Here is a 115,343-nt window from a genome sequence, read left to right as displayed (position 1 = left end):
CGAATCCGGCTTCAAAAACAGGAAGCTCAAGATTGGGGAGACAGAGGGTGACAGAAGGGCAGCAGATGGCACACCCCAGCTCAAGCGCGCGTCGCTTTGCCCATCGTTTGCCTGCGTTTTCAAGCTTGCCAAGGGAATAGAGCAGACGGCGCTTGACACTCAACAGTCTGTTGTCATTCACTTCACGCCCGTCTCTGAGCTCGCTGTAATTGGTGAAGTATATGAGAGGTAAAATTGAAGAGTTTATGCGCGTAAGCATTTCTTCGGCATAGGCGGGCTTGTATATATCGTCCTGGTGGGCGATAGTTACTAAAGGAGTGTCGCAGCAGCTGACGGCAAAGTTCCAATCTCCGGCGATGCCTCCGGGTCCGTCATTGACATACATTCTGATGTCGTACTTCTCGCAAAGGCCGCGAATCAAATCATTGGGAGTGGAGGTTGCGAGGAGCAGCGTAGTAGAGAGCGTCTGCTCCTTAAGCGAGTGGATGAGCTCTTCCAAATACGGGCTTTCCCCGTAGGCGCATATAGCAAAGGTGTGATCGGCTGATGTGTACATGATATCATCCCGTCGTGAGGCGTTTGTTGTGGAGCGTTTTATTACCTGTATTATAGAAACATTGACCGAAACTTGTCGGCTGGAGTCTTTGTGGGATTTGAAACGTATAGAAGCTATGATGACCCAAAGGAATTGCGCCGGGTCCAGATTCTTTCCACCATGCTGATGGACGAGCTTGATCGTGTCTGTGGTGAGCTGGGTATTTCCTATCAAGCGTACGGCGGTACCGAGATTGGTGCCATTCGGCATAAGGGTTTCATTCCCTGGGATGACGATGTGGACATTTCGATGTTTCGCGAGGACTATGAGACGTTTCTCTCAGAGGGTCCGTCGCGTATCCGACCGGACTTCATCATTCAAAACGGCCGTACCGACGACTTCTTTCCTGCGGTGAATTCTAACCTGTCTTTGAGAGATACGGTCTGCGTACCTGACGAGTTCATGGGCTGTCCGTTTACCTATGCTATCTCCATTGGCATCTTCCCGTTCGACAAGGTCCCCCAAGATCCAAAAATATATGCCCGCGCGCGGCGGCGTACCTGGTTTTGGGGACGTCTGAATTTCCTGCGCGCAACACCCAGGCCGCATATACCTTTGGGAGGCTGGAAACGCAAAGTGGCTCTCGTGGGGTGTTTTTTGATTCACTGGGCTTTACGAATTCTGCATGTTCCGTCAAAGTTCATTTTGAGCCATTGGGACAGGGCGGCTCGTCTTGGTGAGCATGAAAAAACCGACGTTTACGCCAGTTTCGTTGAGCCTGATCCCGAAAATTGGACCATGAGCAAAAGCGATGTATTTCCGACCGTTCGTGTTCCGTTTGAAGACATCACTACGGTTCTTCCCAAAGAATACGACAAGCTTTTGCGGTTGGGATACGGTGATTACATGCAGCTCCCTCCGGAGGGTGATCGTAAGAACCATCATCCTGGCAGACTTGATTTTGGCAAGTGGAAAGACATCGATGTTACCAAGGGAAGCCGGGATGCCTTTAAGGCCTTCGGCACCATGTAAACCGCACGTCCCGCCGCTCGTAGTTTGAGACGAGTGGCATACGGGAAACGTAGAACGTGAAGTGAAGTACGGCGAGAAGGGCTCATGAACATCGAAACGTCTCCGACGCAAATGCGGAAAAACTATTTTTGGAACACGCTTGGCTCTCTGATGAACGCTGCGTCAACGGTCCTCATGCTGATGGCGGTGACGCAAACGATGGGCGCTGCTGCAGGAGGTATTTTCTCGCTGGCGTATGCGATTGCGCAGCAGCTCATGGTAGTCGGTCATTTTGAAATTCGCACGTATCAGGCGACCGATACGGAAGAAAAGTTCCCGTTTGGCGTTTATCTGGGAGCACGCTGTATTACAACGGTATGCATGATGGTTGGCGTAGTGGTGTATTCCGCTGCTACGCAGGGATTGACGTACGAGGGATTGCTTTTTACCCTGATTGCTTCGCTGCGCCTGTTTGATGTTGTTGAAGACGTATTTCACGGCATGTTTCAGCAGCACGGACGGCTTGACATTGCGGGCCGTGCGTTTTTCTTCCGGGTATTGACGACGGTTATTGCGTTTGCCGTTGGCGTTGTGCTTACTAAGAACTTGCTGGTAGCTTGCCTTGTTTCTTTTGCGGCATCCGCAGTTGTGATGGTTGTGTTGATTTATACACCTGCAAAGGCGATGGAGTCGCTCAAACCATCTTTTGATCTGCGCTTTATTGGAAAATTACTACTGACTACGGCACCGCTTTTTGCCGGATCATTCTTGCTGACATATGTAGTGGGAGCACCCAAGTATGCGATGGCAAGTTTTATGAGCAAAGAGTATCAGACGTTTTATGCGGTGCTCTCTATGCCGGCGATGGTTATCAATCTTTTAAGTAATTTCGTCTTTAAGCCGCTTTTGACCGACATGGCCGAGCGCTGGACCTCACGAAATACAGGCGCGTTTTTGTCCCTTATCCTTAAGGGTTTCGGCGTAGTGACGCTGGCTACAGTACTTACGATGGCTCTTGCATGGCCGTTGGGGGTACCGGTTTTAAGCGCGCTGTACGGACTTGATTTTTCTCCGTATCAAGTGGAGCTTATGGTGCTTTTGGTAGGAGGGTGGCTTAACGCGCTTACGGTAATCCTCTATTACGCCGTGGTTACGATGAGAAAACAGGTCGGTGTTTTGGTGAGTTACGCATGCGGTGCCGGTTTTGCTTTTGTGGCCTCAAGTTACTTCATTACAACGTGGGGCATCATGGGCGCCTGTCTTCTGTATGACGCATCGCTTTTGGTGCTTGCCATAGTATTCGGCGTTTTTTGTGCGCTGGGATTGCGCGGAGTCAATGTCAAATCCAGCGCTATCAACAACGCTGCCGTCAGCGAGTCCGATGAGACGGCAGAGCGTTAGACCCTACGTCCGTACGGAGTGGTTGGAATCGGTAATGTGATCGAGGTTCTTCTCGTCACGCAGCTCTTTATCGTGAAGGGCGATTGTGGCGGAAAGTGATTCGACCTTATGAGTCAGTTGCGAGATGCTGCAGGACTGGTGGAACAGTTTGATGAGCATCAGAGCGATAACAACGACCAAAACAAAGTTACTGGTTGAGACAAACCCAAAAAGTTGAGAAAAGAAAAAGGGAATCTGCGGGATAAGGGCGAACAGCAGAAGAAGGGTCGCCGATGTAACCCAGAATACCGAATCCGAAATGCGGATTCGCGATTTGCGAACGCTGTGGATAACGATGCCGAGCGCAAAGAGGGCGCCAAGAAGCAAAGAAATGCGGAGCATTATGGACATGAGACCACCTTATCTCAGGTTATCTAAACCACTGGAACAGAAGAAGTGAAAGACACGTGCGCGCCATATAGACGATGGAGCTGTAAAAGTTGAGATAACTCTTGCCGCCCTGACGTTCGCGCATCTCGGTCTGAATTTCGCTGACTCGCGCGCCCTTGCGCATTAACAGCGAAATAGTATCTGGCTCCGGAGAGAAATCAAACGAACGAGCGTAGATATCAATCATTGAGGCGTTGTACATGCGCATGCCGGATGTTGGATCGGTGATACTCTGTCCGGTACTGCGTTTGATAAGCCAGCTGATAAGCTTGGAGCCAATCTCTCTAGCGCTTGATCCGCGCTGCTTAGTCACAAAGCGGGATGCGATCACAATATCTGCATGGTCGCGCTCGAGCGCTTCTGCCATGACGGGGATGAATTGCGGCATATGCTGGCCGTCAGAGTCAAACTGCACGGCCGCGTCGTACCCATGGTCTTTGGCATAGCGCATGCCGGCACGAAATGCCGCTGAAAGCCCGCCATTGACCGGCAGGCTTATGTAATTGAAGTTGTTTCGGCGGCAGATGGCCAGCGTATTATCGGCTGATCCGTCGTTGATGACGACGTAATCGATGAATGGGCATGTCTGCGTCAATTCGGTAACAGTATCCGCGATACAAGCTTCTTCGTTGTATGCGGGGACGATTGCAAGAATCCTCACGATGTTCCTTCTGTGCGGTCCGGTCAGAGTTTTACTGGAATAATAATAGCGTACTCATTGGCTGTTTGTTTGAGTTGTCTGCTTGTTTGAGTATAGTTATCTGTCGGGTCACCAAGCAAGCGGTGAGACAGCAAGTAGATCATACAGGAAGGGAAGCCGTATTGTGGCTGAATTGACAGGACGTTCCGTAACATCGGGCAATTTCACGTTTACCCCCACTTCAATTGAGGGCGTAGTAGTAGTTGACGTGAAGGCGTACGGCGACCTCCGTGGGCAGTTTATGGAGACCTATCGCCGTGAAGACTTTCTCGCAGGCGGTATTGACGCGAATTTTGTGCAGGATAATCAATCCTCTTCGGTGCAGGGTGTGCTTCGGGGACTTCATTTTCAAATTGCGCATCCCCAGGCGAAACTTGTTCGGGTCATACGCGGCGCTGTTTTTGACGTAGCTGTTGATTTGCGTGCAGGTAGCCCTACTTGGGGTATGTGGGAAGGAATTACCCTTTCTGCGGAAAACCGTCGCCAATTCTTTATTCCGCGAGGTTTCGCGCACGGGTTTTTGGTGCTTTCGGACGAAGCTGAGTTTTGCTACAAGTGTGACGACACCTATCATCCAGGCGATGAAGGTGGCGTTATGTGGAACGATCCCGAGATAGGTATCGTCTGGCCGGCTTTTCTCGGCGAGAAGAGCTTTGATCCCGCGCGTGTCATCCTTTCCGATAAGGATATGGTGCATCCGCCACTTTCCGCGATACAAAGGTAAGCGGCTGAGCCTGCACGACAGCACTCAGCAATTTGGCCGATAGCAGCATTTGAGCAAGGTATATAGATGAATGAACGAAACCGCCGTGAGCGCGCGCTTGTTCCCGGCGAGAAAAACCGTATGAATGAAGCCTCATGGACGCAGGCTTCATCAAGTGCGCTTCAAACGGCAGATCCGCTGCCCGCAGCTGCCTCCATGGAGCTTCTCGCTCCGGCGGGAGGTCCCGCCGCGTTCAATGCGGCGCTGGCGGCAGGCGCTGATGCTATCTACTGCGGCCTTGGTAGTAGCTTCAATGCGCGGCGCAGCGCTGATAACTTTGACGATGCTTCATTTGCGGCGGCGTGCAGACGTGCACACCTTGCTGGCTCACGCGTGTATGTGACGGTCAATGTGGTAGTCAAATGGGACGAGATGCAGCGCGTATTGAGGCTTGTCCGCCGCGCGTGGCTGTTAGGCGCCGATGCCTTCATTATTCAAGACTGGGGTCTTCTGGCACAGGTAAGAACAACCTGGCCTGAGATGGAGTGCCATGTTTCCACGCAGGCGAACATTCATGACGCGCGTGGCGTTGCATTCTGTCGTGAAATTGGCGCCTGCCGCGTGACGCTTTCTCGTGAATTGGCCCTGCAAGAAATTGCCCGTATCGCCCAAGAAGGCGTTGAAGTGGAGTGCTTTGGCCACGGTGCACTTTGTTTTTGCTACTCGGGTATCTGCCATATGAGCTCCATGCGCGGGGACCGCTCCGCCAACCGCGGCGCTTGCGCACAACCCTGTCGTCTTCCGTATGTGCTGATGGACGCTGCACATACGGTTGTTTCACGCCCGGAGTTTGACCGCCTGTTGTGTCCCAAGGATTACTGCACCATTGACGACCTGCCGGAGTTAGCGCAAGCGGGCGTAGGTTCGCTCAAGATTGAAGGCCGCATGAAGGCTCCCGAATACGTCTATTCGGTGGTCTTTGCGTATCGAGAAGCGCTTGACACTTTGGCGGCCGGCAAAGACTCCGCTACTGCTGCGGCCTGCCGCCATCGCCTGCTTAAGCGTTCCTTTAATCGCGGGCTGACTGACGCATATCTGCACGGAACCGCAGGCAATGAAATGATGAGCTACGAGCGGTCAAATAACCGTGGCGAGATGGTCGGCGAGGTTGTGGGTGGCCGCGCGCTTGAAGATGCTGTTGAGAAAAAGGGAGGGCTCAACGGTGGCCGCGTCAAGTTGCGTCGTTACAAACAGGCGGACGTTGACGTGACGGTGCACGCGCCCATCGGCAAAGGAGACCTGCTCGAAATCAGACCCCTTGATGACCCGACTAAATTCCTGACTGCCTTAGCGCCGTGTGAAGCTGCGCCTGGAGATACCCTGACGGTCAGAGCCGCTCGTGTGATGCAGCCAGGCTCCATCGTGCGTGTGATTCGCTCCGAGGCGGCGCGCTTAAAAGCGGAGCAAATCTCCTCACGTGACTATCCCCGTAAACGCGCCGTTACCGTACGCGTTTTTGCAAAAGTTGGTCGGCCGTTTGCTGTTGAGCTCACTACCGCAGACGGCACCTTTTCCGCTTGCGCTGAAGGCTTTATCGTTGAGGCAGCTCGTACCAAGGCGGTCAGCGCCGCTGAACTTACGGAGCATGTAGGCCGCATGGGTGCGACCCCTTTTGACCCCGTCTGTTTTGACATCGAACTTGACGCGGGCTGCGGCATGAGCTTTTCTGCTGTTCACACAGTGCGCACGAAGGCCTGCGATGCGCTTGAAAAAGAAATTCTTGCCGTATATAGCAGCCGCGAGAAACACACGGCGCCCCTTTCGCGCCGCGCTGCTGAAAAAGAGTGCCGCGCCGCTGAAAAGGAACGTCATGCTGCCGGCACTGAGACAACGCTTGTGAAAGATCTCACTTCTGATTGCCCGCGAGTGGCTCATGCGGAGGTATGCGCTCTGGTGGTTTCTCCGCGCCAAGCTTATGCCGCGCTTGACGCGGGCGCGAGTCGTCTCTATGCAACCGCTGACGTACTTGAGGAATACGCGTGGCCGCAGGAGCTGAAACAGCGCGTCATACCGTGGCTTGACGAGGTCTGCCGCGAGGTGGACCACGAGCGCCTTGATTCCTTCATTCGCAGCGGGATACCCGTAGCTGTCGGCAATATTTCCGAGTTGGCGTTGGCGTATGCACGGGGCGCGGCTCCTGAGATTCGCGAATGTATTCCTATCCACAACGACTATGCGCTTGCAGCCTTGGCTGACAGGGGAGCTTGCGGCGTTTGGCTTAACTCTGAGCTGACGCTTGCGGAAATTATGCACCTTGCAAAAAACGCTTCTGTTCCTGTTGGATACCTGGTCAGCGGTCGTACGCGTACCATGACCTCGGAGCATTGTGTGTTGATGTCAACAGGGAAGTGCGCACATGACTGCGATATGTGCAAGCTGCGCCTTGAGCCCCACTACCTTTGCGGCATAGACAATGACTACATGCCCGTGATAACGGACCTTCACGGACGCTCGCGCATTTGGAGTCCCAAGCCGTTTGACGCGGTTCCTGAGGTGGCAGTGCTGCTTTCAAGTGGTGTTTCTCGTCTGATGGTTGATGCGACGTTGCTTGATCTCAGGCAGACAACGTCGGAGGTAGAGCGCGTGTGTCTGGCGGTACGTGCCGCTTTCAAGGGCGAGCCTCTGCCGAACCGCCTCGAAGGAGCCAGCGAGGGGCATCTCTTCTCGTCTATCGGCTAATCGTATCATTTGCCATTCTTTGGGTATGATAGGAGCGTTTACGGCGGCTTTTTAGCAAGGAGAGAATGACATGGCAGTCAACAGGGAACTTTTGGAAGCTACGCTTGACGTTATTCGTCAGAGTCTGCAGGCGGATGGCGGAGATGTTGAACTGATTGATGTGGACGATGATGGAACGGTAACGCTTGAGATGACGGGAGCCTGTGCCGGTTGCCCCATGTCTGCCTATGACATGTCCGAAGGCATTGAGCGTATCCTCATCGAACATGTTCCCGGCGTTACCCATGTCAGACCTGCGATGATGTAGAATCGGCGTTGCATTGGACGTTGCGCGTCTCAGATGACGCGAATTATAGAAAGAATTGTAGAAATATATTGTAATTCCTGCGATGACAGCGCAATTTTAAACACGCCCTCCTTCTCCTTTAGGTGGGCGTGTTACCGTATACTTCATAGGGTACGGTTTATGGCGTACAGAGAGTCTTGCCGCACGCTTTTGGCCGCTCTGTTTGCATATGATGGTTTTGATGAAAGGCGGACGCTTTGGTCCTCTCAGATTATGATATTAAGAGTGAACTTTCAGCTGGTCGCATTATTATTGAGCCGCTGCTTGAACAAAATATCCAGCCTGCTTCTGTCGATGTGCGTCTCGGTTCAAACTTTAGAATCTTTCGAAATTCCACCCACGCGTTCATTGATCCTTTGACCTCGCAGGAAGGCCTTACGGAATCTATCGATGTACCTGAGGGCGACGTGTTTGTCCTGCATCCAGGCCAGTTTGCCTTAGGCACTACGCTTGAGCGCATCGCTATTCCCGATGATATCCTGGGCAAACTTGAAGGCAAATCGACGCTGGGCCGCCTGGGGCTCATGATTCACTCGACAGCAGGCTACGTCGATCCCGGCTGGGACGGTGAGCTGACCCTTGAGCTTTCCAACGTCGCAAACCTTCCAATCATCTTGCATCCCGGCATGCGTGTGGGTCAGCTTTCTTTTGAGCGCATGAGTTCGCCTGTTGAGCGACCCTACGGCTCCAAAAATCTTGGGAGCCATTATCAAGGACAGCGTGGAGCTACCCCCTCGCACATCCTTCAGGATTAGGTGGCGAGAAGAACGTGTATCTTGACGAACTCTACAAATCCTTAAGTCCTGTTGCTTTTTCGATTGGAGCGCTCTCCGTCCGCTGGTACGGCCTTGCCTATCTTGCTGGTTTTACCTTGGCGGGTCTCATACTGTATCGCACTGCGCGCCGCTGGAATCTTACTATAACGGTGGACGATACCCTTAATATCCTCTTAGGGATTGCATTCGGGGTTATTATCGGAGCACGCCTGTTCTATGTCATTTTTTATGGAGCTGGGTACTATCTCGAGCATCCACTTGATATTTTCGCGCGTGCTGGCATGAGCTTTCATGGAGGGCTTGTCGGCGCCATTGTTGGCGGTTCGCTTGCCTGTCATTTCTTGCATTTTTCGATTCCCACCATTGCTGATCTAGCGGCTATCGGCGCTCCGTTGGGTCTCTTCTTCGGCCGCTGTGCAAACTTTGTCAATGGAGAGTTGTGGGGTAAGCCAACGGATCTTCCGTGGGGAGTCATGTTTGAAACGGGTGGAGCGGTTTACCGTCATCCCTCCCAGATCTATGAGGCTATTCTCGAGGGTTTAGTACTGTTTGCAGTACTTTACGCGCTTTCCCGGAAAAATCCGCCTCGTCCTCAGGGCACGTTCATTGGTGTGTTCTTGCTGCTTTACGGCATCTTCCGTTTTGTTATCGAGTTTGTTCGCGTTCCGGATGAGCAGCTTGGATATCTTTTTGGTGGTTTTATCACTATGGGGCAACTTCTCAGCATGCCGCTGGTAATTTTGGGTATTGGAATTCTAGTGTTTGCTCATAAGGCTCATCGGCCTCAGGTTGGGAGGATTCGTTAATATGAGAAAAAGGGTCATAGCAACCCTTTTGTCCTTCGTAGTAGCTCTGTCACTGATGCCTTTGTCTGCATATGCAGCGACTTCTAGCCAGACAGACGCTTCTGCGTACGTTGACGAATCAGCAACTGAATCAGCGACTAAAAGCACGCATGATGAAAGAACGTCCTCAGATACCGGCAATAATTTTTCTGCCGAGAAAAGCGCGCTCTCGCCAAAGGAAACTCCCGACAATCCCACGTCTTCTCAGAAAGACGCTGAGCAGACTCCATCTGAAAAAACTGCGGACACAACGGATACATCATCGCTGGATGCAGCCGCTAAAGGCTCTATGACGTCAAACAATACAGCTACCATTCAAGTGACTATCAAGATTGTTGGACAGAACAAAGAAGGTACGACGCAATATTGGGCTTCCGATGAGTCTCTTGAGATACAAAAGGGGACTTCGGTTGCTGAGGTAACCGAACGCTACCTCAAAAGCCACAATCTTACGTATACCATGACTGACGGCAAGCTGGTCAGCGTCACATCGCCTTTTGAGAATCTGACTCTTTCTGCTCAAGAAGATGCAACGACTCAGACAACAATAGAGTGGAGACTCTTTGTCAACGGGCGTGAGGTGTCTCAAAAAACTGTCGACAAAACATCTCTTGATGCCAATGCCACTCTTGAATGGCGCTACGGTATTGCAGGAGCCGCAGTTCCCACTGAAGAACAGGAACTTATCCTTAAGCCACAGGCTTCTCATCCGGAAGTGAAGCCCGACTGGGGCGGCTATCCCAATGGAAAGAACTCCGCCGCGGTAGACGCCCTTACTCCTACCGGCGCCGTTGATGTTCGCTGGACTATTGCGCCGCAGATGAACGGCGAGATGCCCTTTGCCGTATCTGATCAAGTTATTGTAGGTAACGCGCTGTATTTCGCGCGTGGAAACATGCTGTATAAGGTGGACGCGACAACGGGTGACATTCTCAAAAAGGTAGTTTTAGGAGGCAGTATCTCAAGGACGTCCCGTCCCATTGTTGCTCAAGGCATGATGATTGTTCCAACTGAGGACGGTCGTCTTTCAGCCTTCACGTTGACAGAGCTTGATTGCGTCTGGCGCTCTCAGATGCTGCTGGAATATGTCGCTACGTATCAAACGCTCTCATCGCTGACCGTTTCTTCTGACGGCTCTTTCGTTATTGCGGGCTTTACAAAGATGTTGAGTGAGAGTACTTCAGGCATACTCGTGTGCGTGAGTCTTACCGATGGCGGAATTTCGTGGCTCGTGCGTAAAGCGTACGGCCCGCATCAGCCGACGGGATATTACTGGTCTGGCGCCGTGGCTGCCGGTAATAGGCTCATGGTTGGTGATGAGTCTGGAAACGTAACTCTTTTTGACAGCGCAACCGGGCTCGTCAAAGCGGAACTTGCGCTTGGTGCGCCGGTTAGAACAGGAATCATTCCTCTGCCGCATACGGTTGATGCTTCAATCGGAGATGGTACCTATGTTGCCGTTACCAAAGACGGCGTGCTGCATGTATTCTCAAAGTGCGGGGATGTCTTGAACAAAACAGGAGAGGTTTCCTTTGCTCAGGAATCTTTCTCAACGCCTACAATTAGTGGCAACAGGGTTTTTGTAGGCGGAACAGATACATCGAGCGGAGAAGCGCGCGCATGTCTGTCTGTTATCAATCTTGAAACGCTAACGATAGAGCATACCGTCTATGCGGGAGAAGGCAGAGTGCAGAGCGCCCCTCTCGTTTCGAAGCAGGATAGCGGTACATATGTATATTTCACGAGCACCGACGGAACCGGTGGTGTCTGGAGATATAAGCTTGGTGATTCTGCAGGTGCAGTGCAGATTTATACGCCTGAGAAGCAGTATCAGAAGGGCAGTTCATCATCGGTCATCTGTGACGCGGCGGGAAATCTGTACTATACCAATGACTCCGGAGTGCTGTTTGCCCTTGTTGCGCGTAAGGGAACTTCCGATGATACAAACAAACCGGATCCCGCAGACCCGCCGAAGCCGTCTGACCGCAAAGATGTACCTGATGCGGTAGATGAGCATCAAACGGAAAAGCGTGTCAATGCTCGTCAGAGTGACAGTACAAGTGGCATACAGACGCAAAGTACTGTAAAAACTACTATAGATGCTCTTTCGAAACAGACTGAAAAAAGTCAGAAAAGCACCGTTGAGGCGCCCCAAAAGGCAGCCTCATCCTCTGAGACGTCCGCTAACGCCGATACCCAGACGTCATCACTACCCATGCGTACTATTTTGGGGCTGACAACAATCAGCGCGCTTGCGGCAATCTTTTCCTATCTGTACATTGCCGACAAGAAAGACGCGCTGAATCTCTAGCGGGGATTGTGACGCAGAAATTTCTCTTGCGCTTTCTTTACGGTACGCTAAAAGCGCATAAAGGGTTCTTCGTCCTGCGCGAGCTCTTCCAGCAGCTCTTCGTTAAGGTCGTCAAGAGTTCCGTAGTCTTCATGATCGTATTCGTCATCGTCAGAATCATGGCTGTGTTCTGTCTCATTCCATGAGTAGGCGTTGGCGATATCATCGTCAAACTCAACGGTGGGCAGGGCGCTTGTGATACTGCAGAGGCCATCGCCTGCAGGCATAATCTTTTGCCACTGCGCAATAAGCGGGGACGAAGGAACTTCAGGCAGCTCAATGATAGAGTCAAGATAAATTTCCTGAGCTCCGTCAAGAAGATCGGACATCTTGCTTACTTCAAACAAATGCTCAGAGAAAAGCTCGAGCGCCTCATCTGTGTTTGCAGCCTCAACAATGCAGGGCATAAGGCAGTAGTTGTCCTTATCGTCTTTCGCGTCGTTATAGCTGAAATTGCCGATATAAATCATAGGTACCCCCAAGCAATCCAAATGTAGTCATATAAAAGTTTATGGCAAATGACCTGTGCGGAGCTGAGAAATCCTCATAAGACGGTGAGCGTAGCAATTAGGCGACGGAACGGCATGGGCTGCTATACTAAACACGTATAACCCCCGTCTTTTTTTAAGGGGGTATTGTGTCTGCTTTTTCTGCGCTTTGTGATATTGGCCAGGATGCGCTGGAGTTAATGTGGCAGACGCGTTGCGTTGTCTGCAATATGCCCGGTGAATTGCTTTGTGAAGAATGTCGTGCGACGCTCCCATGGATTGAGCAGAGATGGGCTTGTCCTCATTGCGGCACGCCCTTTGGTTCTATCGTGTGTTCGGAATGTATGGGAAAGCATCCCTCACAGGAAGCTTGGGAAAGCAGGAGCGTTGTTTGCGCCATGGGCTTCAAAGGGCCTCCGGCTTGTATGATCACGAATCTGAAAGACGCTCATGAACTTCGGCTCGCGCCTCTTATGGCGGCGGCAATTCTTACGGCCTTAGAGGAAGCGCAAGCGTGGCCTGCGCCGGACGGATTGCCCCGATGGGATTCCGATGCAATCGATGGCGTATGTTTTATTCCCGCTACAAAACGAGCGTACGCGAGAAGAGGCTTTGACCATATGCAGCTTGTATCAGAGGCGTTTTGTCGTCAGGCGCAGCTGCCCCTTGCCGACGTGCTCACGAGGCCGGAAGCCCAAGATCAGCGTGGCTTAGGTGTTCAGGACAGGACAATAAATCTGCAGGGGACTGTCTCGACAATCTCAGACGTGTCAGGAGCTCGTTTGCTTCTGCTTGATGATGTTATTACGACAGGTGCGTCTGTGCGTGAAGCCACACGGGTGCTGCATGCGCAAGGAGCGGCCTCGGTGACTGTAGGTGCGCTTGCCCGAGTTTGGTGAACAAAGAGAGTATTCTCGTGAGTGGACAAGCGTTTCTCAGAACAGCGAGGTATACTTTGAGAGCCTTTCCAGGTCTGTGGTTGCGGAAAATGATACGGTTTTCCTAGTCCATGGCAGACGAGGTCAAAAGGATCCACGTAAGCTTGGCTTTCCAAGCGAGCATGGCTCGTCCTAGAAGTAAGTCGCACCGTCTGATATCTCTGAGGCACACGGCTTCGCAGGCGAGAGAGCTTTCAGTGAGGATACACCGTGTCCAAGCAACCGCTCCGGTGCGCGAGTGTGGGGTCAAATACCAGGTCAGCTGGAAAGGCATTTTATATGCTTGCCGCCTGGGGATAGAGAGCCATGCTTCAGCGACTGGGAATGCAGCCTTGAGCACATGCTTTTAGAGCGCTTGCCGAATAGGGAACTCCGCTTGCCGTTATTTCTGCTTCTGTGGACACATTTGGTGTACTAATGGGTATCAAAACAGCAGCGATCTTTGAAAAACAAAGGTCGTGCACGCAGTCGTTAGGAGGTCTCTATGGTCGATATTAAACTCTCTGGACGCAAGGTAACGGTTTCTGATGCCCTTCGTTCTCACGTTGAAGAAAAGATTGGCGGAGCTCTCAAAGTTTTTGACATCCAGCCAATGACATGCGATGTTGTTCTTCGTGTGGACAAGAATCCTTCAAATCTCGAGCGCAAGTCCGTTGAAGTAACGGTATTCGTTCGTAATAGTGTCGTTCGCGTAGTTTCAAGCAACGATGATATGTATAGCGCCATTGACGAGGCTGCGGAAAAAGTATCACGTCAGCTTCGCAAATATAAGACGCGCATTGTCGACAAGCACCACCATGCTCAGAATTCTCACATGCAGGCATTGTCGCAAGAGGAGCTTGCGAAACTTATCGATATACCTGAGGAAGACCTTGATGACCAGCTGGTGCGTGAAAAATATATCGATCTTCTCCCTATGACGGAAGAAGAGGCCTTGGTACAGACAGATCTTCTCGGCCATGATTTTTATGTTTTTGTTAATTCCACAACAGGTTTGACCAATGTTATCTACCATCGTAAGAACGGTGGATACGGAATCATCAAGCCAAGGATTGAGGAACATAATGACTAAGCACGTCGACGAGACGCAAAAAAAGACAGATGCAGAAAAAGGCGGTGTCGGGCACAATCACGCGCTCGGCACTGCGTACCATAAGCCAAGCAACGTTCACATCATCGTAGATTCAAATGCTGATTTCGCGCCGGGCATTGCGGAGCAACTGGGCGTGGAGGTCATCGAGTTTCCCTATACAGGGCCTGATGGCGAGAAGTTCGACGATGGCTGGAAGACCGCTTCCGCGCATGATTTTTATGAGAGCATGCGCAAAAACAGGGCACTCCATTACAAGACTTCTGCGGTGACTCCTGGCCATTATTTTGAAGTTTTTGAGCGTGCCGCCAAAGTTGGTACCCCAACGGTATATCTTTGCTTTCCCGCAGCGTTATCCTCTTCATTTTATGCCGCTCAGCAAGCAGCGGAAATGATTCAGGAACAATACCCTGACTTCGAGCTGTATGTTGTCGATAATGGCGCTCCATCTGTTGCGGCGGAGCTGCTTGCCATTGAGGCCGTTCATCAGGCAAATGCGGGACTGATCGCAAAGCAGTTGGCAGAGTGGGCGCATGATGCCCACTACTTCTTGCACGGTTATTTCACGCTTGAAACTCTCGATTCGCTTGCTGCCGGCGGACGTATTCCTCCGGCCGCCGCTAATATCGGCGGAAAGCTCGACGTCAAACCCGAAATCTCTTACGATGCGGCCGGCGCTTTGACGCTCAAAACAATCTGTCGCGGGCGCAAAAAGGCGCTTCGAGCCATTATCCAGGACTTTCGGGATAATTACTCGCATGATCTTTCACTTCCTGTAGCTATTGTTTCAGCTGACGCAAAAAAGGACGCCGAATGGGTTGAGGCGCAGATTAGGAAAGAAAAGGGTTGCGAAGGCGTTACTGTTATCCAAAGCACCGTTGGTCCTGTGATTGGCTCTCACGTGGGCCCAGGCATGGTAGCAATCGTGTTTTGGGGGACTGACCGTCGGGAGAAGATGTCGCTTGCGGATAAAATCGCAAATAAGGTTCGGGGTAGTCGCTAGCACATACTGCTCGTATACAAGAGCTATAAGAGTTCCGCATATAAATTCAGCGTATGTAAACTTCGCGTATGTAGAAAGGTAATTCATGACAGTAGGCAAGAGCATGAAGGTCGCATGTATTGGTACAGGTATCATGGGAGCTCCCATTGCGGGTCATCTCCTTCGTGCGGGATATGATGTGACTGTCCACAACAGAACTCGAGAGAAAGCAGAGGCTCTTCTCGCGCAAGGAGCCCATTGGGCAGAAAGCGTTGCTCAAGCGGCGGCTCATGCCGATGTTGTATGCACCATGGTTGGGTATCCAAGCGATGTCGAAGACGTGTATCTTTCTACGGAAGGCTTGCTGCGCGCTACCAAACGCGGAGCTTGGATGATTGATTTGACTACTTCTTCACCCCAGTTGGCTCGCGATATTCACGATGCCGCTGAAGTTGAGGATAAGCACGCCTTTGACTGCCCTGTGACCGGCGGAGAAGCGGGCGCTCAGGCGGGCACTTTGACACTTATGGCGGGAGCAACAGAGAAGGACATTGAACCCGTCCGCGAGCTGCTTGAAGTTTTTTCATCAAACATCTACTGCATGGGAGGCGCTGGCAAAGGTCAGACGGCAAAGCTGTGCAATCAGGTATCTCTTGCTTCGTGCATGATGGGTTATGCTGATGCGATGGCCCTTGCTGAGCAGGGCGGACTTGATGTCGAGCAGACACTTCGTATGATTGAATCGGGCATGGGCTCTTCTCGTGCGCTTAAGGAGCTTGCTCCGAAGTCTCTTGCAGGCGATTTCAAACCTGGATTTTTGGCGGAACATTTCCGTAAGGATATTGCGCTCGCGCTCGCGCAGTCTGAAGATTTGGATATTACGCTTCCGGGCGCCGAAACAGCGTTTACTCTCTTTGACATGCTCTGTCAGGTTGGCGGTTCCCGCATGGGCACGCAGGCACTTTCGCTCTTGTACAGCGATGAGCAGACAGGCGCCGCCGCCGGCATTGACTGGTCGCTTCTTGAGATAGACGAGCCTGAACAGAGCCATGAACATGACCATACCGACCACGAATGCTGTGGCGGTCATCACCATCACGACGCCGACCACGAATGCTGTGGCGGGCACCATCACCACGACGATGGTCATGAATGCTGCGGCGGTCATCACCACCACCACGAGTAATAGAAAGCAGGTACATTGAGCGAGATACCTACACCGCAGAGTTCTATCGCGGTATTTATTGATTATGAAAATTTCCCTGTGGGCTCAAATGGGTCACAGGATGATATCAAGCTTGTGTTTGAACGACTTGTCGACAAAGGCCGCATTACCATCAAGCGAGCATATTGTGACTGGAGCCGCCATGAGAACATGAAGCCAATCCTCCACGAGCTTGGTGTTGAACTTATCGAGATTCCGGATAATTCCCAAAAAGGCAAAAACTCTGCCGACATTCATCTTGCGGTTGACGCCCTTGAAACATGTCTGGCAAAAGAACACATTGACACATTCGCCATTTTTTCAGGTGATTCCGATTTCTCTCCGCTTGTGGCAAAGCTGAAAGAATATGACAAGACAGTTATTGGCATAGGGCGAAAAATGGGTACGGCGTCCCTTCTTGAAGGCGTATGCGACGAATTCATTTTCTATGAGGACATCGTTAATAAAGAAAAGCTGCCCGGCCCCTATCCCAGCTACCGATCCAAGGTGCCGAAAGACAAGCAAAAGTGCTATAAGCTGCTGTTTCAGACGATTGACTCGCTGCAAAGTGAGAACGATCAAGCTATTTACGCCTCGCAGCTTAAGCAGACCATGAAACGCAAGCGTCCTGATTTTTCAGAGACGACATATGGATATCGTTCGTTTACTGCTCTACTTCAGGAGGCATCGAGACTCGGATTTATTAAAATTCATAAGGACGAGAAAACCGGAACGATGGTTGACGGTTTTCGTGACGAGTAGACAAAAAAGCAGAGAAAGGAATTGCTTCGATGGCTACTAAAAAAGAGACCGCCGAGAAGGACAAGACATCTTCTCAGGAAACCGAAAGCGCGGCGAAGTCAAAGGTCAAAACTAAGACACAGGCCGCGGCAAAACCAAAAACTGATAAGAAAACAGCTGCGACGAAGTCGAAAGCGTCGCAAAAAAAGGTTGTCAAATCTGCTTCCGATAAACCAGCCGATCAAAAGGCTGTGGCGCCCAAGGCGACTAAGGCAAAAAAGCCGTCTGCAGCGCAGATTAAGACGGTCTCGCAGCATATCGAATCCCTGTCTGATTCAAGCCGCCGCCACCGTCAAGAGGCCGCTCATGAACTTGCGGACATCGCGGCAACAGCTCCTGAGGCTTTCGAAGGTAAGGTTGAAGATCTCATTGACGCGCTGTATCGTCCTGAGGCGCAGACAAGATGGGAGATTCTCTCTGCTCTCGCAAATCTGAGCGAGAAATATGGAGAGGAAGTAGTCAAAGCGTTTGACGGCGCAGAGGCGTCTCTTTTTGATGAATCATCCTCAACGGTTCGTTTAGCGGCCTTTTTATTCCTTGCGCGGTATGGTTCTACTTCTCAAAAGCACTCTGATGCAGCGTGGCCACTGTTAAATGAGGCCATTCAGTGTTATCACGGTGACGCGGAGTATTACGACATGCTTATCGGCATCCTTGCTTTTGCAAAGAGTGATATCTCCAAAGAGACTAAAAAGGCACTGAAGGAACGTTTTCTGTTTGATTCCGAAAACGCCTCAGGCTATATGAAGAAATTTTCCGCGGAGATTGTTGCTGCAGTAAAGTAAGCGCTTTTTCTTATCGCTCACATATGCCTTAAGGCTCGCATACAGCGCGTAGGGACTAGAAAAGCTTGCGGCAAGAGACCTTTGTTTGGACTCTTACTGCAAAATTGTTGTACATATGAGCAGGTATGAGTATGTGCAAATACGGGAGAGTTGCTGTAATCGGGTAAAAATCTCAGCTGTTAGGGTAAACTGCTTACGGTTCATATCATGTGACCGCGCAAAGCGGACGAGTAATGAAAGGTTTGTTATGCCAGAAATTGATACAAAGCACTGGAACATGAAGATTGTTCTTCCTGTGGTATGCGTTCTTGCTCTTGTAGTGGGAGTTTTACTCGGCCACTACCTTCCTGTTGGAGGAAGCACGGGAATCGGCAAGACCGTGGTTTCAGAGGGAGAGCTCGACACGAACATTGGCTCGTATACCATTGACGGAAAGACGGAAAATATTACGGTCCGCCAAGTCCTTGAGGCCTCAACCGGTGTTGAAGCTGCTAAGCAGAAGGACGGCTCCTACGCAGTTCCTGCTATGGAGAAGGTTGTGGGCTATGCGCGCAATAAGGTCATTTTAAAGGAAGCAGAAAAAGCTGGTTTCTCCGCTTCTGATGACGATGTCAGTGAATATGCCAAAACAAATTTGAAGACCGATGATTATGAGGCTATCGGTAAGCAGTACGGTTTTTCTGCCGATGCCACAAAAGAACTTTTGCGTCAGGCTGTCACGATTGAGAAGTATCGGAATTCCGTTGTTACCACTAAGGTACCCGAGCTTCCCACAGCGCCGCAGGCTCCGTCTGACGGCAATAAGGAAACTACCAGCGAAGAATACGCCAAGTACATTATTTCGCTTGCCGGCAATGAGTGGGACGCAGAGAAAAATACATGGGCCTCAACTGACGGCGCTTATTACCAGGCGCTTAACGGTTACTCCATTTCAAACGATTCCGCTTCCTATGAGGCGGCGTTGGCAGCCTACAATGTTGCCGGTGGCAACTATAAGCAGGTTGCAACTCAGGCAGCTGCAGAGTGGCGTGAGATTGTCAATAAAGTCTTGGATAAGGCTTCAGTAACAGCGTACTCAATGGCTCTGTAAGTTTGTATTTTCGTATGACCGCAAAAACCTGCAATCAACTGCATGATTGCAGGTTTTTCTTTCAGGTAAGAAGTAAGGACTGCAATGAGGATTGCCTTGAGCGCTTGTTTAGCAGGATGGCCCGTTCGCTATGATGGCAGCTCTAAGCTTACTCGCGCTGTTCAAGAGCTCGCTGCAAAGACTGAGGCGGTGTGCGTTTGTCCTGAGACATCCGCCGACTTGCCTGTACCGCGACCGCCTGCTGAGCAACGCGGCAACCGGGTGTGGCTCAAAAATGGCCTCGATGTTACCGCTGACTTTGAGCGAGGATCTCAGTGTGCCCTTGCTACCGTTAAAGAGTTTGGCGCGACGCTTGCCGTTTTGAAGGCCAGAAGCCCGTCTTGCGGCGTGCATGAGATTTATGATGGTACCTACTCTGGAAAAGTAATCTCTGGCGAGGGCGTATTTGCCCGTCGTCTGGAGGAGGAGGGGATTTGCGTGGTTACCGAGAAGACCGTTGAGTCAGTAAAGCCGTCTGTTGAACATCCTGTTGCGCTTGTTCTTGGAACAGGCTTAGGGCATCTGGCACGTCTTGTGAAGCCTGTGCGGCGTATTGATTATCGTGATATCGATGGTTTTCCGATTGATGCTCAGCCTGTTGACGGGCACAAGTTCGAGGCGACCATTGGCACTATTGATGATGTTCCCGTGGTGGTGTATCCGGGACGTGTCCATCTCTACCAGGGATATTCTGCTGCCGAAGTGACCGCGCTGGTTCAGCACGCCCATCACCTGGGCTGCCGGGACATCATTTTGCAGGCGCTACTGGTTCTGTACCGGGAAACGCCGGTACCGGTCTTGGCATCATCACCGATCAAATCAATCTTACCGGTACCAACCCTCTTGCCGAATGGGCGGGTCTCAAGAACGTTAAAACTCCTTTTGTCGACATGAACGACGCATATTCTCCTTATCTCCGTACACTTGCACGCGGTGTTGCGGATGATTTAGGCATTACCGTAGAAGAAGGAATTTTCGCCGGTCTTCTCGGCCCTAATTTTGAAACTCCTGCTGAGGTCAATATGTTGCGTGCCATGAATGTTTCTTATGCGGGCGTTTCGACGGCGCTTGAGGTTATTATGGCCCGTGCGCTTGGCATGAACGTGCTTGGACTGACGCTAGCCGCCAATCCCGCTGGCGCGCGCGGTACCACCCACAAGAGCGTTCTTGAAGCTGCAAAACGCTATGCGGATGATTTCGAGCGGCTTGTAAGGGGTATTTTACGGCTTCTCTAAATTATGGCTTGAAATGCAACGATGTTCCCCGTATAGTTGTTAGCCGCATATGCTTGCGTAGCTGTGTATCAAGAAGTTTTCGCATCGCACATGTGCCAGCTTAGCTCAGTTGGTAGAGCACCGCTCTCGTAAAGCGGGGGTCACCAGTTCAAGTCTGGTAGCTGGCTCCATAAAAAATTAGGCAGTCGCTTTGTAGCGGCTGCTTTTTTCTTTCTTTTCCTAGTTTTTCGCTCGTTCCGAATCTCTTTTAGCCTTAGTTTGTAGCCTATATCAATCTCCTTTGCAGGAAAAAATTATACTGGATTTAAAATTTCGTCACTTTTATCGCTATACGAGCATATAATGTGTGCATTAGTATATTCATAAAATCTCCATAGAGAAAGAGAGATCGCAATGAGGGAAACCGTACCGTCACTGCGCAAGAAGGGAATTCTGATTCTCACATGCGCCGTTATGCTCGTTACAACCTGCTTCATCGCGCTTCCAACATCTGCATGGGCAGACACAATTTCAAAATCGAAGACAGCAACATGGATTGACGAGGGCAAGACCGCTCGCGTCACGCTCCAGCTTTCGAGTCCCGAGTCCAAGCTTTCAGCTGATGTTGTGTTCGTCGTGGACAATTCAAGTTGCAGCGACGATGCCATCAACGATGCTAAAGCAACGCTTGACAGGCTTGTTACTGAAGTATCGGGTACCGATCGTGTGAAGGTGGGTGTCGTGTCGTTTAGAGGCGACGGTCATGTAGAAAAGGACCTGTCGGAACTGAACGCCGGCAATGTTGACACGTTCAAGAACGCCATCTCAGGAGGCTACACAGGAAGTTTGAACTCCGGTACGAACATGCAGGGCGGCCTAGCTAAGGCTCAGGACATGCTGGACGCGGATACGGCTACACCTGCGAAACGCAAGTATGTCATTCTGGTAAGTGACGGTCTGACGCGTCTGTTTACAGCCGAGGACGGTATAGTAAAGGACATCTACTATCAGTATTCATACACCGATCCGACGTCTCAGCAGGCCGCAAGTACAATTGACCCGAAGAACTTCGTGTACTTCGGCATGATTGATGAATGGCGTCAGGCGCGTACGCCTACTTCAAGCACCTATGCCATGCCTTACGGCGATTGGGACACCTACTATTCCCACCTCATCGGATGGGTTGCGCACGACGGTGACACATATGCGCGCGACTTCACAACCTACGGCAATGACGCTACAAGCCAGGTGAAAGATCCTGTGACGGGAGCCATCACCGATCCAAGTTTCGCGTTCATTGAGCATGGAACCCAAGCTGACCACGCCATGGCTCCTGACCGCGCGGTTTATGAGGCTTATACCGTATGGCAGGCTTTGAAGGGTAGCGGTTATACCTGCTATGCCGTGCGTACGGGCAGTGACTCTGACTTCTCGGTCAAGTTTATGAACCAGCTCAATGGAGGTGCGTCGCTTGACTTCACGCAGATTACCAATAACATCCTGTACGCCTGTGGCACAGGATCTAAGATTACTGATTCTATGGGCAAGGGCGACAACTACGATTTCGACTTCATCCCTGGAACAGCAAAAGTTAGCGTTGGTGACGAACAGCTTGAAGCTACGAAAGAGAGCGAGAATACCTGGAGCTTCCATAGCACAGGATCCACAAATGCTCGTTTCACCTTGGCTTATAACGCGGATACGGATACCTTTGAATTCACCGCGCACGAGCCGGTTTCCAACTTTGCGCCTGTGAAACTGACGTATGACGTTACATTGACGAAGGCTCCGACCGCGCCGGGCGACTACGAGCTTGCCACCAACACCGAAGCAACGCTTTTGCCTGTCAATTCCGCAGGTGTTCAGGGTGCAGCGGAAAACTTTGATGTTCCAAAGCTGGCGTATACCGTTAAGGCGCCAAACAATCCAGAAAAGCCTGGAAAGCCGGAAGAAAAGTCTCCTGCTTCCAAGACTCCCGCGACCAAGACCAGGTCCCGTGGAGCATTGCCTCAGATGGGTGATCCGGTGAGCTTTCTGCCGTTCATTACGACGGCGCTTGTCGGCACGGCGGCCATTGGTACGGCTGTGGGCGTGAAGGTGTTGAAGAAGCACTAGGCTTACGCGCCGCAGCATAGAGGAAACGTCATTGACGGCCACTTCACAGCGAGGTGGCCGTCACTTTTTTACCTGTTTGAAAATGCCCCTAGGGGGTATTATGATTGGTAGAAAAACCTAGGATGCAGGTTGATACAGAAAGACTACGATCAAGAGCCACCTAGAGGCATGTATATGCGAGATGTTGCAAAAAGAGTGCCTGCAAAGGGTTGCTGTACGGAAAGGGAAGCGCATGTCATCATCAGAGAGGCTTATTCGAGCTGTTGTACATGGCAAACCACAACATACGCTATCTGAAGGCTCAGCTGCGAGCAATCAGATTGCTTCAAACAATTCCTGCTGCTCGCGTAAGGATAAACCGCGCTCTCAAGAGCTTAAATCTGGCGTATCACGACGCATCAACCGTGTGATTGGTCAGCTCAACGGTATTAAAAACATGGTTGAGGAGGATCGCTACTGCGGAGACGTCCTTATCCAACTTGCGGCGGTGGAATCTGCGGTAAAGGCGGTTTCCAGAGAGATTATGCGCGATCATCTTACGTCTTGCGTAGTTGATCGGGTGCGGCAAGGCGATACCGAAGTTATCGATGAAGTTATGGATCTCTTCAAGAAGTTCATGTAAGGTGGCACTGGGAAATGAATCAGAAAACTTTTGATATATCTGGTATGACGTGCGCGAGCTGTGCGGCTCACGTAGAAAAGGCTGCGTCTTCTGTGTCCGGTGTGTCTGCGGCTCGTGTCAATCTGCTTAAAAACTCAATGGAAATCGACTATGACGGTGGCGAGGAGACCCTCCAAGAGGTGAGCACGGCGGTTTCCAAAGCAGGCTATGAAGCGCATCTTCGCTTAGAATCGGCAGCTGCGGTCTCAAAAGAAACCGCTGTCGCTGATGCCTCTCAAAAGGAAGTAGAATCAAAAAAGAGGCAGCTCATAGGCTCATTGGTAGCGGCGGTTCCTCTCTTTTACATCGCTATGGGAGGTATGCTTGGCTTGCCTGTTCCGCCGCAGCTTGTGGGCATGCGAAACATGTTGAACTTAGCTCTGACTGAGCTTCTGCTTTGTGTTCCGATACTGTGTATCAATCGCTCCTATTTTATCGGCGGTTTTCGCTCGCTTATTCACGGAGCTCCCAACATGGACGCCCTTATCGCCTTAGGCTCCTCCGCAAGTTTTGCCTATAGTGTGGTAAGTCTCTATCAGATGGCAGACGCATTTGCGACAGGGGATATGCAAGCTGCTCACGCCGCTATGCACGGCATGTACTTTGAATCGGCCGGCTTGATTCTCACCCTCATTACGCTTGGTAAATTCTTTGAAGCTCGCGCGAAGGGTCGCACGACAGGCGCTATTGAAGCTCTTATGAACTTAGCGCCTCAGACTGCTACGGTGGAGCGTCACGGCAAGGAAGAAGTTGTTCCAATCGATTCTGTTCACACAGGCGATATCCTGGTAGTTCGCGCCGGAGAATCCATTCCCGTAGATGGCGTCGTGTGCGAGGGACAAGCTTTGGTAGACGAATCAGCCATTACGGGCGAGCCGCTTCCTGTAGAAAAGACGGTGGATTCACATGTAACCGGCGCTACGACTTCTACCAGCGGGTGGTTCAAAATGCAAGCGCTGGCTGTTGGCGACGATACGACCCTTGCTAACATTATCCATCTTGTCGATGAGGCGACAAGCTCTAAAGCGCCTGTTGAGCGTCTTGCCGATGCTATTGCAGGCGTGTTTGTTCCGGTGGTCATCGCTTTGGCACTTGTGACGTTTATCGGCTGGCTGGTTGTCTTTGCGCCGGGCGATGTTGCTGTTGCACTTTCTCACGCGGTATCCGTACTGGTTATTTCTTGCCCCTGCGCGCTTGGACTTGCGACGCCTACCGCGATTATGGTTGGCACTGGCCTCGGGGCTTCTCATGGCATTCTCGTCAAGTCCGCTGAGGCTCTTGAAGGTACGGTCAATGCAACGACTGTTGTTTTCGATAAGACAGGAACGCTTACCGAGGGCAGACCCGGCGTAACCGATGTCATTGCGGCAAAAGGCGTACGCAAGCAAGATCTTATTGAGCTGGCGGCTGCGATTGAACGCAAAAGTGAGCATCCTCTGGCGCAAGCTATCGTTGAGTATGCTGAGGAAGAATATGCCGAAGCCTGCACTGCTGCCGAGAAGAACCTCAAGCTCCAGGATTTTGAACAGGTGGCTGGCGGCGGTCTTACGGCAACGAATGCAGGTTCTAAGATTGTTGCGGGAAACGCTCGTCTTATGGAGCAGGAAAGCGTCATTCTGGGCGAACTTATCCAACATGCGGATACCCTTGCCGCTGATGCGAAAACGCCGCTCTTTTTTGCAAAAGACGGCAAGCTCATCGGGCTCATTGCTGTTGCGGATGAAGTTAAGCCGACAAGCGAAGAAACAATCACACGGCTTCGAGCTTTGGGCATCAAATCTGTCATGCTTACGGGTGATCAAGCAACTACAGCTGCCGTCATCGGACAGAAACTTAAAGTTAATCAGGTAATTTCTGATGTCTTGCCAAGCGAAAAAGAACTTCAGATCCGTCGCCTTCAAGAGTCCGGCGAACATGTCATTATGGTTGGCGATGGCATCAATGATGCTCCAGCTCTTGCCCGCGCAAACATTGGCGTTGCGATTGGAGCAGGCACCGATGTTGCTATCAGTTCGGCAGACATCGTACTCATGCACTCTGATCCCGCTGACGTTGTTCGAGCAATAGAACTCTCAAGAGCTACCATGAGAAATATCAAGCAAAACCTCTTCTGGGCGCTTTTCTACAATACGGTTTGTATTCCTGTGGCCATGGGTCTTCTGGCGCCCTTGGGGATAACGCTCAACCCGATGATAGGCGCTGCAGCCATGGGCTTCTCGTCAGTTTTTGTGGTAACTAACGCGCTGCGCCTGCGCACATGGAAACCAAAAGAAATTGATATCAACCGAGTAGAACCCATAAAAACTCAAGTCCAATCAGGGTTTGTCGCAAGTTCGACTCTGTCATCTGTAACAGCTGCATCTGCAGTGAAGGAAAGGAAAAACGTCATGGAAAAGAAACTGAATGTTGAAGGAATGAGCTGCAAGCATTGCGTCATGCACGTCACCAAGGCTCTTGAGGCCATTGAGGGCGTTGTCAAGGCGGAAGTTTCACTTGAAGAAAAGTCCGCCGTTATTGAGCTTGACAGCGATGTTTCTGGCGAGAAGCTCGTCAAGGCAGTGGAGGACGCTGGTTATGAGGCTCATCTAGCGTAGGGGTGTTCTCGGAGCGCTTACCTTGGGAGTGCAGGCGCTTGGACAAGCAAGAAACACAAAAGAGACGCAAGCGCTCAAATAGTTGAGGCCGAAAGCGGGTATACAATGGCAACTATATTTTGAAGCGCTGCGTAGCGATATGTGCAGCGAACAAGGCGCATGCGTTTTGTGAGCGCACGTGAGATGTAGAAGGAGGAGAGTATGCCGGCAATTTTAACTCACGATTTCTTTGGCAAAGACGCCTTTGAAATCGCGGCTGGTAGGCTTGGCTTTGCCACAATGGAAGAGCAGGAAGCCTTCCTTTTAGGCAATCAGGGCCCCGACCCTCTCTTCTTCTTGCAGGTCGATCCATTGCTGCATCGATGGGCTACCATGGGTTCGCTGATGCACAAGGCGCGTACGTCTGAATTGTTGTTGTCTATGCGGGATGCCATTGCGCCCTTGCCACTGAAAGACGTGGCGGTCGCGCGAGCGTATATCGCGGGTTTTCTCTGTCATTATCTGTTGGATACCACAACGCATCCATTCATTTTCTTTCTGCAGGACAATCTGACGTCGATGGGTGTTGAGGGGCTGGACGAAAAAGCGGCTCCTGTGGTGCATGCGGAGATAGAGCGCGACCTTGATGAGGCAATCCTCTACGCTCGGACGGGCAAGACCGTCAAGACGTATCGCCCGTATTCAGAAACGCTGCGCGCTTCACTTCGGACGCTCTATGTGCTTGATCGCGTATACTTCTATGTTTTGCTCTGGACGTATGATCAGCCTACTGATACGAGGATCTTCTCGTCAGCAGTAGTGGATAATCGCATGATGCAGCATCTGGCATATTCGCCAAGCGGCAAAAAGATAAAGGTGCTAAGTCATATGGAGCGTACGTTCGGTACGCAGCGGTATTCTTTGCTGGAGGCTATTTCCCACCGGCCACGCGCCTCGGCTGATTCTGATTTCGATAACCGTTTGGGTACTATGTGGATTGATCCTGCAACAGGCGAGAAACGCTATGAGAGTTTCTGGAGTCTCTATGACGCTGCGCTGGCAAATGTTCCCTATGCGCTTGATACGTTCTTCTCGCATGACTTTAACCTGGAGGCGGCTCAGAACCTGACGCATGGCCTCAATTTTGACGGCAAGCCGTCTTTGGAGGACGGCCCGAGGCTGCTCAACCGTTAGGACTTTTGTGGCGACTTACGTTTTTACAGATATTCATGGTCACAGCGCGCCGCTGAAACGGGTGATTGACCGAATTTCCCCTTCCGAGGATGATCAATTCATATGCCTTGGCGATATGGTGGATCGCGGACCTGACCCGATGGGCGTTGTGGAGGTTGTCAAGTCATTGCCCCATGTGGTTATGCTGCAGGGCAACCATGAGCAGATGATGGCCCGCGCTCTGGCCAACGCCGATGACAAGGAAGCGCTGATTACGTGGCTTTACAACGGCGGCGGTGCAACGCTTGATCAGCTGGAAGGTTGGTCCGATGAGAAACTGCACGAGCTTTCGCAATGGCTTTTCAATCTACCGTTGCACCATGAGGGTATAGTGCAGAATCGCCCTTACATTCTTGTTCACGCGGGGATTCGCGCGGGTGTTTCGCCGGTGCCTCCCGTCTGGACTCTTGAGACGCTTCGAGCTTTCGTAGAAAACCAGCAAGAAGATGACTTGTTGTGGATTCGGGAAGATTTCTGGTCTCGGCCGACGGGGCTTATCGATGCGGAAGGCAGGGGGCCTATAGTTATATGTGGGCATACTCCTACGCCTTACTTGGCGTCAGTTGGCGGCTCGGATTTTAACAGAAGCGCTCAGAACAAAGAGGGTCTTGCGCAGTATATTCGAGCTGGGGCTACGCCCGCCACGGGCAACGTACATGACAAATGGGGAATTGACACAGGAACCGTAGGAGGAGCGGGATACGGACAGGCCACCGTGATTCGTCTCGATGATGCCATGGAGTTCGTGGAGCCTCTTCGAGAGGGAGAATAGCGCGTGACTAAATTGTCGCGAGACAAACGTGGAACCTTGCAAGGTACACGGATGCACAAGCGGGAGCACGTTGAAAATGTTCTGCCTCCCGTTATTGACAGAGAATCCCGCGTGCTGCTTTTAGGATCAATGCCAAGTCCTAAATCGCGGGCGATCGGTTTTTACTTCGGCAATCCACAAAACCGTTTCTGGCGTGTTATGGCGGGTCTTTGGGGAGAAAATCTTCCGGACACAATCGATGAGAAAAGAGATTTTTGCCACAGGCACCATATTGCTCTCTGCGATGTTCTTGCATCATGTGACATTGTCGGGGCGTCTGATGCAAGTATCGAAAATCCCGTCCCCAATGCTATCGACATGCTGCTTGCACAGGCTGACATAGTGCGCATATTTACGCTCGGAGGCGCTGCTACGCGGCTTTATCGTCGCTTTATCCTGCCTGATAGTAAGATAGCCTCTGTGCCGCTGCCCTCTACGAGCCCCGCTCATGCTTGTATGACGCTCGACGATCTTATCGAGGCTTTTTCAGAGGTCAAAGAAGCTGCTGATGGAGCAAATGTTTCCAAATGATTATTGTTTCTTACGGGCGGTTGACAAATTCCTAGTTGCAAGTAGGATTACTACCATGCGATTCGAAACGATGACATATCCCATGCCTTGCGCATGTACCGCGATCTGTCCGGTGCCCGAGTCCTATAGGACGAGGGGCTAGTCGTTTTTTGTCTCTCTAGTTGGTGAGGGTTCGGGCGTTACGCCATTCCATCTTTTACAGACAGCGATAGGTACGCAGATTACGGCGTGCGTTTTGGAGAGGATTATAATCGCATGGATTGGGGCTTCATCGGGAAGTATCTTCCCCTGTATGCCGCGGCCGCGCAGACAACCATTGTCATATCGTTTTTAGGCGTTGTATTTTCGCTTATAGTGGGACTTATGTGCACCATGGCTATGCAGACAAACAGTTCAATAGCAAGGTGGCTTATTACAGCGTATACGGAGCTTTCTCGAAATACACCCTTGCTGGTACAGATTTTCCTTATATATTTCGGCTTGACCAAGCTCGGTCTTACAATGGACGCTGAAGCAGCGGCAGTGGTGGGTCTCACGTTTCTCGGAGGCTCCTATATGTCTGAGTCTCTGAGGGCCGGCATAGCTTCTGTCGAAAACATTCAATATGAGTCATCGCAAGTGCTCGGTTTGTCGCGCTTGCAGTCATTGCGGTATGTGATTCTTCCACAGGCGTTTTCAGTGTCTCTTTCCGGTCTTGTCGCTAACGTCATCTTTCTTATCAAGGAGTCTTCGGTCGTCTCCGGCATCGCCTTGGCTGATTTGATGTTTGTAACTAAGGATCTTATCGGCATGATGTACAACACAACGGAAGCCCTTTTTATGCTGGTGGTGTCATATGCCGTTATCTTAGTTCCCCTGTCTCTTTTTGGCAGTTGGCTTGAGAAGAGGTTTGACTATGCTCGTCGATAACATTCTTCTTCAAGACAATGTCATAGCTCGTCTTATGGGAGGGCTTTGGGTCACCGTTGAGATAGGTCTTCTCTCGGCGGCGCTTTCAATTCCTCTTGGTATTCTCGTGGGAGTTATGATGACTTCGCGCAAGCGAGTTGCCCGTGCTGTTCTGAGATTATATCTGGAAATCGTTCGTGTGATGCCTCAGTTGGTCTTGCTCTATGTGGTGTTCTTTGGCACGGCTGCTTGGTTTGATGTCAATCTCGATGGGTTTGAGGCATCTATTGTGGTCTTTACATTCTGGGGAGCCGCTGAGCTGGGAGATCTTGTCCGCGCAGCTCTCGAATCGATTCCGTGTTCCCAGTATGACAGCGCGTTCGCACTGGGTCTTTCTAAAAAACAAACGTTGACGCGCATTGTCTTGCCTCAGGCAGTCACGCGACTGCTTCCGCCTGCAATCAATCTGATGACGCGCATGATCAAAACAACAGCGCTCTGCAATTTAATCGGTGTTGTAGAACTTATTCGTGTCGGTTCACAAATCACTGATTTCTACCGTTTTCAATTTCCCACGACAGGTGCCTTGTGGGTGTATGGCACCGTTTTCTTTCTATACTTTGCAGCCTGCTCCCCCTTATCGCTTATTGCACGCAGGCTTGAGAGGAGGATGCGCTGATGCGTACTGATGAATCTACCGCCGTTTCCGAACGCGCTGATGCCAAAGCGCCCGTGCTTGAGGTCAGCCACCTTGTGAAGTCCTATGGAGGTAAAAAGCCCGTTCTTGACGACGTCTCGTTTTCTGTCGACCGCGGTCAGGTTGTCGTGGTGCTCGGACCTTCCGGCTGCGGGAAGTCAACGCTTTTGCGCTGTATTGTTGGCTTGGAAGATATCCAGGGAGGCGTGGTATTTTTTAACGGGCAGCAAATTTCCGGCGAGAAGCGCGATCACGCGGCGGCGGGTATCGGCATGGTATTTCAGAGCTATGACCTCTTCCCTCATATGAGCGTGATGAAAAACGTCACTTTAGCGCCACTTGTCGCGCAAAAACGCGCGAAAGAAGAGGTGTTTGCGCAGGCTGAAGAATGGCTGCGCCGTGTGGGTCTGTGGGATTTGCGCGATTCATATCCTTCATCGCTTTCAGGCGGACAAAAACAACGCGTCGCTATTGTTCGAGCGCTCATGACCAATCCTGAGGTCATGCTGTTTGACGAAATAACCGCGGCTCTTGATCCTGAGATGGTGCATGAAGTCCTTGGTGTAGTAATGGAGTTGGCGCGACTGGGTCTCACGATGGTCATCGTCACGCATGAGATGCGTTTCGCCCGCGCCGTCGCAGACCGCATCCTACTGATTGATCAAGGCACTATCGTTGAGGAATCAGATGATGCCGAGAAGTTCTTCTCGTCACCCTCAACCGCTCGAGCAAAGGAATTTCTGCGGACGTTTGAGTTTGAAAAAGTTTCCCATAACCCCATCTCGGAATAAGAAAAGAGTTTGTTATGAAGAGTATCTCTGTACAGCTGACGCGCCGAGCGTTTCTTGGTATTGTTGAAAGTTCTGCCGCCCTCGTTTTGTCCGCTTGCGACCATGGTGGGTCTCAGACGGCAGGGGGAGGTGCCGCCGCGAAGGCGTCCGATCGTTTCCGCTCCGTTGACGATATCAAGACGTCAGGCGCTGTCAATATCGGCTATTTTTCCGATAAGGCTCCCTTTGGCTATGTCGATAAGGATGGAAATCCCGCCGGCTATGATGTTGTTTTTGGCAATCGGCTTGCGCAAGATCTTGGCGTGGAGGCGCGCTACGTTTCTACCGACGGTCTTAATCGCGTGCCGTTTTTGCAGTCAAACAAGGTTGATATCATGCTTGCGAACTTTACTGTGACCGATGAGCGTGCTGAAAAGGTTGATTTCTCGTTGCCGTATATGAAGATCAAGCTGGGCATTGTTTCACCTGAGGCCGCGGTTATCAGAAGCGTTGATGAGCTCGAAGGCAAAAAGCTTATCGTCTCCAAGGGGACGACTGCGGAAACGTACTTTGAAAAACAGCACCCCAACGTACAGCTGGTAAAGTTTGACTCCTACGCCGACGCGTACAACGCTCTTCTTGACGGACGGGGAGACGCGTTTTCAACCGACAACACGGAGGTTTTGGCGTGGGTAAAATCCAATCCCGGTTTTGTCGTGGGTGTCGATGACTTGGGAAACGCTGACACTATCGCGGCCGCTGTCCACAAGGGCAACACTACGCTTCTGGAGTTTATCAACAATGAAATAACCGGTCCTTTGGCAGAGGAGAGTTTCTTCCACAAGGACTATGAGGAAACGCTCAGACCCGTTTATGGCGATGATGTTGATCCGGAGACTATCGTTGTCGAGGGAGGCAAGGTATAACTTTGCGGCACCATCCATTTGCTACAAAATGGTTAATAACTTGTGGATGAGAAGGATCTCAGCTTTTGTGCTGATAGAGTAACCGAAACATCTTCCCGCCTTACGCGGGTTGATGCGTGCTCGAGGTTCGACCGTACAAAAGGGGAGGCGTCTGTCTATGACACAATCCGCAGAACAGCAGGCCGCGAAAGCAGAAAAAAGAGGGTTTCAGGTTCCTCGCATTCCCGGCGACATTATGCTTTATCCGCTACTTGCCGGCTTGCTCTTGAACTCTTTTTTCCCACAGGTACTGGCTGTTGGCAGCTTTACCACGGCGATTGCCAAAGGATCCTCCACGATTGTCGGCCTGCTTTTACTGTTCATGGGAGCCAGCATTAACCTGCGCGCGGTTCCCGAGGCTCTGAAAACGGGCATTGTTGTTCTCGTGCCAAAACTGGCTCTGTCGATTGCGCTTGGCCTGGGCGTGGCGGCGGTCTTTGACAACAACTTCTTCGGCCTGTCTGCTCTTTCCATCATCGGGGGCATCGCCTTTTGCAATGTCGCGCTCTATTCCGGCATCATGACGGAATACGGAGACTCCGGTGAGCAGGGAGCGACGGCTCTTCTCGCCCTTACTGCCGGACCTACGATTACCATGCTGGCTCTCGGTGTCGCTGGTCTTGCTGACATCAAGCCTTTGGTATACGTGGGAACGCTGCTTCCGCTGGTGCTGGGCGTCATTATGGGCAACCTCAGCCCCTTCCTCAAAAACCTGCTGGTCCCCGGTATCAATCCCTGCATCGCGGCGGTAGGGTTTGCTCTTGGCTGCGGTATGAGTTTGGAGCAGCTCATTCAAGGCGGTCTTTCCGGCGTGCTGCTTGCGTTGCTTTGCATCGTCATCGGAATTTTGACTTCGCTCTTTGAGAGGCTTTGTGGCGGATCGGGCAAAGCCGGCGTTGCTTCCGGTACGGTTGCCGGAACAGCCGCTACGACGCCGAAAGCCTTTGTAGAAGCCGACGCTTCGTATACCAACATCGCGCCCATTGCAACGGCTCAGATTGCGGCGGCGGTGGTTATTACCGCTGTTGCGGCCCCTCTTATTACCGGCTGGGTCGACAAGCTGTTCTGCAAAGGCGTGGCCGCTCCTGGTGAGCATGATGCTCAGAAAAAAGCCGATTGAGACTATGTTCAAGGTGCCCCAGCAACAGCGATTCCTGCTGAAAAGAGTGAATGACGCTATACTTACAGAGATGTCGTTACTGTAAGGATAGATGGTAATGGTGCAGCAGGACATATCCGCTTATGGGCTCTGCCGTCCTGCTGTTGACGTTTTACAGGGCGCGCTCTGGCGAGAAGAACGTGCCGATGGCTGGGCGCGTCCCGAGCGGTTTTCAGAGAACCAGCTCCATGCTTTGGGCAGTTGTTTGGCGTGGCATCCGGGATTGTATCGGCAGATGGCTCGCTGCACGTCCGGCGTGTCTCTTTCGTTTACGACAGACTCCACTGTGATTGCGCTGGAGCTTTGGGTAGAGAAGCTTCCTCAGGGAACTCAGGCTGTGCTGAGGCAGGTGCCTGAGGGTATCCATGATTCTGTAGCGGTTGAAATTGACGGCAGGCAGGCGATGCTGCTGCCAATCTCGCTTGGCAGTCCCGAAGGGACGGCGCAGCTTCCTTTGGGGACGCCCACCTGCATACACGTTGATTTGACCAATCCAAACGATGCGAAGCGAGAACTACGCCTTCCCGGCTTTGGCGAAATCCATCACATGCGAATCTGGCTTCCGTGTTTGACGAGCGCGGCGGTGCGCATGCTCTATGGGAATGGGTCGTTCTTCTCGCCCGCGCAGCCGCAAGGGCAGCTGGTAGTGATAGGAGATTCCATTGCGCAGGGCTTTGTGACGGGGAGTCCGGCAAAAACGTGGCCTGCGCAGCTTGCCAAAAAATGTAAGCTCGGCCTTATAAATCAAAGCGTTGGCGGGCAAGTCTTTCAACCTGAGACAGTGGAAGCGCCAACGACGCCTGAACCTGTACAGCTTGTCATAGTGGCTCTCGGTGGAAATTATCGTTTCGAGAAGACCGACAGGGATCGGGTTAAACGCGAAATTTCGCGGACGCTTCATGAGATTCGCCACGCGTATGGAGATGCTCGTATAGTCGCGCTGACCCCAACGCCTCATTTTGAAGTAACGTATCAAACGCATCCGCTCTCCTGCTTTGAGGACATGCCTGGGTTTATCGCGGAAGCGGCGGCCTCCGAGCGCATTGACGTGATCGAGGGGACCAATCTTCTTAAGGCGGACCCAAAGCTTTTTGCCGATGATGACCATCCCAATGTGCGTGGAGCTGCTCACATCGCGGCGTGTCTTGCGGAAAACTTCAAGAAATCCGTGTAGTTGCCTCTTTGCCCTTATCGAGCTACCCCTATCTAGCTGCGACTTTAATTTGTGTCCGGGCCTGCGGCTACAATAGCTTTGAAAAACAACAGCGGAGGTTGATATGACGTTGATTAATACCCTCGCTCCTACTCTAACGGGAGCTCTTTCGAAAGAACTTGAAGATGAAATTGCCGCTCAAGTAGCGTCCGGGCGCCTCAGCGCATACGCCTGCAGGGACGCTGAAATTATCCGCCGAGATCCGGACACTGATGGTGCAAGCGTCATACGGCCGGCTTTTGTGCGGGATATCGAGAAGATCATGCATACTCCGGCGTATAACAGGCTCAATGGAAAGACGCAGGTATTTTCATTCCGTGCGAATGATGACCTTACCAGACGTGGCCTTCATGAGCAGCTGGTAGGCCGTATCGCATGCGATATCGGGCGCGCGCTCGGTCTTAATGTTGGCCTTATCGAGGCCATCGCGCTTGGACATGACGTTGGCCACACTCCTTTCGGCCATGCCGGCGAGTACTTTTTAAATGATCTCTATCGCGCTCGTACCGGTCGCTGGTTCTTTCACAACGTACAGAGCGTGCGCGTTCTCGATGAGCTGTATAGTCGCAACCTTTCGCTACAAACTCTTGACGGCGTCATTTGCCACAACGGTGAGTTTGAGCAGCAGGTCCTCAACATGAGCGATCTTTCTTCGTTTGATGAGTTTGACCGTGTGGTTGAAGACTGCTGGCAGCGAGGAGTGCAGGTCATCGATCGTCTTCGCCCCATGACGCTTGAAGGCTGTGTTGTCCGCGTTTCGGATATCATCGCCTATGTGGGAAAAGACCGCCAAGACGCCATTCGCGTTGCTGCCGTGTCGCCTGAGTCCTTCGATGACGGCCTTGGTGGTGCATATAATACCTGGGCGCTTTCCGCTTTTGCGGCGGATATCATTGAGCATAGCTTTGGCAGAGATCGCATTTCAATGAGTGAGGAAGCATTCAAAGAGCTGCGCCGCGCCAAGCGCGAGAATTACCAGAAGATTTATGGAGCCTCCGAGGCAAACGGAGACTTTTCGGACGACATCAAAAATCTCTTCGCCAGACTGTATAACTATGAGCTTTCCGCTCTCGCTTCAGGGGATGAGTCGTGCGCTATCTTCAAGCACCATATTGAGCCGCTTCAGCGTTATCTGGCTTACTACGGCGCAGTCTATGTGTGGGAAGATGATCCCGACCGCGTGGTAGTGGATTTCATTTCCGCTATGACAGACGATTACTTCATAGCAACCTGTGAAGCCCTTTTCCCTGAAGCGCGTGTGCTTTTTCCCAAGCGCACATACTTTGGTAACGGCGTTCACGCTTAAGACGCTCGCGCTTTCCGTAGGATCAGTCGGTTACAATGTGCAGTATGGATACGTTATTTTCAGGCATAAACCGTGCTGTCAAGCGCTCAAACGCGCCGCTTGCCGCCCGTATGAGACCTACTTCACTTGCAGGCTATGTGGGTCAGGAGCAGGCGGTAGGCGAAGGCTCATGGCTGCGCCGTGCTATCGAGCATGACACGCTCTCGTCGGTATTACTCTATGGACCTGCCGGTACGGGTAAGACTACGCTTGCTCGCATCATTGCCAATACGACGCATGCCGAGTTTGTGGAAGTATCAGCAATCACCGGGACGGTCAAGGACCTGAGGCATGAGATAGAAGCGGCGGAGTCTCGTCTTTTGACGGCCGGTCGCCGTACCATCCTCTTTATCGACGAGATACATCGCTTTAATCGCTCACAGCAGGACGCTTTGCTTCATGCGGTGGAGGACCGCACGGTCGTGCTTATCGGCGCGACTACAGAAAACCCGTATTTTGAAGTCAATAGCGCTCTCATCTCGCGTTCGCGTGTAGTGGAGCTACAGCCACTTGACGATGATGCCATTGTTGAGCTTGTCGAACGTGCGCTTGTCAGCCCCGATGGCCTTGCAGGGGAGTATGAACTCAGTCCCGAAGCGCTTCAAGAGATCGTAATGCTTGCGGGCGGGGATGGCCGCGCAGCGCTTACCTCGCTTGAGCTGGCAAGTCAGATGGCGCTACCTGTTGGTACGGAAGATGCCGACTCCAAAAAGCCTGTGATAATAACAGCGCAGCATGTCCATGAAGCAAATCCCCGCCGTGGACTTTCTTACGACAAGGCGGGAGACATGCACTATGACATCATTTCCGCCTTCATTAAATCCATGCGAGGATCTGACCCTGATGCAGCGCTCTACTGGCTCGCGCGCATGATTGACGCGGGAGAAGATCCCAAGTTCATTGCGCGAAGAATCATGATTTTGGCTTCAGAAGACATTGGCAACGCGGATCCGCAGGCGTTACTCATTGCGGAAGCCGCTTTCAAGTCCGCAGAGGTTATCGGTTATCCCGAATGCCGCATCAATCTTGCTCAGGCCGTACTGTATATGGCGCTTGCTCCAAAATCCAATGCGGCGGAGGCGGGCATTGACGCGGCGTTAGCGGAAGTTCGTCACGGTCCCAGGCGAGAAGTGCCAAGTTACTTACGCGATCGTCATCGTCCTGGTTCAGATGAGTATGGAGCCTATCTGTATCCGCATAACTATCCGGAAGGATGGGTTGCGCAGCGCTATCTGCCTGAGGGACTTGACAGCAGCGCGTTCTTCTCGCCCTCTCCGCGGGGCTGGGAAGCGTGGCGCCTTGACGCGATTGCGCGTGGCCGAGGTGAGGAGTCATCTTCACAAACGAACAAAAAGTCTGAGCCCGGAGGGTCAAAGTAAGTGCGGATGGGTAAAATGAGAACGTTAATGATTGTCAACCCTGCGGTGCTGTCGTAACGGCGAGGGAGAGGTGCTCAATGAGCTACATGGATATCGTTCTTATAGTCTTAGTGATTGCCGGCGTATGGGCTGTCATTGAAATCGCTCTGACGCTTCGTTCAACACGAAAGTCGATTGAAGAGGTAACGGTTTCCGCAAATCAAACCATCGAGCAAGTGCAGCCAATCATCGCCAAACTTGATGGCATGATGGATGAACTTGATCCAACGGTCAAGCAGCTTCCCGCGCTGATGGAAAAAGTGGATACTACCGTGGACGCCGCGAACAGTTCCCTTGAGAGTCTCAACGTGGTGCTCGGTGACGTTGCAACGGTATCAGGAGCCGCCTCCGCGGTCACGGCAACGGTAAGCAAAGCGGCGTCAGACGCCGTGACAGGTGTCGTTGAGTCCGTTTCCAAGATTGGCGGCGGCATTGGTTCTGTGGTGAGTCCTTCAAAGCTTGCCGCCGCGGCTCAAGCCCGGCTTCAAGGAGCTTCGAAAGGGGACCAGCAAAAGGCTGACGAGACTCTGGAAGAGTTGCCTCTGCTCTCGACGGAGCGGTCGTCCGCAAAAGCGAAACCTGAAGGTCCCGCATACGTTGACTATGGCGATGAAGCCAAAGGAACCAAGTCGGCTTTTGTAGCAGGCGCGGCAAACGATGCTGAGGCGTCAAAGGAGCAGGGACTGTAATGGATCAAAAAGTAGTCACCCTTACCGTTCCTGCAGACGGAAGCTTTGCGCGTGCTGTTCGCATGACCGCAGCCAACCTTGCCGTTCTTGCGGGAATGAACGTTGATGAGCTGGAAGATGTTCGCATGGCCGCGGAAGAAGGCTTTGTATATGCCTGCAGTACGCAGTCGGAAGATGTCGCGATAGTCTTTACGCTTACGGACAGCTCTATGGAAATGGATTTTGCCCTTGGCGAGGACGACCCAAGCGACAGCGGCGACTGTACTGAGAGCCAGCCGCTTGAACTGGTGGAACTGCTCCTTTCTGCTATCTGCGATGATTTTTCCCTTAATGACAACGGATACACGCTCCACCTGCTTAAGGTGACAGGCGGCGCATATGCCAAATAACGATGCTGCCAAACAAAAAGCTGCACGAAGGGCGGCACGTAGAGCATCTCGCGGAACTCCGGCATGGGACAAAGAACGTACACGCAAACTTTTTGCAGAGTATCAAGAAACGCATGATCCTGAGGTTCGCGATCAGCTGATCGTAAGCCATTTGAATCTTGTACGCTTTTTGGCCTCTAAGTTTAAGAACCGCGGAGAACCGCTTGACGATTTGATTCAGGTGGGAACTATCGGCCTCATTAAAGCGATAGACCGCTTTGATCCCTCGCGCGGCCTTGAATTTACCACCTACGCTACACCCACTATCATGGGAGAGATTAAGCGCCACTTCCGCGACAAAGGCTGGTCGGTACGGGTTCCCCGGCGTTTGCAGGAGCTTTCCGCAAAAGTGAATCAAGTCACCGATGAGTTGACGACAGAACTTCAGCGCAGCCCCTCCGTTGACGAGATTGCCAAAAAGCTGGGGGTGAGCGTTGAAGAGGTTCTCGAAGCGATGGAGTCATCGGGGGCTTACAGCTCGGTTCCGCTTGAAGGGGGAGGCTCGTCGGCAGACGGCGATGAAGCTCCGTCCATCATTGATCAGTACATCACTGAAGACGAGGATCTTGCGGGATCTGATGACCGCATCGTACTTGAAGAGGCCATCGCTGATTTTTCCCCGCGTGAGCAGGAAATTATCCGCATGCGGTTTGTGGAAGGGCTTACACAGGTGGAGATTGCCGAAAAACTGGGCATTTCCCAAGTGCAGGTATCTCGCTTGCTCAGACGCACGCTCAAACGAATCCAAGAAAAGATTGATCCTGAAAGCGCAACCCGCTAGGGTTGAAGGAGATACGTGTGCAGGATAAAGACGAGAAGTTTGCAAGCAATCCCTTTCTGAATGAGAACCAGTGGCGCCGCCGCGGAATTATCGCATGGTCGCTGCTTGGCATGGCGGGAGTTTTTGTCGTTTCCGTCATGGCGTTAGGCAGAATCGGTCAGGCCGTAGAACTTTTAGCTATCGGTGGCATTGTCGCGTTTATATGTAGCCCTTTGACCAACAGGTTTGAAGGGTGGGGAGTGCCGCGCGCATTAGCTGCCTTTCTCGCCCTCATTTTGGTTATTCTCATCTTTTTGGGATTTGTGGCTCTCATTGCGCAGCCGCTCATTGATGAGCTGCTGATATTGCTTAAAAACGCGCCTCTTTATGCCAGTCAGCTGCAGTCAATGATTAGTGAGGTGTGGACTACCTATGACGCGATAGGAAACCCCACCGTCCGCGATGCGGTTAATTCCGTTGTGTCACAAGCTTCCAGCCTCGGCGTATCGTTTGCAAGCGAAGCGTTTCGCTGGCTCTCCGCTAATGCTCTGAGCAACATTTCAACGCTGGGCGAACACTTCATGAGCTTTTTTCTCGGTCTTGTGCTGGCCTATTGGCTTGTAAAGGACTATCCCGTCATCGTCCGTGAGTTGGCGACTATTGCCGGTCCCGACAGAGACGACGAACTCAGGCTTCTGCTTGCTATTTTGAGCCGTTCCGTTGGCGGCTATATGCGCAGTACCATTATTACTTCGGTTGCCAATGGAATCTTTGCCTATGTGGGTTGTCTTTTGATTGGAAATCCGTACGCAGGCCTTATTGGCGCCATCGTCGGTATTTTTCATATCATTCCGGTTGTCGGCCCTGCCTTTTCAGCGGGCATCGCTTTGATTCTTTCGGTGCTGCAAAGCCCGATGCTGGCGCTTTGGACGCTCGTGATTCTCATTGTGGCTCAAAACGTTACCGATAATGTGTTGTCTCCTTTGGTGCTGGCATCAAGCGTCAAAGTCCACCCAGGTCTTTCGCTGGTGGGTATTACGATAGGAGGCGCGCTTGGTGGCGTGGTCGGCACTATTTTGGCGATTCCTCTCACTGCGGCGCTTCGCGGTGTGTTTGTCTACTATTTTGAAGAACATACTGGCAGACAGATTGTTTCTTATAACGGTGCGCTTTTCAACAGTACGCCTTTTCATGATACGAACGGCAATATTCATCCGGCGTTTGATGCCCTCGACGACGATTCGTTCTTTGAGTCCACACGCCTTGTTGACCGAGGTGAAGCGATTGATGCAGAAGCTGACGAAAGGCCCGAAGGTACTGTTGGCATTGCCGAAGACATTGCAAAGGTTCTTGCAAAGTTTCCAAAACCCGCGAATGCGGACGGCAGACAGGCATCGAGTAAGGTAGACTCAAAGGCTGAAACTAATCCATCCCCGGCGGATACGAAACGCCGCCGTTCTGAAGAGCAATAGATTTAGAGAGGTACGCATGTCTGATTACAAGACCATGACCACAGCTGAGATTCGAGAAGATTTTCTCGACTTTTTTGAATCAAAGGGATGCAAAAAGTACCCCTCATCATCGCTTGTTCCTTCCGACCCGTCGCTGCTTCTCGCCAACGCGGGTATGAACCAGTTCAAAGAATACTATCAGGGCATAAAGACCATGAAGAAAATAGGCGCCACTTCATGTCAGAAATGCCTGCGTACTAATGATATTGAAAATATTGGCGACAACCGTCACCTGTCCTTCTTTGAAATGCTGGGCAATTTTTCCTTTGGCGGCTACACAAAGCGCGACGCGTGCACATGGGCTATGGAGTTTATTTCGGACCCCAAACATCTGGGGCTTCCTCTTGACCGGCTGTACTTTACCGTCTTTACCGAAGACGATGAAGCCGCGGAAATCTGGGAATCTCTTGGCGTTGCTCCAGATCACATTTCTCGTTTAGGCGAGGAAGACAATTTCTGGGCGGCAGGCCCCACTGGTCCTTGCGGGCCATGCTCTGAAATTTACTTTGACCAGGGTCCGGAATTTGAGGGCGAGAAGCCCGGCGATGATGGGGACCGCTATCTTGAGTTCTGGAATCTTGTCTTTACGCAATACGATCGTCAAGAAGACGGCTCCATGCCAGAGCTTCCTCATCGCAATATTGATACCGGCATGGGTCTTGAGCGCATCGCCGCTATTATGCAGCACCAGGGCTCTAATTACGAGGGCGATATCATGATTTCCCTCATCAGGCTGGGCGAGAAGCTCTCTGGCAAGCGCTATCAGGCGGGCGATGAAGAAGTAGACAGAAGCCTGCGCATCTTGGCCGACCACAGCCGCGCTGTTTCCTTTATGATTGGCGATGGTATTCTTCCCGGCAACGAAGGACGCAGCTACATTTTGCGCCGCCTGCTTCGTCGCGCTGTCTACCATGGTCGTCTTATGGGTATCCACGGCACGTTTATGGCGGAGTATGCGTATGAAGTCGCGCATCTTTTGGGCGCTGCTTATCCAGAACTTATTGAGAAAAGCGCGCTGATTGACGGCATTCTGACAGCGGAAGAGGAGCGCTTCGGTGCAACGCTTGACGCGGGGGAGGCCAAACTTGAAGACGAGCTCGCCAAACTTTCCGCCGGTGAGCGCCTTTCCGGTGAAGTCGCTTTCCTCCTCCATGATACCTATGGCTTTCCTATTGACCTTACCCGTGAGATTGCAGCGATTGCCGGTCATAGCGTAAACGACAGTGAGTTTGACGCGGCTATGACCCGGCAGCGTGAGCGAGCGCGCGCGAGCGCAAACCGTGACGCTTGGGGCAAGGCGCAGTCCGTATGGGTGGCGCTTTCCGACCGGCTCGATGCGACCGTTTTTGACGGGTATGACCACAATGAGCTGGAAGGCTGTGTAGTCAAAGCTCTCGTACAAGATGGCCAGGAGGTCGATTCGGCTTCTGCCGGCGATAAGGTGGAAATCGTGCTCGACCGCACGCCCTTCTACGCGGAAATGGGTGGCCAGGTGGGAGACACCGGCAGCCTGTCCATGGATGGCCTTTTTGTTCAGATTGACGACACCAAGCAGCGTGACGGTGCTATCGTGTCTCATGTCGGATATGTAGAAGAGGGCAGTCTGAATATTGGCGATGCGCTTTGCGCGTCTGTTGACGCCGGTCGCCGCGAGCTTATCCGCCGTAACCATACCGCGACGCACCTTTTGGACGCCGCTCTTAAGGAAGTTCTCGGCGATCATGTGAACCAGGCAGGCTCTTTAGTTGCTCCGGACCGTCTGCGTTTTGACTTTACACATTTTGAAGCCATGACAGCCGATGAGCTTGCTCAGGTTGAAGGCATGATTAACGCTGAGATTTTCGCGGCAAAGCCCATCGTCACCAGAATCATGAACATCGAGGACGCTAAGGCGGCAGGCGCCGTCGCGCTCTTTGGCGAGAAGTACGGCGACGTGGTTCGCGTGGTTTCTGTCGGGGAAGAAGAACATCCTTTTTCCCGCGAACTCTGCGGCGGCACCCATGTGCGCAATACGTCTGAGATCGGCTTGTTTAAGATCGTGTCCGAATCCTCAGTCGGCTCCAACGTCCGCCGCATTGAGGCGGTCACTTCCATGGGAGCCATAGCGTACGTTGATGGGCGGCTCATGCAGCTTGATGAGGCCTTGCATGTGCTCAAGGTTCGTCCCGACGCTCTCGTTGATCGCATTATGCAGCTTCAGCGCGACCTGCGTGAGGCCGCCCGCAAAGCGGAGGCGGTTACTGTGGGCGCAAGCTCAAATCAAGTTGCCGATGCTGTCAAACATGCTGTTGAGCTCGATGGATACCACTGTGTTTTTGCAAAGCTTGAAGGTCTTTCAGGCAACGAGTTGAGAAGCGCTTGGGATGGCATACGCGACGCGTCGGACGGCCGTCCTATTGCTTGTGTTTTGGCGTCTTCTGGCGCGGCTAACGGCAAGGTGGCTCTTCTCGCGGCCGCGACTGATACTGCTGTGGCTGCCGGTTTTTCTGCTGGCGACATTATCAAAGACATCGCGGGTCTTGTTGGCGGACGTGGCGGAGGAAAGCCTTCCATGGCGCAAGCGGGTGGTACGGATGCTTCCGGCATTGATGCCGCTCTTACGGCAGCAAAAAGCAAGCTTGGCGCATAAGTGCGCGTCTTGGCGCTTGATATTGGTGACGTGCGAATCGGGATTGCAATAAGCGATCCCGATGGTCGTGTCGCCTCGCCTCTGTGCGTGCTTCCTGCGCAGGAGGTTCTTTCTCATGCCCGCCCGTTCAGACTGCTGCTTGAAGATTGGGAACCCGAGTTGCTTGTGTGCGGTAAACCAATGACGCTTGCCGGCGAAGAGGGTCCTCAGGCGCAAAAAGTCATTGAGCAAGCAAAAAAAATTGCGGCGCAGTCAGGTCTTCCATTAGAATTAACCGACGAAAGGCTTTCGTCAGCAGAGGCTAAGCGCATCCTGAAAGCACAAGGACTCAGCGAGAAGTCTATGAAAGGCAAAGTGGATATGGTGGCCGCGTCATTGTTTTTGCAAGCATGGCTTGATGCGCGGCATGAGTAAGGGAGACTGAATGTCGATTTCGCCCGATAACGATACATCTAGCACAGGCGCGGCGCGCTTTACGGAGGATGCTTCATCTGAGGAAGTCCTCTCAGGCAGGGAAGAGTCTCCTGAACCAAGCTTGGGCAAGCATGCGGCAGCATTGCCGGCGTCACTTGAGACAAATCGCATTTCCAAACGTACTGCCGCGGCTACCCGCAGGGCTGTTCGAGGTAATGTCGCGCACCGTAATAAGAAAGCGCATCGTCGTTCTCGACTTTTTGCAACGCTCATAGCGCTTGCGCTTATAGGGTTCGCCGCCGCCATCTTTGTTTTTGTTGTAGTTCCTAAAATTACCGATACCGTCAATCCAACGCAGGAAATTACGAGTGGTGAGGAAGTTACCGTTGTAATTCCCGAAGGCGCCAACGCGTCAACTGTCGCAGATATCCTATATACAAATAAAGTCATCGCAAATAAGGCCGAGTTTTTGGCACAACTCAAAAAACAGCAGTCAGATCAGAAAATCAAGAGCGGTACCTATCTCATCACAACAGGTATGAGCTACGCTGACATTATCCGCTTGCTTGCGGAAGGACCTAATACCAACGGGGACGGACTTGTTATCCCCGAAGGTTATACGGTTTCACAAACCGCGGAAGCTGTCGAGAAGTACTATGGCATCTCAAAAGACGATTTTCTCGCTCAGGCGAAGGCCTCTAACTACGTTGAAGAGTATCCTTTCCTCAAAGATGCCGTTTCAGCTAACGATTCCCTGGAAGGCTACCTGTTCCCCAAGACCTATACGTTTGAAAGCACTCCCAGCGCCGATACGATCATTCGCGCTATGCTTGACCAGTATAAGGAAGAGACGTCTGATTTAAACTTTGACGCGGCGCGCATAGATTTGAAGGCTCGCTACAACCTTGACCTTACCGATGAGCAAATACTGACGGTCGCCTCCATTGTTGAAAAAGAAGCGTCTAACCAGGAGGATCGCGGCAACGTTGCCTCCGTCATCTACAATCGCCTGTCACAGGGCATGCCGCTTCAAAGCGACGCGACGCTCGCGTATTCGCTTGGCAGAGAACCTACCGCCGATGAGCTTCAGACGCTTACTGACGACAAGTACAACACATACGCTCACGATGAGCTGACGCCAACGCCGATTTGCTCGCCAGGCCTCAATGCGCTGAAGGCTGCTCTTAGGCCAAATAATACGGACTATCTGTATTTCTGGATTACCAAAAATGAGCACGTATTCTCAAAAACATACGATGAGCACCTTGAAGCTATCAATAACTCAAAGGATAAGGAAAGTTCACAATAGCTTATGAGTATTCTTTCCGCTTCACAATACGTTTCTACCGTTGATGGCATATCAATAGACGGTCTTCTTGCAGAGGGCGTCAGGCTTGTCCTGCTTGACCGGGACAATACATGCGTGCCGCGCGACTCTCATATAGTGCCTCCGCAAGTAGCCGCGTGGTTTGCCCGTGCAAAGGAGGCGGGACTGACGCTGTGTCTTGTTTCGAATAACATCCATCTTGATCAGGTGCAAAAAAGCGCCTCCGAGCTTGGAATTGAGGGCGTCGGCTGTGCTATGAAACCGTCTCCAACGGCGGTCCGTGCGGCCATGAAGCGTTTTGGTGCCGAGAAAAACGAGACGGTATTCATCGGAGATCAGCTTTTTACCGATATCGCTTCCGGTAACCTTGCCGGAGTCAAGACTATCCTTGTGCGTCCCCAGTCTCAGGTAGATCTTTGGTACACCAAACTTCTGCGTCATATCGAGAAGATCTTGCTCAGAAATGTACAATTTGAAGGAGCTCATGCGCTTTCTGAGAAACCTTCTACACGGCAGTAAGGAAATTCCCTCCGGATGATACACTTTTTATGATTGGCTGGAGGAATTTTGGAGTTTGATGACACACGATATATTGTCCATGACAACTGTGACCATATTTTCTTCGTAGGATTTCTTGGAGCAGGCAAGTCGACGCTTGCGCGCAACTTGGGTGAACTCTTTCACCGCCGCTATGTTGATACTGACCGGCTGGCTGAAAGAATTGCCGGAAAAGAACTTGGAGAGATGTTTGCGCTTGCCGGTGAGGAATATTTTCGTGACGTGGAAACACAGGTGCTGCGTAATCTGCGCTCAAAAAAGTCGCTTCTGGTAAGCTGCGGAGGCGGTATTGTTGAGCGCGCGCAGAACGTGGAGCTTATGCATGAGATGGGAACCATCGTGTATCTTGACGGCGACCTCACTGACTCGCTGCGGCAGATTCAGCGCCTTGATAGACGGCCTGACTTGGGCACGGCTGACCACGCTCGGCGGCTGTTTGAACATAGAAAGCCGCTTTACGAGCATGCCGCCGATATTACTATTGATATTCGAGAGAAAACGTTTCAGCAGGTCGCCCTTGACTCGGGTAAGCTGCTGTGGGAAAGGGGCTTGTTATGAGTCAAGAAGTTGAGCCGACTCAAATCAGGCAATGGGTGTCGCTCCCGCAGGGCTCTTTAGCGCTGCGCGTTGGCTCGGGTGCGCTGAGCGCCTTTGGCGCAGAGATGCGCACTGCCGTGGGCCATCCGCAGAAGTGCGTAATAGCGCATTCTGCTTCCGCAGCCGAAGATATCGTAGAGCTTCTGAAACGAGATCTTACGACGGTCGGATTTACGGTAGAGAAGTGTGAGTTGCCTGACGGAGATGAGGCGGCGACGCTCAATGTTGCCTCGGCGCTTTTTTCAGCACTGGCTGAAGCGCAGCTTACCGGTGATGATCTGTTGCTTGCAGTCGGCGATTCAGGTGTTATGTCGGTGGCGGCCTTCGTCGCGCAGTCATGGTGTGGGGGAGTTTCGCTCAGCCTTGTACCGCTTGATCTTGAAGCTGCCGTGCTCTCATCGGTGCAGCCTAGAGCCCTTACGGTTTCACCTGTTCAGCCTCGTACGGTGACCTGTCCGGGCGTAGCCCGTTTTTGCTTTGTGGACTTGGACGTTATGCCTGTGGATCAGGATGACGAACATGCCCAGTTTGCCCGCGCGCTTATGGTCACAACAGCAATGGCGGAAAACGTTACCGAGTTCAGTCATGTGTGGGATACGGCGGAAGATTTGCGTGAGGGCAATGCTGACGCCCTTGCGGAGCAAATCGCCAGTACGATTAAGGTTCGAGGACGTTTGACGTCATCAACAGCGATTGCAATCAGGCAGTCGGTGAACTACGGCCTTGATTTCATGTACGCCATGGAACAGCTTGTGCTCAATCAACCACGCTCGGCGCTTCTCGCCGACGGCCTTCGTTTTGCCGCGAGAATTTCGGTAGCCAAGGGAGATTTGGACATTGATGATATGCTCGCTCAAGATGAGCTTTTGGAAAAACTGGGAATCGGATCAGTGATCTGCGACAGCAGCGCGGAGCACATGATTGCGGCACTCAAAGCGGAATGTTTCCGCTCGACAAATCGTTTCATGATTGTGTTGCCGTTGGACATAAGTCGTGTAAGACTATCATCGATTGACGAAACACTTCTTTTTGAGCATGCTTGCGCGTGGTGTGAGGCTCATAGGCCATAGGCTTGTACTCGCGTCTCTTGTCGTCCGGTGTTTGCATGCGGTGTTAAGGCGGTTATAATCATTCTCGAGAAGGGATTTCATATGGCAGATGTACAAGTTAGCGCAAAGCGGGTTGCTCGTTTTCGCGAGGTTATGACCGAGAAAGGCTACGACGCGGTCATTCTTCGTCACAATCCGGATCTTCGCTGGTTGACGGATTCCGAGCGCACGTTTGATTTCGAGGACGCCCATACGGCGTTCATTACGGCAGATGCACTGTATCTGCATACGGATTCCCGCTACTTTGGTACGTTCAAAGATCGTCTCGGTGACGATACTCCTTGGCAGATTGATATGGATACTGTCGGCCACGCGGCGTGGGCGGCAAAGCATGTGGCAACTTCCCGTGCTCGCGTAGTAGCTGTTGAGGATACCGTTGAGCTGGCATTTTTTGATGACCTTCAGCGAGAACTTGCCGATCAGAGCATTGCCGCTTTGATGCCTCGCATGCATGGCGCCATTGCCGATCTTCGAATTGTAAAAGACCCCGCTGAGATTGAGCTTATGCGTCACGCTCAGTCCATTACGGACAAGGCGTTTTTGCATATGCTTGAGTACATCAAGCCGGGCCTTACTGAGCAGCAGATTCGCGCTGAGCTTGAGAACTACATGCTTTCTCATGGCGCGGACGCGCTTTCCTTTGACTCCATTGTGGCTTCCGGTCCTAACGGCGCCAATCCGCACGCGCAGCCCGGTGAGCGCGTAGTGCAGAAGGGCGATATGATTGTCATGGACTACGGCGCGGGATATCTGGATTACCATTCAGACATGACGCGTACCGTTGTACTCGGTCAACCTTCTGAAGAGCAGCAGCATGTCTTCGACGTGGTTCGTCTCGCAAATGAGACCTGCGCGAAGGCGATTCACGCCGGCGTTATAGGCGCCGACATCCATAACCTCGCCGTGAAGGTTATCTCTGACGCCGGATATGGCGAGTACTTCGGCCACGGCCTTGGTCACGGCGTTGGTGTTGAGATTCACGAGCGTCCGTTCTGCAACGCCCGCTACGACAAAGTGCTTCCCGCTGGTTCTGTCGTTACCGATGAGCCGGGTATTTATCTGCCGGGTAAGTTTGGTATCCGCCTTGAAGACTTTGGCGTGGTTACCGAGGACGGCTACGATGTCTTTACGCAGTCTACGCATGATCTTATGTCGATTGACTGCTAGCGCTATATTGTTGCACTACTAGGCACAGAAGGAGGTAAAAGTGGTTAGTATCGTTCTAGCCAGCCATGGTAAGTTTGCCGAGGGCATAAAAGATTCCGGTGGCATGATCTTCGGACCGCAGGAAGGCGTTGCTGCAGTAGCACTTACGCCCGACATGGGTCCTGATGACCTACACCAAAAGCTTCTCGACACAATTGCCATGCTCGAGGATCAGGAGCACGTGCTCTTCCTCGTAGATCTGTGGGGAGGCACCCCCTTTAATCAGGTCTCCCGAATCCTTGAGGAGCAGGGAAAAGAGGATTGGGTCGCTGTTACCGGCCTTAACCTTCCGATGTTAGTCGCCGCATATGGCTCGCGCATGGGCTCTGATACGGCGGTGGCAGTCGCAAAAGAGATCTTGCCTGAGGCTCGCTCCGGTGTGAAAATCAAGCCGGAAGACCTTGAGCCAAAAGAAGTGGTGTCAGCGCAAGCTCCCGCTGCAGCAGCGTCTCAAGGAGCCATTCCTGAGGGTACGGTTATTGGCGATGGTAAGCTCAAGATTGCCCTCGCGCGTATTGATACCCGCCTGCTTCACGGCCAAGTAGCAACTACATGGACCAAGATGACCAAGCCGGATCGCATTATCGTGTGCTCCGATGGCGTTGCAAAAGATGAGCTTCGCAAGACTATGATTGTGCAGGCGGCACCTCCGGGAGTTCATGTTCATGTGGTGCCGGTCAACAAAATCATTGAGATTGCTCATGACCCACGCTTCGGCAACACTAGAGCCATGCTTCTCTTTGAAACTCCCCAGGATATGCTTCGCGCCCTTGAGGGTGGCGTTGACATCAAGGAAGCCAACCTCGGTTCTATGGCCCACTCTGTCGGCAAGGTTGTTGTTACCAATGCCGTCGCAATGGACGAGAAGGACGTTGAGACTCTCGAGGCCATTAAGAACCACGGCGTGAAGTTTGACGTCCGGAAAGTTCCGGCTGACGGCGCGGAGAACTTTGACGCCATGATTAAAAAGGCCAAGTCCGAGCTTGCTGCTCGAAAATAACTAGAAGGAGGTAGAAATGACGCCTATTACGATACTGCTCGTTGTTATTGTCGCTTTTCTTGCCGGCATGGAGGGCATCCTCGATGAGTGGGAATTCCACCAGCCCTTGATTGCCTGTACACTTATCGGTCTTGTGACTGGTCATCCCGCTGAAGGCATTATTCTGGGCGGTTCGCTTCAGATGATTGCTCTCGGTTGGGCAAATATCGGCGCCGCGGTTGCTCCTGACGCCGCGCTCGCGTCCGTGGCTTCCGCCATCATCATGGTGCTTGCTCTTAACGGAGGTGACACCGATACCGTTGCCGCAATCAATACGTCTATCGCACTGGCAATTCCACTGTCTGTCGCCGGTCTTTTCCTAACGATGATTGCGCGTACCATCGCAACCGGTATTGTGCATGCCATGGACGTAGCTGCTGAGAAGGGCGACTTTGGTGCTATTGAGAGATGGCACATCGTAGCTATCTGCATGCAGGGCGCTCGCATTGCCATTCCCGCAGCAGCTCTCTGCTTTGTCGATCCCGTCCTTGTGACTGACGCTTTGAACGCCATGCCAGCATGGCTTACAGGCGGTATGGCTGTCGGCGGCGGCATGGTTGCCGCTGTTGGTTATGCCATGGTTATCAACATGATGGCAACCCGCGAGGTCTGGCCCTTCTTCGCGCTCGGCTTTGTCTTCGCGGCTATCAACCAGCTTACCCTTATCGCGCTGGGTGTTATTGGCGTCTGCCTTGCCATTATTTATCTGGGTCTTAAGGACCTCGCTAAACAGGGCGGCGGCCTTGGCGGCGGATCGGGAGATCCCCTCGGCGACATTATCGACAACTACTAATCCTGAAGGAGTGTGATAACAATGGAGAAAAAGATTGAGCTTTCTCAGAAAGACCGCATGTCCGTCGCTTTTCGTCATCAGTACCTTCAGGGTTCTTGGAACTACGAGCGTATGCAGAACGGCGGCTGGGCATTCTCGATGATTCCTGCAATCAAGAAGCTCTACCCAAAAAAGGAAGATCAGATTGCAGCTCTCAAGCGTCATCTTGAGTTCTATAACACTCACCCCTACGTTTCCGCGCCGGTCATCGGCGTTACCCTCGCTTTGGAAGAGGGCCGCGCTAACGGCGAGCCCATCGACGATGTTGCGATCCAGGGCGTTAAAGTAGGTATGATGGGTCCTTTGGCCGGTGTTGGAGACCCAGTCTTTTGGTTCACGGTCCGTCCAATCCTTGGCGCTCTCGGTGCGTCTTTGGCGCTTGGCGGCTCGATTCTTGGCCCCATCCTCTTCTTTGTGGCGTGGAACCTTATCCGCCTTGCCTTCCTGTGGTACACCCAGGAGTTTGGCTATAAGGCCGGCGCTTCCATTTCTTCAGACCTTTCCGGCGGCATGCTGGGTAAAGTCACCGAAGGTGCGTCCATCTTGGGTATGTTTATCATCGGCTCTCTGGTTGAGCGCTGGGTGTCCATTTCGTTTACCCCAGTAGTATCTACCGTTCCTCAACAGGCGGGCGCCTATATCGACTGGACCAGCCTTCCTTCGGGAGTTGACGGCATCCATGAGGCACTTTCTCTGTATTCCCAGCTTGGGCCGACTGGTCTTGAACAAATGAAGGTCACAACGCTTCAGCAGAACCTTGATTCACTGATTCCTGGTCTCGCTGCAGTTGGTTTGACATTGCTTTGCTGCTATCTATTGAAGAAGAAGGTTTCTCCGATCGTTATCATCCTAGCGCTCTTTGCCGTTGGCGTTATCGGTCGTTACTTCAACTTCATGTAAGAAGAGCTTCACAGGAGCTGCAGATACAAAAAGCTCGCATGAATATGGGTCGCACTCTATAATGGGTGCGACCCATTGTTGAAAGGAAGCTATGGCGCAGTCGCAAAACAGCAGCATTGACCTGACGATAAAGGCAACATCGTTTCACGGTTTGACGACATACGGTGACGTTCTTATCGGCAACAAGGCCTTTGAGTTTTATAACGAGAAAAACCCGGAAGATTATATTCAGATTCCATGGGATGAGGTGGATCATGTGGCCGCTTCAGTTATGGGCGGCGGCAAGGTTATTTCCCGTTTTGCTATCTTTACCAAGAAAAACGGCAATTATTCATTTTCTGTGCGCGACAACAAAGCCGCACTTCGCGCTATCCGCGAATATGTAGGTGAAGAAAAACTCGTTCGCTCCCCGAACTTCTGGTATGTGTTTAAGCACGGGCTTGCGGCGATCCCTCAGGCCCCTCGCCTCGTGTGCGACGCCTTTAAAAAGATCTCTCAAAAAGTTTCCAAAAAAGCTTCTGAAAAGGCCTCCAGAAAAAAGTGAGTCAGGTTCGCATCCTCACTGTTCAAAAGCAGTTTTGATGCAAAACATCAGATCCGTCAGCGTAAGGGCATGAAAACTGCTAAAATGCAGCATGCGTATAAGAGTCGTAAGCGGTAAGGGTCAAGACCCAAGCGCTTCTCGCGACAAACAAGAAGAAGGAAGAAGACAGACGTGGCAACCATCAGTACGGCAGATTTCAGAAACGGCATGGGCCTCAAGATTAACGACAAGTACTATACCATCGTTGAATTTCAGCATGTCAAACCGGGCAAAGGCGGTGCGTTCGTCCGCTACAAGATTCGTGATCTTAAGAGCGGTCGTGTGATTGATCAAACGTGCAACGCCGGCACCAAATTTGAGAACGTGCAGCTTATCACCAAGGAGATGCAGTACCTCTACAACGACGGCGAATCCTTCTATTTTATGGACAACGAGACCTACGATCAGATTACGGTACCTGCTGACTTCATCGGCGAGAAGAACGTCTGGTTCAAGGAGAACGACAACTGCCAGCTGCTCTATGCTGACACGGAACTTCTGGGCGTTGAGCCGCCGATGTTCATTGAGGTTGAGATTACCGAGACCGACCCTGGATTTAAGGGAGACACAGTTCAGGGCGGCAGCAAACCCGCGACCGTGGAGACCGGCGCAACCCTGCAGGTTCCAATGTATCTCAATCAGGGCGAGCGCATCAAGGTTGACACGCGCGTTGGTAAGTTTGTCTCTCGCGTGTAGGTGTTCGTGGGATATCCATTCAGTTTTTAGGAGGTTTACATGGCCGATAACGAACTGCGCATTGCGGGAATCGGTATATCAAAGGACGTTGTTTCTGCGGTTGTGTCACATGCGGCTGGAAACGTTGCCGGTGTAGCTTCCGTTGGCGGAAACGATACCATTGCCTCCAATCTCATCAATGTCTTTACCAATAAGAGCATGGCGCCTGGTAAGGCCGTTGAATCCGTTGTGGAAAATGATACGCTTCGTATTGGCGTTCATCTCGCGGTCTTTTACGGCTATCCCTTTACCAAGCTCGCCGCCGACGTTCGCGGCGTTGTAGCGACTGCCGTCAACGAGCAGATAGGCGTTTCTATCTCCGCGGTTGACGTGTATATCGACAGCCTCGTGTTCCCCAAGGAGTAGGCTTGAGCACTCAGTTCTTTGGCAGGACGCTGGCTCGAAGCCAGGCGCTTCAGATTCTGTTTCAGGCCGAGCAGACCGATCGCATGGTTTCTGAGGTTCTTGCGGGGGAGTATGTGCTTTCCGAAGGGCCCCTGGATGCTTATGCCAAGCAGCTTGCTTGTGGCACTGACGGTATTCGGGACGCCCTCGACGCTATTTTGCGTGCCTATTCGCGTGAGTGGAGCGTCTCCCGCATGCCGTCCGTGGACAGAAATCTATTGCGTCTTTCTCTCTATGAGATGCTTGAAGTTCCTGACGTTGACGTGGCGGTGACCATCAACGAGGTTGTTGAGCTTGCGCGCGCGTACGGCGGAGACGAGTCCCCCCGTTTTATCAACGGCATTTTAGGCCGCGTGGCAACCGATATGGCGGAGGGTAAGGATATCTATGAGTTTGCTCGTCTTGCTGCAAACAGCGAAGAGTCCATGGCTCAAGAAGAGTCGCCGCTTCAGGAGAGGAACGAGTAGCCATGGCTAAGCCTGATACTTCAGCCTACCGGACATTCGATCAGATTACAGACCGCCTGGATGACATTGTCAGTCAGGTGCGCGGTAAAGATATTTCGCTTGAACACTCGCTTGACCTCTTTGACGAAGCTATCGCTCTTGGCTCCAAGGCGGTAGAGATGGTCGATACGACTGAGTTTACGCCTGAAGAAGAGGCGCGTCTTATCGATAGTAAAAAGACTCCTGAGGCTCCTGCCAACAGTGGCAAGAAGCCCGGTGACACCCAGGTAGACACCCAGGTAGATGACGCTTCCCAAGAAAGCGCTGCATCAACAGAAAGCGCTGAGCTCTAGTGGTAAAGCGCCCATCTAAGAGGCGCCTTGACGCGGAGCTGGTACGCCAGGGATTGTTTCCCGATACAGAAACCGCCTTGCGTGCCATTCTCGCAGGCGATGTTTCCACACACGAAAGAAGACTGACTTCTGCCGGAGAGCTTGTGGAAGAAGGTCTTTTTTTGCATGTCAGGCATACGCTTCCGTATGTGAGCCGCGGCGGACTTAAACTTGAGCGTGCGCTGGATGCCTTTGATGTCAGCCCGGAGGGTCTGACCTGTCTTGACATAGGAGCTTCTTCCGGCGGCTTTACCGATTGCCTGCTGCAGCGAGGTGCTTTGCAGGTAACTTCCGTTGATGTTGGCTACGCTCAGTTTGATTGGTCGCTGAGAAATAACGTGCGTGTCAAACTGCTGGAACGTACCAACGTAACGGCGCTTCCCGGCCTTGGCTATGAGGCTTCGTTTGATTTGGCCGTATGCGATGTTTCATTTACGTCAGTCGCGCACATCCTGCCCGCGACACTTGTGACGCTCAAGCCAACAGGAGCTTTCATTACGCTGGTAAAGCCTCAATTTGAAGCGGACAAAACCGAGGTTGATGACGGCGGCGTTGTAACGAGTGCAAAGACGCGCCTTGCGGCGCTTACGCGAGTCGCACAGCTCTTCTCGCAAGCGGGTCTCGGCCCGATTGCGGCGTGTGAAAGTCCTATTCACGGAGCAAAAGGCAACGTGGAGTACCTGTTGTTTGGAAGAAAGGGCGTCAAGCCGGCCGTGCTGGACCTGAAGGCGGTCGTGGAAAAACATACAGTTGTTCGTGTGTAGGCAGAAGGTATTCGCTATACTCTTTGACAGAGGCGCCGTATCCCGGCGCTGGGTTCGGAGAGGGGTCATCCGTGAAAGTTCTTCTTGTCCCAAATTATTCGCGTGAAGTTGCCGTGCAGGGTGCTCACATGCTTGAGGAATGGCTCGGTGAGCAGGGCTGCGATGTTGTCTGGGCTCACGACAAAAAACTTTTCCCTCAAAAGCAGGTGGACCTTTCCGGCTGTGAGCTGGTGATATCGCTGGGCGGCGACGGAACGCTTCTGCGCGCAGCTCGTATCGTAGGCTATTCCGAAATTCCGCTTATGGGCATTTCCTATGGTCACCTGGGGTTTTTGACATCGGCCACACCTGATGAGATGCTTGAGACAATCGCCGACGCTTTGGCAGGTGAGTTGCACGCGTCCCGTCGCGCGACCCTTGAAATTGAATCGGTGTACGAGGCTCCTGACGGCTCGCTTCATACCGAGAAGAGCTTTGCGCTGAATGACTTTGCCGTGTCTCGCGGCGGCGCCGGCGATATGATTGAGTTCAGCGTGTCGGTTTCGGGCAACTACATTGACACCCTGCGCGGAGATGGCTTTATTGTCAGCACAGCTACGGGTTCTACCGGCTACGCGCTTGCCGCAGGAGGTCCTATTGTGACTCCTGAGTTTACCGGCATGTCATGCGTGCCCGTTGCTCCTCACACCATTATGGCGCGCGCCTTTTTGACTTCATCGTCGGACATCGTTGAAATTACCATGTCGCGCGAAAGGCCGGCGTGCCGTCACTTCTTTGCCGATGGGCAAAATATAGCCCATGCAACTGAGGCTACGGGTATTTCTGCTACGGTAAAACGTGGACCTGGCGACATCATCTTGCTTGATAGAAGCGCGCAAAGTTTCTACCGCTCGGTGTCTCGTGTGTTTTACGGTAAGGCTAACAATTCATGATTGATGAGCTTGCGGTAAAAAATGTGGCGCTTATCAAGGAAGCGTCAATTGAACCTGCGTCTGGGCTGACCGTACTGACAGGCGAGACGGGCGCCGGCAAGACGGCCCTGCTCTCGGCCATAAAACTTTTGGTAGGGGAGCGCGCCGATACGACGATGGTGCGCGAAGGTGCGGATGAACTGCAGGTTGAAGCCCGCTTCTTTCTGGGCGACTCCGACGAAGAGGGAACCATTGTCCGCCGTCGCGTACAGTCGGACGGTCGTGGCCGCGTGGAAATCGACGGTCATATGGCGTCGGTACGCGAGCTTGCAGAGAAGGTCGGCGCAACCGTTGACCTGTGCGGTCAGCATGAGCATCAGCGTCTTCTGGACGTACATACCCATATAGACCTTCTGGACTCATGGATTGGCGCGCCGGCGCAGGAAGCGCTTGACAAGTGGCGGGTACTTCTCGCTGCATCAAAAAACGCAAAGGCGGAGCTTGAACGCGTGCGTGCGGTATGCGGTGCGGCGGACGCCAAACTGGACGAGGCTGCGTTTGTTCTGCGAAAAATCGGAGAGGTCAATCCACAGCGAGGGGAGTATGAGCAGCTCCAAGAGCAATTGCCCCGTCTTGAGCATGGGGAAGCGCTTTTGGAGGCGGCTCAGGGTGCGTATGCCGCGCTTTCCGATGACGATGGCGCTGCGGACAGGCTGACGCAGGCGCTTTTGGCGCTTCGTGGCGTCGCCTCCTTTGATGCGGAGCTTGCAGCGCTTTCAGAATCGCTCTCATCTGCGCTCATCGATCTTGAGGATAGCGCTTCCGAGCTAAGATCCTACATCGATTCGCTGGAGATTGACAGCGAGACGCTTGAGCGCCTGCAATCTCGTGCGGCGGCGTTTCAGGGTCTTATGCGAGCTTACGGTCCTGCGATGGAGGACGTGTTTCGCCGTGCTGAAGAGGCGCAGGAAGTGGTGAGCGCGTGCGAGGACGGAGGCGAGCGCCTTGCTTGCGCTCAAGAGGCATATGAGGCTGCCGAGAAGGACCTTGCGGCCGCAGCTGACGCGCTTGACGTCTTGCGGGCGCAGGCTGCCCCTCAGCTTGCCGCAGCGATTACCAAACAGATGGCCTTCCTGGAGATGGGCAGCGCGGAGATTACGGTGGCTCAAGACCGCCTGGAGCGCCTCAAGTGGACTGAGGCCGGTCCTAGTCGTGTGGAGCTTCTCTACAAGCCGGGCGCGGAGCTCAGCGCCCGCCCGCTGCGAAAGATTGCGTCTGGCGGTGAGATTTCTCGCGTAATGCTGGCCTGTAAAGTGGTTCTTGGAGCCGCAGATGGCTGTGAAACGCTTGTGTTTGACGAAGTGGACGCTGGTGTCGGAGGAGCCACTGCTGTAGCGCTTGCGGAGGTGCTGGCGCGGCTTGCCCAAACGCATCAGGTCATAGTGGTCACGCATGTGCCGCAGATTGCTGTTATGGGCGAGCGCCACTATCTGGTAAAAAAATCAGAGGATATGTCCCCTGAGACCTCTCTGGAAGAACTCACGGGAGAAGATCGTGTGGAGGAGATTGCACGCATGCTTTCCGGAACGCTGACGGAGACGTCAAGGGCGCATGCCCGCGAAATGCTGAGCGCTGCAGCGAAGACGCGTTAGCACTGAAGGCAAGAAGCGCTGGGGCGCGGAGATACTTGGCGCACAGACACAGAAGCGTCTCTGTTTTTGTGTTGGTGTGATTGATTTTCTCGCCCTCTTTTTTAAGACAACGCGATAGTATAGAGACCCGTAGAAACGTTTTGGCACCGCCGGCTGGCCCTGCCACGAGTACGGGAGATTTTCATGACCAAGCATATTTTTGTAACAGGCGGCGTCGTTTCTTCGCTGGGCAAGGGCATTACCGCGGCTTCTCTGGGTCGTCTGCTCAAAGCCCGCGGCTATAAGGTCATGATGCAAAAGGCTGATCCCTATTTGAACGTTGACCCCGGTACTATGAGTCCGTTTCAGCATGGCGAGGTGTTTGTGACTGAGGACGGCAAGGAGACCGATCTTGACCTCGGCCATTACGAGCGCTTCATTGACGAGAACCTTACGCGTGAGTCAAACTTTACCACGGGCCTCATCTATCAGTCGCTCATTCAGCGTGAGCGTGCAGGGGATTTTCTCGGCGGCACGGTGCAGGTGATTCCTCATGTCACCAACGCCATTAAAGCCCGTTTTGCGCGCATTGAGGAAGTGACCGATGCCGATGTGGTCATTACTGAGCTTGGCGGCACTATTGGCGATATTGAGTCTCAGCCGTTCGTTGAGGCTATTCGTCAATTCCGCAAGGAGCGTGGCGCGGCAAACGTCGCCATCATCCACGTGTCGCTTGTGCCTTACATTGCCGCTGCTCATGAGGTGAAAACAAAGCCTACGCAGCACTCTGTCAAGGAGCTGCGTTCCATGGGAATACAGCCGGACTTTATCGTGTGCCGCTCAAGTCATACGGTTGACGCATCTATTCGCGAGAAGATCGCCAATTTCTGCGATGTTGACGCCGATTGCGTGTTTGAGAATAACGATCTTCCCTCAATCTATGACGTTCCCTCGCACCTTAAAGAGCAGGGCTTCGATAGCAAGGTCTGCGAGCGCCTTGGCCTTGAGGCTCGCCTTTCTGACTTGTCTGGCTGGGAGTCGTTTACGTCTGCAATGCATACGGCGCATGCTCTTCCAGACGCTACCCGCATCTATGTGGTGGGCAAGTACACACAGCTTCCCGACGCGTATCTTTCGGTGATTGAAGCGCTGCATCACTCTGGAATTTTCTACGGGCGTCACATGGACATTCGCCTTGTCAACGGAGAAGAGTTGACGGAGGAAAGCGCTGAAGCAGAGCTTAAAGACGCTGACGGCATCTTGGTTCCCGGAGGCTTTGGTATCCGTGGAGTCGAGGGTAAAATGGTTGCCATCCGCCGCGCACGCGAGCGAAACATTCCTTATCTCGGCGTCTGTCTCGGCATGCAGACGGCGGTCATTGAGTTCGCGCGTGATGTCGCCGGCTTGGAAGGAGCCAATTCAGCTGAGTTTGCTCCTGAAACGTCATACCCCGTCATCGATCTCATGCCCGACCAGGAAGACATTACCGATAAGGGAGGTACGATGCGCCTGGGATCGTATCCCTGTAAGGTTGCGCCACACACCCTTGCGTCTGAAGCCTATGGAGATGAGCTTATCTATGAGCGCCATCGCCATCGTTTTGAAGTTAACAACGCGTATCGCCGTCAGCTTGTTGACGCGGGACTGGTGATTTCCGGTGTCTCTCCTGATGAGCGCCTTGTTGAGATGATAGAGCTGCCTGAGAGCGTGCATCCCTGGTTTGTGGCGTCTCAGGCGCATCCTGAGTTCAAGAGTCGCCCCACCTCTCCCGCGCCGCTCTTCCGTGAGTTTGCCCGTGCCGCGATTGCGCATCATGAAGGAGCAGGGCGTCATGATGTGGCGAGCCGGTCATGAATCTCACTCAGGCGCGTAAAGAATTTCTCGCCTACGCCTCCGTCGAGCGCGGCCTTTCCGACAATACGCTTGACGCGTACGCCCGCGATTTGACTAACTATGTTGAGTGGCTCTCGGACCAGGGACTAGATGATCCATGCGATGTGACGCAGCAGATTATCGAGGCGTACATTGCGCTTTTGCGCGATATTGGCCTTGCGCCGGCATCTGTTGAACGGCATACGGCGGCTATCCGCAATTTCCACCGGTTTTTGGTTGCCGAGCAAATCTGTGCCGCGTCTCCCGCCGATGACCTTCCAACAATCGCGCGGGCGCTTCGGCTTCCCGATGTTATATCTCGCGAGAAGGCCGCGGAGCTTTTGGACCAGCCTTTTGAGAAGAGTCCGCGTGGCATACGAGACAAGGCTATGCTTGAAGTGCTCTATGGTTGTGGGCTTCGCGCAAGTGAGCTGAGCGCCCTTGAGACGCGCGGTGTTCTTCTCGATGAAGAGCTGCTGCGCGTCTTTGGCAAGGGTTCCAAGGAACGTACGGTACCTATTTTTGGAACTGCGAAAAGAGCGTTGCGAGACTATCTCGAAGGCGCTCGCAGTGAGTTTCTTATCCACGGTGAGGTGCCGTTCGTGTTTCTGAATCGTCGAGGAGGGCGCCTTTCTCGTCAGTGGATTCATAGTTCCGTGGCCGCGTACGGTCGTGCGGTGGGAATCGAAGACTTGCATCCCCATACGCTGCGCCATTCGTTTGCGACGCATCTTTTGGAGGGCGGCGCGGATCTGCGCTCCGTACAGGAGCTTCTCGGCCACGCCGACATTTCCACAACGCAACTGTATACGCATGTCGATCGCACGCATGTGCGCGACGTGTACCTCAGCGCTCATCCTCGTGCCCGTTAGTGACATTCAGGTTTTTTTCTTGTCCTTTCACTCGTTTTGCGTTTGGAGTTTGAACGTAAGAAGGCCGCCGCAGCGAAGGTCATTACAGCGAGGATAGTTGCAGCAAAGGCCGTTGCAGCATGACGGGCAAAACATTTCCCAAAGGTAAACAATGGGTGTTTCTCGGCAAAACAGCAGAAAGATGCTGTCATCATAGAAGCGATTTTATTTCGAGGGAAGCATACATGGTCATTTTTCTTTGAGTAATTTGGCCGTTGGAGCGACTCTCGTGATAAAATTGCCGTTTAGTGTTTGCGAGCGTTGCAGGCGCTAAGTGTCGTGTGTGTCGGAAATCGTTGGAAATGTTCGATTGCCATTCCGAAAATTCCTCGCTTGCATCTGTGCAAGCGCTGGCGGTAAGGAGAGTAAATGGCACGGTTTGCCTGGTATTTAACTAAAAGGGTGCTGAGCTATATCGTAATGATTTTTGTTGCGACGTCGCTTACGTTTTTTCTTGCGTCCGCGTTCATGAGTCCTCGTTCTAACTATGAGCAGCGTACTCCTCGTCCTCCTCAGGAATCCATTGAGCAGTCGCTGTATAAAACTAACTTGAACGACAAGACTCCTATTATCGAGCGTTACCAGAAGTGGCTTACTGGTGTTGTGACCAGCTTCAACTGGGGCATGGCTCCTGATGGCAGTTCCATCAATACGCAGATGAGCACAAAGTTTTTGGCTTCTGTTCAGCTTCTGACGCTGGCAACTATCTTGTCTATTTTCATAGGCGTCGGACTCGGCGTATATACAGCCCAGCGGCAATACGAATGGCAGGACCGCTTCTTCAGTGGCGTGGCATCGCTTTTTATGGTTATTCCGACGGTTGTTCTCGCCATTCTCATTGTTTTTGCGGCAATCGAGATCAACGCCCTTGCAGGCAACAGAATCTTCTACGTTACGGGCCTTTCCAGTGGAGATTTCCCAACGTTTTTCGAATGGCTTCTTGACTTCTTACAGCACATCTTCCTGCCAACGCTCGTTTTGACTATTGTCAGTTCGGTTGGCTATCACCTTACGCAACGCACCTACCTTCTTGATGAGATGCACGCTGACTATGTGCGTACGGCTCGCGCAAAGGGACTTACCCGCAAGCAGGCCATCCGCAGACACGCTCTGCGCGCGTCCTTAATTCCTACTGCGGTAAACGTTGCCTTCTCTATTGCGGGTATCTTTACCGGCGCCGTTATGACCGAGAAAATCTTCGCTATTCACGGTCTTGGTGAGTACTTCATCAACTGCATCAACAATAACAACATTCATGGCGCCGTTGCAGTCGCCGCGTTCTCCGCTGCATGTACGCTCGTGGGTGCGCTTCTCGCCGATCTCTTTGCGGCTGCGCTCGATCCGCGAATCAAGATGAGCTAGGGAGGCAGCAATGGCTAACGATACAAAAAAAGTTGCTCCAACAACGGAAGAATCCGATGCTCTTACCACCGTCAATAATGGTCAGATGACCAACGCGGAGCTTGAACTTCAGGCTGACTCGCTTGGTTCAGGTGAAGTTAAGCGCATCAGCTACTTCGGTCTGATTGGCCGCCGTTTCTTGCGCCAGCGTTCCGCCATGATCGGTTTGGGTATTCTGGTAGTTTTGATTTTTGTGGCCCTCTTCGGTAAGTACCTGACCCCGCATAACTATATCGATCCGGACTTTGCGGCTATCAATCAGGCGCCCAACGCCAACCATTGGTTTGGTACGGATGGCGCGGGTATTGATTTGTTTGCCAGCGTTGTACACGGTCTTGGCCGCTCGCTGACGATTGGTATCACATACGCGCTGCTGACGTCAGTCATCGCGGCTGTCATTGGTACCGCCATTGCCTATGTCCGCGGCGTGCCCGAAAAGATTGGCATGTGGATCCTTGACATGCTCATGGTCATTCCGAGCTTCCTTCTGGTTGCCATGATTGTTCGCGCGGCCTCCGGTACAACCGGATGGGTCATGCTTATCGTGGGTATGACCGCCTTTGGCTGGATTGGCTATGCTCGTACCCTGCGTACGATGGCGCTGTCGCTCCGTGAGCGCGATTACGTCAAGGCCGCTAAATACATGGGCGTTCCTTCAATTAAGATCATCATTCGCCACCTTATTCCGAACCTTGGCTCGATTCTGATTATCGACACGGTTCTTGGCGTCATCGGCGGTATCAACTCCGAGACGGCATACAGCTTTTTGGGTCTCGGTATCAAGGCTCCCGATACATCGCTCGGCTATCTTTTGAGCGCCGGCTCTTCGGCGATGCTCTCCACGCCTTGGCTCATTTTGATCCCGTCCGTTGTCCTTATCATTCTCTGCGTGAGCATGCAGCTTATCGGCGACGGTCTTCGCGACGCCTTCGATCCCTATTCACGCGCAGCCGGCATGGTTGAGGATGACGATGATGAAGCTGACGCCAAAACGTCTGAAACCACAGGCGAGGCCGATATGAGTACAGATATGACGGAGCGTGCGTAATGGCTGATATTGATATGAATAAAACGGTCGAGAAGAACAGCGCGGTAGACGACGTTCTTCGCTATGAGCTGCTTGAGTCCAACGGGCCGAAAGGCGCTCCGCAGGGCGCGCCCGTCATGACCGTTCGCGACCTCAAGGTGTCCTTTAACACTGAGGCCGGTCGTGTCGATGCCGTCCGTAGTGTAAACTTTGACCTTTGGGGCGGCCGTACCCTCGGCATCGTTGGCGAATCCGGTTCCGGAAAGTCAGTTACCGCGCTTTCTCTTATCGGTCTTCTTGATGACAACGCGCATGTCACCGGTTCGATTAAGCTCGGTGATGAGGAGCTTCTCGGCAAAACCGACGAGGAGATGTCTAAACTTCGCGGCACGAAGATTTCCATGATTTTCCAGGATCCTCTGTCCGCGTTGACTCCGATGTTTACTATCGGCGATCAGCTTGCCGAAGCTCTTTTGACTCACAATCCCCATATGCCAAAGGCTGATGTTCGTAAGCGCTGCCTTGAACTTCTTGAGATTGTTGGCATCACCAACCCGGAAGAGCGTTTAGATGCGTATCCGCACGAGTTTTCCGGCGGCATGCGTCAGCGCGTGGTTATCGCTATCGCCATTGCCAACAACCCCGACATCATCATTGCCGATGAGCCTACTACCGCTCTTGACGTAACGATTCAGGCACAGATTCTCGATGTTTTGAAAGTCGCCCAGAAAGAGACGGGTGCGGCTGTCGTTTTGATTACGCACGATCTTGGCGTCGTCGCAGGCACCGCTGATGACATTATGGTTATGTATGCGGGCCGCGGCGTTGAGCGTGCAAGCGTAGATACGCTTTTTGCTGAGCCACGGCATCCGTATACTATGGGTCTTTTGGGCGCCGTGCCAAAGCCGCACTTACCTGCGGAGCACCGCCTCGTTCCCATTAAGGGCAATCCGCCTTCGCTTGTAGCCATTCCTTCAGGCTGTCCCTTCAATCCGCGTTGCCCTATGGCAACCGAGAAGTGCCGTGCGGTTGAGCCTGAGCTGACACCTGCAAATGCTTCCGAGGGTCATCTTGCATCTTGCCATCGTCTGGATGAGATTTGCAAAAAGAATCTCACCTACGCAGAGGTGTATCCCGAGTTTGAACCCCTGCTACCTAAGTGGGTGGATGTACCGCGCTCTGAGCGTCCGATTGTGCTTGAGGTAGAAAATCTTACCAAGACGTTCCCCGTCCAGGGCAAAGGCTTTATCCGCCGCGAGAAGGGTACAATGACGGCGGTCGACCATGCGAGTTTTCAAATTCACGAGGGTGAAACACTGGCCCTTGTCGGCGAGTCAGGTTCGGGCAAGTCTACGACGCTCATGCAAATTATGGATCTTCTGAAGCCTGAAGATGGCCGTATTGTGGTGCTTGGAAAGGATACTTCCGAGCTCAGATCTGCCCGAGCGCGTCGTGAGGTTCGCAAGGATCTCCAGGTTATCTTCCAGGATCCTATGAGTTCTCTCGATCCTCGTATGCCCATTTACGACGTTTTGTCAGAGCCTCTGAAAGCTCAGGGCTGGAAGGACGCCGATATCAATAGGCGCATTGGCGAGCTTATGGTACTTGTCGGCATTAACCCTGACTACGTTGACCGTTTCCCCTCTCAGTTCTCCGGCGGTCAGCGTCAGCGTATTGCTATTGCCCGCGCTCTGGCAACCAATCCCAAGATTTTGCTTCTTGACGAGCCTATTGCCTCGCTTGACGTTTCCATTCAGGCTGGCATTATCAACTTGCTTGAGGACCTTCAGATTCAGCTGAAGATTTCGTATCTCTTCGTCGCGCACGACCTGGCGGTTATTCGCCACATTTCTGATACGGTTGCCGTTATGCACCTAGGGAAAATCGTGGAGTACGGCGAGACTGAGGATGTCTTCAACAATCCGCAGGATCCCTATACTAAGGCGCTGCTTTCCGCGATTCCTATTCCCGATCCCAAGATTGAGCGTACGCGCGAGCGTCTTATCTACAAGGATGGCAAGCTGATTCCCGCTACGCATATTGCCATCGACTAGCGCGCTCACAAGGGCTATCCAATAGCACGGTGCACATTAGCACGGTACAAGGACTGCCGAATTGCATGGTGAAGGGGACCGGCGGGGCATACAAAAAATCAAGCTGAGTAGGAGGGAGGTCAAGAGAGCAGTAATTCTATGCTCTCTTGACCTCGCCAAAGAGTGGATTGACGAGCACCTTGAGGCCGGTGAATTTCTTATTGAGAACATACGGCATCTGGGTCCAGTCGATGGGTAGACACGCGTAATCGGTGCGGGTAAGCTGCGCGTCGGCTTGTTTGGTGAGCTCGATGACCTTGTCGGGATCGTTGATTGTAAGGCGAGCGGCGTCTACCAACTGGTCGAACTTCTCGCTGCTGTAGAAAGAACTCTTAAGAGCCGCTCGATCGGAGCGGAAATAGGAGCCCATATGCTCAACTCCTTGGAATGAGAGAGTTGACCAGGTAACAAGGGTGACCTGAAGATCTCCATTCTTGCGCGATTCACTCCATACGCCCGCGTCAATAACGGAAACATTGAGATTGACGCCGATTTTGCTCCAGGCGTCCTGGATAGCCACCATGAGGTTTTGGTCTTGCGCGCGAACCTGGGCGTCAAGCGTAATATTTGACACGCCGGCTTCAGAGAGCAGCTTTTTTGCCGTATCAACGTTATATTCAAAGATTTCAAGTGAAGAGTCGTTGCCCGTCTCAGACACCGGGATAAATGAAGTAGCAGGCTGAGCGGCGCCGGAAAGAACCGTGTCGCACAAGGTTTGGCGGTCAAGGGCAAGTGACAGCGCCTGGCGAACGCGCACATCTGAGAGGTACTCGTTTTTAAGATTGAGGTTTACAAACTGCGTAGACGCGGGATTGTAGTAGACAATCTGATCAGCGACCGCCGTGTCATTTTTAAACTGCTGAACCAGGTTTTGATTAATAAACGTGAGGTCAATGGTGCCTTGTTTGTAGTTCAGCATGCGTGTATTGCCGTCATCGATGTAAGAAAAATGCAGCTCATCGAGGGCTGGTTTGCCCTGATGGTAGTCAGCGAAGGCTTCGAGTACAACTTCGGTTGTATTGTCGTTAGACACCAGCTTAAAGGGACCGGTGCCGTAAAACGTGGTGTCGGACCCCCATTTTTCGCCCGCTTCTGAGCAGCTCTTCTCGGGATAGATGAAAGCGTAGAACTGAGCGAGAAGCGCGTTGAACGTTGAATAGGGCTGGGTAAGCTTGATATCAAAATGGCGGTCATCAGTGATGGTGATGCCGGAAAGCTCGGTTGTCTTGCCATCGATAATATCCTGCGCGCCTTCGATGTACACATACGAATCGATTGAAGTTGCCTTTGTGTCCGGCAAAAACATCCGAGTAAAAGAGTACTTTACATCGGAAGATTTGAGCGTGGATCCGTCGTGGAACTTGATGCCCTTTTTCAGCTCAAAGGAGTATGTGAGTCCGTCTGAGGAAACCTCGGGCAGCTTGGTTACGAGCCACGGTTCAATCTCTTTGGTTTCCGGGTCGAGCTTGAGCAGGGATTCTCCGACAGCTTCGGAAACGCCGATGGAACCGGAGGTTTTTTGCGTGTCAAAGGTGACTTTGGGATTGTTGACGCCAAACGTAAGAATGAGCTTGTCTCCGTCGCCTGCGCCATCACCGGTGCCGCACGCGGACAGAAGCGTGGCTGAGCCTGCCGCTGCTGCGGCTGCGAGAGAGCCGCTGAGAAAGCTGCGGCGGGAGAGGCTGTTAAGTGAGGAGTTCATAAGGATACCTTTCAGGTGGGCAATGCGTACGCATGTGAGTAACTCACGTTTGCGTGATGCTCGCGTGCAGGAAAGTCTGACGAAAAGCCTCACGTACAAGGACACGTAAGTTGTATTTAAATACCCAACCTGCGCTAGGAATTTCTGCCGATTGAAAAGTTTTTGTTACGGTTTATCGACAAAATAAGCGATGAACCATGCAATTTTTGCCTGCCGGCCATGAGGGTGAAGATTTGCAGTAAAGTCATGAGCACGCAAAAAATTCAGGAGAAGGCATGATTGACATTCCAGTATTTGCTCAGCAGGTTTTCAAGGAAAGCGCGGCTGTTCCCGTACATGATCGGCCGCTCATTGGCCTGACGCCGCGCTTTATGAAAGAACCCGGATTTTCTGACGGAGAGTCCATCGCCGAGGTGCAGATGGATGCTATTCTCGCGGCAGGCGGCATTCCAGTGATGATGCCCTTGACTGATGATGACGCTGTTATCGACCGGTACGTTGAGATGTGCGATGGCTTTAATTTGCCTGGTGGCCATGACGTTGATCCGCGCAATTGGGGAGAAGAGCCTCGCGACCTTGCACGCTTGAATCCCCGTCGCGATGTGCTCGAATTTAAGCTGGTGAAAAAGGTTTACGAAGCCGACAAACCGCTCTTTGCCATTTGCCGTGGACTTCAGCTGCTCAATGTCGTCTTCGGTGGCACGCTCGTCCAAGAAATTCGTACACTGCCGGCGCCCGCTTCCGGTCATACCTACTGGTCCCACATTGCCGACCTTACCGCTCCCGCCCATATGGTGGAGGTTGTTGAAGATTCGCTTTTGTACCATGCGCTTGGCAGCGAGAAGTGCATTCAGGCCAACTCCTACCATGATGAAGCTTTGCGTAAGGTCGCGCCGTGTCTGAGTGTAGTGGCTCATTCGACCGACGGCATCATTGAAGGCGCTGAAATTTCCGATAGGCGATGGATGGTAGGCGTTCAGTGGCATCCCGAATACGGCTGGAAATACAGCAAGGCCGACTGCATGCTTTGGAAGTCTTTCATCGACGCGGCGCGCACGTATCGCAGCTCGCGATTGTAGGGAAGGATATTATGTCTCACCATAGCGATGTGCTTGAACGTTTTATTCGCTACTGCAAGGTAGCCTCGCAATCAGATCCACTTACTGCCGACACGGTTCCGTCCACGGAGTCTCAGCATGAAATGGCACGCGTAGTAGCGACTGATTTGCAGGCTCTGCAGGCCGAAGACGTTACCATCGACAAACACGCCTATGTGACGGCTCACTGGCCCGCGAGTCCCGGCGCTGAAGATCTTCCGGTGCTTGGATTTTGCTGTCATCTTGATACGGCATGGCAATCGTGCGGCTCGCCCGTGCATCCGCGTGTGGTTCGCTATGAGGGGGATACGCTCATCATCGGTGTGGACCGGGACGGCGCGGAGGTTGCCGTGAGTCCGGCAACAAATCCACAGCTTGAGCATATGGTCGGATGGGATTTGGTAACTACTGACGGTACTACGCTGCTCGGCGGTGACGATAAGGCGGGCGTGGCTATGGTGGTCAGTCTCCTGCGTCGCCTGCGTGAGCATCCAGAACTTCCGCATCCGCGCCTTGCTGTCGCGTTCGTTCCGGATGAGGAGATTGGCCATGGCGCAGCGCTTCTCGATCTTGACGCTTTTGGCGCCGCGTATGGCTATACCATTGATGGTGGGCCGCTTGGTGAATTCTGCTTTGAGACCTTCAACGCCGCCGAGGTCAACGTCCGTGCGAAGGGACTTTCGGTACACACGGGGACGGCAAAGGGCATCATGGTGCACGCCAGCGAGGCTATCATGCGTTTCCATCAGCTGCTGCCGCCGCAAGATCGTCCTGAGTATACCGAAGGGTATGACGGTTTCTTCTACGTAGAGCGCATGCAGGGAGATTGTGAATCAGCGCTGGCGGATTACATCATTCGCGATCATGACCAGGCAAAGCTGGAGCTGCGCAAACAACTCATGCGTGACGCAGCTGCCTATATTAACAGCCAGTTTGGCACCGAAGTACTGACGCTTGCTATCCACGATCAATATCATAATCTGGCCGACATTGTAACGCTGCCCGAAAATGAGCATCTGATTGAAAACGCCCGAGCTGCGTATGAGGCGATTGGTCAAGAGATGACATGCGTTCCTATGCGTGGCGGTACGGACGGCTCACAGCTGTCGTTTCGCGGGTTCCCCTGCGCGAATCTGTCCGCCTGTTATTACAACGCTCATGGCGTGCGAGAGTTTGTTCCCGTTCCCGAGCTTGAGGCTATGGTCGATATGCTTCAAGTGCTTGTCGCGCTCTACGCGAGGCCCCAAAAGAGGAAGTAACAGGGTTTCTCGCCGGGATGTTCCTGCTGTGTCCCTTTTGCTCTACCTATCCACACATTTTGTTCCAGTCAAAAAGGAGTTCTCATGCAGCGCTTTGAAACTGATACCGACTATCTGCTTGAGGTGACACGTCAACTCATCGCATGCGACAGCCCCGTTGGATATTACAATCGGATTCACGCGCTTTTGAAAATGCTTCTTGCGGACATTGGCTATGAGATGCAGGTCGACAACAAGGCGACAGCCTATGTGGTAGTTCCGGGTGCCAGCAGCGAGAAAACTGTTGGGGTGAACGCGCATCTTGACACTATCGGTCTTGTTGTTCGCGGTTTCAATGATGACGGAACGCTTCGCGTGCGGCAGCTCGGCGGCATTAACTACCACAGCATCGAGGGTGAGACCTGTCATGTCATTTGTCGTGATGGCTCTTCAGTCAACGGACAGATTATCTGCAATCACCATTCGATACACGTTTTTGAGGACGCCAAGACTATGGAGCGCACGGAGGATACCATGGCGGTTTCGCTCATCGCCGATGTCAAATCTCCTGCAGACGCTCGTAAGCTTGGCGTATCGGAAGGTGCTGTGGCAGCCATTGACCCGCATTTTATCGCGTATGACAACGGCTATATCATCTCGCGCTTTCTTGACGACAAAGCGTGCGTGGCGGCGCAGCTTCATACTATGAAGTGGCTGGCGCAAACAGGGACTCAACCCGCTTACGACACATTGTTTGCCTTTCCTATCTATGAGGAGATCGGTCATGGCGGCGCGTATTTGCCCACGGTAGTAGATGAATATGTTTCTCTCGATATAACGCTTATCGGTCCCGACTACGCTTCTGAGGAGCATTCGGTAGGCGTTATTGTTTCCGACATCCGCTCACCTTACGATTGGAACCTTTCCAACCGCCTTATTCGGTGCGCCGAGAAGGTCCTCGAGCCAGGCAGATGGAACCAACAGGTAGCGTTTCATTTTTCAACTGATGCGAACGCTTCGTATTTTGCGGGAAACAACCTGAAGAGCGGCGCGTTTGGACCGGCCACTCTCAGCACGCATGGTCGCGAGCGCACGCACATGGACGCGCTTGTTGGCACGGAGAACCTGTGCCGCGCCTATGTGCTTGGATATGGTGATTAAGTGTCAAGAGTACAGCGTCCATATGCACATGCTACAGTTTGATACACAGAGTAACGGCTTATGCCAGATCCTTTGAGCCGCACAACGCGACTCCAAGGTGCATGTGAAAGGAGAGTCTGGTTTATGGACAGACGGTCATTTCTCAAACTTGCGACACTTACCCCTACTGCCATGCTTTTTGGCTGCAAACAACAGGAAAGTACAGCTGACAACAGCGCGGTAGACACAAAAACAAAGGCACCGACTGACGTTCGCGTTGCAACGCTTAAAGGCCCCACGGCTATGGGTCTTGCGAAGTTCATGAGTGACGTTAAGGCGGGAGCCGTTTCGGACAATACCTACACCTTTGATATCGTTGCTTCTCCCGACGAAATAGTGGCGAAGGTTGCAAAGGGTGATGTTGACATCGCGTCGATACCCTCTAATCTCGCTTCGGTTCTTTACAACAAGACAAAAGGCGGTGTGCAGGCTCTTTGTGTCAACGTTTTGAACGTTTTGTATATCGTTGAGCGTGGAAACGCCATCAAGACACTTGCTGACCTTGCGGGAAAGACCCTCTACGCGGCAGGCAAAGGCGCTTCTCCTGAATATGTGCTTTCCTACATTCTTGAAAAGAACGGCCTTAAGCTTGGTGGAGACGTTCAGGTGGAGTGGAAAAGCGAACATGCCGAATGCGTAGCAGCCCTTGCGCAAGACGAGAATGGCATTGCTCTTTTGCCTCAGCCGTTTGTAACCGTTGCGCAGACTAAGGATCAGAGCATCCGCGAGGCTCTTGACCTTGGAGCCGAGTGGAAAGCCACAGGTGCCACCTCTGAGCTTGTTACCGGCACTGCTATTGTTTCAAAGAGTTTTGCCGAGAAGAACCTTGACGCGGTCGCTCAGTTCCTCTCGCACTATAAAGATTCGGTCGACTTCGTCCATGACCATACTGATGAGGCGGCCAAACTCATTGGCGAAGCTGATATCGTTCCTGAAAAGGTCGCTAAAATCGCTCTTCCTAAGTGTAATATCACCTATATTGTTGGCAACGACATGAAAAACACCCTTTCCGGCTACCTCCAGGTTTTAGCTGATGCTGATCAAAAGGCGGTAGGTGGCAAGCTTCCGGAGGACGATTTTTACTTTGGCGCGGGATCAGATAAATAACAAGGGACACTTTGAACCACAGCGTTCATCTCAGGCAGGCCGGTTTTCCCTATGGGCAAGTCGCCTGCTTTCTGTTCTGTTTTGGCTTTTGGTGTGGCAGGTGGCTGCTTTAGCTGTCGGACAGCAATTTATTCTACCTTCTCCGCTTGAGACGCTGCAGCGTCTTAGTGAGCTGCTTTTTGAAGCTGATTTCTGGTCAACTATCACCCACTCATTGCTGCATATCGCCTGCGGATTTTTGAGCGCGCTTGTGTTTGGCACTCTTATGGCGGTTGCGGCGTATCGCCTGCGGCTGGTCAGAGTTTTGATGGCTCCTGTAGTAGCTACGGTCAAATCGGTGCCCGTGGCTTCGTTCATTATCTTGCTTTTGGTATGGGTACATTCGACCTATCTTTCAGTAATCGTTGCACATCTGTTGGCGTTTCCCATTATGTATACCAACCTCCTGCAGGGTCTTGAAGCAACTGATACGCAGCTCCTTGAAATGGCTGACGTTTTTCAGATACGACCCTTAGCGCGCGTTCGTTCGATTTATCTATCGCAGGTGCTTCCGTACTTTGAAGCCGCGGCCTCGCTTGCGCTGGGCTTTTGCTGGAAGGCGGGTATTGCCGCCGAAGTTATCGCTATCCCGAGCCGTTCCATCGGTGAAGAGCTGTACCATGCCAAAGTGTTTCTTGACACGTCCAGTCTTTTCGCATGGACAATAGTTATTATCTGCATGAGCGTGCTGGTAGAAAAGGGCTTCTCGTATCTCATCAAGCGCCTTGTCAAGCGGATAGAGGAGCGTCCATGAGTTTTGATACCAAAGGCCACATCGTGTTCGACCGGGTTTCGAAATCATTCGGAACGCTTTGCGTACTTGATCACGTCTCGCTTGTTCTGCGTGCTGGCGAGAAGAACGTGCTCTTTGGAACATCAGGCGTTGGTAAGACTACGCTTATACGAATGATCGCGGGCCTTGAGACACCTGATGAGGGAAGCATTTCAAATGTGCCGAGCGCGTGTGGCCAGCGGGTAGCGATGGTCTTTCAGGAAGACCGTCTGTGCGAGAATTTAAGTGTGATGGCGAATATCTCTCTGGCGCAAACTCAGCTCAGACGAACGGAAAAAGCTGCTTTCGAGCGGCGTATTTCGGATGCGCTTGTTCAGGTTGGTTTAGGGGGCTTTGACAAACGTGTTGTAGCGGAGCTTTCCGGCGGTCAGAGACGCCGCGTCGCCGTGCTGAGAGCCGTGATGGCCGATGCTGACGTCTTGCTCTTTGACGAGCCGCTTACAGGGCTTGACTATCATACGAAACAGGAGGTCATGCGTTTTCTGTTGCCGTATCTGGAGGACAAAACGCTGCTTTGGGTCACGCACGAAAAAGAAGACGCGGCACTTCTCGGCACAATCAACCGTCTTGAGCTTTGGGGGTCTTGATGTATACGGTCTTTCTTGCGGGCGGCATGGCGTCAGGCAAGTCAACAGTAGCGCGTATGCTTGAAAAAAAGGGCGCTCGACGTCTTGACCTCGATCAGGTTTCCCGAGACGTACTTGCACCCGGTTCTCATTGCGCGCGCGCCCTTGCTGAGGCGTTTGGACAGGATCTGCTTGACCCAAACACCGGCGAGATTAATCGCAGAGAGCTTGCGGCACGCGCGTTTGCGACTCCCGAGGGCGTCCAAAGCCTTGAAGACATTGAGCTGCCCTTTATTAAGAACTATCTGATGGAAGCGTTGGATATGGAACGCCGTACGGCACAAGCTTGTGACGTGTGCATTGTCGAGGTTCCTCTGCTTGATCGTATAGAGGACCTTATTCCTCAGGCAGATGAAGTGGTCGCGGTAATTTGTCCCTATGAACTTCGCAAGAAGCGCGCTTGTGTCAGGGGAGTGAGCGCAGAGGATTTTAAGAAGCGCGTTGCCCTTCAGCCGTCAGATGAATATCTGCGCTCGCAAGCCGATACAATTATTGATAACGCCCGGGACGAGGCGTTTCTTGTGGCACAGATTGACGCCTGGTGGGACAGGCTGACTGGACGGTTACAGTCCCGTGAAGTCACTAAATAAAGCCTGTTAAGGAGAGGCGCACCGACTCTATCTCATCGTCAAATTTGATGGCAAGCGCCTGGCGTGTCAAAAATGATGCCGGTGTGTACAGTTTATTATTTGTGCACGCGATAGCTGCGGAAAGCAAAATATCATAACGTGCTTTTTGATTATCAACGGGGATACCATGGGTCTCTAAAAACTCATCAAGTCTGCTCTCATCAATTGTGACAAGTGCTGGATCGGTCTTCATAAGATCGCTGAGTTCCTGTTGGGCAGGCTGAGAATACTCAGTGTTCATTCTCAATACCTGCTGATAGCAGGCGACAGCGATATCTCCGCGACCAAGACGCCATTCAAGGTAGGCGAGGCGATAATACAGGAGCGCTATGTCATATTGGCGAAGCTGGTGAGGAATAAGTTCGCAAATGTTTTTTGCAGCCTCTGCATTGCGAGAAAGATCTTGCAAGACGCGATCTTTATAGAGGAACGCGTCGGTATTGAGAGGCGCTATGCGGACGCATTCCTCAGCAAATGCAAGTGCTTTTTCCGGTTTATCAACTTGGTTATAGGCGCGAACGAGCAGGGCATTCGCATTGTAGTAGGCATCGGGAACCAAAATGACCGTACGAGGATCGGAAGAAAATGCCCGATTATAGTCAATGCGGTCGGCAATCGAGTCAAAATAGCGATAGACGGAGTCGGTATCGTCAAGATAGATTCCCAAGCTCACGATAGGTTCAAGTTTTGCTTCAAGGGCTTTCATAGACGCGGTAAAAGCCTCTATGCTGATATCTTCTGCATCAAAGACTTCGTTCATATGGGCAATGGCGGCATCCAGCTCGGACCCTGACATAAAAATGTGGGCAAGTTCGCGCTTATCGCCCACATCAGCTTCGCCGGAAACAAGCGCCTGGATAACGCGGGAAAAAGCTTCCATGGTAGCGGTATCTGTGGCTGACGCTTGCGCGCCTCTAAACAATGCCACCGCATCTGCCGTTGAATCACTGAGCTGTGAAATGACTGCGTTCCACGCGTCTATGCGATTGCTATCCTCTCGAAACCCGAGATCGGAAATACGTTTTGCGCCGGTGATTTCTCGAATCTCTTGAGGCGCTTCTTCTGTGCGCGTCTCAGCTGAGGCATAGAGTAAGGGGTGCTTCTTTGCAGGGTCATTGAGCTCCTCAAAAGGCTCCACCGGCGTGAACCAGCCTTCTTCATCAAGACTATAACGGATGCAGGACTGCTGAGGAAATCCGGTAGTGTCAACGGAGGGATCTTGAGACTCGGAAATGAGGTGTTCAAGCGCTTTGAGGTCAAAGTCATAGGACAGAAGAGGATGGCTGATATTCTCGTTCATAAACTGATTGACAACAACACGAGCAATACCTTGATGTTTCAGAGGGCCATATGCCAGAGTAATAGCCGCGCGCAGGGCGTACGCCCGCGCATAGGAAATCTGAGTGTTTTTCTCAGATGTTGCAAAGCAAAACGCTCGCGGCGCGGGAGTCTTGGCGTCAATGATGATAGTCGAGACCTCTTCGTCATAGGTAAAGAGTATCGGCTGCCTGAAGGGCAGATGAAGCGTATCAAAATAGTTGGCTGCATAGTAGCGCGTATCCCAATCGGTCGCTCCATTCAAAGACGTTTTGCCGGCGGGAAGATATTCTGATGGCTGAGGAATTGCATTGAGGGTATTTCTTAAAGTAATCAGAATTTTTTGCTGTACGGTAAGGCTTTTTTGATTGGCGGGAAGTGCTTCCATATCATCCGCGAGGTTGAGGGTGGCTTCAAGGGCAATAAAATCGTTGTATTGGTCTTCAGTAAAATCACTTGTCTGCGCATTGAACCAATACCGCTGATTCTTGGGAAATTTGTAGCCCTTTGTAGCGGGGGCGCGGTGAGGGGCGAGAAGCCCGGATGTAGCAAGTATTTCTTGAAGCTCGGGTCTTTGAAGCTGACCGGTATCGACTAGATCTTTCAGAGAAGCGGGGATATTGTTTGAACGGGACATAGTCAAATCAAAGGCTGAAGAGTTCCTGCTGGTAGGAGCCTGTATAAATATGCCCGATGAGTGATTGACGGAGTCGTTTTGATCTGTGCTGTCTGAAAGAGCGGCAGTTTGGTTGGCAGATTTTTTGTTCCGGATGAGGATAGCGAGGAGAACGATGCCAAAGGCGATAAGCAGAAGAGCTTGTATCAATAGCTTGTCGGAGACGTGCAGTTCAACCAATTGCGAGAGACCGACGAGGATACTCATGGTGCCCAAAACAAAAAAGATCAGTTTTTCAAAAGCGTTGTAGGGACGTTTTGGCGACGGTGTGCTGGAAGAAGGAAGCCCTGAAGACATAGTACGATTCCCTAAGACGGTTGAATGGATTGTGTGCATATGGGTATCAATTTTACCGTATTCAAGGAAGATATGACCGCTCTCGTTTCCTTAAAACAGAACATATGTTTGCATTTTTGCTCAAGATAGCGTATACTGATGATATCGAAGAAGGAGGTTTTGTGGCGGTTTCTGATGGCACTTCAAAAACAGAGCATGTTGGCGCGGAGTTGAGGCGCTTTGGTCGTGAAAGCGGAGAAGAACGTCTCACGGTCGTCTCGCCGTTTGAGCCTGCCGGAGATCAGCCGCAGGCTATAGAAAAACTTGCTCAAGGGATTGAAGAAGGTCTGAGGTATCAGACGCTTTTGGGTGTCACGGGATCTGGCAAGACATTCTCTATGGCCAAGACTATCGAGAAGCTTAACAGGCCTACGCTTATCATGGAGCCCAATAAAACTCTCGCAGCTCAGGTTGCTTCTGAGATGAGGGAAATGTTTCCCAATAACGCCGTCGTCTATTTCGTTTCGTATTACGACTATTATCAGCCTGAAGCATATGTTCCGCAGTCTGATACCTACATTGAAAAAGACGCTTCAATCAATGAAGAAGTAGAGAAACTGCGCCATCAGGCTACATCCAGTTTGCTTTCTCGGCGAGATGTCATCGTGGTAGCGTCCGTCTCGTGCATTTACGGTATCGGCAGTCCGCAAGATTATGCCGGCCTTGCCCCTAATGTAGATAAATCAATTCCACTTGAACGCGATGATTTCATTAAAGATTTGATTGACATTCAATATGACCGCAATGATTATGATTTGCAGCGCGGTATGTTTCGTGTACGAGGGGATGTGGTGGACGTTTTTCCTCCCTATGCAGAAAACCCGCTGAGGATAGAGTTTTTTGGCGATGAAGTGGAAACGATTGCTGAAATCAGCAATGTAACTGGTGAAGTTATCCGTTCATTTGACGCTATTCCTATCTGGCCGGCTTCCCATTATGTAACGGAGCGCCCAAAAGTTACCCACGCGTTGCACACCATCAGCGAAGAGCTTGAAAGCCGCGTGGTCGAGCTCAAGGCAAACGATAAGCTGCTTGAAGCGCAGCGATTGGCGCAGCGCACCAACTATGATCTTGAAATGCTTGAGACCATGGGTTATTGCAACGGCATCGAGAACTATTCTCGTCATCTGGACGGTCGCGCTCCGGGCGAGCCTCCCTATACGCTCATTGACTATTTCCCCAAGGACATGATTTGTATTATTGATGAGAGCCATGTGACGGTTCCGCAGATACGCGGGATGTATGAGGGAGACCGTTCTCGTAAGGTCACTTTGGTCGATCATGGTTTTCGTCTTCCATCGGCGCTCGACAACAGACCGCTTCGCTTTGATGAGTTTGAGGCGCGCATTCCACAGTTTATCTACGTTTCCGCTACGCCTGGCGATTATGAGGAGTCCGTAACGCAGCAGCAAGTTGAGCAAATCATCAGGCCCACCGGCCTTCTGGATCCCCTGATTGACGTTCGTCCCATACGCGCTCAGATTGATGACCTGATCTCTGAAGTAAAAGAGCGCGTCGCCAAAAAAGAGCGCGTGCTGGTTACTACCCTTACCAAGCGGATGGCGGAGGATCTAACGGATCATCTGCTTGATGAAGGGATCAAGGTCAATTACATGCATTCCGATACTGCTACGCTTGATCGCGTTGAGATTATCAAAGAGTTGCGCCAAGGCAAGATAGACGTGCTTGTCGGTATCAATTTGTTGCGAGAAGGACTTGATATCCCCGAAGTTTCTTTGGTGGCTATTCTCGATGCGGATAAAGAAGGATTTTTGCGCAATCGCCGATCGCTCATTCAAACTATGGGACGAGCGGCCAGAAACGTGCAAGGTCATGTCATTATGTACGCGGATCACATAACCGACTCCATGCGTGTTGCCATTGATGAAACGCAGCGCCGCCGCAGGCTGCAGGAAGCGTTCAATGAAGAGCACGGTATCGTTCCTCAAACGGTGCATAAGTCGATTGCGGATATCTCTCAGTTCATCGATGAAGCGGTAGAAAATGTCGGCAAGCGCCAGCGCAAAGACGGTGTTTTCTATACCGCTTCAGGCGAGGGGGCTGAAGAGCAGGGTGCCCCTGATGTGTTTGGCGCGGCTGAGGCAATAGCTGAAGAGCTTTCACAATTGCCACGGGATGAGGCTGAGCTGGTGCTCTCCAATTTGGAGTCTGATATGGCGCAGGCTTCTGCTGATATGGACTACGAGCGAGCAGCTCAGCTTCGTGACCAAATCGTTCAAATCAGGGGTCGTCTTGAAGGAACTACTTCAGACGATGTTATCAAGAGGCTTAAGATGGGCGTTAGAAAAGGCAGCGCTCACGCTACAAGAAGAAGGTACCGGAAAAAACATTAGGTTTTACGGCGAGAAGAAGCGCATAAAGAGACAAGGTGGGCTTTTGAAAGAAGGCGTATAAGCACACTGCGACCGGTAAGGCAAAAGGCCATAAGGAGAAGAACGCAATTGATTGACGCACATCAGGACAAGAAAAAGGTCGTTTTACTCATCCACCCAATGCTGTTGTCTGCCAAAGAAATGAAGCTTGCTATGACTGATTACCTGGGAGGAGAGTTTCGCTATATTATTCCGGACCTGTCGGCGCACGGAGAACGCTCAGAAGAACCGTATGAATCGGCAAAAAAGGAAAGCGAACGATTGCATACGTATCTGCTCGATCACGGCATAGAAGAACTGACGCTGGCTTTCGGGGCTTCTTTGGGCGGCGTGGTCCTCTTGCAGCTGCTTGCCTACAGAGATATTAAGGTGCACAAAGCGGTCTTTGAGGGCTGCAGTGTGTGGCAACACGCAAAAGCGCTCGATTGTATCGTGAGAACAATATTTATTCATCAGCATAGAAAAGCCGTTCGTAACAGGAGCCTGGCGATAAGAAAAATGGCACGCCTCTATGGAGAAAAGGGCGCTTCAATGGCAGAGACATTTATACAAATCGATGAACAGAGCATCAAAAATATCTGCCATGACTGCGCTTTCGTTAATCTTCCGGTCTTATCTGAAGAAGATCAGAAGGCGTGTCTGTTTTTGTACGGTTCGAAAGAGTTTGACCTATGGGCTGCGAAGAAGATTCTTCCTAAGGAATACCCCCATGCGAGAATGAGAATATGGGACGGATATGATCACTGTGCAAAAATGAGTGCCGATTCGATGGGGTATTGCAATATGCTCAGAAACGAGATAGCCAACAGCAACAGCTAGTAGCGCCGCGCAACCAGCTCGGCTGTGCGGATGCCGTCAGCAGCGGCGCTCATGATACCGCCAGCGTATCCTGCGCCTTCTCCGGCAGGCCACAGTCCCTCAACATTGACGCTTTGTCCTGAGTCACCTCGTGTGATACGTATCGGAGAGCTGGAACGTGTTTCCACGCCGGTAAGGACGGCATCCTCAGCGGCAAAACCGTGCAGCTTATGATCAAGAAGGGGAAGAGATGTACGAAGCGTATCTATGATGTAGTCCGGAAGACAGCTCTTAAGAGACCCCCATGAAACGCCGCGCGGATATGTCGGTTGCACGCTTTCGGCGCCGCTGGATGGTTGGTTCCGCAAAAAATCTCCCACCAGTTGCGCCGGCGCCGTGTAGGCGCCTCCTCCCGCTTCAAATGCGTTTTGTTCGCAGACGCGCTGCAAGGTAAGACCCTCCAGGACATCATCGCCCAAAAGGTCATCAGGAAATACGTTGGCAAGAAGTCCTGAGTTGGCGTTGGTTCCACTGCGCGTAGACAAGCTCATGCCGTTAGTGACAACGCCGTTCTTCTCGCTTGAAGCCGATACGACAAAACCGCCGGGGCACATGCAGAAAGAAAACGCGGAGCGGCCACTGGGAAGATGAACCGAAAGCTTGTACGGCGCGGCTCCAAGCACAGGATTTTCTGCTTCAGATCCGTAAAGAGCGCGATTGATGTCAGCCTGCAGGTGCTCGATGCGTACTCCCATGGCAAAGGTTTTGCGCTCCATAGCGATATTGCGGCCTTTCAAGAGCTCAAAGACGTCTCGCGCGGAATGTCCGGTGGCGAGAATAACGTGCGTGGCAGGAATGGTTTCGGTTTTCATCTCACCGGCATCGGTGGTGTACTCAACGACAACAGATCGCACCTGATGATCTTTGAGCATAAGATCAACGAGACGTGTGCGAAACCGCACTTCTCCTCCGGCCGACTCAATCATATGCACCATATTGGTTACAACGGTCGGCAATACATCGCTGCCGACATGCGGCTTTGCGTCCCACAAAATGTTTCGGGAGGCGCCGGCTTCAACGAACGTTTCGAGGATGAAGCGGTGAGAAGGGCTCTTGGTGCCGGTATTGAGTTTGCCATCAGAAAAGGTACCAGCGCCGCCGAGGCCAAATTGGATATTGCTTTCAAGGTTGAGCTCACCGGTGTGATTGAAGTGAGTTACAGCGTCACTGCGGCGCTGCGCGTCGTCACCGCGCTCAATGAGAAGGGGAGCAAGGCCAGCGCGTGCCAAGACGAGAGCGCAAAAAAGTCCAGCGCAGCCCGCTCCTACTACAAGAGGACGCTGACGCGGCGGCTGTATCAACGGCTCCGGAAGCGCAAACGCTACTGGCTCAATGCGCCTGACGTGTTTGACGATGGGCTTGCGTGAAAGTTTATGCAGCAGGTTCTTCTCGGCAGCAGACCCTCCGCGAAGTTCAAGATGATAGGTGAGCACCAACATAATATTGCTGCGTTTTCGCGCGTCAATGGAGCGGCGATGCAGCATGACGGAAGAGATGTCATTACGCCGTACGTGCAGCGCTCGGCATAGAGCAGCCAACCCTGCGGACGCCTCCGTTGCCATATCGTGGTGAAGAGACGAAACAGGAAGTTTAATGTTTGCTACCTCAAGCATGGCGTTCTTTCTGACTTTTCCTACAGCAGGCGCCGCGCGGCAGAGGTACCTGCTACCATGCCGGACTTCCATGCCCACGCAAGATTAAAGCCGCCACAAGGAGCGTCAATGTCGAGCGTCTCTCCGCAGGCAAAAAGTCCGGGACATGAGCAAGCCTCAAGGTGTCGGTCAAAGTCTTTGACGGAAAGCCCGCCAAGCGTGACCTGCGCAGGAACGCTTGGGGCAACACCGGTGACGGTCAGAGTAAGCGCCTGCGCGGCGGCAATTTTTGCGGGAACGGATGATTGAGGAGCTGCAAACTCGGCAAGGTCGGGATCCAGGACGCCGTCGATGGTTTGAGCAGTAATGGCGGCCTGCAGACTGTCGTGGTCGACTTCAGAAAGCAAATCAAGGGTGAACGTATCGCCGGGCAGAGCGCTGCGCGACATATTGAACACCATGATGCCCGAGACGCCGAATCTCCTGAAAAGAATCTCGCCCGTTTCAGAAGCTTCAAGATGACCATCGCGCGTCAGGAGGGCGCGGGCGTGAGCGCGCTTGCCATCCAGCTGCACGGGAATTTCAGGCAGACAGGTAAGCGCGCATAGTCCTGGCCGTTCGGGGACCGTTGCGAGGCCAAGTTTGCGGGCAAACGTTGAAGCGGAGGCTCCTCCTCCTGCAAGGATGACGGTGCGCGCTACGAGTGTGTGGTGCTTCTGTGCGCCAAACAAGTCCTCCCATATAATGCTCAATTTTTCGGAATCTTTTTGGATGTCGATAATCCTGCGTGCGCAGGCGCATATGACTTTGGCCTTACGAGTGCGGGCGAGAAGTACGCTTCGTACAGACGCTGCTTGCCGGGTAACGGGATACAGGCGCCCTTCTTCTTCGGTGACCCAAGCAAGCCCACATTCGCGGAAAAATGACAGTATGTCTTTCAAGTAGGTTCCGTCTGTAACGGAGCGGACGAAATTTGGATGGCGGTAGTACTCAGGACGCAAATCCGTATTAGCAAAATTGCAGCGCCCTCCACCGGTCGCAAGGATGGTGCGTCCGCATGTCAGGGCCTGCTCAAAAACGATGACGGTACCGGGGCTTCCCGTGTCTTGCAAGGTTTCTGCCGCGGTAATGGCTGCCGTAAGGCCGGAAGCTCCTCCGCCTACAACAACGACGTCGGCAACGGAAGGCAGCGCAACTGCGGCGGCCTGCTCCAGAAGCGCATCGTTCTTCTCGGTACGAGAGAGGCGTTTTTTGCGTTGAGTGGCCATTACCGGTCCAGGGCAAGCACGCGCTCAGTGGCGTTGGGGATAAGGTCGTGGGGAAGCTGAGCGCTGAACGTCCCCTCATCGGAAAGCTTGGAGAACACAGGGTCAATAGGCAGCTGTCCAAGAGCGGGGATGCCAAAATCTGCAGCGGTATCCTCAAGACGACTGGGACCAAACGGCTCGATCTTCTGGTCGCAATGTGGACACTGCACATAGCCCATGTTTTCGACAAGGCCCAGCACGCGGATACCCATCATATCGGCCATCTTGACGGCTTTGCCTACCACCATCTGCACCAAATCCTGGGGAGAAGACACAATGACGATACCCTCAACCGGAATCGACTGAAACACGGTAAGCGCTACATCGCCGGTTCCCGGAGGCATATCGATGAGCAGATAGTCAAGGCTGCCCCAATTGCACTGTCCATAAAACTGCTGGATTGCTCCGGCGACTACAGGCCCTCGCCACAGGACGGGGTCGGTCTCGTTCTGCAAGACCAAATTAGCGCTCATGATTTTGATGCCACTTGCGTCAGATACGGGAACGAGTTGTTCGTCTTCACCGTGCGCGTGAATCCCTGACAAGCCAAACATCTTGGGAATTGAAGGACCGGTGATGTCGCCGTCAAGGATGCCTACCCGTTTTCCAGCGCGCATGAGGTTAGTAGCCAGAATGCCGGTTACCAAAGATTTACCTACGCCGCCTTTACCTGAAACTACTCCGATGACGTGCTGTATTTCAGAATTGGCATTGAGCCTGAAACCGGCAGGAGCGCTCGGCTCCTTTTTCTGTCCGTGAAGGGCCTCATCAACCTCGCGTCTCAGGGCTTCTTTGTCAATCGCTATGTCAGGCATACTCTCTCCTTGGGTGTAAAAACAAATGCGTAACAGGCGTTGGTGTTGAAGTCTATTCTACCCAAGCTCTCCAAAGCTCCCACAAGAACTTTAAAATTTATTGAAAAACAATAAATTGATATTGAAATTCGATATGAATTAGCTATCATGATGATACGAGAGATTGCGATTGTGGGAGGTTATATGACGTATCGAGAAACATCGCTGATATTGAAGCTAGTGAATGCGGCCGCCGCTGTCGCCTGCATAGTTGTTGCTGTTGTGGTTATTCCTCAGCTTGAACAGGGAAACCGTTTACCTCTCGGCGCAACGCCGGCGTTTGCACTGGGCATTCTTCCGCTTTTAGCAGTCGCGCTCACCTCATGGAGGCTTTTCTCGCGTATTGCACAAGGCGAACTTTTTTCCAAGGAGAACGCCTATCTGCTTCGCTTGATGAGTTATTTCGCCGCGGCAGACACGCTCTTGTGGCTTGTGTTGTTGGTGGCGTATCTCGTGGCAGTTTCACCTGTGGCCTTTTCTGTTGTCGCATCTCTTTCCGTAGCGCTCATTTTTGCAATCTCTCTGACCGTTATTGCCGCGGCGCTTTCCCTGTTCACTACCAGAGCGTCATCCTTGAAGGATGAGAATGACCTGGTGATTTAGATGGATTCGATTGCAGTCAATCTGGATGTCGTTCTTGCGAAACGCAAAATGAGCCTGACCGAGCTGTCCGAACGCGTGGGCGTGACCCTTGCCAACCTTTCAATCTTAAAAACAGGAAAGGCAAAGGCTATTCGCTTCTCAACACTGGCGGCAATCTGCCGTGAGCTTGACTGTCAGCCCGGCGAGCTTTTGGAATTCATACCGGATACCGTGTAGTCCGAAAGGAATGTAGCATGTCATATCCCGTACCGCCCGAGGGTCTTCCTCAAGACCCTGGCGAGAGCTTTACTAAAAAACAGTCCGTTGCGCTGACGCATCGAGACCAGGTGGGCATTGGTTTGGCCACGCTTCTTTCTGTCCTGTGGGTGCTTTGCGCCGACGGGAACCTTGAAACAGCTCGTTTCTCATTGGAATTTTTTACGATTGGCGGCGTTGGCTTGACCCTCTATATGCTTACTACGCTGGCAGTACTCGTCTTTTTACAGGGAGGCCTCAAGCGCCTGGGACGGATTACCAGAATACTTCTGGCAGCAACGGCGCTTGCTGCAATCGTTCCGTCCATCAGCGCAAATCATGACCTTCGCTCGGCAAACGCCCTCGTGTTGCTTATGCTTTATATGCTCGATTTTTTACTGATCAGCGGATGTTCGGAGCGTATCGTTTTAACCATGCACGGCTGGATTGCTTCTGTCAGCTTCTTTTGCAGACATCAGTTTGCCCATGCTGGGATGGCGTATCGCGCATTGCGGAAGAAGCCGATTGCCAGTGAGCGTACCCGGGCGATTATCATAGGCATAGCTCTTGCGGGCTGCATTCTTCTTGTGGTGTTACCACTGCTCTTCTCGGCTGATGAGGTTTTTGCCCGCATAGTTGATACGTTTTTTGACTGGAATCTGGAGAGTGGCGGCGTATGGCTTGTGCGAATCATACGAATTGCCGTCATTGTTTCGATTACGTTTTCACTGCTCTATGCCGTTATACATGCGCTTGGCAAAGACTGTGCGCTAGGCGAGAAGCTCAATAAACCGCAGGTATCAAACGTGCTTATCGCGACGACGCTCGTTCTGATTGATGCGGTATACGCACTCTTTGTTTTCGTTCAAATCACCTATCTTTTTGGCGGTGTTGAGGCGAGTGCCCTACACGGAGGCTACGCACAGTATGCGCGATCGGGTTTCTTTGAGCTTGTCGTTGTGACGGCAATCAATCTTGCCCTGACGCTGCTTGCGCTTGCAGTAAGAAAACGGGAAGAACGTACAGCGATAAGCTCGACTTTACTCTACGTCCTTCTCGCCATGACCCTTGTGATGCTGGTATCTGCCGCGCAGAGAATGACCCTGTATACCGTAGAGTTTGGTCTTTCAATGCTGCGTGCTATGACCTATATGGGCATGGTTGCGATTTTAGCGCTTGTGATCATTGCGGCCGTGCGTATACACAAGCCGAATGTACCCGTCTTTAAGCTGGGCGTTTTCTGTCTGTCTGTCATTTGGCTGGTGTTTGCTCTCAGCAATCCTGCCGCTCGTATCGCCGCGTTTAATGTTGACGGCTACCTTGGAGGCTCTCTCAGGCAGATTGATGTGGAGTATCTGTATGAGCTTGGTCCTGATTCCGTACCGGCGCTCAAGAAGCTCGCGTCAATTTCTGGTACGGACGCTGCAAAGGAAGAAGCGCGGATATGTCTTGACGGCATGAGCTGCTTTTACGGACAAACTCCCTGGTCATACCGGACGATACGCGAGATGATCCCAAACTACTTTCCTGTTTACCCATCAGAACAGTGAGCTTCATGGAGAAGTCTCAAAAAATACCTAAAATAAGCTGTTGCACTACGTAGAAAGTCCTTGCTTGGGTAAACTAAAAGGCTAGGAAAAGTTGGCCGGCAGAGACTGCTCTGCCGGCACTGATATACCAGGTGAGGAAGTATGGCGTCAAACAAAATTGCGATTCGTGGTGCGCGCGAGCATAATCTTGCGGATGTGGATATTGATATTCCCCGCGATAAGCTGGTAGTTATTACCGGTCTTTCGGGATCGGGAAAGTCAAGTCTTGCGTTTGATACCATCTATGCCGAGGGTCAGCGTCGCTATGTCGAATCGCTTTCAAGCTATGCACGCCAATTTTTAGGTCAAATGGATAAGCCCGATCTGGATTCTATTGACGGTCTTTCTCCTGCTGTTTCCATTGACCAAAAAACTACCAGCAGAAATCCTCGCTCAACGGTCGGTACAGTTACTGAAATCTACGATTACCTGCGACTTTTATACGCTCGTATCGGCATTCCGCATTGCCCTGAGTGCGGTCGTGTGATTGAGCGTCAAACTACCGATCAGGTAGCCGACAAGATTCTTGAGGCGGGGAAGGGTCGCCGTGCGTTGGTTTTGGCTCCTGTTGTCTTGGGCCGCAAGGGCGAATATACCAAGCTGTTTGAAGATCTGAGGCGTGAAGGATTTTCCCGCGTGCGCGTGGATGGAGAGGTACGTGAGCTTGATGGAGAAGAGATCAAGCTGGGTAAGACTCTCAAACACACCATTGAAGTTGTGGTGGATCGTATTGTCATCAGGGCCGATTCGCTGGGACGCGTGGTTGAAGCGGTTGAGCAGGCTACTAAGCTCGCCCAAGGCAAAGTAGGCGTATTTCTTCTTGCGGATCGCAATGATCCGGAGCATATGCCTGATGAGCTTTTGCAGTACTCGCTGGCACTGGCGTGCCCTATCCATGGGTACTCTATGGACGACCTGCAGCCGCGTGATTTCTCATTTAACGCTCCATATGGCGCGTGCCCTGATTGCGACGGATTGGGCATTCGCAAGATTATCGATGCGGCTGCCCTTATCACCGACCCCAAACTTTCCGTTTCCGAAGGTGTTTTCGGCAGCATTTTTGGTCATTCCAACTACTATCCGCAGATTCTTTCCGCTGTCTGCGCTCACTTGGGAGTTTCTGACAAAACGCCGTGGGAGAAGTTGCCAAAGCGTGTGCAAGACGCGCTGCTTGGCGGCTTAGGAGCAACTAAAATCCGCGTTGATTACGTTACGCGCGACGGCCGCAATACCCACTGGTTCACCACGTTTGCAGGCGTGCGCAAGATACTGTTTGACAAGTATCAAGATACGACCTCAGAAACAATGAAGACCCATCTTGATCACTACATTCGTGAGATGCCATGCTCCACATGCCACGGCGCGCGCTTAAAGCCTGAAATTTTGGCGGTTACCGTTGGCGAGAAGAACATCTGGGAAGTTACGGAGATGTCATGCCGAGAAAGCTTGCGGTTCTTCAAAGCTTTAACGCTTACGGAACGGCAGCATTTTATCGCAGGCCCCATTGTGAAAGAGATTGTGGCTCGCTTGCAATTTCTTGTGAATGTCGGCCTTGATTACCTGACGCTTTCTCGTGCTGCAGCTACGCTTTCCGGTGGCGAAGCGCAACGCATTCGCCTGGCGACACAGATAGGTGCTGGTCTTATGGGTGTGTTGTACATCTTGGACGAGCCTTCCATCGGCCTTCACCAGCGCGACAACAATCGCTTGATAGAAACGCTGAAACAGCTTCGTGACCGCGGTAATACCGTATTGGTGGTGGAGCATGACGAAGATACGATCCGCGCGGCGGACTATGTGGTTGACATGGGACCTGGAGCGGGCGAGCTGGGAGGTAAGGTAGTTGCTGCCGGTACGCCGGAAGAGATTGTTGAAAATCCTGATTCCATTACAGGCGCGTATCTTACTGGTCGGCGCCAAATCAGATTGCCGGAAAAGCGTCGCAAGCCGGGACGAGGCGCCCTCGCAATTACGGGAGCATCGGCAAACAATCTCAAAGACGTGAGCGCCAAAATAGAGATAGGCACGCTGACTCTCGTGACAGGAGTTTCCGGTTCAGGTAAGTCTTCGCTGGTGACCGATACTCTCGCCCCTGCGCTGACCAATGCCGTTCATCATTCTAAGCGAGCCGTCGGGGAGTACAGGAAGCTTTCGGGCATTGACCGTATCGACAAAGTCATTGACATCGATCAAAGCCCTATCGGCCGCACACCGCGGTCCAATCCCGCAACCTATATTGGCCTATGGGATGACTTGCGTGCCCTTTACGCCTCTGTTCCCGAATCTCGCGCCCGCGGATACTCGGCAGGACGCTTCTCATTCAACGTGCCGGGGGGACGCTGTGAAGCCTGCAAAGGCGACGGTCAAATCAAGATAGAAATGAACTTTCTGCCGGACATCTATGTGCCCTGCGAGGTCTGCCACGGTAAGCGCTACAACCGCGAGACCCTGGAGATTCTATATCACGGCAAGTCCGTTTCCGATGTGCTTGACATGACGGTTCATGAGGCGCTTGCGTTTTTCGCCAACATTCCACGCATCAAAAACAAACTTCAGACGCTGCACGATGTAGGCCTTGGCTACATTCATTTGGGTCAGCCGGCTACCACGCTTTCCGGCGGCGAAGCTCAGCGCGTGAAACTGGCAAAGGAACTGCACCGTACACAGACGGGCAAGACGCTCTATATTTTGGACGAGCCTACTACAGGCCTTCATTTTGAAGACGTCCGCCAGCTGGTTGATGTGCTGGAGCGCCTTGTGGACGCCGGCAATACGGTACTGGTCATTGAGCATAACCTTGATGTTATTAAGATGGCGGACCGTATTATCGACATGGGCCCCGAAGGGGGAGACGGAGGAGGAACTGTAGTTGCCTACGGCACGCCTGAACAGGTGGCTCAGATACCAGAGTCCTACACCGGCGCGTTTCTCGCTCCCATCCTTGAGCGGGATCGCAAGCGCCAGGCTCAGGAGTGATGCTGATATGACCAGGCGTGAGAAGGCTCAGACAATCCAAAAGACGAACGCCATGCGTGAACTCGAAGCCGCTGGTGTTTCGTTTGAAGCGCACCGATACGATGTCGATGACAGCATTCCTTCAGGTGAGTTGGGCGTGCGTATTGCGGAATCGCTTGGCGAGAATAAAGATGCCTCGTTTAAAACGCTTGTATGCGAAGCGCCTGCCGGTGAGTATGTGGTGTGCTGCGTGCCTGTCGCGCAAGAACTTAACTTGAAAAAGGCTGCTTCTGCGGCGGGTAAAAAAAGTCTTTCGATGCTGCCGGTCAAAGATCTTGAGGCCGTTACGGGGTATGTTCGGGGAGGCTGCACGCCAATCGGTATGAAGAAGCAGTTTCCCACGCTCATTGATGAGACCGCTCAGTTGTTTGATGTGATTAATGTGTCCGGCGGTCGCAAGGGTCTCGGCATCACCGTTTCGCCGATTGCACTAGCATCGTGTATTAAAGCAACATTTGCCGATATCGTTCGAGAGGCGAGGTCGTGAGTTATCAGCCAAAACACATGCGCGAGATTACCGCGGAGCAGAATGAATTTCTGGAGCGCGAGGACGTTCTCGCTACGGTGTCGCAAGAGACGCTTGAAGAGGAACCGGGCCTTCTGCCTGAAGAGCGACAAAAGCAGGTGAGTCGCTCGGCTTCCATGATGAGTGTGCTGGTTATTATCAGTCGTTTAACCGGTTTCATGCGTACCTGGGCACAGGCTCTGGCTATGGGTGCTACGGTTTTGGCAAGTTGCTACTCCGTTGCCAACATACTGCCCGACCAGTTATACGAACTTGTGGGCGCCGGCATGCTGACCACTGCATTTTTGCCCGTCTATATGTCTTTGAAAAAGAAAGTCGGCAGCGCGGAGGCCAATGCCTATACGTCCAATCTGCTTTCAATTGTGGTCATGATTACGCTGCTCGTGTCCGTTTTAGGCTTCATTTTTGCGGGTCAGGTTATCTATACGCAGTCCTTCTCGGCGCGTGCCGACTTCGACTCTGAGCTGGCTGTCTACTTCTTCCGTTTCTTTGCCATCGAAGTGGTCCTCTATTGCTTCTCTACCATCTTTTCCGGGGTACTCAATGCGGAGCGCAGCTACTTTTGGCCGATGGCGGCCCCTATTTTCAATAACTTTGTGACGACGGTGTCTTTTCTTGCCTATGCGGCGTTAGCTGGCTCTCATCCGGGTCTTGGTCTTTTGATTTTGGCTCTGGGAAATCCGCTTGGCGTATTGGTGCAGGTATTGGTACAGATTCCCTCTCTTAAGAGAAACGGCATCAAGCTGAGGCCTCATATCGACTTCCACGACCCCGCGCTAAAAGATACGCTCAAGATTGGTGCCCCTGCCCTTATCGTTGTCGTTGCTAACTTCGTGACGGTATCGGTTCAGAATTCTTCGCAGCTTTCAATCAGCGTAGCTGGAAGCGCCATTGCAACCTATGCCCGTCTTTGGTACACCCTGCCCTATGCCATTTTGACGGTGCCGGTTACCACGGCGTTATTCACGGAGCTCTCAGAAAGCTGGGCAAAAGAGGATATCGCGGCGTTTAAGCGTGACTTAACCCAGGGCGTCTGCCAGATTCTCTTGTTTACGGTGCCGTTCATGCTCTACTTGATAGTGTTTTCGGTGCCGTTGGTCTCGATTATTTCGTCAGGCAGGTTTGAAACAAACGATATTCTGTTGACTGCCGAGTTCCTCAGCGGCCTTTCGTTGGCGCTGCCACTCTATGGCGTTGGCATGTACCTGCAGAAAGTCTGCTCAGCCATGCGTCATATGGTGCTCTATGCTGTCGCGGCGACGCTTGGCTCTGTCGTGCAGGTAATTATTCTTCTCGTGACAACACCCTATGTTGGACTTGGCTTTGTTGCGGCAACATCGATGATTTTTAACGTTGTGGTCGATGCAGTCATGTTTGTGGATTTGTGGAGAAAATTGGGACATATCGGATTCAAGTCCATGATGTTCTCCTTTGTACGTTCTTTGGGTCTTGGGCTTCTTGGCTCGGGTGTAGCCGTTCTTATCATGCGCGTGCTCGAGATAGCTATCGGCCCTGCTATTGGCTCTCCAATGCGAGGTCTTATGAACTGCGTCGCCGCTGGTATTCCAGCTGTCTTGGTGACCTATGGTTTAGCCGTAGCATTCAGATTCCCCGAAGCGGCGGCTATCCGTTCGCTGCTTGGACGACTGAGGCGCTAAATGGCGGACATGTCGCGCCATAAAGATTTTGACAGCCTGGTTTCTCTGCGAGAACAGGTTAATCAGGTGCCGACAAGCCCCGGTTGCTATCTGTGGAAAGACGGCTCTAATAAGGTTATTTACGTTGGAAAGGCTAAAAACCTGCGCAATCGCATGCGCCAATATGTGACGCTTCAAGATGATAGAGCGAAGATTCCCCTGATGATGCAGGTGGTACGAAGTTTTGACTATATCGTCGTAGAAAACGAGCATGAAGCACTGGTGCTGGAGAGGAACCTTATCGCCCAGTACCGTCCCTACTTTAACGTTGACTTTAAGGACGATAAAAGCTATCCCTTCATCGCTATTACTGAAACGGACGCTTTTCCCGCCATTAAGTACACGCGCGAAAAACACAAGAAGGGTACGCGCTATTTTGGCCCGTATACGGATTCTTATGCCGCCCGCCAGACCATCGATACCCTGCGCAAAGTAGTCCCTATCTGCGCGGCCGGCTGTGTGGAATGGAAGAAATGCCGTCGTGAGCTTGAAAAGCATCCCGACGAAGCGTCTGTGGCCAATATGATTTTTGCGGAAAAGGGGAGACCGTGCTTTGACTATCATGTGGGCCGCGGACCGGGGGTGTGCGTGGGAGCTATCTCAACGGCAGAATACGGCAAGCATGTGCGGCAGGTAGAGAGCTTTTTGCGTGGCAATCGGTCCGAGATTGTGTCTGAGGTGCAAAACCAAATGCAGGAAGCGGCCGCCGAGCTTGATTTTGAGAGAGCAGCGCGCCTCAAGGGGCGTCTTGATGCGCTGAGCGCCCTTGACGACCGCCAGCAGGTGACGTTTCCGGTTTCGGTCAACCTTGATCTTATCGGTTTTTATCGCGAAGAAACCATTTCCGCTGCTTGTGTCTTTGTGGTTCGCGAAGGCCGTACGATCCGCTCAGTTGAGTTCATTTTGGACAAAGGGCTTGATGTTTCTGAAGATGAGCTGGTTTCCGGTTTTGTCAAGCGCTACTATGACGAGACCGCAGACATTCCCTCAGAGGTTGATGTGCCTGTTGAACTCTCTGACGCGGCGCTCATTTCGGAGTGGCTGTCTCGTAAACGCGGGCACAGCTGCAACTTGCATCTTCCACAGCGTGGTGAGAAACACCGTCTGCTTGAGATGGCCTCTAAAAACGCGCGACACGCCCTCATGCGTCATATGATTCGAACAGGTTATTCTGATGACCGTACCAATCAAGCGTTGCTGCAACTTGAGTCGGCTCTGGCGCTTGACGCGCCGCCCCTGCGTATAGAGTGCTTTGATATCTCTACGCTGCATGGCTCTTTTACGGTTGCGTCTATGGTGGTCTTTACCAACGGACGCCCTGATAAATCGCAGTATCGGCGGTTTAAGATTCACGCTGAGCTTGATGAAGCGAATGATTTTGTTTCTATGTCAGAGGTGCTTGGCCGTCGGTACAGTCCTGAGCGCATGGCTGATACACGTTTCGGTTCTCGTCCTGATTTATTGGTGGTAGACGGAGGAAAGCCCCAGCTGACAGCCGCCTTGAACCAACTTGCGGAGCTTGGGCTGGATATTCCGGTGTGCGGTCTTGCTAAGTCCGACGAAGAGGTCTTTGTGCCGTGGGATGAAACGCCTATTGTGCTGCCGTCCGGTTCCGCGTCACTTTACTTAATCAAGCAGGTGCGCGATGAGTCTCACCGCTTTGCCATCACGTTTCATCGTGAACTTCGCGACAAGGCCATGACAGTTTCAATCCTTGATGAGATTCCTGGTGTAGGGCCTAAGCGCAAACGAGATATCATGCGCTATTTTGGTTCATTCAAAAGGCTCAAAGCTGCATCGGCAGATGAGATTGCTCACGTCAAAGGTATATCAAAAGCGCTTGCCGAGAGTATCTTTGACGAGCTTAAAGCATGGCAGAAAGAACCTTCGGACGTCGCAGACTCTGCAAGTACACTGAACGCTTCAGATGCAGGAATGGATGAGAATACACGGCGTTGATTTGCGCTTTGAACATGTAAGGCATGTTGCGGTGCGCCGTTGAAATGTGCCGCAGGCCGTTTTTCTTTTCATTTTTCCGTAGCTTTAGCAGATATATTTTATACAATTAATTCTGTAACAGAAACTATATCGCGTAAAAACAAGCAGTAAGAGAAGGTGGCGTATGAAGAAGACAGGGTCTTTGATCTTAAGTTTGTTTCTGGCAGTCAGCCTGTCATTTTTAGGTGGCATGCCGCGGGCTCAAGCTCAAGAGATTGACTCTCCTATAACTCAGACATCTACCAATGAGCGACAAGAGGATGCCGTATCAGAAGAGACATCGACAGATGCTGCGGCAAAGGAAGTAATCTCAGAGGAAAAGACATACAAAACGCCTGAGACAGATGCGAGTTCTAAGGCGCCCGCGGGCTCCGAAGCGCCTGTGAGTCCTGAGGCAGCGCAGGCGACATCGCTTCTTCGTGCGCCCGCTCAAGCAACTGTTTCAACGGAACAGGAGTTAAAGGATGCTATCGCCGCTGCTCCCGCGGGACAAAAAACCGACATTGTTCTTTCCGGAGATATTACGGTGTCCGAAACTATTACCGTTCCTGCTGGGAAAGACGTGAGATTAACGACAAACGGAGCTTCAGCAAGTCTTGTAGCGGCGAGTCCCTCAATAAGCTATCTCATGTCGGTTGAGGCGACCGCAGCGCTTACCATCGACGGGGATGTTACCTTTGATGGTGCAAGCAAAGCCTACTACGTAACGTGCGCGGGAGCCTTGACGCTTGAAAATGGTGTCATGAAGAATGGCTCGAGTGCCTCTTCTCCTGCCGGTGGCGTGTATGTATACGGTTCTTCTGCTACTTTTACCATGAATGGCGGTACGATTTCCAACACGGAGCTTGTGTACTCCAATAACGGCGCCGTACACCTTGATAAGGGCGCAACAGGTACCATGAACGGCGGAACTATTGAGAACACTGCGATTAAAAATCAGTTTTCCGGTAGCGTTTTGGTTAGTCAGTCCAGCTTTACGATGACGGGTGGCACTATCACGGGCGGTGATGGTGGCCAGCAGATTCAGACGGCTGGTGGCGTTATGGTACTGGCGCTCGACCACAGCAATAAGGGTGTTACCTCGTCATTTACCATGACCGGTGGCGCCATTACAGGAAATAAAGCACCCTTCGGAGGCGGCGTATACGTCTATGGTGGTAGCCCTCAGTATGCCGATTTTCATTCCAAAGCATATTTCACCATGAACGGCGGCTCCATTGACAACAATAAAGCTACCGGTGTTGTAGCAGCTGATGGCAGCTTTATAAGTGGTGGAGGAGGCGGCGTTTACGTTCAGTGCGGCGGCAACTTTACGCTCAATGACGGAAGCATCTCCAATAACATCGCAACCGGCATGGGCGGCGCAGTGGCAACCTTTGACATGTTTACCGACTATTTTGGTAAGAAGCCCTACTCGGAGGCGGCCGGCCAGTATTACGACATTAACTACAAGGACTGGCCTGATTTCTATCCCGCTTCCTTTACTATGAACGGCGGCTCCCTGAAGAATAATACCGCAACCGGTACCGATATCACCAGTGACGCAGGCTGTGGCGGCGCGGTCTACTCGGCATCTCATAACGTGGTGTTGAATGCTGGAGAAATTATCGGCAACAAAGCAGACCGTCAAGGCGGCGGAGCATATGTGGGTTCCGTGCCCTATTCGCTGACTGCCTACAATGCTGAAGTTACCTCCAATACCGCTTCCGTTATCGGCGGAGGCGCATGGTTTTGTCCCACGGGAGAGGCGTCCTTCTCGGTTAATGAAGGCTCGGCCGTATATGGTAATACCGCGGCTGGTGCTGGCGATGATATCGCTGCTGTTCGCATGCAGAACAACGGTGCCAAGACCAACATCGCGGAGCGCATGCTTGGCGGAGGATCTTATAACTGGCATAAGGATGGCGGTATCCTGACACCTCACGTTCTCGGTGAACCTGATCCTGATGCACCTCGTGCCGATGCTGGTGGCGAGGCTGTCAAAGACGTGCATGATAGTACGGAGTCTTGGGCTCTGAAAGCGTCTCCCTCGGCTACAGGCATCGCTCTCGCACATGCCAAAGCCAAGCTGACCATAAGCGACAACTCCGCGGCTCGCGGTGGTGGTATCGGCTCAAACGGTGAAGTTACTTTAGGCAATCCTGTGACCGAGGCTAAGCAGCTGACTGTCAAAAAAGTATGGAATACCACCCCAAGCCCTTCGGCTACTGTTCCTGAATCGCTGACAGTGTGGCTCGTTGTCAATGGCCAGCGTACTGAAAGCGTTACGCTGAGTGCCGCGAACAATTGGACACATACGTTTACCGGTCTTCCAATGGACGCTGAGGCAACGATTGAAGAGGACGTGCCTGAAGGCTGGATGCAGACGACTGAAACCAAGGTGATAAGCTCCACGTCTACTGAGATTACCCTTACCAACACCATTAAACCGACCCCTGAGACCACCCATATCTCTGTCAAAAAAGTGTGGATAGGAAAGAAGGGTTCGTCCGTTACCATCCATTTGTTGGCCGACGGCCAGGATACCGGTAAGACACTGACGCTTTCTGAAACAAATGGTTGGTCTGGTACGTTTGATGCTCTCGAGAAGAATGCCGCTGACGGCCATGAAATCGCCTATACGGTAACGGAAGACGAGGTCTCTGGCTATACCTCAAAAGTAGAGGGAAGCGCTACTGACGGTTTTACCGTAACAAATACCGAGACGCCTCAGGATACACCAAAGCCCAAGAAAGATCGGCCCCGTAAAGTTCCTGACATGGGAGATACGAGCCTTTCAGGCGTGGTTATCCCGCTTGCTCTTGGAGCATGTATCCTTCTTGGTGCAGGAGTCTATCTCAGAAGAAGCAATGCGCAATAGGCAGTGCCTCAAAACGGACTCTGTGAGGTAGCAGAGGAGAGCTATTCTTCTCTTGTGATACGCAACCAGTGAAACGCCGCCCGTAAGGGCGGCGTTTTTATGTGCTTTCGCCTTAGTACAGAGTAATCTTATACAGGCGCATATTACCCTCGGAAAGTACAGTCTCAAGACCGGGCGTCTCGTCGTTTATCTCTGAGATTCCCCGGAATGTACCAAGCTTGTAGTTATCTCCGATTACACCGGGACTCTTGGGATTTTCAAGTATCAGGATATAGTGAATGTCAAGCTCTTTGGCGGTATTACGAACTTCTTCATCAGAAGCGATATACTTCAGACGCTTTCTCAGGATTGCTGACGCTGGTCTCTCTGAGTCGTCGTAGCCGGTTGGAAAACGCCAGATGACATGCACATTGTTGGTAGCGTAAGCCCAAAGGCTTCCGTCATAGGGGATATTTGCCACGCGCGCGCCGCGCGGAATAATGTTCTCAACGCGGCGTAAAAAGTCTCGCTCACGGTCGGTAAGCGGCTCTTTGTCGCCATATGAGGCTTCAGCTCCAGCTTTGTAGGCGGCAAACGCGTTAGTCGGCTGCGCGTGCTTTGAGGAAGGCATTGCAATGAGGCAGTTGCTCAAAACAAAGACAGTAACAACCGAGGCTCCGACGGCATATTTCCAAAATGGGCGCTTAAGCAGCGTATCGATACGGCAAAGTTGGTCAAAGGCGGCGCATGCAAGTGTTCCGAGGCCGACCGCAGCAAGTGGTATGGCGGTAAGAGCTGCGCTTGCCGCGATACGGAAGGGATCGGTGTACCAAAAGCCCGAAAGAAGGCCTTTGACGGGAAAATCAAAGGTAATGATAAAAGCGCAAAGTAGTGAAACATAAAAGAAGGAAACAGAGAGCCAGCGTCCACGCTTGTTGGTAAACGTCCAAACGATGCCGATAAAGACCACAAGGGTAAGTGCCGGCTGCATAGAAACGAGCTCGCCTCCTGCGTAGGATTCTCCAATATAGTCGAGGCCTATGGCATGGATAAGTGCGTTCAGAGGGTCGGAATAGGAATTCCACCAGAAATTGAGGGCGACGCCGCGTTTTACAACTGCAAAGTAGAGTACGACCCAGATAAGCACGATGGCAGCAAAAAACACAGAAACAAGCGTCCGTGGATTGAGTTGCTTGCCAAAAAGGGTAACGTGTCGTTTTGACTGTCCGATACGGGCGAGACACCAGGGCAAGAGGATGATAATGCTTGAAAAAATGGTGGAGGCGTGCAGGACAGTAAGACTGATGCCGCCCAAAAGGAAGGTGACGACAAGCCACACAAGTTCGTGTTTGGGCGTTTTTGAGCGAGTCATCTGCATAAAAACCCAAAAGATGCTCGGCATGGTGCAGAAGGCAAGGGTGTTTGGATAGATAGGTCCGTAGATAAGAAGCGCCCACGGAAAGACGGCAAACGCGCCTGTGACAAAGGCGCCGGCGAGAAGTGCGCTGCGATTGCGGGGAAACGTCTTTGCAATGAAAGTCGTCATCGAAAGCGGCAGAAGAATAGCTGCTCCCACAAAGTTCAGAGCATTTCCGGCAATGGTCACGTCAGTGTGTATAAGCTGCGTTACCAGTGCCGTCAGGATATTCCATCCGCACGGATAAAACCCTAAAGGTCCGGGCTGCCAGGGGATGATGGCGGTGTCAGAGGTACTGTAAAAATCATAGCTGATAGAAGAGTAGCGTTGGGAATCAATCATAGCTTGGGTGACATCCAAATGGCGCGTAATGTCCCAGCCCTGCACGAAGGATCCGGCATTTGAAAGGGAAGTGACGTAAAGCAATGTTGTTGTTACAACGCCGACAGCCACATACATAAGAAGGATTTTCCAGTCGAGAGGGTCACAGGCAAAGACAGTATCATTGGCGCTGTTGTTTGCGGTGCTGTTTGTACTACTCTTTGCACCGCGCTTCTTTGAGTTGATTCTTGCGGCAATATAGGCGATGCCTGCAACAAATAAAGGGATACCCAGCATGAGTGGGAGGTACGCCGGAATATGCAAAGCGCTGAAAACCTCTCCGGTGATAAAGATAAGGCCGCAGCTGACAAGAGGAGCTGTAGGTAGTGTCCAGCTGATAGGCATACGGGATGCTTTGAGAAAGAGTGTGCCGGGAAGGTAAAGCAATGAGCAGAGCGCAAGGACGGCAAACCAAAACTCAAACCACATGAAATCTCCGAATCAAATCAAATTGATATGCCAAAGTCTTATCAGTATAGACGTCGTTTTCTGCCGTGCTGATGATATCAGGAATTACGACAATCTTTTCGTTGCCGAGCGTAGGTAAAAGTGTAGAAAAACGTGAAAAGGGCCGCAAAGCAGCCCTTGAACAGTTGGTAGCCCGTACCAGATTCGAACTGGTGATCTCCGCCTTGAGAGGGCGGCGTCCTGAACCGCTAGACGAACGGGCCGTATGTTGTTTGGAAGGACATGGCTGGGATAGAGAGAATCGAACTCCCGTTGACGGAACCAGAATCCGCTGTCCTACCGCTAGACGATATCCCAAGATGTCATCCCTTACGCATAAGCGCGAGAAATAACTATAAAGGAGCGGTGATAGGTATGCAAGTGAGAATATCAAGAAATTTGAAATTCCCTTGTAAGCAATCACTTTTTACGGTTTGGCATATCTATGCGTTTCGTATGGAGTACGTTTTTTGTGGCGGCCAAACATCCAGTGCATGCTGAGCAGGCTGTTTGAGCGCTAGGAGCCGCGGCAAGACCGCCTTTAGCAGTTTCTCGGAGTGTTGCCGGGAGCGCGGCGCCAACCTCTGCCATGGCGCGGACAACCTCGTCAAAGGGAATGGGGTTGCCGATGTTTGCAAGGGCGAGCTGCGCGGAACTGATAGCTGCAGCCACTCCGATGGCATTGCGATCTTGGCAAGGATGTTCCACGAGTCCGTGCACAGGATCGCAGACCAGTCCTAACAGGTTGGAGAGGGCAATCGAAGCGGCGTCAAGACATTGCTTAGGGGTTCCGCCGAGAAGTTCAGTTAGGGCTGACGCGCTCATAGCCGCTGCAGAACCAACCTCAGCTTGGCATCCGCCTTCAGCGCCCGAAACGCTTGCGTTGGTAGTCAGAATAGCGCCAAGAGCCGCGGCATTCCAGAGCGCGAGAAGTATCCGGTCATCTGTTGCGTGCAAATGATTTGCCACAGCGAGAACAGTTCCTGGTACAACGCCAGAGGCGCCTGCTGTAGGAGCCGCAACAATGACTCCCATGGTCGCCGAACGCTCAAGCACCGCCATGGCAAAAGCTACCGCCTGCGTTTGCACCGGACCCATGAGAGCGCCAATCAGAGCGGGGTCGCTCTGAGCAACGGCCTGTGCCTGCCCATACAGCAGCCCGCCAATGGATTTTCTTGGGATTTCAATTGTGTCGCGTACCTCGTCTTTCATGGTATTCAGCACGCGAACCATTTCTTTTTCACTGTCGGCTTCCGGCCTGAGAAACTTCTCGCGCCGTTGCATAACCTCGCCGATGGAGGCACCCTCACGTTCACAAAGAGCAAGCAATTCAGCACCGTTGTCAAAATTGATTGCGAGCGGACCGGCCGATACGGTAGGCGCGGCTCCGGGAATAGAGACCTGAGCCGCGAGAGCCACATAGGGAGTTTTGCGGAAGAGATTGAGCGTGTGCGCCGATACCGCCTCATCAATTTCAAAAATGGTGTACGCCATACCGCCGCGCGCCGCCCGGAACGTACGCATAGTTGCAACATTGATGTGTTGTTCCGCGAGAATGGCCGTCAGAGCAGCAAGAACGCCGGGAGTATCCTTATGAGAGACAAAAATTGTCGGCATGTCACCGGTCATACGGACGCGTGCGCCATTGACGCCGCTGATGCGGATGCGTCCGCCACCGATGGATTCTCCCATGACCGATACGCAAGCTTCATCTGCGCCGTGCATGCGTACCTCAACCGTATTAGGGTGGAGACTCTCGTCGTCGCCCTTCTCGACAATGTCAAAGGGAAGACCCTGTTCTTTGGCAAGAGCAAAGGAGTCGCGAACGCGCGCGTCGTTAGGTGAGAACCCAAGCATGCCGGCAATTAAGGCCTGGTCAGTGCCGTGCCCTTTATGCGTATGAGAAAATGAGTTATAGAGAAAGAACTCTACGCGCGCAAGCGGTTTTGGCGCCAGCGATCGCGCTACCAGTGCAATGCGAAGCGCGCCGGCGGTATGCGATGAGGAAGGGCCAACCATAATGGGTCCTAAAATCTCAAGCGCAGACATGGTCATCATAGAAAGCTCCTTGTATATACAGGAAGCGCGTGTGCAATGTCAGAACGAAGCGTACGCGCTATTGGGCTATCGCAAGCGCTCGCTTAAGGCGGATAAGAGCGGTTGTTTTGCCGAGAAGCGCCATGGACTCACCGAGTGGCGGAGAGACCATGTTGCCGCACTCGGCGACACGGATTGCTTGAAATACCACTCGTTTTTTGAGGTTAAGCTGTTCCGGCAAAATCTCAAGCGCTTCGTCAATGTGTACGGGAGTCCATTGCGAAACAGGTGAGAGCATGGCATGCGCAGCCTCAAGAATCGTGTGTGCTCCTTCCTTGGCGAGACTCTTGGAGACGCTCTTCTCGTCAAAGGTAACTTCGTCTCCTTCGTAGAGGAATCGAGCCTTCTCTATAACGTCAGGGGAAACGGTAGTGCGAGGTTTGAGAATCTCGGAAAGCAGGTCATACCAAGCGGGGCGCGCGGCATAGAGCTTTTCGACATCTGCTTCAGTGTCGGAAGCGTTTTCAAGACCTGCGCGGATAAGCTCGGGGATGAGAACGTGCGTCGAGAACGTTTTATTGTCCATGGCTGAGAGATAGGTTGCGTTTATCCAGTTCAGACGCTCCGGATCTGATTTTGCAGGATTTTTTGAAACGTGGTCGAGCGAAAACTGAGAAGCCAGGGTAGCGCGCGGAACGATGGTGGTTTCACCGTCCAACGACCAGCCGAGAAGTGCCAGATAATTGACGAAGGCATCGGAAAGATATCCCGCGTCACGATACTCTTCAACAGAGGTGGCACCGTGTCGTTTGGAAAGTTTTTTACCGTCAGGCCCCAAAATCATGGAAATATGCGCGAACTCAGGCACCGGCGCGCCGAGAGCTTCGTAGACCATGATCTGGCGGGGAGTATTGGACAGATGATCGTCGCCTCGGATGACGTGCGTGATACCCATCATGGCATCGTCAACGACGGTCGCGAAGTTGTAGGTTGGCGTACCGTCAGAGCGGAAGATGATAAAGTCGTCAAGCTCGCGAGCGTTGAATGTGACATCGCCATGCACCGCGTCATGAACAACAACATCGCCGCGGTCAAGCGGTACCTTAATTCGGATAGTGTAGGGCTCACCGGCCTCAATACGCACTTGAGCTTCAGCGGGGTCAATGTTTCTGCAGGTACGCTGATAGCCTTGGAATGGGTCATGGCGCTGCTCCGCCTCTTTTTTATCTGCGGCGAGTTTCTCGGGCGTGCAGAAGCACGGATATGCCTTGCCCTTTGCCAGCAGGGTGTGTGCGGCCTTACGGTAGATCTCCAGGCGTTCGGTTTGAGCGTACGGTCCGAAGTCACCGCCCTTATCGGGGCCTTCATCCCAGTCAAGACCAAGCCAGCGCATGGCACGCAGGATGATCTGCGTATTCTCGTCAGTGGAACGTGCGGGATCGGTGTCATCGATGCGCAGAATGAAGGTACCGTTATTGGCGCGGGCAAAGGCCCAGTTATAGATAGCGGTGCGAGCGCCGCCGATATGCAGTTTTCCGGTGGGCGAGGGAGCAAAGCGTACGCGGACCTGTTTATTTTGGGACAAAACTCCTCCTAACAGTCGGCGTCTTCGGGGTAGGCAATCCGAAGGGCCAAAGATACACGGCTGGCCATGAAATAAAACTACTCAATACTAGACAACTATGTAAGTATATAGCTCCAGTGATTTCAATGTATTATGAGGCTCCAAACATATTGCGCTCGTTAAACTCAGCCTGAACGGTGCGAATCATGAGGTCAACGTCATCAAGACCAAGGTGCCGTTCAGCTTCGGTTGCCGCAAGCGTGCCGCGGCGTCGTGCCCAGTTCTCAAGGCTTGCGGGTCGTGACGCGGGGAGAAGAGAACGAAATTCCGGATCAAGGCGGCGGCAGATCTCACGGGTATCGATAGGGATAATCTTACCTTCTTTGCGAGCCTCCGCATAGCCATCTATCTGCAGCATAAACCAGGAATCTTCAAAAGCGGCGTTATGCGCTATGAAGGGAACTTTTTTCATCACAGTCAGCAGCGCCTTTTGAGCGGCTTTGTTTGAGCGAAATGTCGGCTTTCCCTCAAGATCTTGCCAGGTGATATGGTGAATCTCTGTCAGAGGTACGCCCTTCTCGCGGTAGAACTCTGGCATTCCGAAATAAGCTGTATGAGGGTTAACCGGTACCGTCTGAGGACCAAGATTCCAGAACTCAAACCCAACATTGATGATGTAACCCTGATCGGGAAAGCGAGACGTCGTCTCAATGTCGATACCCAAAACGGTTCCTGAAACCGGCTTTTCATGGTAGGCGAGCGTCAGGTCGGTAAGCGTGGGTCCGGCAGTCTTCATGACGCCAGCCTCACGGCGATGCTGCAGTTTTGCTACACCTCGCGCAGTATCTTCAGTGGTGAGTCCACGCGCGAGTGACACACCGTTGGCGTTTCTCAGACGCTCGGCGCCGTACAGGTCGCAGACCTCGCGGTTACGGTCGGCGAGCTGACGCACGAGGTCAAAAGAGAACGGAAGGCTGTCCTTTGGAGCCGCGTTCCAGGCATCAAGCAGTGTCTTAAGGGCGTCTTCATTTTTGAGACGCTCTGCGGTCAGTACGGCGTCATCGTTCAAAAACCCTGGTATCAAGTATGCACTGGCGTGTTCGATTGCCTGACTGAGTTCCATGGTACCTGCCTTACTGTGGAGTATCGCGCCCACGAAATCGGGTGCACGCGTACATCGCGAATTTTTTGTCAGATACTAGGGTAGTGCATGAGCACGTCGAAAACGTACGAGCTTGATGATTTTCTCGCCTGTCACGCAAAAGCTATGATTATGTTTGATTGCATGCTAGGCTTAATGCGAATATACAACTTTGAAGGAGTGACCTTGTTGTCTGTGACAAAAGAAGACCTCGCAGTTTCTCGTGATTTGCTTGAGTTTATCGATCGAAGCCCTTCAATGTTTCACACTGCAACAACCGTGCGTGCACATCTTGAGGCGGCTGGCTACGTCTATCTTCCCGAGGGCGCTGCGTGGAAGGTTGTTCGCGGTGGCCGGTACCTTACCGTGCGGAATAATTCTTCTGTCATCGCATGGAAGGTTGGCGAGAAGTTTGACAAAGCTGATGATTTTGACGGCACCGCGCCGTATCATTTTCAGATTGCCGTCGCTCACGGCGACTCTCCCTCCTATAAGGTGAAAGCGGTGCCTGAGTTAAAGGGTGAACAAGATACCCTGCGTCTTTCTGTGGAAGCCTATGGAGGCATGATTGATCATACCTGGCTGGACAGACCGCTTGGTCTTGCTGGTCGCGTACTGGTACGTTGTGGTTCTAAGATTGAGTCGCGCCTGATTACTATAGAACGAGATATTGCCCTCATTCCCAGCCTAGCAATCCATTTAAATCGTGGTTCGGGGGCTGGCTCCTGAGCTTAATCGGGCTGTCGATCTCATGCCGCTTTTCTCGGCTGGCGAGCTGTCTGAGGGCGCATTCAGGCAGATGATTGCCATGGAGGCGGGAGTTGACGCAAGCGATGTTCTTTCATTCGATCTCTTCCTCGTTGATCATACCGGCGGACGTATCTGGGGTTACAAGGATGAGTTTGTATCCGCAGGGCATCTGGATGATTTGCAGTCCGCCTATGCCGCGTTGAAGGCATTTCTTGCATCTGATAACGACTCAGATATTTCCGTCTACGCTTGCTTTGATAATGAAGAGGTGGGCTCCAATACCAAGCAAGGAGCCATGTCTACGTTTTTACGTGACACGCTTGTGCGCATTAACAGCGCGCTTGGCTTGAGCGAAGACGATTTTCATCGTGCTCTTGCAGCTTCAATGTTGGTGAGCTGTGACAATGCTCACGCGCTGCATCCGGCTCATCCTGAGAAATACGATAGCACCAACCAATGCAGACTTAACGGAGGCATTGTCATTAAGGAGGCTGCCCGCCAGTCGTACTGTACGGACGCGGTAAGTCGCGCTGTTTTTGAGGAGATACTGTCAGCTCGTAACCTACCTTACCAGGTCTTTGCTAATCGTAGCGACATGCCGGGCGGTTCGACTTTGGGCAATCTCTCAAATATACAAGTGAGCATGCACGGCATTGATGTAGGACTGCCCCAGCTTGCCATGCATTCAGTCTTTGAGACGACAGGGTCGCGCGATACAGCTTTGGGAATACAGGCTCTTCTGGCATTCTATGATGCTGATATTGTCATTTCCGAAGCGGATAGCATAAAAATATCGTAGTACATGTTCTGTTTTAATCACCTCATGCGATGTACCCAACGCGCCCCTCTAAGCGCGAATAGGGAAAGAACCAGGCAGCTGAGCATGAGGGCAAAGCCAAGGACAAAAAGGATATCGTAGCCGGCAGTCGAACCGTCAACGATAAGGCTCCATACCACCAAAGCGATTGCCGACATAAGCGAGCTGACAACAGCGATTCGAGAGTAGATGAGCGTATAGTCCTTGGTACCGAAGACCGCGCGAACCAGGATGGGCGTCTCAACAGTAGTCATGGCATACACTACGCCAAAGAGAAAAGCCCCCGCAAGCATGAGAGGCAATGAGGCTATCTTGATCCAGAGCAGCGCTAGACCGGCAATACCACAGAAGATGCCGGCGTAACAAGCGACTTTTTCCGACTTGTCATTCAGAGCTCCGAGTGCTACCTTCCCAAGGGCTTGTCCGACCATGACGGCGCCCGCGATAAGGCCACCGGCAGCGGCAATCTCAGGCGCAGTATCGGAAAATGTAGCGGCGTAGCTGGGGAAAAATTGTGAGATTTGCTGATTGAGCGTGATAAGGGCGTAGAATGCCCCAATCATAAAGAAGGCCGGCATGCGCAAAGCCCTGTTTGCCGGAATACCTTCATCAAGGGTTGATTTTGCACACGAGTTGGTGCTGGCATTGACACTGGCACTAGCATCGACGCTATCAGCGTTTTTCTCACCCGACCCCATAGGAAGAAGCCCAAGATCGGAAGGCCTGTCGCGGACAATACAGAAGGTAAAGGGCAGCGTACATACGAGAATGATTGCGGCGAAGATGAAATAGCACATGCGCCATCCCTCGGCTCCGCTTGCTATAAGAGCTGACCCAATGGGGTTAAAAAGAGCGCCTCCGATACCGGTAAAGGCAAAGCAAAAACCAATAAAGAAGCCGACTCGCTCTGAGAACCAGTTGCCTATGAGTGTCGGCACAGCCAAAAAGATAAGGCCTGGCAAACCAATTCCGATGATGACGCCGCAAACGTAAAGCTGCCAGACTGACTGTACTAGTCCCATGGTGCCGTAGGCAAGGCCGCAAAGGAGCGTATCTATCGTGAGAACCATGCGCATGCTGTGCGCCTTCAGCAGCCGACCCGTGATGGGAAGGGCAATCATCATCGTAAGGCAGATAACGGAAAAGACGAGTGAAAAGCTGACTTTCGGCACGTTGAAATACTGAGTGACCGGCGTAATGAATATGCCAAAACACGTCAGAATGATTGCGCAGGGAAAAAACATGATGGCGACGCATGCCGCCACAATGGCATACGCATAGTTTTGCCCGTGGCGGGGCGTGGCTGTGGGTTGTGACATAGCAATCCTTTTGCTCGGTAATTTTGTCAGATATTGTACCTGATTGTCCAAACGCCCTTCTCGCCAAAGATATAGCGAGAAGGGCGTGTAGCTGAGGCATAGTTCGTTTCAAAAACGTGCTGATGCTTTATGCGCTGGAGCGGGAGCGGCTTGGTACGTCAGCGCCGCTTTTTATGAGTCAGATCCGCGGCGGTTTTCTCCTTCGAGCGCTTTGATGGGTCCGATGTCTTGCGTGGTCTCAAGAGCGCCGAGGTAGTTGCCTGCATCATCACGGACGGCAAAATAGCGGACGTACAGAAACTTTCCCATGGCCTTGAACCAGAACTCTGAGACATCGCGCTTGCCGCTCTTGAACTCAGTTAAGATTCGCCGCACAACTTCTTGGCTTTTAGGCGGATGGCAGTCATACACATCACGACCAAGACAGCTCTTAGGACGCGGGAAGGCGCGGGTGTCTCCATGGCTGAAGTAGCGGGTCTTATCGTTGGCATCCACAAAGGTAATATCTAGAGGAATGGTCGCAAAAATGCCTTCAAGCTGAGCAAGAGTGAGCTCACCCGTGGACAGGCGAATCGTTTCATCTGGCGATGTAGCTGCATGAGAGGCTCTCTCTGAGCGATTGTCCGCGTAATCGCCACTTGCCACGGCTTCCATCTCTTTGAGCTTGTCGTTTGCAAGCTCGAGCGGGTCTGCATGCCAAGCGGGAGGATTGACGCCAAAGGCGTGACCGAACTCATTTTCCTCTGCGGCAATTTGAGTCCATTGCGTCGCGGAGAGATGCTCAAGGGAGAGTGGAATCAAAACGTTTTCTTCCTTGCTTACCATAGACTCGGCGTCCTCAACGGCTTCGTCAAGATAGTCGGCTACACCTGATAAAAGCTGGGAGTCATATGTGCCGTAAGCGGTTTCAAGCAGAGCTTCGGCGCCGTGTACAGCATTTCTTACCTCGTCGTCTTTGCCCCACATGACTTTAGAGGGTCCGGTGATATCGTGACGCTCAAGGTGGGGAAAGAGCAGCTCTTCTTTGCGCTTGTAATGAATGAACACCTCGCTGAAAGTTGCTATATCGGCTTTCAAAAGAGCGACGATGCCACTGCGCTCATCTGCGGAAGCGGTGTCGGTTAGTGTACGGACTCGTCTGACATCGGGTTTTACGCGGTCATTGATGAACGACATGATGCGTTCGTTTTCCTGACGCATGGTCCATATGGGATGACCGGGCGTTTCTTCAGCGGCTCCGGTAGATACGCAAGAAACATGGCCTTCAAAGAGCGACGCATGAACATCACAGAGGCGAAGGACTTTCTCCATAGGGACACCGCCGGCGATAAGTTCCTGCTCAGCAGTGGAAATCTCGCCGCCAGAAACGTCTTTGAAGTTGCGGGCAAAGTCCTCGCGAACGCTTTCAATATCTTCACCGTCATTTAGGCGCTCCAGGTATTGGGCGATGAGAGCTTTGCGCTCTTCGGGAGTCTTGGCGAGAGGGATGTCATTTGCTGCGAGAGGCGCCTCGGCGGTACCAGCGGTGTCAGCGCCGTCTTTTTCGCTGACGCCGGTGACAAAGGTCGCGGTGGCTTTAGCGGCCGCGACGACGGATGAGCCAAGATTGTTTTTATCCGCTACGTCCTCATCTCCTTTAATGACAAATCCATGGGCGCGAAAAACGTTTTTGAGTTCTTCAAGATCGACGCCCTTATGAGCGCAACCCTTGGGGATAGTCATAAAGCGACCCATCGTCTGCAGACGACCGGGCTCGGTGATTTCCTTAAATCCGTTGTCGGCCATAAGGCCTTTGATGACAGGAAACTCCGTGCAAATCTCATAGACGGACTTATCCAGATCCAAAACATTGCTCATGTGTACTCCTTTCGAGTGACTTGAGGCAGGTGGCTATCGGTTACAGCGTGCAAGCAGAATCGTATAGAGCCATACGCAAAAGTCTACTCCGGTTTACTTTATCGAGGAGCAGTTTGGCAGATTCTTACCGAGAAGAACGTTGTAATTACAACATTTTAGAGGATTTGACAGATATCGCTCTTTTTTGCCTGTTACGCAGCCTTTCCAAGTGTGAAGCGCAAAAGCACGGGATTATGATCGCTGTAGGCAAAGCCTGTATCAATGTTTTCTGCCTGTGCTTTCACGTTATCGGAAACAATCCAGCCGTCAACTGTGGTGGTGTAGGTGTGTCCTTTGGTATAGGGAATGTCGTCACCGCGGCAGCTGGGGACGTCGGCCAGATTATCGGCTTTAACTACGGAGAATCCTTCCGGCAAGTCGGAATCCTTGAGCTCAGCAACCCAATCTGGGACTTGTTGGTCGGATGGGTACAAAGAAAGGGAACCTGCAAGCGCGTGGTTCCAATCGCCGCCAGCGATGACGTAGTTGCCCTTGGCTCGTTCCTCGGTAAGAATATCCCGAAGCATGGCAAGTTGTTTGGCACGCATGGTGCCTCCGGCATCGTAAGCGGACATATGCGAGTTGATAAGTACCAGCTCGTGTCCGTCATCGGTGGGATAACGCGTGACCATAAAACAACGATCCAAATCAAAGAATTTTGCAAAGAATGACTGGTCAACAGGATAGCTACGCCGTGTGCTTTCTGTGGCTGCTACGCTAGAGAGGGTCATAAGACCCGCGTCCACGCTTCCGTGGAATTCAGGAATCGGGTAGGCAAGAAAGCCGGTATGGAAGTTTTGCGCGTAGTAGGAGGCGTCCTCAGAAAACTTTGAGTTTGTCGCCTGCACCTGATTAACGTGATAGCTCCTGTCAGAGTTTCTGTCTACTTCCTGAAAGAGCATAAAATCGGGAGCCGTCCCATTATGAAGTGAGGCAACAGTGTCAAGCGCGCCTTTGGTGCATGTCTCAACGGAATCTTTGCTGACTGCGCGGCCGTGCTCGCCTTTAGTGCGCGTTCCGTCAGCCATAATGCCCTCGTCCATAAAGAAGGTATAGTCGGGAGTGTAGGCGCCAAATCCAATATTGTACGTTGACGCGGTGTATTCTTTTCCAACCTCGACACGGGTAGTAGCAGGGGAGGCTCCGTCATTGGCAATCGATGTATTGTCAGGGATGCGATAGTAGTTAAGCTGCAGGTACAGAAGATATCCGCCAAAAACGAGTGCGATGGTGATACCAAGGCCAAGCAAGACTTTAAGAGTCCTCAGGACGTATTTTTTCATGTAGCCTCCTACGTGAGCAATGACACACTGTTATTTTTGCGTGACACAACGTGCTCTACACTGCTGCTATCTGCAAGGTATTCGTATCGTACGAGTTACATCATAGCGCGCTGCAACCATTTTGAGTGTGAAGGATCGTTGAGCGCCGCTCGCAAGACATAGTACGCTATGCTTTTACAGCGAGAAGTGCTTCTCGCCGTGCTGTCTATGAGTAAGGATTTTGGAATATATGCCGACCACCAACGTACAAAAGATTGCTAAGGGCCAAAAAAAATCCGGGTTTACGACGGAAGTGCAGTGTGTACATCAAGAGCTGTGGGCTTCCGAGAAAGACCCCGCATGGTTTACCTATGATGTGCTTGCTGAAGACCCGACAACGCACGCGCGCGCTGGCGTTTTCCATACGCCACATGGAGATATTCCCACGCCTATCTTTATGCCGGTCGGCACGAAGGCGACGGTCAAAGGTCTTTTGCCCGGCGTTGTTGAGAGCTTGGGAACCAAGATTTTGCTCGCCAATACCTACCATTTAAGCCAGCGGCCTGGCGATGAGCTTATTGCAGAGTTGGGGGGTCTCCACGCGTTCATGTGCTGGAACAAGCCGATTCTGACGGATTCCGGCGGCTTTCAAGTATTTTCGCACGAGGAATTTATGAAGCTCTCAAATGAAGGTGTGAAGTTTCGCGCGGTAGACTATGACGGCGCCTGGTCGTGGTGGACGCCGGAGACCAATATGCAGATTGCTCAAAATCTCGGCGCAGATATTGTTATGCAGCTTGATCAGTGCGTAGGTTACCCGTCGTCACGCAGTAAGGTTGAGCGTTCTGTTGAACTTTCCAGCCTGTGGGCGGATCGCTGTTTTCATGCTCATACAAGGCCGGACCAGGCGCTTTTTGGAATCGTGCAAGGTGGTATGCACCTTGATTTGCGCCGTCGTTCAATTGAGCACCTAGAGCAGGCGGGAGATTTTCCCGGATATGGTATCGGCGGCTATTCCGTAGGAGAGCCGCATAAGGTGATGTTTGAAACGCTTGAACCTTTATGCGCGGAGTATATGCCACGCACTAAGCCTCGCTATCTCATGGGCGTTGGCAATCCGACAACGCTGATACGCGGTGTGGCTGCGGGTATCGATATGTTTGACTGCGTGTTGCCCACACGGACGGCTCGCATGGGCACAGCGTTTTCATACGGCGGCCGCATGAATCTGAAGAACGCCCAATACGCTCATGACGCAGACCCTCTTGATGATCAGTGCAGCTGCCCGGTCTGCAGGGGAGGCTATACGCGCGCCTACCTTAATCATTTGGTACGCCAGCATGAGATGCTCGCCGGTGAGTTGCTCTCGATGCACAACATTTATTTCCTGCTTGATCTTATGCGCCGTGCGCGTGAGTCTATCCTTGCGGGGAACTATGGTGAATTCGTGACAAAATGGCTGGAGTCGGGCGCAGTTAAAGACTTCTGACAATGTGAGCTTGGCAGTGCGGGTACAATAGGGAGCGATAAACACGTGCGGGCGTCCAAGATGCCCCGGGCTGGCTTATGCCGCCATGACTAAAGAAGGCTTGTATGCATCCCGTTACCTGGCCGACAATCCCAGGCGCAGATACCCTTAGAGAGAAATGGGGCGTCGCGCATGGCTAATATTACTTCCAGTTCCCGTTGGAATATTCTGCCCCAAGATTCCAAACTTGAGCAGGAGTTTATTCAGAAGCTCTCCGTCAGCCCTTTGGTGGCGCGCGTTCTTGTTGCGCGCGGTTTTACTACGGTTGAAGCGGCTCAGGCGTTTTTGACGCCTCAGCTCGAACGAGACTGGCTTGATCCACTCACGATTCCTGGCATGGATGAGGTCGCCTCGCGTGTACAAAAGGCTATTGAAGAACATCAGCGTATTGCGGTATTCGGGGATTTTGATGTCGATGGCATGAGTTCTACCTGCCTTCTGACGCTGGCGCTGCGCACGTTTGGCGCTGAGGCCAGGCCCTACATTCCTCATCGTTTTGGCGAGGGATACGGTCTTTCTTCCAAGGCGCTTGAGCGGGTATTTGCCGATGGAGTCCCTGACCTTATTATTACCGTCGACAATGGAATTGCCGCAGCCGCAGAAGTTGAAGGGCTCCAAAGGCGCGGCGTCGATGTTGCCATCACCGACCATCATGAGCCGGCTGAACTCGTGCCCCAAGGGGTGCCGGTGACCGATCCCAAGCTGACAGCCGACTGTCCTTCTCGAGAACTTGCCGGTGCGGGTGTGGCACTCAAGCTCGTAGGAGAGTTGGGACGGCGCCTGGGGAAGCCTGATTTGTGGAAAGACTATCTTGATATTGCGACGCTGGGAACTCTTTCTGACATGATGCTTCTGAATTCAGAAAACCGCGCGCTTGTTGCGGCCGGTATCAGTCGGATACGCGAAGGCAAGAGACCGGGTCTCGTGGCTCTTGCGGCCATCTCAAACCAGAACATAGCAGAGATGACCGCCGACAGTCTTCCATTTTCTATCATCCCCCGACTAAACGCCGCGGGGCGCATGGGTTCTACAGAACTCGCGCTGTACCTGCTGTTGTCTGAGGATCCTCAAGAAGCGACCATGCTTGCAGGCAAGCTTGAAGAGATCAATACCGACCGCAGAACCATTGAGTCTCAGCTGACTGAAGAGGCTCTTCTGCAGGCAAAAGAGATTTATGACGGCGGGCGCGCCATCGTTTTGGCAGGCGAAGGCTGGCATGAGGGTGTCAAAGGCATTGTCGCCTCCCGTGTGGTCAACCGCTACCATGTACCTTGCATCCTCTTTACCATTGACAACGGGATAGCCCGCGGTTCCGGCCGCTCCATCGGCTCGGTTGATCTTTTTCACGCGGTCGAGCAGTGCTCTGATTTGCTTGTTCGTTTTGGCGGGCACCAGGGCGCCGTTGGCGTTACGATACAAGCCGAGAAGCTCGATGAATTCCGCCGTCGCTTATCTGCGGTTCTCGCCCGTCTTCCGGAAGACGAATTTGAATTAACGGGAGAAGTGACTGCCTTAGTCAAGCTCTCCGAGATAAACGTCTCATCCATTGAAGCTCTCGAAGCTCTTCAACCCTTTGGACAAGGTAACAAGAAGCCTCTCTTTGCTGTACAAGGCGTTTCTATGCGCAATCGTAACCGCGTCGGCGCGGCAGGAGTGCATCTTACGTTTATGGCAACTGACGGTTCCTCCTCAGTGGCTTCCATTATGTTCAGGGCTCCCCATGTTGAAGCCGCATCTGAATATGACGGCGCGGTTGACCTGGTTTTTGAAGCTGTCAGTGAAACGTGGCAGGGGCGCACCAAGCCAAAGCTCATGGTAAAAGACATTCTCTACCGGGATGATTCTCAAAATCCAGCTGAACGAGGATCCTTTTTATCTACAGACGAGCGTGCTCTTGTTACATCTGTACCGGATACAAACTGTACGGCTCAAGAGGAAAACGCGGGTGTCCAGAGACGGGCGGAACTTGCGCTGCTTGGCTCGCAGGAACTCACCGATACGCTTCGTCAGTTGTTGATTAGCAACGCCTTGCTTCTTCCGGCACAAAAAAGAACGCTTGACGTATTGGATGAGGGAGACTCTGCCTTGTGTGTTATGGCAACGGGTAGGGGAAAGTCTCTCATTTTTCATATCCATGCGGTCCGCCGAGCGCTTCTCGCCCATACTGCAAGCTTATTCGTATATCCGCTGCGGGCGCTTGTAAACGATCAGGCGCATCATTTTGAGAGCGCGTTTGCAGCGCTCGGTGTTACGGCGGCAACCCTTACCGGTGAAACCGCGCAGGACGACCGAAAAAAGATCTTCCGGTCGTTAGCAGAAGGTTCTGTCGATGTCATTCTGACGACACCGGAGTTCCTCTCCTTTCATGGAGCGGAATTCGCCGAATCAAAACGCGTTAGTTTTGTGGTTATCGATGAAGCTCACCATGTTGGTCAGGCGGCAGCGGAGGGGCGCCATGCCTACGCTAAGATGCCTCTCATCTTGCAGCAACTTGAGCATCCGCAGGTTTTGGCTCTTACCGCAACCGCGAAATCCGATACCGCCAAGACTATCTGCCACCTTTGTGCCATTTCTGAAAACTATGTCATCAAGGACGCGACAGTCAGAGACAATCTTCGTCTGAGGGACGCCCGCGAAATACAGGACAGAGAAGCGGCTCTTACCTGTATTGTCGCTTCTGGCGAGAAGTGCGTCGCATACGTCAATTCCCGCGAACAGGCGCAGTCAATCTGCCGTATGCTCCGTCATGCTATCCCTGACATGGGGCATGAAATCGCGTTTTATCATGCAGGACTGTCTCGTCAAACACGCGCCGCCGTCGAGCGCGCGTTCAGAAAGGGAGAAGTTACATGTGTTGTGGCAACCAGCGCGTTTGGTGAGGGTATCAATGTCGCCGACATCCGCCATGTTGTCTTGTACCATCTGCCGTTCGGACGTGTCGCATACAATCAGCAAAGCGGCCGCGCCGGTCGTGACGGACAGCCTGCCCACATACACCTGTTCTTTGGCGCTCATGACATGCGCATTAACGAACGCATTCTGTCATCTTCCGCGCCGGATCGCGCCGCGCTCATACCGGTGTACCGTGCGCTTATGACGCTGTTCCGCCGCGCACAAAAGACCAGCTCAACCCTTCAGGCGTCAGATGAAGAGATAGCCTCTTGTGCCTGTGAGATTGAGCCGCGGTGCAAAGCTGACGCAAACAGCGTCGCCTGCGCGCTTGACATCTTCTGCGAACTTGGCTTTCTTACTTTGCAAGGCTTTGACGCAAAGCGTAACATTTCAATGAATCCTGTAGCGGCACCTATGGATTTGTATGCTTCAACTCGATATGCTGAAGGCTTGAAAACGCGGGAATCGTTTGAGGCGTTTGCGCAATGGGCGCTTTCCGCGTCACCGGACGAGTTGCTCGGTGCTGTGAACAAGCCCATTGTTCCTGATTTTGGTGAAGAGGTTGACGGAGGGGAGGATGTTTCACATGGGTGAACAAAAGACTCCGCATGAGCATGTAGAGCAGAAGTCATCGGCAGGACAGAGCAAAGAAGCGACAGCTGCAAAGACTCGTTCTGTTCCTGGCGCCGATAATTTCAGGCTGCTTGAAAATGCTTGCCGCACCTATCTCGTTCCGGAATCTTGCGAGAAGATCAACAATGCCTATCGTTTTGCCGCTGAGTACCATAAAAACCAGCGCCGCCGCTCCGGAGAACCCTACATCAATCATCCGGTTGAGGTGGCGCTCATATTGGCGCAAGATCTCCACATGGATGAAGATACTATCTGCGCTGCCCTCTTGCATGACACCGTTGAAGATACGTCCGCCACACTGTCAGAGTTGACGGTGCGTTTTGGCGAGCAGGTCGCTGAACTTGTCGATGGCGTCACCAAGCTTACCTCCATTGAGGTCTCCTCTATGGACGAAAAGCAGGCGTTGAATCTCAGAAAAATGTTTCTCGCCATGTCGAAGGACATTCGCGTAGTCATTATTAAGCTCGCTGACCGTCTGCACAATATGAGGACGCTGGCGGCTTTGGCTCCCGACAGACGTCTTTTCAAAGCGCGCGAAACCATGGACGTATACGCGCCGCTTGCTGACCGTCTTGGCATTTCATCAGTAAAATGGGAGCTTGAGGATTTGTCTTTCTTCTGGCTTGAGCCCGAAGAATACCAGCGCATTGCTCGCATGGTGCAGGATTCCCGCGCGCAGCGCGAGGACGATACCAACGCAGCAATCAAAACGCTTACGGATGAGTTGGACTCTGTTGGTCTGAAAAACTTCCAGATTACCGGACGCCCCAAGCATCTGTGGTCGATTTATCAAAAAATGGTGCGTAAGGGTCGGGAGTTTTCCGACATTTACGATCTTATCGCTTTGCGCGTCATCACCCAGTCGGTGCGCGACTGCTATTCGGTGCTCGGAGCTGTGCACTCACTGTGGCATCCGTTGCCCGGCCGCTTTAAGGACTATATCGCTACGCCTAAGGCAAACCTGTACCAGTCATTGCATACTACAGTCATCGGTCCCGATGGGCGTCCCATTGAGATTCAGATTCGCACGGCTGAGATGCACGAGGCTTCCGAATACGGTATCGCCGCGCACTGGCTCTATAAGAAAGAAGGCAATTCCAAGGGTCAGATGTCGTCTGAAGATCGTATGGTCAACTCGACTATCAACTGGATTCGCCGCAGTCTTGACTGGGCGGTTGAAGACGATATCGACAATCCGCATGAATTTCTCAATGATCTTCGCGTTGACCTTTTTGAACACGAGATCTTTGTATTTACGCCGAAAGGTGAGGTTATTAGTCTGCGGCGCAATTCGACGCCCTTGGATTTCGCGTATGCAGTCCACACGGAAGTCGGCAATCATTGTGTTGGCGCTAAGGTCAACGGATCGGTCGTTCCGCTTACGCATACGCTTGAGATAGGCGACCGCGTTGAGATACTCACCAACAAAAACGCGCGTCCTTCTCGCGACTGGATGACGCTTGTACAAACGCCATCTGCTCGCGCTAAGATCCGCAAGTATTTCGCGGAAGCGTCAAAGTCTGACGATACCGAACGCGGTCGTTCGGAGCTTGCAAAAGAGCTGCGCAAGCGCGGATACGGCATCTCAACCATGCGTACCACTAAGGCTCTAGCCAAGGTGATTGAGCAATTCGACTATCATACGGTCGATGATTTGTTTGCCGGCATCGGAGCGGGCAAGTGCTCTATTAAGCAGGTAGTCAACAAGGTCAGCGAAATTCTCGAAGAGGGAACTCCTGAAGCGCTTGCGCAGGCGGAGCGCGAACGCGAACAGCGCGCCGCCAAAGAAAAGGCGCTCCTGCAGAACAAGCCGCTTACGACCGCCTATGCCATTTCTCGGACTTCTCGTGACAACAAGCGCAAGCGCAACAATTGCGGTGTGGTGGTACAGGGAGATTCCGATCTTTTGGTACATCTTGCGCATTGCTGCAATCCTGTCGCGGGAGACGATATCGTTGGCTTTGTAACCCGGGGGCGCGGCGTTTCGGTGCATCGCGCAAACTGTCCCAACGTGCGCGACCTTCTGACCGAGAAAAACGCCAACCGAATTATCGACGTTGCATGGGATACGTCCGGCGCGACCGAGTTTCGTGTTGAGATTGTTGTGGAAGCAACCGACCGCACAAGCCTGCTGAAAGACATCACCATAGCCTTGTCGGATTCAGGCGCGAACATCCTGTCCGCGGCAACGCAAGTCGGCGGTCAGGGCATTGTGCGCATGCGCTTTTTGGTGGCCATTTCTGACGCCAGCCTTCTGGATACGCTTCTTGCGGCCGTGGCGCTTGTACCTTCAGTTTATGACGCGCGCCGTATTATGCCTGGTGAAGGCGCTAATCAAATGAAGAAACGGAGAGGTTGATGGCACAATCCACTCAGATGAGCGGCCACGGTTGCTGTGGTGGACATGAAGAGCACGGGCACCGAGAAGAACATGAGTGCTGCGGCGGCCACGAGGGTCATGAGGGTTCTTGCTGCGGCGGCCATGAGGAGCATCACCATGGTGGAGGCTGCTGCGGTGGTTGCGGGCATCATCATGATCGAGTAGGCGTTTTTCGCGTTGGTCCGCTTGAAACGAACTGTTATGTGTATATATCTGGCGATGACTGCATGGTCATTGACCCGGGCGCTTCAGGAGCCAAGATTGCCTCGCAGCTTGTAGGTCTCAATCTCAAATATATTGTAGCAACGCATGGACACGCCGATCATGTAGGGGGCGTAAAGGCTCTTAAGCTGGCTGCGGGTGGAACCTATCTCATCAATCAAGAAGATGACGAGCGCGCTCGCCACGCCTCTGAAAGCAATCCTGTATATGATGACGCTCCCAATCCAGACGGGTATCTTGCGGAAGGGGATACGCTTGAAATTGGCACGGCGACGTTTCGCGTCATGGAAACGCCCGGCCATACGCCCGGCGGCATTTGCCTTGTGGGTGGCGGCACGGCAAAAGGAGCCGTTTTTGTTGGAGATACGCTCTTTCAA

General features: G+C 52.4%; 97 protein-coding genes and 3 tRNA genes (2 of these 100 only partly in view). 82 read left to right on the top strand and 18 right to left on the bottom strand.

Translation table 11 applies throughout. The features are described from left to right. Positions 1–556, bottom strand: the 5' portion of a protein-coding gene (locus HMPREF1527_RS03080) for a glycosyltransferase (RefSeq protein ID WP_016477238.1). 236 nt of this gene lie to the left of the window's left edge; only the first 556 of its 792 coding nucleotides appear in the window; its start codon is at positions 554–556; its stop codon lies beyond the left edge, outside the window. Positions 557–646: 90 nt separating this feature from the next. Here HMPREF1527_RS03080 and HMPREF1527_RS03075 point away from each other — a divergent pair, with 90 nt between their 5' ends. Beyond that, positions 647–1,567: a phosphorylcholine transferase LicD gene (locus tag HMPREF1527_RS03075; RefSeq protein WP_016477237.1), complete on the top strand. Its 921-nt coding sequence runs from the start codon at positions 647–649 to the stop codon at positions 1,565–1,567. An 84-nt stretch (positions 1,568–1,651) separates the two neighbouring features. Continuing rightward, positions 1,652–2,947 carry a lipopolysaccharide biosynthesis protein gene (locus HMPREF1527_RS03070; RefSeq protein WP_016477236.1) on the top strand — a complete coding sequence of 432 codons (1,296 nt, stop codon included), beginning with the start codon at positions 1,652–1,654 and terminating at the stop codon, positions 2,945–2,947. Positions 2,948–2,950: 3 nt separating this feature from the next. On the opposite strand, the gene HMPREF1527_RS03065 is transcribed toward HMPREF1527_RS03070, so the two are convergent. Beyond that, on the bottom strand, positions 2,951–3,337 hold the full coding sequence (locus HMPREF1527_RS03065; RefSeq protein ID WP_016477235.1) for a DUF2304 domain-containing protein: 387 nt from the start codon (positions 3,335–3,337) through the stop codon (positions 2,951–2,953). A 19-nt stretch (positions 3,338–3,356) separates the two neighbouring features. Continuing rightward, positions 3,357–4,037, bottom strand: coding sequence for a glycosyltransferase family 2 protein (locus HMPREF1527_RS03060; RefSeq protein ID WP_016477234.1), 681 nt, complete (start codon positions 4,035–4,037; stop codon positions 3,357–3,359). Between the two features lie 163 nt (positions 4,038–4,200). Between HMPREF1527_RS03060 and rfbC the strand changes: the two genes are divergently transcribed. The 6 genes from rfbC to HMPREF1527_RS03030 all read left to right on the top strand — a co-directional run bounded on the left by rfbC (position 4,201) and on the right by HMPREF1527_RS03030 (position 11,796). Continuing rightward, positions 4,201–4,800, top strand: a complete 600-nt coding sequence (gene rfbC / locus HMPREF1527_RS03055; protein WP_016477233.1) for a dTDP-4-dehydrorhamnose 3,5-epimerase — start codon at positions 4,201–4,203, stop codon at positions 4,798–4,800. A 66-nt stretch (positions 4,801–4,866) separates the two neighbouring features. Next, positions 4,867–7,518, top strand: a complete 2,652-nt coding sequence (locus HMPREF1527_RS03050; protein WP_016477232.1) for a U32 family peptidase — start codon at positions 4,867–4,869, stop codon at positions 7,516–7,518. Between the two features lie 70 nt (positions 7,519–7,588). Then, positions 7,589–7,825, top strand: coding sequence for a NifU family protein (locus HMPREF1527_RS03045; RefSeq protein ID WP_016477231.1), 237 nt, complete (start codon positions 7,589–7,591; stop codon positions 7,823–7,825). Between the two features lie 236 nt (positions 7,826–8,061). After that, positions 8,062–8,619 carry a dCTP deaminase gene (dcd, locus tag HMPREF1527_RS03040; protein ID WP_016477230.1) on the top strand — a complete coding sequence of 186 codons (558 nt, stop codon included), beginning with the start codon at positions 8,062–8,064 and terminating at the stop codon, positions 8,617–8,619. Between the two features lie 14 nt (positions 8,620–8,633). Then, complete coding sequence (gene lgt / locus HMPREF1527_RS03035) at positions 8,634–9,446, top strand: prolipoprotein diacylglyceryl transferase (RefSeq protein ID WP_016477229.1); 813 nt, start codon at positions 8,634–8,636, stop codon at positions 9,444–9,446. Position 9,447: 1 nt separating this feature from the next. Beyond that, positions 9,448–11,796, top strand: a complete 2,349-nt coding sequence (locus HMPREF1527_RS03030) for a PQQ-binding-like beta-propeller repeat protein (protein ID WP_016477228.1) — start codon at positions 9,448–9,450, stop codon at positions 11,794–11,796. A gap of 47 nt (positions 11,797–11,843) precedes the next feature. On the opposite strand, the gene HMPREF1527_RS03025 is transcribed toward HMPREF1527_RS03030, so the two are convergent. After that, entirely contained in the window at positions 11,844–12,305 is a 462-nt protein-coding gene (locus HMPREF1527_RS03025; protein WP_016477227.1) for a hypothetical protein, read from the bottom strand. Between the two features lie 167 nt (positions 12,306–12,472). Here HMPREF1527_RS03025 and HMPREF1527_RS03020 point away from each other — a divergent pair, with 167 nt between their 5' ends. The 51 genes from HMPREF1527_RS03020 to HMPREF1527_RS02765 all read left to right on the top strand — a co-directional run bounded on the left by HMPREF1527_RS03020 (position 12,473) and on the right by HMPREF1527_RS02765 (position 63,976). After that, positions 12,473–13,222 carry a ComF family protein gene (locus tag HMPREF1527_RS03020; protein WP_016477226.1) on the top strand — a complete coding sequence of 250 codons (750 nt, stop codon included), beginning with the start codon at positions 12,473–12,475 and terminating at the stop codon, positions 13,220–13,222. 523 nt (positions 13,223–13,745) lie between these two features. Next, positions 13,746–14,333, top strand: a complete 588-nt coding sequence (gene hpf, locus HMPREF1527_RS03010; RefSeq protein WP_016477225.1) for a ribosome hibernation-promoting factor, HPF/YfiA family — start codon at positions 13,746–13,748, stop codon at positions 14,331–14,333. Continuing rightward, entirely contained in the window at positions 14,326–15,354 is a 1,029-nt protein-coding gene (locus HMPREF1527_RS03005) for a DegV family protein (RefSeq protein ID WP_016477224.1), read from the top strand. The genes hpf and HMPREF1527_RS03005 overlap by 8 nt, the downstream gene beginning before the upstream one ends. An 85-nt stretch (positions 15,355–15,439) precedes the next feature. Continuing rightward, positions 15,440–16,519, top strand: coding sequence for an NAD(P)-dependent oxidoreductase (locus HMPREF1527_RS03000; RefSeq protein ID WP_035433658.1), 1,080 nt, complete (start codon positions 15,440–15,442; stop codon positions 16,517–16,519). Between the two features lie 15 nt (positions 16,520–16,534). Beyond that, positions 16,535–17,299, top strand: a complete 765-nt coding sequence (locus HMPREF1527_RS02995; RefSeq protein WP_016477222.1) for an NYN domain-containing protein — start codon at positions 16,535–16,537, stop codon at positions 17,297–17,299. A gap of 29 nt (positions 17,300–17,328) precedes the next feature. Beyond that, positions 17,329–18,123, top strand: a complete 795-nt coding sequence (locus HMPREF1527_RS02990) for a hypothetical protein (RefSeq protein ID WP_016477221.1) — start codon at positions 17,329–17,331, stop codon at positions 18,121–18,123. 247 nt (positions 18,124–18,370) lie between these two features. Then, the gene (locus tag HMPREF1527_RS02985; protein ID WP_016477220.1) at positions 18,371–19,213 is read left to right on the top strand and encodes a hypothetical protein; all 843 of its coding nucleotides are present in this window, start codon (positions 18,371–18,373) and stop codon (positions 19,211–19,213) included. Positions 19,214–19,297: 84 nt separating this feature from the next. After that, positions 19,298–20,146: a 2-thiouracil desulfurase family protein gene (locus HMPREF1527_RS02975; RefSeq protein WP_016477219.1), complete on the top strand. Its 849-nt coding sequence runs from the start codon at positions 19,298–19,300 to the stop codon at positions 20,144–20,146. Further along, positions 20,056–20,487 (top strand): hypothetical protein, encoded by a 432-nt coding sequence (locus tag HMPREF1527_RS07900; protein ID WP_369745360.1) that lies wholly within the window; start codon positions 20,056–20,058, stop codon positions 20,485–20,487. The genes HMPREF1527_RS02975 and HMPREF1527_RS07900 overlap by 91 nt, the downstream gene beginning before the upstream one ends. A 94-nt stretch (positions 20,488–20,581) precedes the next feature. Next, positions 20,582–20,657 (top strand) — tRNA-Thr (locus tag HMPREF1527_RS02970). Positions 20,658–20,880: 223 nt separating this feature from the next. After that, a complete protein-coding gene (locus HMPREF1527_RS02965) occupies positions 20,881–22,581 on the top strand; it encodes a vWA domain-containing protein (protein ID WP_016477217.1) in 1,701 nt (566 codons plus the stop codon). A gap of 232 nt (positions 22,582–22,813) precedes the next feature. Beyond that, positions 22,814–23,203, top strand: a complete 390-nt coding sequence (locus tag HMPREF1527_RS02960; RefSeq protein WP_016477216.1) for a metal-sensing transcriptional repressor — start codon at positions 22,814–22,816, stop codon at positions 23,201–23,203. Positions 23,204–23,217: 14 nt separating this feature from the next. After that, positions 23,218–25,836 carry a heavy metal translocating P-type ATPase gene (locus HMPREF1527_RS02955; protein WP_016477215.1) on the top strand — a complete coding sequence of 873 codons (2,619 nt, stop codon included), beginning with the start codon at positions 23,218–23,220 and terminating at the stop codon, positions 25,834–25,836. Between the two features lie 201 nt (positions 25,837–26,037). Further along, a complete protein-coding gene (locus tag HMPREF1527_RS02950) occupies positions 26,038–27,009 on the top strand; it encodes a zinc dependent phospholipase C family protein (protein WP_016477214.1) in 972 nt (323 codons plus the stop codon). Between the two features lie 7 nt (positions 27,010–27,016). Next, a complete protein-coding gene (locus HMPREF1527_RS02945; protein WP_016477213.1) occupies positions 27,017–27,820 on the top strand; it encodes a metallophosphoesterase family protein in 804 nt (267 codons plus the stop codon). A gap of 51 nt (positions 27,821–27,871) precedes the next feature. Beyond that, a complete protein-coding gene (locus tag HMPREF1527_RS02940) occupies positions 27,872–28,390 on the top strand; it encodes a DNA-deoxyinosine glycosylase (RefSeq protein WP_035433655.1) in 519 nt (172 codons plus the stop codon). 255 nt (positions 28,391–28,645) lie between these two features. After that, positions 28,646–29,299 carry an amino acid ABC transporter permease gene (locus HMPREF1527_RS02935; RefSeq protein WP_016477211.1) on the top strand — a complete coding sequence of 218 codons (654 nt, stop codon included), beginning with the start codon at positions 28,646–28,648 and terminating at the stop codon, positions 29,297–29,299. Next, complete coding sequence (locus HMPREF1527_RS02930; RefSeq protein WP_016477210.1) at positions 29,286–29,957, top strand: amino acid ABC transporter permease; 672 nt, start codon at positions 29,286–29,288, stop codon at positions 29,955–29,957. The genes HMPREF1527_RS02935 and HMPREF1527_RS02930 overlap by 14 nt, the downstream gene beginning before the upstream one ends. Next, entirely contained in the window at positions 29,957–30,766 is an 810-nt protein-coding gene (locus tag HMPREF1527_RS02925) for an amino acid ABC transporter ATP-binding protein (RefSeq protein ID WP_016477209.1), read from the top strand. The genes HMPREF1527_RS02930 and HMPREF1527_RS02925 overlap by 1 nt, the downstream gene beginning before the upstream one ends. A gap of 14 nt (positions 30,767–30,780) precedes the next feature. Further along, positions 30,781–31,671: a transporter substrate-binding domain-containing protein gene (locus HMPREF1527_RS02920; RefSeq protein ID WP_016477208.1), complete on the top strand. Its 891-nt coding sequence runs from the start codon at positions 30,781–30,783 to the stop codon at positions 31,669–31,671. 157 nt (positions 31,672–31,828) lie between these two features. Then, positions 31,829–32,830 carry a 2-keto-3-deoxygluconate permease gene (locus HMPREF1527_RS02915; RefSeq protein ID WP_016477207.1) on the top strand — a complete coding sequence of 334 codons (1,002 nt, stop codon included), beginning with the start codon at positions 31,829–31,831 and terminating at the stop codon, positions 32,828–32,830. 97 nt (positions 32,831–32,927) lie between these two features. Continuing rightward, positions 32,928–34,043 (top strand): SGNH/GDSL hydrolase family protein, encoded by a 1,116-nt coding sequence (locus HMPREF1527_RS02910; RefSeq protein WP_016477206.1) that lies wholly within the window; start codon positions 32,928–32,930, stop codon positions 34,041–34,043. A gap of 103 nt (positions 34,044–34,146) precedes the next feature. Beyond that, the gene (locus tag HMPREF1527_RS02905) at positions 34,147–35,388 is read left to right on the top strand and encodes a deoxyguanosinetriphosphate triphosphohydrolase family protein (protein WP_016477205.1); all 1,242 of its coding nucleotides are present in this window, start codon (positions 34,147–34,149) and stop codon (positions 35,386–35,388) included. 44 nt (positions 35,389–35,432) lie between these two features. Further along, the gene (locus HMPREF1527_RS02900) at positions 35,433–36,806 is read left to right on the top strand and encodes a replication-associated recombination protein A (protein WP_035433650.1); all 1,374 of its coding nucleotides are present in this window, start codon (positions 35,433–35,435) and stop codon (positions 36,804–36,806) included. Positions 36,807–36,883: 77 nt separating this feature from the next. Then, complete coding sequence (locus HMPREF1527_RS02895; RefSeq protein ID WP_016477203.1) at positions 36,884–37,534, top strand: DUF948 domain-containing protein; 651 nt, start codon at positions 36,884–36,886, stop codon at positions 37,532–37,534. After that, complete coding sequence (locus tag HMPREF1527_RS02890) at positions 37,534–37,923, top strand: ATP-binding protein (RefSeq protein WP_016477202.1); 390 nt, start codon at positions 37,534–37,536, stop codon at positions 37,921–37,923. Before HMPREF1527_RS02895 ends, HMPREF1527_RS02890 begins: the two co-directional genes overlap by 1 nt. Then, on the top strand, positions 37,913–38,743 hold the full coding sequence (locus HMPREF1527_RS02885) for an RNA polymerase sigma factor SigF (RefSeq protein WP_016477201.1): 831 nt from the start codon (positions 37,913–37,915) through the stop codon (positions 38,741–38,743). Before HMPREF1527_RS02890 ends, HMPREF1527_RS02885 begins: the two co-directional genes overlap by 11 nt. A 17-nt stretch (positions 38,744–38,760) precedes the next feature. Beyond that, a complete protein-coding gene (locus HMPREF1527_RS02880) occupies positions 38,761–40,194 on the top strand; it encodes an AI-2E family transporter (RefSeq protein WP_016477200.1) in 1,434 nt (477 codons plus the stop codon). A gap of 16 nt (positions 40,195–40,210) precedes the next feature. Further along, positions 40,211–42,862: an alanine--tRNA ligase gene (gene alaS, locus HMPREF1527_RS02875; protein WP_016477199.1), complete on the top strand. Its 2,652-nt coding sequence runs from the start codon at positions 40,211–40,213 to the stop codon at positions 42,860–42,862. Next, on the top strand, positions 42,863–43,276 hold the full coding sequence (gene ruvX, locus HMPREF1527_RS02870) for a Holliday junction resolvase RuvX (RefSeq protein WP_016477198.1): 414 nt from the start codon (positions 42,863–42,865) through the stop codon (positions 43,274–43,276). A gap of 10 nt (positions 43,277–43,286) precedes the next feature. Continuing rightward, positions 43,287–44,585, top strand: coding sequence for an endolytic transglycosylase MltG (gene mltG, locus HMPREF1527_RS02865; protein ID WP_016477197.1), 1,299 nt, complete (start codon positions 43,287–43,289; stop codon positions 44,583–44,585). A gap of 3 nt (positions 44,586–44,588) precedes the next feature. After that, positions 44,589–45,122, top strand: a complete 534-nt coding sequence (locus HMPREF1527_RS02860; protein WP_016477196.1) for a YqeG family HAD IIIA-type phosphatase — start codon at positions 44,589–44,591, stop codon at positions 45,120–45,122. A 48-nt stretch (positions 45,123–45,170) separates the two neighbouring features. After that, on the top strand, positions 45,171–45,719 hold the full coding sequence (locus HMPREF1527_RS02855) for a shikimate kinase (RefSeq protein WP_016477195.1): 549 nt from the start codon (positions 45,171–45,173) through the stop codon (positions 45,717–45,719). Then, positions 45,716–46,828: a hypothetical protein gene (locus HMPREF1527_RS02850; RefSeq protein ID WP_016477194.1), complete on the top strand. Its 1,113-nt coding sequence runs from the start codon at positions 45,716–45,718 to the stop codon at positions 46,826–46,828. The genes HMPREF1527_RS02855 and HMPREF1527_RS02850 overlap by 4 nt, the downstream gene beginning before the upstream one ends. A gap of 81 nt (positions 46,829–46,909) precedes the next feature. Beyond that, positions 46,910–48,034, top strand: coding sequence for a Xaa-Pro peptidase family protein (locus tag HMPREF1527_RS02845; RefSeq protein WP_016477193.1), 1,125 nt, complete (start codon positions 46,910–46,912; stop codon positions 48,032–48,034). Between the two features lie 40 nt (positions 48,035–48,074). Continuing rightward, positions 48,075–49,073: a PTS sugar transporter subunit IIB gene (locus tag HMPREF1527_RS02840; RefSeq protein WP_016477192.1), complete on the top strand. Its 999-nt coding sequence runs from the start codon at positions 48,075–48,077 to the stop codon at positions 49,071–49,073. Between the two features lie 16 nt (positions 49,074–49,089). Continuing rightward, positions 49,090–49,905, top strand: coding sequence for a PTS mannose/fructose/sorbose transporter subunit IIC (locus tag HMPREF1527_RS02835; protein WP_016477191.1), 816 nt, complete (start codon positions 49,090–49,092; stop codon positions 49,903–49,905). A gap of 21 nt (positions 49,906–49,926) precedes the next feature. Continuing rightward, on the top strand, positions 49,927–50,844 hold the full coding sequence (locus HMPREF1527_RS02830; RefSeq protein WP_016477190.1) for a PTS system mannose/fructose/sorbose family transporter subunit IID: 918 nt from the start codon (positions 49,927–49,929) through the stop codon (positions 50,842–50,844). A gap of 91 nt (positions 50,845–50,935) precedes the next feature. Continuing rightward, positions 50,936–51,388 (top strand): DUF956 family protein, encoded by a 453-nt coding sequence (locus HMPREF1527_RS02825; RefSeq protein WP_016477189.1) that lies wholly within the window; start codon positions 50,936–50,938, stop codon positions 51,386–51,388. A gap of 171 nt (positions 51,389–51,559) precedes the next feature. Beyond that, on the top strand, positions 51,560–52,123 hold the full coding sequence (efp, locus tag HMPREF1527_RS02820) for an elongation factor P (protein WP_016477188.1): 564 nt from the start codon (positions 51,560–51,562) through the stop codon (positions 52,121–52,123). Positions 52,124–52,162: 39 nt separating this feature from the next. Then, on the top strand, positions 52,163–52,528 hold the full coding sequence (locus tag HMPREF1527_RS02815; protein WP_016477187.1) for an Asp23/Gls24 family envelope stress response protein: 366 nt from the start codon (positions 52,163–52,165) through the stop codon (positions 52,526–52,528). 2 nt (positions 52,529–52,530) lie between these two features. Further along, entirely contained in the window at positions 52,531–53,034 is a 504-nt protein-coding gene (nusB, locus tag HMPREF1527_RS02810) for a transcription antitermination factor NusB (RefSeq protein WP_016477186.1), read from the top strand. A 2-nt stretch (positions 53,035–53,036) separates the two neighbouring features. After that, entirely contained in the window at positions 53,037–53,366 is a 330-nt protein-coding gene (locus HMPREF1527_RS02805; protein ID WP_016477185.1) for an exodeoxyribonuclease VII small subunit, read from the top strand. Then, positions 53,366–54,169, top strand: coding sequence for a TlyA family RNA methyltransferase (locus HMPREF1527_RS02800; RefSeq protein WP_016477184.1), 804 nt, complete (start codon positions 53,366–53,368; stop codon positions 54,167–54,169). Before HMPREF1527_RS02805 ends, HMPREF1527_RS02800 begins: the two co-directional genes overlap by 1 nt. Positions 54,170–54,240: 71 nt before the next feature. Then, a complete protein-coding gene (locus HMPREF1527_RS02795) occupies positions 54,241–55,101 on the top strand; it encodes an NAD(+)/NADH kinase (RefSeq protein ID WP_016477183.1) in 861 nt (286 codons plus the stop codon). After that, positions 55,098–56,732, top strand: coding sequence for a DNA repair protein RecN (gene recN / locus HMPREF1527_RS02790; RefSeq protein WP_016477182.1), 1,635 nt, complete (start codon positions 55,098–55,100; stop codon positions 56,730–56,732). The genes HMPREF1527_RS02795 and recN overlap by 4 nt, the downstream gene beginning before the upstream one ends. Before the next feature lie 183 nt (positions 56,733–56,915). Further along, positions 56,916–58,565, top strand: a complete 1,650-nt coding sequence (locus HMPREF1527_RS02785) for a CTP synthase (RefSeq protein WP_016477181.1) — start codon at positions 56,916–56,918, stop codon at positions 58,563–58,565. Next, a complete protein-coding gene (locus tag HMPREF1527_RS02780; RefSeq protein ID WP_016477180.1) occupies positions 58,562–59,455 on the top strand; it encodes a site-specific tyrosine recombinase in 894 nt (297 codons plus the stop codon). Before HMPREF1527_RS02785 ends, HMPREF1527_RS02780 begins: the two co-directional genes overlap by 4 nt. A 408-nt stretch (positions 59,456–59,863) precedes the next feature. Further along, positions 59,864–60,856, top strand: a complete 993-nt coding sequence (locus HMPREF1527_RS02775; RefSeq protein ID WP_016477179.1) for an ABC transporter permease — start codon at positions 59,864–59,866, stop codon at positions 60,854–60,856. 10 nt (positions 60,857–60,866) lie between these two features. Then, positions 60,867–61,943 (top strand): ABC transporter permease, encoded by a 1,077-nt coding sequence (locus HMPREF1527_RS02770; RefSeq protein ID WP_016477178.1) that lies wholly within the window; start codon positions 60,867–60,869, stop codon positions 61,941–61,943. Further along, complete coding sequence (locus HMPREF1527_RS02765; protein ID WP_016477177.1) at positions 61,943–63,976, top strand: ABC transporter ATP-binding protein; 2,034 nt, start codon at positions 61,943–61,945, stop codon at positions 63,974–63,976. The genes HMPREF1527_RS02770 and HMPREF1527_RS02765 overlap by 1 nt, the downstream gene beginning before the upstream one ends. A gap of 136 nt (positions 63,977–64,112) precedes the next feature. Here the strand turns inward: HMPREF1527_RS02765 and HMPREF1527_RS02760 are convergent, their stop codons facing one another. Then, the gene (locus HMPREF1527_RS02760) at positions 64,113–65,717 is read right to left on the bottom strand and encodes an ABC transporter substrate-binding protein (protein ID WP_016477176.1); all 1,605 of its coding nucleotides are present in this window, start codon (positions 65,715–65,717) and stop codon (positions 64,113–64,115) included. Between the two features lie 275 nt (positions 65,718–65,992). Here HMPREF1527_RS02760 and HMPREF1527_RS02755 point away from each other — a divergent pair, with 275 nt between their 5' ends. The 7 genes from HMPREF1527_RS02755 (at position 65,993) to coaE (ending at position 72,407) form a co-directional block, all read left to right on the top strand. Further along, positions 65,993–66,796: a gamma-glutamyl-gamma-aminobutyrate hydrolase family protein gene (locus HMPREF1527_RS02755; RefSeq protein WP_016477175.1), complete on the top strand. Its 804-nt coding sequence runs from the start codon at positions 65,993–65,995 to the stop codon at positions 66,794–66,796. Positions 66,797–66,807: 11 nt separating this feature from the next. Beyond that, positions 66,808–68,073, top strand: a complete 1,266-nt coding sequence (pepT, locus tag HMPREF1527_RS02750; protein WP_016477174.1) for a peptidase T — start codon at positions 66,808–66,810, stop codon at positions 68,071–68,073. 84 nt (positions 68,074–68,157) lie between these two features. Then, complete coding sequence (locus HMPREF1527_RS02745; protein ID WP_016477173.1) at positions 68,158–69,213, top strand: hypothetical protein; 1,056 nt, start codon at positions 68,158–68,160, stop codon at positions 69,211–69,213. A gap of 123 nt (positions 69,214–69,336) precedes the next feature. Further along, on the top strand, positions 69,337–70,359 hold the full coding sequence (locus HMPREF1527_RS02740; RefSeq protein ID WP_016477172.1) for an ABC transporter substrate-binding protein: 1,023 nt from the start codon (positions 69,337–69,339) through the stop codon (positions 70,357–70,359). Next, positions 70,337–71,152, top strand: a complete 816-nt coding sequence (locus tag HMPREF1527_RS02735; protein WP_016477171.1) for an ABC transporter permease — start codon at positions 70,337–70,339, stop codon at positions 71,150–71,152. The genes HMPREF1527_RS02740 and HMPREF1527_RS02735 overlap by 23 nt, the downstream gene beginning before the upstream one ends. After that, positions 71,149–71,778: an ATP-binding cassette domain-containing protein gene (locus HMPREF1527_RS02730; protein ID WP_016477170.1), complete on the top strand. Its 630-nt coding sequence runs from the start codon at positions 71,149–71,151 to the stop codon at positions 71,776–71,778. The genes HMPREF1527_RS02735 and HMPREF1527_RS02730 overlap by 4 nt, the downstream gene beginning before the upstream one ends. Beyond that, entirely contained in the window at positions 71,778–72,407 is a 630-nt protein-coding gene (gene coaE / locus HMPREF1527_RS02725; protein ID WP_016477169.1) for a dephospho-CoA kinase, read from the top strand. Before HMPREF1527_RS02730 ends, coaE begins: the two co-directional genes overlap by 1 nt. Here coaE and HMPREF1527_RS02720 read toward each other — a convergent pair. After that, positions 72,400–74,736 (bottom strand): tetratricopeptide repeat protein, encoded by a 2,337-nt coding sequence (locus HMPREF1527_RS02720; protein WP_016477168.1) that lies wholly within the window; start codon positions 74,734–74,736, stop codon positions 72,400–72,402. The genes coaE and HMPREF1527_RS02720 overlap by 8 nt on opposite strands. 104 nt (positions 74,737–74,840) lie before the next feature. On the opposite strand from HMPREF1527_RS02720, the gene uvrB reads away from it, so the two are divergent. Then, entirely contained in the window at positions 74,841–77,129 is a 2,289-nt protein-coding gene (uvrB, locus tag HMPREF1527_RS02715) for an excinuclease ABC subunit UvrB (protein WP_369745198.1), read from the top strand. Between the two features lie 108 nt (positions 77,130–77,237). Continuing rightward, positions 77,238–77,987: a hypothetical protein gene (locus HMPREF1527_RS02710; protein ID WP_016477166.1), complete on the top strand. Its 750-nt coding sequence runs from the start codon at positions 77,238–77,240 to the stop codon at positions 77,985–77,987. Here HMPREF1527_RS02710 and HMPREF1527_RS02705 read toward each other — a convergent pair. Genes HMPREF1527_RS02705 through HMPREF1527_RS02695 form a run of 3 tightly spaced genes read right to left on the bottom strand, consistent with a single transcriptional unit; the run spans position 77,984 to position 81,740 of the window. After that, a complete protein-coding gene (locus tag HMPREF1527_RS02705; protein WP_016477165.1) occupies positions 77,984–79,639 on the bottom strand; it encodes an NAD(P)/FAD-dependent oxidoreductase in 1,656 nt (551 codons plus the stop codon). The genes HMPREF1527_RS02710 and HMPREF1527_RS02705 overlap by 4 nt on opposite strands. A 20-nt stretch (positions 79,640–79,659) precedes the next feature. Beyond that, positions 79,660–80,886 carry an NAD(P)/FAD-dependent oxidoreductase gene (locus tag HMPREF1527_RS02700; protein ID WP_016477164.1) on the bottom strand — a complete coding sequence of 409 codons (1,227 nt, stop codon included), beginning with the start codon at positions 80,884–80,886 and terminating at the stop codon, positions 79,660–79,662. Next, positions 80,886–81,740 (bottom strand): Mrp/NBP35 family ATP-binding protein, encoded by an 855-nt coding sequence (locus HMPREF1527_RS02695; protein ID WP_016477163.1) that lies wholly within the window; start codon positions 81,738–81,740, stop codon positions 80,886–80,888. The genes HMPREF1527_RS02700 and HMPREF1527_RS02695 overlap by 1 nt, the downstream gene beginning before the upstream one ends. Before the next feature lie 183 nt (positions 81,741–81,923). Here HMPREF1527_RS02695 and HMPREF1527_RS02690 point away from each other — a divergent pair, with 183 nt between their 5' ends. The 8 genes from HMPREF1527_RS02690 to HMPREF1527_RS02655 all read left to right on the top strand — a co-directional run bounded on the left by HMPREF1527_RS02690 (position 81,924) and on the right by HMPREF1527_RS02655 (position 94,301). Beyond that, positions 81,924–82,382 (top strand): DUF2975 domain-containing protein, encoded by a 459-nt coding sequence (locus HMPREF1527_RS02690; protein WP_016477162.1) that lies wholly within the window; start codon positions 81,924–81,926, stop codon positions 82,380–82,382. Then, the gene (locus HMPREF1527_RS02685; RefSeq protein ID WP_016477161.1) at positions 82,383–82,598 is read left to right on the top strand and encodes a helix-turn-helix transcriptional regulator; all 216 of its coding nucleotides are present in this window, start codon (positions 82,383–82,385) and stop codon (positions 82,596–82,598) included. It abuts the gene before it with no gap. 17 nt (positions 82,599–82,615) lie between these two features. After that, the gene (locus HMPREF1527_RS02680; RefSeq protein WP_016477160.1) at positions 82,616–84,166 is read left to right on the top strand and encodes a DUF4153 domain-containing protein; all 1,551 of its coding nucleotides are present in this window, start codon (positions 82,616–82,618) and stop codon (positions 84,164–84,166) included. A 141-nt stretch (positions 84,167–84,307) separates the two neighbouring features. Then, positions 84,308–87,181: an excinuclease ABC subunit UvrA gene (uvrA, locus tag HMPREF1527_RS02675; RefSeq protein ID WP_016477159.1), complete on the top strand. Its 2,874-nt coding sequence runs from the start codon at positions 84,308–84,310 to the stop codon at positions 87,179–87,181. Between the two features lie 7 nt (positions 87,182–87,188). Beyond that, complete coding sequence (ybaK, locus tag HMPREF1527_RS02670) at positions 87,189–87,707, top strand: Cys-tRNA(Pro) deacylase (protein ID WP_016477158.1); 519 nt, start codon at positions 87,189–87,191, stop codon at positions 87,705–87,707. Beyond that, positions 87,704–89,404 (top strand): murein biosynthesis integral membrane protein MurJ, encoded by a 1,701-nt coding sequence (gene murJ / locus HMPREF1527_RS02665; protein ID WP_016477157.1) that lies wholly within the window; start codon positions 87,704–87,706, stop codon positions 89,402–89,404. The genes ybaK and murJ overlap by 4 nt, the downstream gene beginning before the upstream one ends. Further along, the gene (gene uvrC / locus HMPREF1527_RS02660) at positions 89,405–91,402 is read left to right on the top strand and encodes an excinuclease ABC subunit UvrC (RefSeq protein WP_016477156.1); all 1,998 of its coding nucleotides are present in this window, start codon (positions 89,405–89,407) and stop codon (positions 91,400–91,402) included. A 163-nt stretch (positions 91,403–91,565) separates the two neighbouring features. Continuing rightward, the gene (locus tag HMPREF1527_RS02655; protein WP_016477155.1) at positions 91,566–94,301 is read left to right on the top strand and encodes a Cna B-type domain-containing protein; all 2,736 of its coding nucleotides are present in this window, start codon (positions 91,566–91,568) and stop codon (positions 94,299–94,301) included. 112 nt (positions 94,302–94,413) lie between these two features. On the opposite strand, the gene HMPREF1527_RS02650 is transcribed toward HMPREF1527_RS02655, so the two are convergent. The 6 genes from HMPREF1527_RS02650 to HMPREF1527_RS02625 form a co-directional block, all read right to left on the bottom strand. After that, positions 94,414–96,507: a DUF6541 family protein gene (locus HMPREF1527_RS02650; protein ID WP_016477154.1), complete on the bottom strand. Its 2,094-nt coding sequence runs from the start codon at positions 96,505–96,507 to the stop codon at positions 94,414–94,416. 165 nt (positions 96,508–96,672) lie between these two features. Continuing rightward, positions 96,673–96,749: transfer RNA gene (locus tag HMPREF1527_RS02645), tRNA-Glu, on the bottom strand. Between the two features lie 20 nt (positions 96,750–96,769). Continuing rightward, positions 96,770–96,843, bottom strand: a tRNA-Gln gene (locus tag HMPREF1527_RS02640). 102 nt (positions 96,844–96,945) lie between these two features. Continuing rightward, complete coding sequence (sdaAA, locus tag HMPREF1527_RS02635; RefSeq protein ID WP_016477153.1) at positions 96,946–98,583, bottom strand: L-serine ammonia-lyase, iron-sulfur-dependent, subunit alpha; 1,638 nt, start codon at positions 98,581–98,583, stop codon at positions 96,946–96,948. Between the two features lie 58 nt (positions 98,584–98,641). Continuing rightward, positions 98,642–100,147 carry a glutamate--tRNA ligase gene (gene gltX / locus HMPREF1527_RS02630; protein WP_016477152.1) on the bottom strand — a complete coding sequence of 502 codons (1,506 nt, stop codon included), beginning with the start codon at positions 100,145–100,147 and terminating at the stop codon, positions 98,642–98,644. Between the two features lie 130 nt (positions 100,148–100,277). After that, positions 100,278–101,249 carry a hypothetical protein gene (locus HMPREF1527_RS02625; RefSeq protein WP_016477151.1) on the bottom strand — a complete coding sequence of 324 codons (972 nt, stop codon included), beginning with the start codon at positions 101,247–101,249 and terminating at the stop codon, positions 100,278–100,280. An 87-nt stretch (positions 101,250–101,336) separates the two neighbouring features. On the opposite strand from HMPREF1527_RS02625, the gene HMPREF1527_RS08005 reads away from it, so the two are divergent. Both HMPREF1527_RS08005 and HMPREF1527_RS08000 read left to right on the top strand, forming a co-directional pair. After that, entirely contained in the window at positions 101,337–101,996 is a 660-nt protein-coding gene (locus tag HMPREF1527_RS08005; RefSeq protein ID WP_016477150.1) for a hypothetical protein, read from the top strand. Further along, entirely contained in the window at positions 101,974–102,816 is an 843-nt protein-coding gene (locus HMPREF1527_RS08000; protein WP_016477149.1) for a hypothetical protein, read from the top strand. The genes HMPREF1527_RS08005 and HMPREF1527_RS08000 overlap by 23 nt, the downstream gene beginning before the upstream one ends. A 17-nt stretch (positions 102,817–102,833) precedes the next feature. On the opposite strand, the gene HMPREF1527_RS02615 is transcribed toward HMPREF1527_RS08000, so the two are convergent. From HMPREF1527_RS02615 to HMPREF1527_RS02605, 3 genes are all read right to left on the bottom strand, one after another. After that, positions 102,834–104,153 carry an MFS transporter gene (locus HMPREF1527_RS02615; protein WP_016477148.1) on the bottom strand — a complete coding sequence of 440 codons (1,320 nt, stop codon included), beginning with the start codon at positions 104,151–104,153 and terminating at the stop codon, positions 102,834–102,836. Positions 104,154–104,324: 171 nt separating this feature from the next. Next, on the bottom strand, positions 104,325–106,010 hold the full coding sequence (locus HMPREF1527_RS02610; RefSeq protein ID WP_016477147.1) for a DUF438 domain-containing protein: 1,686 nt from the start codon (positions 106,008–106,010) through the stop codon (positions 104,325–104,327). Positions 106,011–106,201: 191 nt separating this feature from the next. Continuing rightward, positions 106,202–107,332, bottom strand: coding sequence for a hypothetical protein (locus HMPREF1527_RS02605; RefSeq protein WP_016477146.1), 1,131 nt, complete (start codon positions 107,330–107,332; stop codon positions 106,202–106,204). 229 nt (positions 107,333–107,561) lie between these two features. Here HMPREF1527_RS02605 and tgt point away from each other — a divergent pair, with 229 nt between their 5' ends. The 4 genes from tgt to HMPREF1527_RS02585 form a co-directional block, all read left to right on the top strand. Next, positions 107,562–108,800, top strand: a complete 1,239-nt coding sequence (gene tgt / locus HMPREF1527_RS02600) for a tRNA guanosine(34) transglycosylase Tgt (protein WP_016477145.1) — start codon at positions 107,562–107,564, stop codon at positions 108,798–108,800. Between the two features lie 171 nt (positions 108,801–108,971). After that, positions 108,972–112,325 (top strand): single-stranded-DNA-specific exonuclease RecJ, encoded by a 3,354-nt coding sequence (recJ, locus tag HMPREF1527_RS02595; RefSeq protein ID WP_016477144.1) that lies wholly within the window; start codon positions 108,972–108,974, stop codon positions 112,323–112,325. Next, the gene (locus HMPREF1527_RS02590) at positions 112,318–114,723 is read left to right on the top strand and encodes a bifunctional (p)ppGpp synthetase/guanosine-3',5'-bis(diphosphate) 3'-pyrophosphohydrolase (RefSeq protein WP_016477143.1); all 2,406 of its coding nucleotides are present in this window, start codon (positions 112,318–112,320) and stop codon (positions 114,721–114,723) included. The genes recJ and HMPREF1527_RS02590 overlap by 8 nt, the downstream gene beginning before the upstream one ends. After that, positions 114,723–115,343 carry the 5' portion of an MBL fold metallo-hydrolase gene (locus tag HMPREF1527_RS02585; protein ID WP_016477142.1) on the top strand. It continues 165 nt past the right edge of the window, so 621 of the gene's 786 nt are visible here — the first part of the coding sequence; it begins with the start codon at positions 114,723–114,725; its stop codon lies beyond the right edge, outside the window. The genes HMPREF1527_RS02590 and HMPREF1527_RS02585 overlap by 1 nt, the downstream gene beginning before the upstream one ends.

The sequence above is a fragment of the Atopobium sp. oral taxon 199 str. F0494 genome, assembly GCF_000411555.1.
Taxonomy (GTDB): Bacteria; Actinomycetota; Coriobacteriia; order Coriobacteriales; family Atopobiaceae; genus Lancefieldella.
This window is presented reverse-complemented; position numbering and strand designations above follow the sequence as displayed.

Bases quoted from the DNA above. Each gene is read 5' to 3' on its own strand.
- HMPREF1527_RS03070 (WP_016477236.1), top strand. From the start codon at position 1,652: ATGAACATCGAAACGTCTCCGACGCAAATGCGGAAAAACTATTTTTGG.
- HMPREF1527_RS03065 (WP_016477235.1), bottom strand. From the start codon at position 3,337: ATGTCCATAATGCTCCGCATTTCTTTGCTTCTTGGCGCCCTCTTTGCG.
- HMPREF1527_RS03050 (WP_016477232.1), top strand. From the start codon at position 4,867: ATGAATGAACGAAACCGCCGTGAGCGCGCGCTTGTTCCCGGCGAGAAA.
- HMPREF1527_RS03045 (WP_016477231.1), top strand. From the start codon at position 7,589: ATGGCAGTCAACAGGGAACTTTTGGAAGCTACGCTTGACGTTATTCGT.
- HMPREF1527_RS03030 (WP_016477228.1), top strand. From the start codon at position 9,448: ATGAGAAAAAGGGTCATAGCAACCCTTTTGTCCTTCGTAGTAGCTCTG.
- HMPREF1527_RS03025 (WP_016477227.1), bottom strand. From the start codon at position 12,305: ATGATTTATATCGGCAATTTCAGCTATAACGACGCGAAAGACGATAAG.
- hpf (WP_016477225.1), top strand. From the start codon at position 13,746: ATGGTCGATATTAAACTCTCTGGACGCAAGGTAACGGTTTCTGATGCC.
- HMPREF1527_RS03005 (WP_016477224.1), top strand. From the start codon at position 14,326: ATGACTAAGCACGTCGACGAGACGCAAAAAAAGACAGATGCAGAAAAA.
- HMPREF1527_RS03000 (WP_035433658.1), top strand. From the start codon at position 15,440: ATGACAGTAGGCAAGAGCATGAAGGTCGCATGTATTGGTACAGGTATC.
- HMPREF1527_RS02990 (WP_016477221.1), top strand. From the start codon at position 17,329: ATGGCTACTAAAAAAGAGACCGCCGAGAAGGACAAGACATCTTCTCAG.
- HMPREF1527_RS02985 (WP_016477220.1), top strand. From the start codon at position 18,371: ATGCCAGAAATTGATACAAAGCACTGGAACATGAAGATTGTTCTTCCT.
- HMPREF1527_RS02975 (WP_016477219.1), top strand. From the start codon at position 19,298: ATGAGGATTGCCTTGAGCGCTTGTTTAGCAGGATGGCCCGTTCGCTAT.
- HMPREF1527_RS02965 (WP_016477217.1), top strand. From the start codon at position 20,881: ATGAGGGAAACCGTACCGTCACTGCGCAAGAAGGGAATTCTGATTCTC.
- HMPREF1527_RS02960 (WP_016477216.1), top strand. From the start codon at position 22,814: ATGTCATCATCAGAGAGGCTTATTCGAGCTGTTGTACATGGCAAACCA.
- HMPREF1527_RS02955 (WP_016477215.1), top strand. From the start codon at position 23,218: ATGAATCAGAAAACTTTTGATATATCTGGTATGACGTGCGCGAGCTGT.
- HMPREF1527_RS02950 (WP_016477214.1), top strand. From the start codon at position 26,038: ATGCCGGCAATTTTAACTCACGATTTCTTTGGCAAAGACGCCTTTGAA.
- HMPREF1527_RS02940 (WP_035433655.1), top strand. From the start codon at position 27,872: ATGCACAAGCGGGAGCACGTTGAAAATGTTCTGCCTCCCGTTATTGAC.
- HMPREF1527_RS02935 (WP_016477211.1), top strand. From the start codon at position 28,646: ATGGATTGGGGCTTCATCGGGAAGTATCTTCCCCTGTATGCCGCGGCC.
- HMPREF1527_RS02930 (WP_016477210.1), top strand. From the start codon at position 29,286: ATGCTCGTCGATAACATTCTTCTTCAAGACAATGTCATAGCTCGTCTT.
- HMPREF1527_RS02925 (WP_016477209.1), top strand. From the start codon at position 29,957: ATGCGTACTGATGAATCTACCGCCGTTTCCGAACGCGCTGATGCCAAA.
- HMPREF1527_RS02920 (WP_016477208.1), top strand. From the start codon at position 30,781: ATGAAGAGTATCTCTGTACAGCTGACGCGCCGAGCGTTTCTTGGTATT.
- HMPREF1527_RS02915 (WP_016477207.1), top strand. From the start codon at position 31,829: ATGACACAATCCGCAGAACAGCAGGCCGCGAAAGCAGAAAAAAGAGGG.
- HMPREF1527_RS02910 (WP_016477206.1), top strand. From the start codon at position 32,928: ATGGTGCAGCAGGACATATCCGCTTATGGGCTCTGCCGTCCTGCTGTT.
- HMPREF1527_RS02905 (WP_016477205.1), top strand. From the start codon at position 34,147: ATGACGTTGATTAATACCCTCGCTCCTACTCTAACGGGAGCTCTTTCG.
- HMPREF1527_RS02900 (WP_035433650.1), top strand. From the start codon at position 35,433: ATGGATACGTTATTTTCAGGCATAAACCGTGCTGTCAAGCGCTCAAAC.
- HMPREF1527_RS02895 (WP_016477203.1), top strand. From the start codon at position 36,884: ATGAGCTACATGGATATCGTTCTTATAGTCTTAGTGATTGCCGGCGTA.
- HMPREF1527_RS02890 (WP_016477202.1), top strand. From the start codon at position 37,534: ATGGATCAAAAAGTAGTCACCCTTACCGTTCCTGCAGACGGAAGCTTT.
- HMPREF1527_RS02885 (WP_016477201.1), top strand. From the start codon at position 37,913: ATGCCAAATAACGATGCTGCCAAACAAAAAGCTGCACGAAGGGCGGCA.
- alaS (WP_016477199.1), top strand. From the start codon at position 40,211: ATGTCTGATTACAAGACCATGACCACAGCTGAGATTCGAGAAGATTTT.
- mltG (WP_016477197.1), top strand. From the start codon at position 43,287: ATGTCGATTTCGCCCGATAACGATACATCTAGCACAGGCGCGGCGCGC.
- HMPREF1527_RS02860 (WP_016477196.1), top strand. From the start codon at position 44,589: ATGAGTATTCTTTCCGCTTCACAATACGTTTCTACCGTTGATGGCATA.
- HMPREF1527_RS02850 (WP_016477194.1), top strand. From the start codon at position 45,716: ATGAGTCAAGAAGTTGAGCCGACTCAAATCAGGCAATGGGTGTCGCTC.
- HMPREF1527_RS02845 (WP_016477193.1), top strand. From the start codon at position 46,910: ATGGCAGATGTACAAGTTAGCGCAAAGCGGGTTGCTCGTTTTCGCGAG.
- HMPREF1527_RS02835 (WP_016477191.1), top strand. From the start codon at position 49,090: ATGACGCCTATTACGATACTGCTCGTTGTTATTGTCGCTTTTCTTGCC.
- HMPREF1527_RS02830 (WP_016477190.1), top strand. From the start codon at position 49,927: ATGGAGAAAAAGATTGAGCTTTCTCAGAAAGACCGCATGTCCGTCGCT.
- HMPREF1527_RS02825 (WP_016477189.1), top strand. From the start codon at position 50,936: ATGGCGCAGTCGCAAAACAGCAGCATTGACCTGACGATAAAGGCAACA.
- HMPREF1527_RS02815 (WP_016477187.1), top strand. From the start codon at position 52,163: ATGGCCGATAACGAACTGCGCATTGCGGGAATCGGTATATCAAAGGAC.
- HMPREF1527_RS02805 (WP_016477185.1), top strand. From the start codon at position 53,037: ATGGCTAAGCCTGATACTTCAGCCTACCGGACATTCGATCAGATTACA.
- recN (WP_016477182.1), top strand. From the start codon at position 55,098: ATGATTGATGAGCTTGCGGTAAAAAATGTGGCGCTTATCAAGGAAGCG.
- HMPREF1527_RS02785 (WP_016477181.1), top strand. From the start codon at position 56,916: ATGACCAAGCATATTTTTGTAACAGGCGGCGTCGTTTCTTCGCTGGGC.
- HMPREF1527_RS02780 (WP_016477180.1), top strand. From the start codon at position 58,562: ATGAATCTCACTCAGGCGCGTAAAGAATTTCTCGCCTACGCCTCCGTC.
- HMPREF1527_RS02775 (WP_016477179.1), top strand. From the start codon at position 59,864: ATGGCACGGTTTGCCTGGTATTTAACTAAAAGGGTGCTGAGCTATATC.
- HMPREF1527_RS02770 (WP_016477178.1), top strand. From the start codon at position 60,867: ATGGCTAACGATACAAAAAAAGTTGCTCCAACAACGGAAGAATCCGAT.
- HMPREF1527_RS02765 (WP_016477177.1), top strand. From the start codon at position 61,943: ATGGCTGATATTGATATGAATAAAACGGTCGAGAAGAACAGCGCGGTA.
- HMPREF1527_RS02760 (WP_016477176.1), bottom strand. From the start codon at position 65,717: ATGAACTCCTCACTTAACAGCCTCTCCCGCCGCAGCTTTCTCAGCGGC.
- HMPREF1527_RS02755 (WP_016477175.1), top strand. From the start codon at position 65,993: ATGATTGACATTCCAGTATTTGCTCAGCAGGTTTTCAAGGAAAGCGCG.
- pepT (WP_016477174.1), top strand. From the start codon at position 66,808: ATGTCTCACCATAGCGATGTGCTTGAACGTTTTATTCGCTACTGCAAG.
- HMPREF1527_RS02745 (WP_016477173.1), top strand. From the start codon at position 68,158: ATGCAGCGCTTTGAAACTGATACCGACTATCTGCTTGAGGTGACACGT.
- HMPREF1527_RS02740 (WP_016477172.1), top strand. From the start codon at position 69,337: ATGGACAGACGGTCATTTCTCAAACTTGCGACACTTACCCCTACTGCC.
- HMPREF1527_RS02730 (WP_016477170.1), top strand. From the start codon at position 71,149: ATGAGTTTTGATACCAAAGGCCACATCGTGTTCGACCGGGTTTCGAAA.
- coaE (WP_016477169.1), top strand. From the start codon at position 71,778: ATGTATACGGTCTTTCTTGCGGGCGGCATGGCGTCAGGCAAGTCAACA.
- HMPREF1527_RS02720 (WP_016477168.1), bottom strand. From the start codon at position 74,736: ATGTCTTCAGGGCTTCCTTCTTCCAGCACACCGTCGCCAAAACGTCCC.
- uvrB (WP_369745198.1), top strand. From the start codon at position 74,841: ATGTTTGCATTTTTGCTCAAGATAGCGTATACTGATGATATCGAAGAA.
- HMPREF1527_RS02705 (WP_016477165.1), bottom strand. From the start codon at position 79,639: ATGCTTGAGGTAGCAAACATTAAACTTCCTGTTTCGTCTCTTCACCAC.
- HMPREF1527_RS02700 (WP_016477164.1), bottom strand. From the start codon at position 80,886: ATGGCCACTCAACGCAAAAAACGCCTCTCTCGTACCGAGAAGAACGAT.
- HMPREF1527_RS02695 (WP_016477163.1), bottom strand. From the start codon at position 81,740: ATGCCTGACATAGCGATTGACAAAGAAGCCCTGAGACGCGAGGTTGAT.
- HMPREF1527_RS02690 (WP_016477162.1), top strand. From the start codon at position 81,924: ATGACGTATCGAGAAACATCGCTGATATTGAAGCTAGTGAATGCGGCC.
- HMPREF1527_RS02685 (WP_016477161.1), top strand. From the start codon at position 82,383: ATGGATTCGATTGCAGTCAATCTGGATGTCGTTCTTGCGAAACGCAAA.
- HMPREF1527_RS02680 (WP_016477160.1), top strand. From the start codon at position 82,616: ATGTCATATCCCGTACCGCCCGAGGGTCTTCCTCAAGACCCTGGCGAG.
- uvrA (WP_016477159.1), top strand. From the start codon at position 84,308: ATGGCGTCAAACAAAATTGCGATTCGTGGTGCGCGCGAGCATAATCTT.
- ybaK (WP_016477158.1), top strand. From the start codon at position 87,189: ATGACCAGGCGTGAGAAGGCTCAGACAATCCAAAAGACGAACGCCATG.
- uvrC (WP_016477156.1), top strand. From the start codon at position 89,405: ATGGCGGACATGTCGCGCCATAAAGATTTTGACAGCCTGGTTTCTCTG.
- HMPREF1527_RS02655 (WP_016477155.1), top strand. From the start codon at position 91,566: ATGAAGAAGACAGGGTCTTTGATCTTAAGTTTGTTTCTGGCAGTCAGC.
- HMPREF1527_RS02650 (WP_016477154.1), bottom strand. From the start codon at position 96,507: ATGTGGTTTGAGTTTTGGTTTGCCGTCCTTGCGCTCTGCTCATTGCTT.
- sdaAA (WP_016477153.1), bottom strand. From the start codon at position 98,583: ATGATGACCATGTCTGCGCTTGAGATTTTAGGACCCATTATGGTTGGC.
- HMPREF1527_RS02625 (WP_016477151.1), bottom strand. From the start codon at position 101,249: ATGGAACTCAGTCAGGCAATCGAACACGCCAGTGCATACTTGATACCA.
- HMPREF1527_RS08005 (WP_016477150.1), top strand. From the start codon at position 101,337: ATGAGCACGTCGAAAACGTACGAGCTTGATGATTTTCTCGCCTGTCAC.
- HMPREF1527_RS02615 (WP_016477148.1), bottom strand. From the start codon at position 104,153: ATGTCACAACCCACAGCCACGCCCCGCCACGGGCAAAACTATGCGTAT.
- HMPREF1527_RS02610 (WP_016477147.1), bottom strand. From the start codon at position 106,010: ATGAGCAATGTTTTGGATCTGGATAAGTCCGTCTATGAGATTTGCACG.
- HMPREF1527_RS02605 (WP_016477146.1), bottom strand. From the start codon at position 107,332: ATGAAAAAATACGTCCTGAGGACTCTTAAAGTCTTGCTTGGCCTTGGT.
- tgt (WP_016477145.1), top strand. From the start codon at position 107,562: ATGCCGACCACCAACGTACAAAAGATTGCTAAGGGCCAAAAAAAATCC.
- recJ (WP_016477144.1), top strand. From the start codon at position 108,972: ATGGCTAATATTACTTCCAGTTCCCGTTGGAATATTCTGCCCCAAGAT.
- HMPREF1527_RS02590 (WP_016477143.1), top strand. From the start codon at position 112,318: ATGGGTGAACAAAAGACTCCGCATGAGCATGTAGAGCAGAAGTCATCG.